We start from the raw sequence: 115343 nt of genomic DNA, 5'->3' as shown, positions 1-115343 counted from the left end.
TTAACTTGTTCTGTTTTTTGAGATAGGAAACGTTGCTCACGGCTTTTATTTTCCTGTGACTGAGCAAGTTGACCTTGCTCTAAACGTTGTAATAACTCGTCTAAGTTAAGTGGTTTGGCTTCGTCGGCCGCAAACACTGAACATGCAAAACCAGTTGCGATGATTGCTGTTAAAGCGGGTTTAATAAACTTAATCATTTTTGTTAACCTTTAAATTCAGTGTCTGGGCTTATGGCGCGGCTTTGATTGGCATAACTAACAGGTCTGGGGCGAGTTGTTTTTTCGCCATACGCAGTCCTTTAGTAATGTGCATGCGATAGTCATCGCCAAGGTTTTGCCAAGATTGAGTTTCGTTATCCCAACGTCCTGCAACTGAACCATCACGAGTTTGATACATAAGAGCAACACGCCCGATACGTAAAAAATCAACATCGCGTTGTTGACCATTCACATCGATGATGCCGGCGTAGGCTTCGATTGAACGTCCGTAGGCAACTTCAACTTGGTAAGCTTCTAATACGCGGCGAAATTTTTCAGAAACAGCAACGTCTGCGCGTTCCATCATAGTGTTTAAGCCGGAAATTCGGTTTGCGCGTTCTTCAGGTAAAAACGGCACGTCTAATTCTACAAACTGCGCTAACCCGTCAATCATGCGGATCATCAAAGGCGTGATTTGCCGTTCAATAACAGAGACTTGGTCAATATCTAAGTTGAGCTTTTTCATCTCAGCTAACTGATTGTTGATTTGCTTCTGTAGTTGATTGTTGTAAACGTCCAAACCTTCGATTTCTTTATTTACAGTTTGATACTGCTGAAATTTCGATTGTGTTTGTTCTGTTAATTTATCAATTTTAGCCTGTGACGTTGAAGCAGATGCAGTGATTTCACCGCTCTTTTCAATCACAGGTTGAAGTTCGTCTGCCTCAGCTAGGCTAGGCGTAATAACGCATGCAGCAATAATTGCTGAGCTGACTAAGTGTGTTGCAAATTTTTTCATTAAATATGACCCCATAGAAACAATGAGCGTCATTCTAGATAGGTAATGTGTCAGTTCTGCTACACAAATATTAAAGCTATGTGACAAAGGTTGTGGAATTGTGACAACGAAATAAAAATGCCGTCTTGTCACATTTTGATCATCTAATACATTTAACTTAGCGCCATTCCGTTGGTCAATAGAGAAGTATCAGACCGTACTGGTCATCATATAAAATTTATATGAAAAACAGGTTACGGCTGAGTTAAGTAATGATGATGTATCCAAAAGAATATAAATTACTGTTGCAGGAATTGATAAATGAGCAAAACCTGCAAATTGTTTTTCAGCCGATATTTGACGTTATTGGCCAAGAACCAATGGGTTATGAAGCATTAACGCGCGGCCCTGTTTCTCATCCACTGCAGTTTCCTAATGTATTGTTTGAAGTGGCTCATGCATTTGGACTATTGTCCGAGTTAGAGCTTTTATGCCGCAGACTCGCATTTAAACGATTTGCTGAATTAGAACTTGCTGGCAAACTATTTATTAATGTAAGCCCGCATACAATTGAACAAAAGTCACATCCCCATGGCGAAACCATAAAGTTACTTCAGCAATTTGGGATCAAACCTGAAAAGTTAGTGATTGAAGTTACAGAGCGTTTTGAAGCTACTGATCCGTCTTTATTAAAAGACAGTTTGCAGCATTATCGGAACATGGGACTGCAAATTGCGATAGACGATTTAGGAACTGGCCACTCTGGATTAAAACAGTGGGCAGAGCTACGCCCAGATATAGTCAAGATTGACAGGTACTTTATTAGTGATTGCCATAACAACATTGTTAAGCGCGAATTATTACGAACCATTTTTGAAATGGGTAAAGCGACAGGGGTGAGTATTATTGCTGAAGGTATTGAACAGCATGATGAATATATACTGTTAAAAAACTTAGGCATGCAATACGCGCAGGGCTTCTTATTAGCTAAACCGAATGTTTCACCGCAGACCACATTCCCAAGCCAGTTAATACAATGTGTTGTTGGGAAAACAGAAGTCGCAGGGTTTGATACTGAGCAATTTGAAATAGGTAACCTAGTTAAACCTGTTATGCCTGTCAAAGCTGACCGTAAATGCATCGAAGTTTATAAGACTTTTAAAAGTGACGATAACCAACTTTGTGTTGCAGTCGTAGACGAGTACAACCAACCAATTGGTTTAGTATATCGTGATCAATTGGCTGAGTTATTTTCAAGCGATTTTGGTCGCGCATTATACGAACGCAAAGACATCGACATGGTGATGAATCCAGTAATGTTTTCGGTTGAAATTGGCTCGCCAATAGATGAGATTAGTAAGTACATTACCGATAACGACGCGTTTGATAAACGTCCTGAATTTATTGTAGTAAACAAAGGCAAATATGTTGGCTTGGCTAATGTTAGGTCCTTGTTAAAAAAAATGACGGAGGAAAAAATCAAACATGCGCAACACGCCAACCCGCTCACAATGTTGCCTGGCAATGTGGTTATCCAGCAACGTATCAACCATTTATTGAGCTACAATATTCCTTTTTCCATGGCGTACTTTGATTTAGATTATTTCAAACCCTTTAATGACATTTATGGGTACGCCGCAGGAGACAACGTCATTAAGCTGGTTGCCGATATTTTGTCGGAGATCTGCCGAGAGCATTTTGTTGGTCATGTCGGAGGCGACGATTTTGTCGTTATTTTTCAGTCCGGCGATTGTAAAGAGCACTGTCTTAACGTTTTAGAATGTTTTAATCAGCGGATAAGTCATTATTTTCAACCCGAGCATTTGATCCAGCGCGGCTATATGGCAAAAGACCGCGAAGGTAACGAACGCCGTTTTCCTCTATTAGATTTATCCTGTGGTGTTATAAGTCCGGATGTTGAGCTTATGGATACCCACCATGAAGTGTCGTTGTTAGCATCGGAAGCCAAAAAACAGTCGAAACAGGTTTCCTCTGGCATTGTCTATTTGCAAACGACAGAGGTAAGAACGGCATAGGCAGTAGCTTTAGTAAACTGATAAATGCCAGTGGGTTATGGCTTTACATCACCCAAGGTTCATCAGTGTCCAGGCTGATTTTTAAGCTGCTGATAACATTTTTTAATGTGCTCGTTGTTTGACCAGCCCGATAAATCACATAAATCGGATATGAAAACTCCGGTGAGTTAGGAACCATTTCTAATTGACCGGAACGTAAATAGGTTTCAACAACCCGAGTTCTAAAGTAACCATTGCCACCGCGGCTTAACATAAATTTTAATGCAAGTGGCCCTAAATTAAAGCTCAGTGCAGCTTGGCGAGGAACGGGCAGGGCGGCGTCAAACTTGTTTTTAAAATCGGCGCCCCAGTCGATAAATAGATTGGGTAATGCCGACTCAGTTGAACGTACATGCACTAACTTTTCTTCGGCGACTTGTTCTACCGTCAGGCCCGAATAATAGTTTGGTTGATGCACAACTATGGCGTCTAAGTTCCCAAGTTGCAGTTGTTCAACTAATTTTTCGGTCGCCGCCACTTCAGTGTGTGCAGTTATCGACGGGTGTTGGTGTGTGAGTTGGTTTAGCCAGTTTACGACAATAGGATTCCACAAGCTTATATCGGCACCAATGTGTACAGATTCACTCAGGTTTATCGGCAGTCGTAATTGTGCCTGGGCATTTTCCCAGGTTTGCACTAAAGCCAATGCGTATTTAGCAAATACCTCACCTTCCCGGGTAAGCTTGGCACCGGAACGATTGCGAACAAATAAGGTGCAACAAAGTTGCGCTTCCAAACTCCTAACCCTTGATGTAACAGCGGTTTGAGTGATATTGAGTTTCTGAGCGGCCTCGATAAAAGTGCCTGTGCCCATGATCGCTAAAAATGTCTTGGCGAGTGAAATATCCATTAGTATCAATATTTTTCATATTAAAGATGTTTAATATTCGTTATACAAACACATTTGCATCTTTTAGTCTCCTCCAATTGCAAATTTGGAGCATGTTTTGAGAACGTTTGTTATATCGAAGCAGGATTGGAACGAAGGTCGTTTTAATTGTGGTGGGATAAAAACAACGATGTTTGTTATCCCTTTGATGAAGTCATATTTGGCATTAAACCGTTTTGTATTTTGGTTACGGCATAATGGCTGAGTCTCAAAAATCAAATCGTAGAGTTAACTCGCCTCAAGTTTACGCAACTTTTTTAAAGCTCATAGGCTTTGAAAGCAGTAAAACCACATTTGCTGAAAAACTCATTTCTGGGGTCGGGGCAACTTTTGGGATCTATTTCTGCTTTGTCTTATCTCAAATCTATTTGCCCAGCGATTACTCATCTATTTTACTAACGGCAATGGGCGCAACTTCAGTGCTTATTTTTGCGTTACCCCACGGCGCATTATCGCAACCATGGAGCGTATTTGGCGGTCATCTTATTTCCACAGGGTGTGGCTTTTTAGCTTTTAGTATTGTGCCTGATGTACAACTGGCAAGTGCACTTGCGGTCGGGCTAGCGGTGTTTTCAATGTACATATCAAAGTGCCTTCACCCGCCCGGTGGCGCAACAGCCTTGTATATTGTGTTGACTGCTCACAGTGCCCAGGGTTTTGTTCTGTGGGATTTTGTTAACGTTGTGTTGATTAACATCGGCGTATTAGTGTTATTTGCAGTCGTGTTTAACAACTTGTTTCATTGGCGTCGCTACCCAGCTTATTTAACGTTTCATCACGCGGAAGTGCCAGATAATAAACAACATCTTAGTCACGAAGATTTTAATGCAGCGCTACTGCAACTCGACTCGTTTGTGGATGTTAGCACCGATGAGTTAATCACCATTTGTGAGCTGGCTTTGGAGCATGCGAAACATGCCCAGGGTGGAGATGACATTTTAATTACCCCAGCTTGTTTTTATAGCAACGCCGGTCTGGGCATGGCGTGGGATGTTCGAGAAGTCATTCGGGTGACCAAAACAGATGTGGTCTATCGATCAGCGACCAACAAAGCTGAACCAATAAACCGTTGTCATCTAACAGAGTTTAAACGTTGGGCAAAATACGAGGTTGAATTTGAACATAACGCATGGCTCAAGAAACAACGATTAAAAGCCGTTTCTTGAGGCAACTTCATTCGCTTCTTGTTGCCTTATTTATTCAAAAACGTGGCGGTTATCTTATTGGCTTGTTCCGTCACCGACCCCTGCACCTGAACGACTTGTTGCTTGGCTGTGGTAACGGTTTCTGTTACTTGAGACATTAACCGCTCGAACTCATTAAAGTCATTTTGTTGTTGTTGCGCACAACTTAAGGTTTGCTCGGCAACATCCGAAGATGTTTGCGCTTTGTGGCGCACTTCGTCAGTAGTTTCAATTAATGACTGAGCAATATGTGTTTGTTGCTCTGCGGCCGTCGATATTTGCTGGAAATTATGTTGTAGGTGGTCACTATGGGCTGTTAACTCATTCAGGATATCACTTGTGTTGTCGAGTGATTCTTGGGTTTTCATTGCGAGCTTTCTTACTTCGTCGGCAACAACCGAGAATCCGCGACCATGTTCGCCGGCTCTGGCAGATTCAATTGCAGCGTTAAGCGCCAGCAAGTTAGTTTGGCCAGCGATGTTTTTGATCACATCCATAACCTCTTGCACGCTAACAATACTATTGATGAGTTGCTCTAACTTAGCGTAGCTGGTTTTGACTTGTTGTGCCGTTGATTGGCTTGCAGCTAACATTTGGTCAGCACCCTCGCGGCCTATAACCATTGCCTTTGAAGTGTCTTGCGCGTTTTGTTCAACATCTTTGGCGAGTTCGTTTAATCGATTGTTGATATGCGACAAATTAGCTAAAACGGCTTGTGTTTCAGAAACCTTATTTCCGGTTTCGTCTGTTGCCTGTGCAATTTCTTCGGTTTGCTCGATTAGTGAGTTTAGCGCATCTGAAACAACAACCATTTGTTCAGACTTTTGTTCTGCTTCTTGCTTTTGCATCGTTAGCAATTGGTCAAATGAACGGGCAATTTCACCAAATTCAGAATTTGCATCGCTATTAATCGCCACCATTTCACCCGTATTTACCAACTTATCAAACGCATCTCGTAGCGCTCTTAGCGGTTTCAATACTAAGGTATGTTGGACAAGGTAATTACCACCAACAATCAAGGTCGTTGCCAACATCATGATAGTGGTTAGAACCGTGACAAACTGATAAGTGTTTTGCTTTTGCTGAGTTATGTGGATAGCAACTTGTTCAGTTATTTGCTCAAGCTTATTTATGTCGGTTTTAATTTCGGCTAGCGACAACAAGCGGTTATCTATGGTCTTAGTCGTATTTTGGAGCTCTTTTGGGTAGCGATTTACAACGCTTCTGAGCGTGCTTATAAACTCTTCCGCGATGTCAGTTTTGTCATCGTCATCATCAAAAAAGTCTAAGCCGTCGTCTTCTGATTCGGCAAATACGCCTAAAAGGCCGATGTTTGACAGTTCGTTATTCAATTGCGTTAAATTGGCGAGCGATCTGTCGATATTTAATTTAAAAGCGTCATCACCGGATGCCACAAAAAACAAGCGATAATGGGATAACTGCTGCGACTCATATAAAAACGAAGCAGCTAGGTGCAGTAGTTTTTTTGCGACTTTAGGGTCATTGTCAAAATTTAGACTGGCGTAATCGGCCAAGCTATCTGCAGCACCAAATAATTCTCTTTCTGCATTATCGAGCAGTGCATTTTCATTGCCGCCTAACTTACCGAGTGCACGGTATTTTCCAGCCATTTTCTGTTGAATATTGGAAAGTTCAGAGGTTAATAGCTTAGTCGTCTCAAGATCGAAATTTTCGGTTTTTATTTGAGTTTTTATTTGTTCTACAAACGAGTCCGCATCGCTCAGTAAGAGCGCGTCACCTGAATTTAAGTACATTTGTATCGTGCGATAAAGCCGAATGTTAATGTCTTGATAAACTTGACGGTAGCTCGAGTCGTTAACATCCGCTTGCACCAATCTTTGTTTAGCCCAGAACAGGATTAAGGTTAATGCTAAAACAACAGTAAAGATGGTGAACGAACTGGTACGAACTATGGTTGAAATTCTCATTTAAAAACACAAATCTAAGAAAATATGGCGACATACTATTTTAGAAATGTGTCAGTTAAATGACATTGTAAGATAAATCCGCAAACTAGCATTAATGCTGAGTTTTAGAGAACATAAGGCTTTGGTCGCAACTTACGACCAAAGCAATTACGTAATTAGGCCAATATTTGTAACAAAACCGACTTATAAACTTTGGTGAGTTCATGCAAGTCATGTTTTTTTACGTGTTCGTCTGTTTTGTGGATGGAATGATTGGGTAATCCGAGTTCAACCACTTGGCAACCTGCTGCAGCGATAAAGCGACCATCTGACGTACCACCAGACATTGAAAGGCGCGGAAATAGCTTAAGTTCGTTAAAAATAGCCCGTTCTACTTCTGCGATTAGATCGATATCCTGCGGCGCAATATGAGTAGGAATATTGATATTTTGGCTTGCTTCATCAACGATACTACTGCCGCTGGTAAAGTAAGGTTTGCAAGGCCTAGACCACTTTATATCAATGTTTTTAGTCAATTGCTTTAGTTGCATTAAGCCATCTGTAATGCGCTTGATGATTTGCTCTTGGGATTGTTTGTGGCTGTACCGTACATTAAATCGTAGCGTGCATTGACCCGGAATGATGTTATCTGTCCATGTTCCTGTGTCTATGCTAGTGATTTGTAACTGACTACCAGGGAAGTCTTTGCTGCCTTCATCCCACGACAGTTCACTCAACCAGCGACCTAACATCATCGCTTTGTGCGCTGCGTTATTAGCGTCCTGAGGATAAGCAACATGGCCTTGTACGCCTTGGATCACAACCTCGCCTGAGACAGAGCCGCGACGGCCGACTTTTATCACGTCGCCCACTTTACTTTGACTGCTCGGTTCGCCGATGATGCAGTAATGTGGTACTTCATCTCGTTGCTTTAAATACTCCATGATTTCAGCAGTCCCGTATTCAGCTTCGCCTTCTTCATCAGAAGTGATCAAGAAGTAAAAGGTGAAATCGTCGAGATTAATATGAGGCAAGGCATGTTCAAATGCAGTTAACATGGCTGCGATTCCGCCTTTCATATCTGCAACACCGCGTCCGATCAGCAGACCGTCTACGTCCGTTAATGTGAACGGATCCGCCGACCACTGCTCAGGATATGGGGCCGGAACCACGTCAGTGTGTCCTGCAAAGGCTATGCGTGTTTTGCCTTTACCAATCTTGGCAACAAGGTTAGAAACCCCCTCGACTTCAAAAGCATGGCATTGCATGCCGAGCCTTTGGAACACACGTGACAAGTATTGCTGACAGCCAGCATCATTTGGTGTGATGGATGGGCGGTGAATAAGTTGGACTAAATGTTCCATTGTCTGGTCCAGATCAAACTTAGGTTGATCCATAACGGTTTGAGTTTGCATAATTCTTTTACATATCTGTAACAATTGGTGCTATTTAACCCTGTCAACATGACAATATTGTTATCTTTAAATGAATGAATTATGACATCTCAGTGACAGGCGTTAATGTCCCGTATTTCAGCCGAATATGAATAAACATCTACTGCAAGATAACGCGTCAATGATGGATGATTTTGTTAAAAACCAGGCATAAATTAATGCTGTCATTAAGGCATATGTAGCGGTGAGCGTGGTGTGTTTATCCACAATATACTGATATAAAATAATGAAATTGTGGATAAAACATGGTTGTTGCGTTCCCCTGTCGCGTTAATAAGCGACAGGGGAGCTTAGATTAAAACTCCATTTTGTAAGCAACACTGAAACCAATACCTTTGGTGGTCGAACGCAGAAGCTCGTCATCAAAAGAAATTTCTTTTTGCTCATCTAAAATGTTGGTGAGTTTTAGTTTAATGGACGTATCGTACGTTGGATAATATGTGTAATTCATGTCCAAAGAATGGAATGGTTTTTCAACGGCGTCATCATAGCCGTCGATACCCGCAACTATCACACGTTCACCAAATACATTGTAAACAACCGTCGCTGAATGCTCGCCATTTGCTGAGTCATAACCTAATTGTAAGTTAACCACATATTCAGAATGTCCTGTTAGACGACGTTCTAAGTTGGTTATCGAGGTCGAAACACCAGTTTGGTCAACGATGTTTTGACGGTCCAAGTTAATTTCAGAATCACTTAATGTCAGGTTACCTGAGATAAACGAATTTTCAGCAAAAGTTCCGAAAACGTCTTTTAAAACGTAAAGGTCCTGCAGGAATTCAAACTCAATACCTGTCACTGACGCGTTTTCGCCATTGGCGATACGAATAAGCGGTGGACCGTCCTGAGAAGGGCTTTGCACGGCTTCAATAGGCTTGTCTAAATCTTTAGTAAAGATACCGACAGAAATGTTGTTACCCGCAGCCATGTACCATTCCCAACGGATATCAATGTTGGTCATATCTGTGGTTTCGAGTCCCGGTGTACCTGATACTGGAAATTCGGTAAGCGGGTCGATGTAAGTCGCCGCGGTGATTTCTCTTAAGTCAGGGCGAACAACGGTTTGACCATAGCTAAAACGAAGCTGCATTTCGTCATTCATCATGTACGTTAAGGCAAGTGAAGGATAAATACCGTCTTCTTCAAACGTTAAGTCATCTACAGACGTTTGGTTATTTGTTAGCTGAACTTCGCCACTAAATGGGTCGTAAGGCAGTGCAGTTTGACTGAAGTCTTCAAAACGAAATCCACCAGAGATGCGATATACGTTATTGATAAAGAAGTCAGCTTCGGCATAAAACGCGTTAATGGTTTGCTCGGCTGTGTATAAGTCACCGGCAATTGTGGTGTCATTTAGAACTGAGCGCACTAAGCTCGCGTCGGCAATGGCATCGTTGCCAAGTATTTCGTTGATATTGTTACCCGTTAAATCAAACCCTGATGGCAAAGCGCGGGTATCGATATCAAAGCGTCGGTTGTCAGCAGAACGTGTTTTTTCAACGGCACTTGCACCGACTTTAAATTCCATCTCCAAATTAGAAAGATAAACTGGTAGAGACGCGTTAAAACCAATGTTAGTGACTTCATCGGTCAGGTCTTGGAAATTGAAACGTGCAGCGGTACGGCCTAAACGAAGTGATGACTCGTTTTCTGCGTCGTAAATTCCGTCTTCATTGGTATCACCAACAATATAAGACAAATCAAGGCCGCTTGGTGCTTCACGTCGAGATTCAGAATCAGAAATAATCCAATCGATTCCTAATAAATTCAAATCAGCAAAAGTGTGCTGACCACGAATTTGCAAAGCCGTTAAATTACGTTGTTCGTATACAATTTCTTTGCCGTTTAAAATGGCATTATTTTCAGATGGAGAAACGTTACTCGAGCGGCCAAATTTATTCCGGGCCTTATCGCTCGTATCGTTTAATACGATATAGGTTAAATCTAACTCGTGAGCTTTGTTGTAATTGGCGCCGAGGTTTAACATAAACGACGTTTTAACTTCGTTTGTGGTCGTTAGTATATCGTCGTAACCGCGCACAAACGTATATTCTTTTGAGCCGTCTTCGTTATCAAACGACGCCCATTGCTCTAGTTGATATTCTTTAGCGACTTGCCAAGCATTATCGTAGGCAAAAGTAGTCATGAAGCCGTACGTTAAATCACCGGCGTCATAGACATCACCAAAAGCCACATCAAACCCTAGATTTGGAGCGACTGTCGTGGTTTCTGGATTTAGGTCTTTATTTAAATCTAATAAGCCCTGTAAGCTTTCGTCTGCACTTATTCTGTCAAGGGAAGTAGAAGCTTCACCTACTGGAGCCCAAAACTGGCTGATTGATTGTGGCGCATCACGACTACCGTCATCCTGTCCCAACCAATCTGTATCGCTACCTGTGTAGGTAAGTCCGTCGTCAAAGTTATTGGTGTTGCCGCCGAGTTTAACGCTGAAATTAAAAATGCGTTCATCTGGAATGCTCTTTAAACGGATGTCGACATTACCACCACCAAAAGCTGCAGGCATAGAAGGAGAAAATGATTTTTGAACCGCTAGACCCTCGATGATATCGGCAGGAAATAAATCCAGTGGGATAACCGAACGAGTTGGATCTGGGCTTGGTACTGCTGCACCATTTAATAGGGTTGATGAATAACGTTCACCTAAACCACGAACATAAATAAATTTACCATCGACTAATGTTAGACCCGTTACGCGGCGAAGCGCTGATGCAGCGTCACCATCGCCGGTACGAGAAATCTGCTCCGCACCCATGATGTCGGCAACAAATGCTTGCCCACGGCGTTCTTCAAGAACGGCTGCGGCACTGCCTTTTAGGCGTGTACCCGTTGCGACTACTTCTTCCATTACGTCTTCGTCTTTGTCATCTTCAGCATAAACAAAGGTCGGTGCAAGTGCGGCTGTCATGGCTAATGTTAATGCTGACAAACCAAATCGATATTTAGTTAGGCTCATGATTACTCCAGAGTCATTGATTCTTTTAGTATTTTTAAACTATAAAATTTTGACGCTAGTCTACGGTCGGTTTGTGACTCTTAGATGAAGCAAGAGTTACAGAAATATGTCACAGCGAAGGGGTTGTCATATTTTGGAAATGCCAAGGCGTTTAGACTTGGATGCATTGATTTATCAGGCGTTATCGAAGCTTTCTAACATGGTTCAAAAAACCACAGAGGCATGAGATTAAATAGGCGTGAAATAAAAAGGATGACAAAAGAGCGATTATCATCGTCTTTTGCCATCAAGTTACGTTTGTGATTTTACCTTAAACAACTCAAGTCATATTGCTCAGGTTGGTGATACAGCGCGAAACCAAAACGCAGACGATCGCCACGGAAATCGGTTTTAATGCCATGTTCACTAAGGTAACTTGCGAGTTGTTGGACTTTGTCCTCAGGTAACCTAAATGTCAAAAAGTGACCGTGTTGATTTACCCTGTTAATTGGCGTGTCGTTCGAGGACTCGATGGTATCAAATAGACTATTTTGGATTAGATTACTGCGATTAATGTCAGGGTGTTGCAAGTCGTCGATGATGGCTAAAAACGCCCGTTGGCATTTGAGGACATGGTTGTGGATGGTATCAACGGTAATGTCATTCTTTTTAAATAAAGTTAATGACGCGTGTAAGCGATACATAGCCGATAAGTCCGTTGTCGCACCGGCAAACTGTTGGCCATTTTTGGCATAACCGACTTTGCCGGGAACACGCTGGTGGAGATCGCCAAATTCCGCAAACCAACCCGTGTAACTTGGCTGGAAGTTGCCATCTGGGATCACAGCAAAACAAGCGCCTTCACCGCCCTGAGCATATTTGTAACTGCCCGCGAGGTAAAATATTTTGTGTTCTAATTCACTTAAGTCAGTAGGGATAGCAAAAAAACCATGATAGCCGTCAATGGTGATGATTGGCGATTGCGGTAAGCCATCGATAAACTGCTTAAGATCTGAGATGGCCAAGCTGGAATTAAAAAAGACCTGGCTACAGAAGATCCAGTCGTACTCGCCCTTGTTCGCTTGTTCAGTAAAGCGTTGTTCAAAGGTGCTAAAGGGTTCGGTTGGGATTCGAACTATGTCGACGAGATCGTCCTGTTGCCAACGTTCACTTTGTCTTTGAAATGAATAAAACTCGCTGTCCGTGGTTAGAATCTTGATCTTTTTTGTTTGGTCAAAAATGCTGTAAATACGGTAGAGAAGTTCATGCGTATTGGGTGCAAAGACAATTCGTTCAGGTGCTTGGATGTGTAGTGCGTCGGCAATAAGCGATTGGCACTGCGGCATTTTTTCGCCCAAAATTCGCTGCCATTTATCGTCTACCAGTTCTGCGGTGTCATCCCAGTATTCTAACATCGCCTCTCGTGTTACATCGGGCCAATAATGATGACTGTGGCAGGCAAAATGTTGAACGTTTGGGTTCGCGGTTAAAAATCGCTGATAATACTGCTGAAACATAGGGCAATCCAAAAGAGAATACAGCCTACAATTTATTGAACGAAATCGAATGTTGCAAGTCTGACAGATGAGTTAAGTAAAAAAGCCAAAACGAAGTTGTAACAAAATCAAAACAGAACCTTGACTTGATCGCGGTAACTGAGTGCTTTGGGATCTAAAACTACATTCTTTGTTACAATTGTGGGTTTTAACTTAGCTTGTAACTTAGCTTGTAACTAGGTCAAACTGCCTGCACACTATTTATTAAAACGGCAGTTACCTTGTCATTAATTATATATTTCACTATGGAAAGTACATGTTCAATATCCCCCCTTTTAGCAAAGCTAATTTGGTACAAATACGCTCACTAGCCATCCCTTTGGTTTTGGCCTGTAGTTATTTTTCCCCGAACGTCTATGCCGACAGCTTCGATGAATTAAAAACATCGTTAGCATCGCTCACTGAAACCAGCCAGGTATCGGGTCGAATTACCTTGTCGGTAGATGAAACCCGCGGTGAAAAAGACGATGATGATTTTGAGCAAAACTCTGGTTACATCAGTTCGTATATTAACTATGGTAAAAATGGCTTAGCGATTACCTATGACGCCGATATTATGAGTCAATTGGAAACCGAGTTTGAATTGGTAGCAGAAGATGAAGAGGCTAAAACGCCGACATTAAAGGGACTAAACGAACTTAGAACTCGAGATGTCACTGCGATATTATCTCAATCTCAGCGTCTACTAAAAATGTTAAAAACAGCTGAGTTTGTTTCTGAAAAACAAGTGGAATACAAAGGTCAGCAAGTAAGAGAGTTACAATTTAAGCTGGCATTGGATTCAATAATAAATGATCAACGAACGCGTGATTATGTGGATAAATTTAACAGCGACTATCGAGTCATTATCGACGACAACGGATTCCCAATGGCGTCAACGCTTACCTACAGCGGGAAAGGGCGTGCGTATATCGTCTTTTCATTGAAAGCGTCAGGTGAGCGCCATGATGAATATCGAGTCATTGGCAATCGGTTGGTGAATATTAGTTCTCACAACAAATCAAATTACGATTCAACCTTTGGTATAGGTTCAGTAGAGACTCAACGCTTTTTTGACGCGAGTCAAAAATCGGTAAGCCAACCACATTAATTTTGCATTAGCGCACACGCTTTGCAAATACAGGCTTTATCTTTAAGGTCATCCGGCACTTTGTTTAGCAGTTCTTTGGTAAACGTAATGTCGGGTGATGTACACCAACAATCTTCTCCACAATTTGTCAGATTTCCGCACTGGTTATCGGTATTACACAAAGGGCATAAATTGGGTTCAACTCGGATGACTTCGCTACTCAAATGGACCTCGTATAAAACTGGTTAACGGGACAACGCTGCGCAGAATTATAGGCGATCATAATTGAATATCCATAGATTTCCGCACCTTGTTCATTTTCTGCGTCATTATCAAAATTGTTAGCTCTGAGGAATGGGATAAACCGAATTCCAAATAGCTATCACGTAAAAAGTAAATAGCAAAAAGCCACTGACATGCAGTGGCTTTTGATATTGGACGTTAAGGCTGATACCAACCTTAACGAATTTACTCTACTGGAGTTTAGTCTAGACCTACTGCCCAACCCGCTGTCCAGTCGTTGTCCGCATCTTTAACCGCACCGATAAAATCAGTTGTGTCGAAGAACGAATCTACTGCATTAACATCTGTCGCTGTTGTTGCGTCGATAGTGAAGTAACCATTTAACACTGCGGCTTTGTCTGCTGCTTTAGTGTTACCAGCGGCTGTCCACCATGCGTCTAGGTCTACATCGTTGTCGCCATTTTTGAAGTTCTCAGAACATGCGATTACAGAAGTCATGAAGCTGATTTGTAAACCGCTAGTTGCTTCAAGGTAAGCTTGACCGTTCGGGTTAACGTCAGCGCCTTCAACTTCAAAACATTCGCCGCCTGCGTTAGTAATAACCGCGTTGTAGAACTTAGCTGCTGTACCTTCACGAAGATAAACACCTTCAGAATCTTTATCAGCTGTGTCGTAGGCGTTACCTATGATAGTGATGTTAGAAATCATAGGGTTAGATACAGGTGTTTTAGACATGTCTTTGTCGTTATCCGCTTCGATACCACGGTTAGCTTCGCCGTCTGCAGAATCGTGTTGGATAAGAACATACTGTAGTTTACCTACATAGCCGTTGTCCCAATCTACGCTGTCATCTTTGTTGCCAGTAAGGACTAAGTGTTTTGCATTAACCGCGCCGCCGAAGAACTCAACACCGTCGTCTGCATTTGCGTGTACTTGCAAGTAATCAACCGTTGTACCAGAACCAACACCAGCAAATGTTACACCGTTTAACTCGTTGTCAGGAGCAACTTCAAAGCCTGCATTTTTAACAACAACATACTTTAATGTACCTGAGTTATCAGTGTTGTCTGTGCCGCCAAATACGCCACCAGAAGTGACACCTTCAACTTGTAGAGCACATTCAGAACCGTCAGTAGGACATTTGTTAGAGATACCGTTACCTAAGATAACGATGCCGCCCCATTGGCCAGAACCTTCAGTTTGGTCAAGAACGTCTTCTTTAGATGTAAATACAACTGGCGCTGTCGCCGAACCAACCGCTTCGATTTTAGAATCACGTGAAACCACTAAGTAGTCGCCACCATTCGAACCGTAAACTGTTGTGCCTGCATCGACTGTTAAGATAGCTGACTGTTCTTTGTCACCACCAACAAATACCGGACCGTTAATCGCCCACAATTTGTCATTAGTTAATGTAAGGTTTGACGTTAAACGTCCAGAAATTTCACATGTATCCATTACACCGTCAACAGAATCAATTGATGCTGTGCCAGCAGGACAACCTGCAACTGATGGAACACCACCACCGAAACCAAATGCCCAACCTTCACGCCAATCTGATGTTTCAGGAATTGCACCGATAAAGTCTGCAGTTTCTAATGCGCCTTTACCTACAACATCCATTGCAACAACTTTGTTATCGCCTGTAATTGGAGAGTCATCATGTGCAAGTGGTTGGCCGTTAGCCGCTAAGAAAGCACTGTCAGATAGTGAGTTGTTTTTAGCAACATCAGTGAACCATGTATCTAGGTTTACGTCAGCATCGCCATACTTGAATGGTTCAGAACACGCGATTACGGTATTTTGAATCGTGATTTCGCCATTGCTTAAGTAGTCTTGACCGTTTGGATTTACATCAACCGCTTCAACTTCAAAACATTCGCCGCCAGCGCCTGTGATGATAGAGTTGTAGATTGACGCTTTTGTGCCTTCACGTAAGTAAACGCCTTCAGAATCTTTGTCTGCAGTATCGTAGCTGTTACCAACAATAGTTAAGTTAGCGATCATTGGGTTAGACACTGGTGTTTTAGTCATGTCTTTGTCGTTGTCGCCTTCGATACCACGGTTTGCTTCACCGCCACTGCGATTGTGTTCAACGTAAGCATATTGGATTGAGCCACGGAAACCGTTGTCCCAGTCAATTGAATCGTCTTGGTTGCCTGTTAATACTAAGTGTTTAGCATTTACTGTACCGCCGAAAAATTCAACACCGTCATCCGCATTTGCGTGTACTTGCAAGTAGTCAACAACCGTACCTGAACCGACACCACCAAATGTTACGCCGTTTAATTCGTTGTCTGGGGCAATTTCGTAACCCGCATATTTAACAACAACATATTTCAACACACCAGAGTTGTCTGTGTCGTCTGTCCCACCAAATACCGCTCCATCAAATGCGCCTTCAACTTGAAGCGCACAAGACGTACCGTCGTCTGGGCATTTATTTGAGCTTGCGTTACCAAGGATAACAACACCGCCCCATTGACCAGGTGCTGTTTGCTCACCTAGGATGTCTTGTTTAGACGTCATAATAATTGGCGCGTCAGCTGTACCTTCAGCCATAATTTTTGAACCACGACTAACAACTAAGTAGTCGCCGCCAGTTTCGCCAAATATTGTTGCACCGGCTTCTACGGTTAGAATCGTTGCATCCGCATTGTCGTTACCAACAACAACAGGACCACGAAGTGCGTAAACTTTGTCGCTTTCCAACGTCATGTCAGCAGTAATTGTACCTTCAAGAAGAATGATGTCGGCTTCAACGCCAGTTGCCGCTAAGTATTCAGCTTCAAGTGTTTCTTGGTCAATTTCAGTTTGCGTTTTAGGTTCTTCATAACCTGCACAACCAGCTGGAATTGGCGTCACTGCACATTCATCAAGTTCTGTCTTTTTGTCATCATCGCTACTACAAGCCGCTGTTAATGAAACAGCAACAGTCAGAGCTGACAATTTAAATAAATCTTTAAGTTCCATTTTGCTCTCCGCATTCAAAATTTTGTTGTTAATTACTGACTGGACAAAATGTCCAATTAATCGAAAAATCTGCGGCACAATCTACTGGTTGTTAATGTCATTTTTATAACGACTGTATGACGCTTCTGTTACAAATGGTCATTTGGGGTTGTCATAATTAGAAATAAATGGGACTTTGAAACTGGTTTGAACTTTAGTTATTTCACTGATATTTAACGTTTTTTATATTATTTGTGAGCGGGTGTGAGACCGTAACAATTGAGTCTCTGCTAGTGACTCGATCTTAACTTAACTCTGAAATTTGACGAAAAACGATTTTAATAAATACGTTTTTGTCACTTGCTTGGGGTTGGTACAAATAGGCATCAATGTTAGAAAAAATGGCGTTTAACGGCTCCGCCAGTTCGGGGAAATATTGCAATAAGTGCGCTTGATAGTCGGCAAGGGTTTGCTGTGATTGACGAGTTAAGACACGGGGCGTAAAGCTTTTTTTAGGATTATGTTGTCTGTCATATTTTGTTAAACGTTGTTCTAGTTTGGTTAATACTTGGGTGATTTCATTAATTTGGCCACGGGGTCTGATTGTCATCCAGACCGCGCCTGCAATGATGACAATTAGGGTAATAAATACATAAAGGATATGGCGCATATCGGTACTTTGTAACCAACTGGTAATGCGATTCTCTTCACGGGTGGGATCAAAATCCAAAACCCATATCGTCCAATAATAATCAAGAGATTGGATTTGCTGGCGTAGGGTATTTAACCAAGCGACGGATTTAACCATTTCCATCGGTTCAACATTTAAGTTGTTATTAATGACCTCTGAGCCGCCAAGTCCCTGCAAAATCCTATTTGGCGCAATCGTCGCAGTAGGGTCGAAGCGGTACCAATGTCCAGAATTGCTATTGTCTGCTTGTTGCACCCAAAATTCGACCCAGGCATGCGCTGATGAGTCATAAACGTTAAAGTAGTTGCCATTGGGGTTGTATTCGCCTCCCTGATACCCTGCGACAACTCGGGTAGGAATGCCCTGTTGTCGCAACATAACTGCTGTGGCACTGGCATAGTGAGCGCAAAAGCCCTGTTGTGTATCAAACAAAAAGTTGTCTATATGATCCCCAGTTAATTTGGGTGGCGTTAAGGTGTATATAAAACCATTTTGACGGAAGTAGTTGGCAATAGATTTGATAAAAAGTTGGCTCTGCTGTTGTTTGTCACTGGTAGTTTGCTTTGCGATAGACATCCAACGATGGCTTAACTCCGCCGTATTTGCATGTAGGTTAGGTGGCAAATATAGGTTTTTTTTCTTTTGCCTGTCCGTCAAAGTTATTGGTCTAGTTGAAACCTTTACCGCTTGCTCCGCACCTAAAACAGACGCTAAAGCCAGCTGGCCAGTTTGCGCTTCATATTTCAGTTTAGTGGTTAATTTAGTGGCATAACTTAAAGTGTCATCGTGGTTATGGTTCACTTTGTCGGTATTTGAATGACTATTTGCCAACGAAAACAACCAAGGCTGGTGGGTTGGTTCCGCTATTACTGAATAGTTTATTTTAGAGGGGGAAACGTCGTTATCAGACGATAAATCATCAGCAATATATAGGGACGAATTTGATTGTTGGGCATTCCGAGAACGTTTTGGCAACCCGGCGATTGCCCAGGTTTTGCCGTTAAAGTTAGGCATTGTCATAACACGCCAATACAACTGCTGCTGGCTAGGATTGTTGTCATCAAATGCGACTCGAAAGGCCAAACGGGTTGATTGGGCTAATTCGGCTATATCACCTGGTGTCATACTTTCACTGAGGCCCGACACCGTTTGCTCTTGTTTAGGTAGTTTCCAAAAAGGCGCTAGGTTTGGTAACAGTAAAAAAATCAAAGCTGCTAATGGCACGCAAACCAGAGTGTACTTAATCAAAAATCGAAATGTATTTGATATGGGTTGTTCTGGGTTCTCACAAATAAAAAGGGCTAGCCAAGTAATCAAAATGAGCACGAAAAACAGCAAGCTATACAAAAGTGTTTGTTCATAAATAAAACCAACGCTGATCAGGAAAAACAGACATAAACACAATTTATGCATAATAAAAAACTGTCGGGGTATTTGACTATTAATTGTAGCGGGCAGGGTAAACCACCAAAGAGCAGACCCTGCCAATAACAAGTTGACCATAGCGTTGATTAAACCTGAGTGCCGAACAGATAACAGGATAACAACCGTCATCCCCAGCGCCCCGATATTTTTACTGGATGCGCGGGATAAGACACTAAGTAATGCTGAGCCTTGGTGGATTAACACTAATCGAAAGACCAAAAGACCAGAGCAGGCAATAAAAACCGCTGTCGTGATAGGCTCGTCCAATGCAAACATCAAACAGAATAAAACGCTGGCAATAATTTGCTGCGTTAACTCGAATCGCGTATTGCTCGAATTAAGCTTCATGTGATGTTAGTCCATACAAGGCAAGGGCTTTTAAACACTCAGTAAGATGGGCTTCCCCTCTATTTGGCATGATGATTTTGTTGCCAAATAAAGACGAGGTTAATGCCAACCCAAATTCGGCGTCTTGTTTGGTTAATTCAAAACAGGCGAAACACAATATCGATAAGTTTTGCTCTAAGTCGTGGCCCGATAGGGAAGACAAGGACAGCCACTTTAAGTCGATGTCGTTATTGGAATATTGTTTTACCAACCAATCTGCATCGGGATTTTTGGCTTGATGTTTCCATGAAACACGAGAAAGGGGTTGCCCAACTTGGTAAGTGCGGAGCTCATCAAAGTCCATGTCGCTGGTTGACTGTTTAGTTGAGGTATCAAGTTCCAAACTGTCGATATGATTTTGTAAAGTTGAGCCTGCAGTAGCTGAACCTAATTGCCATGGTTCGGCCAAAGGCGAAGGGTAAACCCATTGTTTGTTGGAAAAGCGTAAAAAAGTCCAGCAGCGAAATAACCCAAATGGATACCGAGATTGAAGTCTAATATCTCCTAATTGCTGGTGGCCTCGCCGTTTCGCCGTGCAAGGAACCGTAAACGTCGTGTTCGCTTTGACGTCAAACACGCAATGCTCGGAACGGTCAGGTAAGCTAAAAATCCAATTGTGACGATCTTTTTTAGAGCCTAGGTGCAACAACATTGAGAATGGCTCACCACTCACAGTGTCAGGTAAGTCTGTTAAGGCCAGCGTGGCGCCGTTTAAATTAAAAAAACATAGGTACATCGCACCGAAAAGCCAAGTAAACAGCAAGTAACTGACAATAAGGATAGGGTTGTTTTGATAATTGGTTCCAAGGATAAACAGCAACACGATCATCAGAAGTAAACTGAAGCCAAAACCCGTAGGAACAATAAATAAACGGCTATGGTCTAACGTCATCCGCGTTTGGCGAGGAATTCGCTTTTCGATAAACTTTTTTAATGTCCCTTTTTTTTGGGTAGCCATCGTAATTACAACAAGGGGTCGACGTTATTTAAAATGGCGGCTGACATAGAGTGTTCATTACTTACGCTATGAATACCAAATCGATGTTCAGCAACCGCACCAAAAACCTGTTTTATATGATCAGGCGTAACATAGTCTTGGTTTTCGATAAAAGCATAAGCCTTCGCCGCACTGATCAAAGCCAAGCCTGCACGGGGAGAAAGTGGGTTAGGGCATTGCCCAGGTTGACGAGTAAAATGCAGCAGGCGCATGACATAACCTAAGGTGGCATCAGAAATATTCACATCTTGGATCTGTTGTTGAATTTCGGCCAATTCCTTTCCAGTAAATACGGCGGTCAGCGATTTTAGTGTCTGATTTGCGCCGCCATTTTTTAGCATAGTTAGCTCTGCCTCGTGTGGCGGGAAGCCTATGCTAATTCGCATCAAAAAGCGGTCTAATTGCGACTCAGGCAGTGGGTAAGTTCCGGTTTGGTGCAACGGATTTTGTGTGGCAATGACAAAAAACGGCTTTGGTAGTGGGTAGGTTGTACCGTCAACACTCACTTGCAACTCTTCCATGGCTTCTAACAAAGCGCTTTGGGTTTTTGGGTTTGCCCGATTTATTTCGTCAGCTAAAATTAACTGATTAAAAATAGGCCCCTGGTGAAACTGAAAGGCATGAGTGTGTTGATTAAATATCGAAACACCAATTAAGTCAGCAGGAAGTGCGTCAGAGGTAAATTGAATACGTTGATAATCAAGGCCAAAAACAATGGCGAGCGCATGGGATAATGTTGTTTTTCCCATTCCCGGTAAATCTTCAATTAACAAATGCCCATTGGCTAAAAGGCAGGTCACCGCGAGTTTGACCTGATGCGGTTTACCTAATAAAACTGAATTTAGTTGTGTTAATACTTGCGAGATCGTTTGCTGATTTTTTGTCATGCTACTGCTCTTTTTATACGTACACCATGATACTAGATTGAAAACCGACAAAATCCTATAAAAACCAGCAGGTTTGGATCCTAAAAATGATTAATTAGTCGTTTCGTTTTCGGCCAGTAGGGACCGTAATACGAGTTGTAAATCCTCTTTGTCAAAGGGCTTAACCAAATGTTTGTTCATACCGATTGCAAGGGATTTTTTAATATCTTCTTCAAATGCGTTGGCCGTTAATGCAATTATTGGAATGGTTAATCTAAGTTTTTCGCGCAGAACTTTAGTCGCCTCATAACCATCAACCTTAGGCATATTGATATCCATCAATATAGCGTCATATTGATTATTGGGATCACTGCATAAATCAATGGCTTGTTGTCCGTCTCTCACTCGACTTACTTTATAGCCCATAGATTTTAAGTATTGCTCAGCAACATGGGCATTAATGTCATTATCTTCAGCGACAAGAATATGGAAATTGCTCGGGGTATGATCGAGTTTGTCGTTTGATAATGCAGTGATTAATGTGTCAAAAAACTTCGATTCTTGCAGTGGCTTACTAAAATGGAAATCGAATAAGTTTTCCTTTAATTGAAAAGCGTCAAGGTTGTCTTCAGACGCTGAAATGAGGATTAGTTTTTGATTTTTTAGCGGTGATAATTTCGGTTTAAGTATTTCCGCAACTTGCTCACCACCCATACCAGGCATGTTCAAATCGATGATAAATAAATCAAACTGATTAATATCGCATTTTAATAACTCTTCACCTGAACTAAAGATTTCAGCCTTTACATTTAAGGCAACAAGTTGATGTAAAATAAGCTTTCGGCTGGTGGCTAAATCATCAACGACGGCGACTTTTTTATGGGCGAGGTCGTATTGATTATTGAAATTAACGATTTCGAGTTCCTGCTCAGAGGGGGCTTTTGCCAAGGCAAAGGGCACAATAATCGTAAACTTGGAGCCTCTGCCATATTCACTGTGTAATTTTAATTCTCCATCCATTAGTGTGGTGAGTTCAGACACAATATTAAGTCCAAGGCCTGCACGATTATAATGTTTAGTCAAATCTTCAGGTGAGTAGTCACTAAAAATCACACTTTGCTGATCTTTTGTCATGCCAATACCAGTGTCCGCGATTTCGATGGAAAGTAAGACGTTTTCCTGTTGCAACTGACAGTGTGCCTTAAACGATATGGTTCCGTGGTCAGTATATTTAACGGCGTTATTAAGTAGGTTGTTGATGATTTGCCTAAGTTTATTACCAGCACCATATAAATTTTCTGGAATTGCTTCTGAAATGTCCATCTCTAACTGGATGTGTTTCTGGTCGCAAATAATGGCTATTGGCGACAAACACTCATCGAATATTTGAGTGATGGAAAAGTTACTGTTTTTAACGGTATGTTCTCGATTTTCGATCGCCGAAATATCTAAAATTTCGTTAATAATACGTAGGAGTTGATTACCGGAACGCTTAGCGTTTCGAATAAGAGTGTCTTTCGCAATAACGCCTTCTTGTTCAATTGCTAATTCCAACATACCAAATAAGCCATTAAGTGGGGTGCGTAATTCATGACTCATATTTTGCATAAAGAGCGTTTTGGCTTCACTTGCAAATTCAGCCTGTTCTTTCAATTTTCGAGCGGTTTCCTTCTCACTAGATAGCTGTGCAATCGCAGTAGTTATTAGCCTCTGTAATGGATTAAATACGTAAATCAGTTGTGCAATAAGCGCAATAATCATGGCGATGGTCAACACAGTCACAACCCATTCCAATTTAACTAGGTTGTTATTGGCGGCAGCTTCAAATGTATCGACCCCAGAATTTAATTTGGTCATTAGTCGCTCAATTGTGGAGAACGGCATTTCATCTAATGTGGCATCAAATCCAAACTCGACCGTTCTTCTCGCCCAGAATATAAAATCAATGATGTCGCTGTTCAAAGAGGGGGAGTCTTCAAAATAAAGCCGCTGAATTTCATCCGAAAATGTTTGTTTATTTGCTAGAGGCAATGTTTGAGTGAGCTGATTGTGGTTCTGTTCGAATTGAGTAATTGCGGCCTCAAGTATGGTTAGATTTTGACGACGAGTTTGCATGTCAGAAGATTGCGCTAAACGAGTTAAATACAGTGTGATCTTCTGCGACAACATGCTTTGCTGGCCAGCAATGTTGACTAAGTGATTATCATTTTTTTGTTGTTTTATAGTGAGTTGCAATGCCATTAGATTAATGATGACGAGCGCAAAGATTACGCCTAATCCAAATCTATGTTTATTGCTGATGGTGTTAGAAAATTGTGTATTTACGTCCATATACTTATATTCGAAAGTCCTCTCGATAAGTAACAATAGTTAGGAATTAGTTGAACCGCAAGTGAAATAATTAATTGAGTTTACGAATTTATTGGTCTACATTGTGTCATCCGACCAGTGGAGGAAGTATGATCCAGACGTCACGAACTTTAGACCTAAAAACTCACCAATTGCACTTACGTCATATTTATCAACGTGATGACGGCCAACCAATATTGATGCTGCACGGCACAATAGAAAATGGGCGGATATTTTATAATGACAAAGACAAGGGACTTGCCTGTTATCTAGCGAGCCAAGGGTTTAATGTCTTTGTTTTAGACTATCGTGGACGCGGTAAAAGTCGGCCTCAAATCAAGCATAATTTTAACCATGGTTATCACGAATGCATTGTTGAGGATATTCCGGCTGCTATTGAATATGTGTTTAAACTTACTGGCCGTAAAATGCATGTGATTTGCCACTCTTGGGGCGGTATTTTGTTTCACAGCAGTTATACCCGATTTGAGAAATTACAAAACAAAGTAGTATCTGCCATCTGCTTTGGAACAAAGCGACAGGTGTTAGTTTGGAATCTCGAGCGGTTATTAAAGGTGAGTTTGTTTTGGCATCGCTTTGCACCTTGGATGGCCAAAAAGTCGGGTTATTTAGACGCTGTAAAACTTGGTATTGGTGCCGAAAGTGAAACGTATTTAGCTGTTAAACAAAGCTCAGATTGGGTGAAACCAAGTAAATGGGTCGATTCTGTTGACGGATTTGACTACGGAGAGTCCGCTAAAACCACTAACTGGCCACCAACATGGCATTTAACGGGTTCTAAGGATCGGGTGTTGGGTCATTCAGATGATGTTAATTTATTTATTAATGAATCGAATCAAAACGCAAAGTTTTCGGAGTTATCGAAGGTCAATGGCAACATGCTCGACTATGACCATATCAATATACTTACCGACAAAAATGCGGTAAACGACCATTTTCCACTAATCAAAAATTGGCTTTCTGAACATTAACCAAGGGCTAACCATACTCCTACTGCGACCATAAGCGTGCCTGAAATTTTGTTCATTTTGGTCACGTTGTTTTCACTCTTTAATAAGTTAGCCAATGTTTTGCCACCAGACGCATATAACATCATGCAGACAAATTCCGAGACCATAATGATGGCAACTAATATCGTTAACTGCAGTGGCATCGACAGCTCAGGGTTAATAAATGGCGGCAGTAATGAAATCATAAAGGCCCAACCTTTGGGATTGGCAACGGCAGTTACCAGTCCTTGATTAAACAATTGCTTTCTCGATATGGTTTGCTGTTCTTGGGGCAAACTGGATAACGCAAGTTTACCTCTGTTAAGCCACATATTTAGACCTAACCACATTAAATATAAGCCACCGACCCATTTTAGAATTTGAAAAATAAATGGGTATTGCAGCATTATGGTCGATACACCAATGACCGCTGACACCGCAACAATGGCAACCCCAAGTAATTCACCAAACATCATCCACATCGTGCGTTTAACACCAATTGACATACCAAGTGTAAGTGCCAATGTCATACACATACCTGGGGTAATGCTAACGACAAAAAATGTAGGGATAAATAAGGCAAATAATGTGAGATCTAGCATGAATAGGAGTGACTACTATTTGAGGGGGAAACAGGCAAACCAGATGTATCCGGTTTGCCCACAGTTTTATTAAACCTGGAGTTATGGATCAGAAGCTAAGTCGTCTGATTTAACCTTAGGTTCTTTGCTATAAAGCTTTTTTAAGGCTCTATATGGTTTTCGGCTGTCTTCCAAAATAAGGTACAAACAAGGTACCAAAATTAAAGTGATCACCGTAGCAAATAACACGGCAAAGCCAAGTGCTACCGCCATTGGGATAACAAATCGAGCTTGTAAGCTGGTTTCAAACATAATCGGCAATACACCTACAAACGTAGTAATCGACGTTAATGTAATCGCCCTAAAACGAACACAACCAGCATCAATGACAGACCGCGTTATTGAATGACCTTCTTTACGCATTTGGTTTACGTAGTCGGTCATAACGAGGCTGTCATTTATCACCACCCCGGCGGCGGCAATGAGTCCAAATGTCGACATCATACTTAGGTCGATGCCAAAGAAATAATGGCCCCAAATCGCACCGGTTAAACCAAATGGTATAACCGACATTATGATTATAGGTTGGCTGTAACTCTTCAGTGGTACGGCGAGCAACACATAGACCAGCATCATACCAGCTAGGAAGAACATAATTTGTTCGTTCTGCTGTGATTGTTCTTCTTCAATCGAACCACCGAGTTCGGTTTGCACCGATGGGAATAAGACTTTTAAATCAGGTAATAATGTTTCTCTGACTTTTTCAACAACTTCATTTGGCTCAACGGTTTCTTCGTCGATAGAACCCCAAATGTATACACTGCGGAAGCCGTTTTCACGTCGAATATAGCTGATACCAGGTTTCTCAATTAACTCAACCACATCGCCTAACATGACTTCTTGGCCGCCGGGAGTTGTCACGACAGCGTATTTTAAGTCAGCAAAACGTTCGCGTGTTAACTGAGGATATCTAACCATGACTCGGATTTCTTCGCCGCCGCGGATAACACGTTGTGCTTCACCACCGTAGAAACTCGCGCCCATTTGTGACGCAATCGTCTGCAGATCTAATCCTAAGTCATACGCGACAGGTTTGAGCGACATTTGAATTTCTTTACTTGCAGGGTCAATGGTTGAACTGACATCAAACAGCCCATTTTCCTGCTGTAACATAGAAATAAATTTCAAACCTGCTGCATTTAAGGTGTCAATATCAGAACCATATAGTAAGTAACCAAAGTCACCGTCGCCATTGCCTTGGCTATTGACGTCGTCACGTACGGTCATCGACTTCATACCAGGTAAACGAGGTAACGCTTCGCGCCATCTACGGGCAAGTTCAAAGGTATCAAATGGGCGTAATTCTTCGTCAACCAATGGCACAACGATACGACCTTGAGTTCGTCCTTGGTTAAAGGCCAAAATATCTCGAACCATACCAGTACCGTATTGTTCTACAGTCTCTCGTTCGATTCGCATGATGACTTGTTCAATGAGCTGTAATGTTTCGATTGTTTGAATGTCAGAAACATTGTCGTTCATTTCAATTTGAACATCAGGGAAGTCATGTGGCACTTTAGGAGTTGGTACCATACGAACATGGTTAGCCGTTATTAGTCCAAAACTCACAAAGAACAAGGCGATAAAGGTCATGAATACTGTCCAACGCCATTCAACACATTTGGCTAAAAAGCTGCGGTATGGGCCATATACAAAGCCAAAGAACTTCTTGTTGAACTTAGAACGCCAGCCGTTTTCTTTAATCGGTGGGAATTTAGTATGCGCAATATGCGAAGGTAAAATGAGTTTTGATTCTATTAAACTAAAGACCAAACACAAAACAACAACAACTGAAATATTATAGAAAAACGCGCCTTGTGGGCCGCTTGAACCTAAAAATGGTGCAAATACCGCGATTGTGGTTAAAACACCAAATGTGGCCGGTGTTGCAACACGCTGTGCACCGCGGACAACATTATCGACACCGCCACCTTTTTTCTCAATCTCAGAGTAAGCACTTTCGCCTATTACGATGGCATCGTCGACCACTATCCCGAGTACCATGATAAAGGCGAACAAAGACAGGATATTAATTGTTACACCAAACATCGGCATTAGAAAAACAGCCCCGAGGAAACACAATGGCAAGCCAATCATTACCCAGGCAGCAAGTCTAAAGCGGAGGAAGATAGTTAACATTAAAGCAACTAAAATCGAACCTTGTAAAAGGTTTTTCAGCATCATATCTAAACGTGCATTGAGATAGTAAGTCATGTCGACTAGGATTTTAATTTCCATACCATCTGGTAACGTCTTGTTGCGCATTTCAATAAAGTCTTTTACAGACTTGGCAACCGGTATCATGCTTTGATCTTTAGTCGCGTTTACAGCGATGTAAATCGAGTTTTGGCCTGAGTATTTGTTATAACGTTCGCCTTCAGTAAAGCCATCTTTGATAACGGCCACATCACGTAGTAAAACTTTATCACCATTTTTACCAACCTTAACGGGGATAAGTCTAAATTCTTCACCACTATAATATTGGTTTTCAATACGGACTGAAACTATGCCACTGTCAGTGCGTAACTGACCTGCAGAGTAGTTTGCAGAATGCCTGCTTATTGCACGTGAAATATCAGTTAGGGTCAGATTGTATTTACGTAACTCTTCTGGTTTAACTTCAATTGCGATCTCTTCATCAGGCGCAGCGACATTAACTAACGAGACGTTATTCAACTGCAATAACTCGTCTTCAAGTCGTTTGGCCATTGGTTTGAGTTCAGACAGTGGGTAATCACCTACAATCGATAACTCTATAACTTGTTGGTTAAACTCAATTTGTCGAATATTGACCGGCTCCATCGCCGCAGGAAATGTCGCAATACTGTCAACGCGCATTTTTACTTTATCGAGGGTTTCAGCAAGGTCTTTATCAGGGTGTATTTCTAACGTCATTTGGCCAGAGTTACGGAACGCTCGTGACCACATTTTTTTAATTTCGGTGACGTCTTTAAGAGACTCTTCTACCTTAATTAAAATACTTTCTTCTATTTCTTGAGGGGATGCACCACGATAAGCGGCACTAATTTCAATGTAGTTGATTTCAATATTTGGAAACATCTGACGCTGTATAGTGAAATAACTCACAATGCCCATGAACAAAATAAAGATCATCATTAAGTTTGCCGCAACTGGATTGTGGGCAAAATAAGCTATTATCCCTGTGGGTTTAGTACTTGTGTCACTCATAATATTGCCTTATCCATTCGTCACGTTTTGTGCAGCAGCTGGGGAAACAACTTGAGACTCATCTGATTTTTTATCTTTTTCCATGGCTTCAGTTCCTGCAACACGTACTTCCATACCAACTTGAGGATATTCTGGCACCGTGGTGACAATTTTGTCATTTTCGTTTAAGCCCGATCCAATTAAGTAGATCTCGCCTTCTTCTCTGACAACTTCAACCTTGTTAACACGAAGTTTATTGTCTTCGTCAATAATCCAAACTTTACGGTTGCTGACTAAATCTTGAGATAAACGGAAAACGTTGTTTAAAGGAGCGCCGTCAAAACTAACTTGAACATAGCTGCCAAACATAACTTTAGGCTGGTCGCTTTTTAGGCTGTATGGATCGTTAATTTCAACGACTAAGTGACTCATACGAGTGTCTGAATCTATGCGACCAGAGTCTCTTGAAATCACCGCTTGGCGTGTATATGAAAAGTTGCCTTCGGTACTAATTTGAGCAGATTTACCAGCTAACTGCGTTGGTAAAAACGAACGGTCGAAGCCGGCAATCGGAAACGAGACTTCGGCTTTTTCGATATTGTAAATTTCGCCAATGGACATACCCGGAGAAGCATATTGGCCTCGGCCAATGGTGCGGTTAATCACTAACGCGTCATAAGGGGCGACCACTTTTGTATTGTTTAAGTCGTTTTGCGCAGCTTTAACCGAGGCTTGTGCTGACTTAACATCGGCCATTGCACTCATCAATTGTGGTTTACGCAAATATAGGTCAGTAACTTTGGCATCAGGTAAAGTTTTAGCTTCAATTTTGGCAACGTCCGCACGACCTTTTTCTTCAACAAGCTTGGAATTGGCGGCTGACAAGCTTGATTCGGCTCTTAATAGAGCGGCTTGATAAGGTACAGGGTCAATTTCAACTAACACTTCGCCGCTTTTAACCAAACCACCGGCAACAAAGTTAGGGTGCCATTTTAAAATTTCGCCGGCGACTTGCGCTGACAACATGGTTTTTTCAACAGGAGTCACTGCACCATGTCCAACAATTTTAACTTGATGGGATTCTGAGTTAACGGCTCGAACACTGACAATAGGTCGAGTATCTACTTTCTCTTTATCTTTTTCTTTGTGACCAGATTGACCAACAACTTGACCTAAGCCAATACCAACGCCTAGTACAACTAGAGGTAAGGCAATCTTTAACCATGTTTTACTCATTTTGAAATCCCTGTTACAAATTATAATTTTGGCGATTTTTACATTGATTGGCGTATCTTATCGTATTTTCACAATGAAGAAAGCTACTATAAGTGTAAGAAATTGTTTATTCCGGATATTTTTACGCTGCTTTATATAAATAATTGGAAATAGACCGATACAGTTTTTGTCTTTGGCCGAGCCAACTTACAAAATATATAAGATTTAGTTTACGAGTGAGATACAATAATAGACCACTTTTATTAAAAAAATTGTTTGATGTATACATTACGTCCTTATCAACAAGATGCGGTTAACGCAACGCTCAAACACTTTAGGCAAACCAATGAACCCGCGGTCATTGTATTGCCTACTGGTGCCGGAAAAAGCTTAGTTATTGCTGAACTTGCTCGTTTAGCGCGACGTAAAATCCTTGTGCTGACCCATGTTAAAGAACTGGTCGAGCAGAATGTTGAAAAGTTTCGCAGCTATGGCGATCAACAAGGCGTTAAAGCTGGGGTATTTTCAGCGGGCTTAAATACCAAACAAACCGACTTCCAAGTGACGTTTGCCAGTGTGCAATCCGTCGTTCGAAATTTACCCCTGTTCGCTACAAGTTACTCGTTAGTTATTATTGACGAATGCCACAGAGTAAGTGAATTAACTGAAGGTGAAAATAGCAGCCAGTACGGAGAGATCATCAAGCAGCTTGCTGGCTACAATCCAGACATTAAGGTACTTGGTTTAACCGCGACTCCATATCGAATGGGGTTAGGCTGGATTTATCAATATCATTACCACGGTATAAAACGCAGTGCGACCCCGACTCCTTTTAAATCTTGTATATATGAGCTACCGCTAACCTACATGATCAAACATGGCTTTTTGACACCACCTAAATTGGTCGATGCCCCCGTAGCACAATACGATTTTTCCGCGTTAAACAGCACAGCTAACGGCAATTTCAACGAGGCGGAAGTTAATGCCTTGTTAGTTAAATACCCAAGAGTCACTCAGGCAATTATTGAGCAAGTGGAAGAGCTGGCGTCGAAACGACGAGGTGTAATGATATTTGCCGCGAGTGTAAAACATGCAAAAGAAATCTGTGGTTATTTGCCAGAACAATCCACTGCGTTGATCACAGGTGCAACAGACTTAGTGACTCGTGCTGACTTAATTGCCAAGTTTAAAAATAAGACACTAAAATATTTAGTTAATGTGTCTGTGTTGACCACGGGCTTCGATGCGCCGCATGTCGATTTAATCGCGATACTTAGACCAACAGAATCGGTGAGTTTGTATCAACAAATTGTCGGCCGCGGCTTGCGTTTATGTGACAACAAAAAAGACTGTTTGGTAATCGACTATGCGGGCAACGGCATCAATATTTTCTATCCAGAAGTTGGCCAAAAAAAGCCGAACTCTAGTTCAGAGGTTGTTCAAGTATTTTGCCCAAGTTGTGGTTTTGCCAATACTTTTTGGGGGCAAAAAGACCAAGAAGGAAAGGTGATAGAACACTATGGTCGTAAGTGTCAGGGATTTTTACAGCATGATTACGAAGACGATGAAACCGCTGAAAATAGCAATCAGGCCATTGAGCGCATCGATTGCGATTACCGCTTTCGATTTAAGGAATGCGAACATTGCAACGCGGAAAATGACATCGCCGCTCGGGTTTGCCATCAATGCCAAAAAGACATTGTCGACCCAGACGACAAATTAAAAGCAGCACTCAAATTAAAAAATGCCATGGTAATTCGTTGCGCCGGAATGATGTTTGAATTTCAAAAAGAGAGTGAACGCGACAGCCAAAAAGTCAAAATTCGATACTATGATGAAGACGGCCTAGAGTTGACTGAAACTTTTGATTTTAGTAACGACAAAGCGAAATATAAATTTAACCGCCTTTACGGACGACGTCTAAATAATTCGGCCGCGCCCCAGGATTTTAAAACCGCCGATGACGTTAAATCAAAACAAAACGGGTTTACGCCACCTGACTTTGTGGTCGCCAGAAAGCAAAAGCATTATTGGCAAATCGTAGAACGGATATTCGATTATGAAGGGCGATATCGAAAAGCCAACGAATTAGGCTAAACGGCCCGGGCTAATATTCAAAGTATTGTTTCTCGTAAGACTTATTTTTCGGCGGGCGACTTTGTAAGAAACGAAATTAAATAGGCGTACGCATAAATGGCGCTAAATAAAATGCTTGGCGCTACTGTTAACCAAAGGTTAGGTGTTTGATTCACAACATTAACCGAAATAACTAAAACCGATTGCAGCATGATAGGCACGATAGGGGTAACCCAAATAAGGCGTCGTGGCTTTGTTGTCATTACGGCAAGGCTTTGTAATCCATGATGAAAACTGCCAAAAACCACTTTGTTTCGTTTGGTCAGTTTATGAAGGCTACAAATAAATGGTGTAACTAAGCTTAGAGAAAGAATGTGGCTGTGAAATTTAGCTGCAATATTCTCTAAGATAAACGTAAATACCAAAGTAACTAAACCACTGTAAAGGCCTTGCACCAAGGCGCTTCGAATTGTGTCATTTAACGCTATCGTAGGCGATAGATTGGCCCAATACGCCCATGACGCATAAAATGTAAATGCGATGAGTGAAGACACTAATAGTCGTTTTAGATTCAAGAGTTACCTACAAATTTGAATGTTGACGTTTGAAGTGCTCCACCAAAGGTGGAGCTATTTCAAACATAATCAACGCGGTTAGAGCCGTGCTAAATAACTCACTACGACGAGTAAAATTATAGCGGTAATGGTATATCGTTACCATTTAGCTTAGCGGCACGTTCGGCAATTGAAAAGTCTACCGTATATTCGTCAGTTGCTTCGTTTGGCACTATCATGCCTTGAGACTCTAACATTGCGATATACTGAGGCGTTTGTTGAACCGTGATCTGATCAATTTCTTCCGGCGTTGCATCAGCGAGTTGCGGATTGTTAACCAGTTGACCTCGAATAAACTTTGCAACAGCTACAGTAAACAAAGGTCTAGAAATTTGAACTTGGCTAGACGCATTTACATGGCTTAACCAGAAATTTGGATCTTTAATTGTTGCGGGGGCCGTTTCGACATTTTCAATTTTGGCGTTTAGCACAGCGTTGAAGTGACCTTCCGGCAGTTTACCTTTAAAGCGAGTGATATTAAATTCTGGTTCTGGGCCTAAAATAGTAAGTAAATTGCTTTCTAAAAATGTCACCATTTTCTCAACCTGCTGTTCTGGATGTTCGACAGGCGCTGGCTCGGAGAAGATTTTAGCTAATTCCATATACATATTCTTATCGAGTTTGTTTACTTCTAAAGCGATTTCAAATTCTTCGCCAAAATACTCACCAAAACTAAAACGACCAAGCTTATAGATTTGGTCACTACGCACTAGGTTTGTTGCGTCATCCAGTTCTGAATTTACCAAAATAGACATGTGGTCTAGGGTCAAAACATCAGGAGAGGTTTCATTTTTAACTTCAATTTGATTAACCGACACCGTCATCTCATATTGAGGTATTTGGTCGTAATTAAACATTGATGCCAAATCACCTTTAATTACAGAATCAAATACTAACTGTTGCAGAGTCATGTTTACTTCAGGAGACGTAACGTCTATCGCCGGTAATTCGCCGGTATAAATGAGGTGACCGTCAAGTGTATGTGCATTACCCGCATAAGATTTAACGTCAAATTTTATATTGTCGTCACTGGTAAACTGGAACTTCTCTGACTTGTCTTGATAGGACAGATCGCCGCTGAGGTCAATTTGTGCATGTATTTGGTAAAGCGGTTTTGCATGATCCCAAGTTACACTCGACTTTAAATTTTCAGCGCGGTAATTAACTTCGATGTTTGCTAACTTGCTACCCGAGGTCAAAACGGGCGCGTGGTCTATGTTAAAATCCAGCTCAATTTCAATATCGTCCATTGGCGCTTTGTCAGGTGAACTAGGTGGCATGACTTTGTCTAATTCTAAAGTCACTAAAATTACACCTGACGTAGAAAACCAGCCTGAATCCATTGACTTTATTTCAGCGTTGTAAATAGGCATTTCGGTAACATTTTGAACTAAGCCGGTTATCGTTTCAGCGATATTCAAAGAGATTATTTTAGGCGCAGCAACGACGGCAGTAGCAGCAACAATGGCGCCGCCAACAAGGAGTTTATTCATCAGAATTCCTTTTCATTAAGGTAAGTTAGCGCAGAATAATATGTTATTTTCCCGTCAAATCCCAGCTTATTGGTCACCTAGCGAATGATAAATCCTTTACTAACCTATAAGTGGTAAAACCCAATAGAAGTCATATTACTTTAAACCAAACTTTTTGAGGCTATGATTAAGTATTTGTTGGGTTTTATCTGCTGAGCGTGGACAGGGGGTTGGTACCCAAACCAAATCGCGCCATTGGTCGGTTTCAATACTAAAACATATTGAATTAAATTTAACCTGCAAGGCGCCATGTGTCGCAACCCCAATGACCTTTATGCCACTGCCTTTAGCAGCAAAACGCAGGCTATCCATGTCTGGTCTCCTTATTTTCGACGTATTCGCTCCTGTAGACTGTATTGAATCTATTGTTGGTTGAGGGGTTTGGGTTTGAATATAATTTTTGGTCGATTCTAATATGGAATGTAATGACGGATTGCTTAGCTGGTTTTCGCTGGATGGCATTTTGATAGACGAATTCGGATCTATCGGATTTGGCGTAACTTTCGAGACAAGCGTGTTTTCTTTTGTTTCGGTAAGTGTTTTTTCAGCGGTAGACTCTTCTGCACCGGTTATTTCTGTTGGTAATTCGCTATTTTCCTCGGAGGCTTGAGTTGGCGTTAATGGACTTGTTGCAATTGCCGTTGCAGTAGATGTTACATTGGGTGATGAAACTGGATCTTTTGGTTTTTCAGGCAATTGAACTAAATAAGAGGATATTGCCAGTTTCGGTTTTGGCGGTGTGCTTGAGTTTAAGATAGAGCTAGATTTAGTGTCGAACAGAATGGCGCTTATCGCTACGATTCCCACGTGCAATAGGGCTGAGTACAGTAGATATTTTTTCCAACTAGAAATAATGCAACCTCATAATATGACATGAGGTAAGACGTTATTAAACTTTGTTAGTTCAATAAAAAGTAAATTGAGGCTTGTATCAGGTGCAACTGCGTGGCGAGGTTTGTGGAGGTGAGAAACTCAGTTGAATGCTATCGACCAGCATTCAACTGAGGTATTACCTATGGGATATCGATACTTACGCATCAACCCCTTTTGATTGTAAATACTCGTCGTAAGTACCGCTAAAGTCGACGATTTCATCAGATTTGATTTCAATGATACGGGTTGCAATTGAAGATACAAATTGACGGTCATGACTGACAAAAATCAAAGTGCCTTCATATTGCTCAAGAGCCATTTGCAATGACTCAATCGACTCCATATCCATGTGATTAGTTGGTTCATCCATTAACAAAATGTTTGGTGTCGACATCATTATTTTACCAAACAACATTCGACCTTGTTCACCACCAGATAGCACGGTTACCGACTTTTTAATGTCGTCTGATGAGAACAGCATACGGCCTAAGAAACTACGGATCGACTGCTCATCGTCATCTGGACGACGCCATTGGCTCATCCAATCAAATAAGTTTAAATCTTGTTCAAAATCTGCCGCGTGGTCCTGGGCGTAGTAACCCATCTTGTGATTTTCAGACCACTTAATAAAACCGCTGTCCGGCGTAAGTTCGCCTTGTAAACAGCGTAATAAGGTTGTTTTACCGACGCCATTTTCACCAATGATCGCAATACGTTCGCCTACTTCCGCCATTAGGTTTAACCCTTTAAATAACGGGCCTTCGTCAAAACCTTTAGATACGTCTTCGATTTCCAAAGCGGTTCTATAAAGTTTCTTCTCCTGCTCGAAACGAATAAATGGATTGACACGACTCGACGCTTTCACGTCTTCGAGTTTAATTTTTTCCATTTGCTTCTGTCTCGACGTGGCTTGGCGAGCTTTAGAGGCGTTCGCAGAGAAACGAGCAACAAACTGCTTTAAGTCATCAATTTGAGCTTTTTTCTTTGCGTTGTCGTTTAACATACGCGCTCTGGCTTGCGTTGCGGCCAACATGTATTCGTCGTAATTACCTGGGTAAATACGCAACTCACCGTAATCTAAGTCAGCCATGTGTGTACAAACTGAGTTTAAAAAGTGACGGTCATGCGAAATGATGATCATCGTTGAATTACGTTGGTTAAGAATGTCTTCTAACCAGCGAATTGTATCGATGTCCAAGTTATTGGTCGGTTCGTCTAACATCAAGAAATCAGGTTCTGAGAATAGCGCTTGAGCCAATAACACACGAAGCTTCCAACCCGGAGCAACTTCGCTCATCAGGCCATAATGTAAATCAGTTGATATACCCAGACCTAACAGCAATTCACCTGCTGAAGATTCAGCTTCATAACCACCCATTTCAGCAAACTCAGATTCTAAGTCCGCTACTTTCATGCCATCTTCTTCAGACATTTCAGGAAGGCTATAAATACGGTCGCGTTCTTGTTTGATGTTCCAAAGCTCTTCGTGACCCATGATGACAGTGTCTAACACTGTGCATTCTTCAAACGCAAATTGGTCTTGACGTAAAATGCCCAGTCGCTCACCTTCGCCATAACTTACGTTACCTGAGGAAGGCGTAAGATCGCCGGTCAAAATTTTCATAAATGTGGATTTACCACAACCGTTCGCGCCTATTAGGCCGTAGCGATTGCCGTTACCAAACTTTACGGAAATATTTTCAAATAATGGCTTAGCGCCGAACTGCATAGTGACATTTGCGGTGGTGATCACAGGCTGGTTTCTCGTGTCGATAAAATTTGGCGGAATTTAACCAGAAATAGGCCAAAAATGCCAGTTAAACCGTGATTATTGGACACTTAAAATGTGTTTTTAAGATTAAATTTCAGTTCTCAAAAGTACGACTATAATGACTATTTAGAAATGAAAATTTACTGGCAACCTGTAAAAGGAATTTTGTAGTGAAAAAGATATTAACAACAACATGTTGCATTATTTTGAGTTGGCAGGTGTACGGTGTAATTGTTGATGACAAAACCACAACGGCGGCTCAGGCACATAAAGCAGAACAAGAAGCACAGTTAGCAAAATTTAAACTCGACAATCAGTTAGCGTTTAAATCTTACCGTGATGCATTTAGAGATGGCTTAGCCGAATATAAAGGTCGCGTGGAGCAAGTGTGGGGTTATGCCGACGTAAGTACTAATTCAAAATGGGTTCATTATTCCGATGACCTATCGGAAAAGCTGGTGATCGATTACGAAAACAATGCCATCGGTCTACAACGATCTGCAAATCAGTCACTCCCAGAAACTAAACAATTTATTGAAGATGCTCTGAAACAAAAAATTGGTGATAAGTCAGTGGCTGAATCATTAGGTATCGATATTGTCGACATTGATCAAATCGCAGAGCAGTTGATCAGTGACGCGAATTTGGCCGCCAGTGCCGAGTTTATTCGGTCGAACATAGACGATTTGAAAAAAACTAAATCCCAACTGCAATTTCAATCTACTCAACTCAGTTTGCGAGAACAGAAAAAAGAACGTTCATACATTAAAGAAATTGATAAGGAGATTGCTAAGACCGAAAGCTTGTTACGATCTGGGAAAGCAGTTTCTAAAGATGTCATTGGTTCAAAAGTGTCTTTGCCAAATAAGCGAGTTGATCGGGCATTGCTATATAAAACGGATGTTAACAAGCAGGCAAAATATCACGGTCTGCCGGTATCTTTGATTTATGCCGTAATGGAAGTGGAGTCGAGTTTTAATCCGCGAGCACAATCACCCATACCAGCGTTTGGTTTAATGCAAATTGTACCGACCACGGCTGGATTGGACGTCAATCGTCACTTACGCAAAAGCTCAGAAGCACCGTCCGCTAATGAGCTTTACCAACCACCCCAAAATGTGCTGTATGGCGCAACTTATTTGGCGATGTTATATCAAACCTATTTCAAAGATATTAAGAACCCGTTGAGTAAACACTATTGTGTTATAGCAGCCTATAATACAGGTATGGGAAATGTTTCGGCACTGTTTAGTCGCGATGGTACCAAAGACCTAAAAAAAGCCGCCAATGTTATTAACAAACTGTCAGCACAACAAGTACACGATAAGATTAAGTCTAGAGCACACCCAGAGACAAAGCGATACATAACTAAAGTCCTTGACGCACAACATTATTTTGAACAAAACATGTAGACACCGTTGTTGGTCATATGGCTGACAAAGAGCGATTGTAAGATAGTGTTATGCAAGTTGTTATCGTACAAGTGACGGGATAGATGTTATCCAAAGAAAGAATAATCCAGTTTTTAATTGTTTAGCGTATTCATTCTGCGGCAGTTGGATTTCTAAATTCGATGACAAAATGGTTCATATTATTGTTTTTATTATGCAGAATAGTATTTAACAGTAATCGCCATGAAAAAAATGTGCAAATTTAAGACAAAAAAGTGCATTGAAAAATGTAAACTTGTTGATTCAGCTGTATTGTAGAGATCGTTGGAAGGCGTAAACGCCAAAATATTGGATTGTCTAATGTGAAGTTAGACCTAAAAGGGGATAGAAATTGCGTGACCTCAAGAAATTAATCATTTTAGCAGCGTTGCTAATTACAGGGTTCGGCGTTTTTGCAAATGATAACGATGACTTACAACTGGAACCGTACGCTAAATCAGCAAAGCGGATCGGTAAGTTGGATTTTTACTTAACCTACCAATATTCCTTTAAATCCTCAGGTAACTTAAAGCATCTCAATGTCGATGTTGGCGAGCAGTTTAAAAAAGGGGATTTGCTGGCTTCGGTTGATACCGATGAATTAAATTCTGAACTTAACTCTTTATTGGCTGAAAAAGCATTTGTTAACGAAGAGGTCAAACGCCTACTGACATTAAGAAAGCAAAATGCCGTATCAGCAAGTGAATACGAACGAAACAAATCACAATCTTCGCAATTAAAAGCCGCCATTATTAGAGTGCGTCAGCTACTTGAAGCGGCCTCGATTGTCGCACCGTACGATGGAATTGTTATTTCAAGATTGTTAGAACTTGGGGAATTCGCAGCGCCAGGGCAAACCATATTGGAAATTGCGCCAATTAAAGACAATCTAGTTATCAATGTTGACGTGTTAGGTAGTGAATTGAGGTATTTAAATTATGGTGTCGAACTGCCCGTTAGTGCCAGAGATAAATCAAATTCGCAACTGGCTAAAGTAAAAAAACTGACATCAACACCTAATCAATTTACCGGCTTATATAACGTTAGTCTTGCGATCCAACCATATAAAAACATGGTCATTGGGACTCTATTTGATGTCGAACTTTCTGGCGAAAATCAGTTGGTTTTTCGCGTCCCTGCGCATCTGTTGAAAGTCGACTTTAATCAAACTGCCTTGATTAAAACTAAGTCAGATTCTGGCACTGTCAGTATGCAGCGATTTAATATTGTTGATTTCACTCAAGATTACGTTTTAGTAGAACCAAACGGATTAACAACTCTTTCAATTATTAAATAAATGGATTAAGCCACGTGCTGTTAAAACTTGCTCAATATTTTGCCAACAATATACGACTACTTAATCTAATTATTTTAATGATTTTGTTATTGGGGACATCTGCTTTAGTTTCGATGCCAAAAGCAGAAGATCCACAATTTGACATGCCTATTAACGTGGTGGAAGTGATGGCACCGGGCATGTCGCCTAATTCGTTAGAAAGTGAAGTTGTCGGTCCAATCGAGCAGTCTCTAGGTCTTGTCGAAGACATCAAAACGATTGAAACGGAAATTAAACAAGGTGCAGTTACATTTACAATTAAATTTTTGCACGGTACTGCAGCGCCCAAAAGTTTTGACGATGTTGTAAATGCAGTAAATCGAGTTCGTTCTGATTTTCCAGAAACCGTCCGCAATATAATATTTGTTAAAGCATCTCCTATTACTGTTAATGCCGTGCAATTAGCGGTTTCTTCGCCAACAAACGATTGGCAAATGTTGAAACGCACGTCACAAAATTTACAAAAACGATTACAAGCCATACCAATTGTAAGACAGGCTGAAGTCTGGGGACTACCGTCACTTGTTGTTTCTATTAAAGCTGATACGGCAAAAATGCTGGAACACAATATTTCAATCGAAGATATAAGTCGTTCGCTCGCTGCAAATAGCCGAGCAGACCATGCGGGTTATATCGACAGCGATAATATGCGTTTTTCAATCAACCTGTCGGGTGAGTATACCAATTTTGAAGAACTAGCTGGCACAATTGTTAAGTCCGATGGCAATGGTCATGTGGTGTTATCAGACATTGCCGAGTTATCGTTAGCGCCTTTTAAACCAGACAATTTAAGTTACTTAAATCAACAACCTGTCGTATTTGTTACCGCCCAACTCAAAATGGGTGAGAATATCTTTAATTTTGGTGAGTCTGTTCGTGCTGAAGTCTCTAAGTTTTTAGAAGCCTACCCAGAAGTTGACATTCAGACAACCTTTGACCAAGAATCCGGCGTTCAAAACCGCGTTAGTGGGTTTATGTTCGACTTGTTTTATGGCCTTCTACTGATACTTATTTGTTTGCTGTTTTTTATGGGACTCAAGCAATCTTTTTGGGTTTCACTGGCATTACCGCTGACAATATTTATTACTATTGTGATCATGAAAACCTTTGGTTTTGTACTACAACAAATGACCATCGCGGGACTAATTGTGTCACTGGGTTTGTTAGTCGACAACTCGCTTGTTGTGGTAGAGCAGTTTGCAAAACTAAAAGATCAGAGCCAATCTCGTTTGGACAAAATTAAACAAGTACTTTCAGAAGTCGGCATGCCGCTCGTCGCGGGCACACTAACTACAGTGTTTGCATTTTTACCTATGCTGCTTTTAAGCAGTGATACCGGCGACTTTATGCGAGCTTTGCCAGTTGCAGTTACCATAGCACTGGTTGCCTCTTTGTTTGTCGCACTCATTATCCTTCCTGCTTTGATTAGTGTATTTGGGGTGTCAAAACACTCTAAGTTAACCTTGTCTTATGTTCTTGATAAATTTGCCAATGGCCTATATTCAAGAGGGTTACATGGGGTACTAAAATTACCTATTGTCGCCATTGTAATATTTATAGCAATTGCTGCTGGCTGTATCAGTTTATTCCCTCAAGTGGGCGTGAGTTTATTCCCGAAAGCGGAAAAAAATATCATCGTAGTCAATGTCGAAACACCTCAGTTTTCTTCGCTAAGTCATACTCAAGGCGTTGCGTTGTCATTAAGCGAAGAGTTTGAAAAGTACCCTGACGTTACCGATGTCATGTTAACGGTCGGAAGCAGTAACCCAAGAATCTATTACAACCACATTCCCCGCAGAGGTGTGGTGAATTTTGCTCAAATCATGTTGTTAATTGACTCATATGAGCGAGAAAAAGTGCAGGGCGTAATTGCTAAAATTCGAACCGATTATGCAGATTTTGAAGCCGCGAAGGTCAATGTGTTTGAATTCCAACAGGGGCCTGTAACCGACAGACCTATAACCATTAGGTTCCTAGGTGACGATTTGGAACAATTAGCTGAACGCAGTCGCACGGTCGAAGCTTATTTAGAAAAGCAAAAGTTCGTGTTCGATATACGTAATATTTCAGCTAATGCGGGTTGGGCGTACGATGTTAGAGTTGATGAATATCTTGCAACTAAGTCGTCTATTTTTAGTGGTGATGTAGAGCAACAAGTTAGAAATCATTTAGATGGTGCTATCGTTGGCAACATGACCGATAGGTATGGCCAAGGTTATCCCATTGTCGTTAAGGGCAATGATATTGAACCAGAAGTGATAGACGATTTGTTAGTGGTAAACGCTCAAGGCATGGCCGTTCCATTAGGTGCGGTAGCGCGGGTTGAACTCAATAAGTTACAAGGACCATTTTACCATTACCAAAGAATGAGAATGAATAGCGTCTCAGCAGATGTATTACCGGGTGGAAATGTTGCCGAAATCACCGCTGGGCTTATCAGTTATCTTGATACCTTATCTTGGGATGATGGACTCTCTTATGTTGTCGGTGGTGAAGAAGAAGCCCGAAAAGAAAACTTCGGTGGACTGTCAGAAATCATGATACTTGTTGTGCTGTCTATATTTGTACTGTTGTTTGTGCAGTTTAATAGCTTTGCTCAGCCAGCGGTAATCATAAGTTTACTGCCAATCGCGTTTGCTGGTGGGGTCTTTGGTATGTTCATGACCGGTATCAGCTTTTCAATGATGGCATTTATTGGGTTAATAAGTTTAATCGGTATCATGGTCAACGACGCAATTATTGTGGTTGATGGCTTTAACCGAGGCATAAAAAATGGCCTACCGGCCAGGAACGCTATGGTGCAATCTGCGAGTAGTCGCTTCACACCAGTGATCTTAACGTCCTTAACAACTATAGTGGGCTTATTGCCTTTAACACTTTACGGTGGCGAGTTATGGCAACCAATGGGTACAGTTATCATTACTGGTCTATTGTTTACGACTCTGGCATCATTGGTTTGGGTTCCAGCATTGACCGTTTTAATATCAGGTCGAAATGCTAAAACACATAACGAAATTTCAAATAACGGAGTATCAGGTTAATGTACGAGGAGTATTTCGGGTTAAGTAAAAAACCATTTCAACTTACCCCTGATCCAGAGATTTTTTTCGCAAGTACTGGCCATCAAAAGGCGCTATCTTATCTGCAATATGGCTTGAGCCAAGGTGAGGGGTTCATTGTCATCACCGGTAATGTTGGTACAGGTAAAACGACCATCGCCAATCATTTGATCTCGCAATTAGAAGAAGAAAGTATCGTTGCTAAGCAGTTAGTAACCCCTAACTTATCGCCTGATGATCTAATAGTCGCTATCACTAAATTATTTCATTTACACCCAGAGGGCGACACTAAAGCGGCTCACATTGCTGAATTAACTGACTATATGCGTCGGTTAAATAGTTTAGGTCGTCGCTTGTTGTTGATCATCGACGAAGCACAAAACTTACCGATTGAGTCAGTCGAAGAATTAAGAATGTTGTCTAATATTCAAGTGGATGGCAAAGCAATTATCCAAAGCTTCTTGCTAGGTCAAACTGAATTACAGGACATATTAAGCGCTCCTCAAATGGAGCAGTTTAGACAACGGGTTATCGCATCAGCAAGCCTGACGCCGTTATCTGAAGAAGAATTGTATAAATATATCGCCTATCGTATGCAAATGGCTGGCTGGGAAGGGCAACCATTATTTAGTGATGAAGCCGTCACTCGGATCCATGCATTCACAGAAGGTATTCCACGTAAAATAAACACTTTCTTAGATCGTGTTCTTCTTTATGCATTCATGGAAGAAAAGCGAAAAGTGGATATCGGCCTAATTGAAGAAGTGATTAAAGAAGTATCTGGGGAACTAAACCACCAAGACGATGGTAAAACTCAGAATATGGAAATCACCCAGACTGCAACGGGTACTAAGTTGAGTCGTGCAACGACGCAACCACAGAAGCAAGTTAATCAAGCACAGCAGCAAGCTATGAACTCTATAAAAGAGGAAGCGGTAAGCGACGCTGAAATGCAAGAAATTGCATTGGCTTATGAAGGTAATATGAAAACTGAGAAGTTGGAAACCTTGCTTGAGTCCGTTTTGATCATGAATAGACGTTCGGTGTTATTGCAGGGACAAATTTTAAAAGAACTGCGTAAAATGAACGAAAACGGCGGTAGTGACAAAGAAAGCTAATCTTGTTACGGGTATATAGCTTAAAATTAAAGTGAGGTTTTACCTCACTTTTTTTATGGACACTTTAAAGCGTATAAACTTGCCATTGGGGTGACTGGATAATTCTGAGGGCTAGTATTACTTCATTAAATGAAAAAAGGAGACATTGTCGTCTCCTTTATTTGTAACGAGTATCCCGTGCTGGAATGTGTTGTATGGTTTTACGCTATCAACGATAGGCCGTTTTTACACCAGCTGCGGATTGCCTGTTAATCAGGTTTGATGTCTTTGAGGTTATATTTTTCTATCAAAGAATATAGCGTTGGGCGTGTCACCCCAAGTAGCTCAGCGGTTCGCGATATGTTGTGTTTTGCCTGGGCAAATGCCATACGAATCGCCTTACCTTCTGCTTGTTCTCGAACGGCTTTTAAGTTGAGTTCCGTTATATCGTCTTCATCAGCTTCGTCGTAAAAGCCAAGGTCGTCGGCAGTAATCAGACTCGCATCAGAAATAATAACGGCGGATTTTAGTTTATTTTGTAATTCACGAATATTACCGGTCCATTCATGATTCAACATCGCTTTTATTGCGTCTTCAGAGAAGCCTCTGACGTTTTGCCCAAACTCTTTATTAAAGACATTCAAAAAGTGCTTCGCTAATACAACAACGTCGCCGCTTCGTTCGCGCAATGCCGGAAGTTCAATAGTAACTTCACCAACACGGTAGTATAAATCTTCACGGAATTTTTCTTGTTTGGCCATGTCCGGTAAATTTCTGTGCGTCGCACATATTACGCGAACATCAACACTTATCTCGCTGCGGCCGCCAACCCGTTCAATGACTCTTTCCTGAAGAAAACGAAGCATTTTAGCTTGCAGGTTTAAAGGCATGTCTCCTATCTCGTCAAGAAATAAGGTTCCACCATTGGCAAATTCTACTTTACCTTTTGTTTGTTTAGCCGCACCGGTAAAGGCACCTTTTTCATATCCAAATAGTTCACTTTCTAATAGGTTATCTGGAATAGAAGCACAGTTAATCGCAACAAATGGACCTCTAGCTCTTGGGCTAGCGTCGTGAATAGCGCGGGCAAAAACTTCTTTACCCGTTCCACTTTCACCTAACAATAAAGTTGTGATGTCAGCTTTCGCAATACGCTCAGAAAGCTTACAGGCTTTTTGAATCGCTGGACTTGACCCTATGATAGTACCAAAAGGGTTTTCACCGAGTTGCAGGTTTCTGTTTTCAGCTTCTAAATCAGCTACATGGAAAGCTCTGCCAATGATGATGGCTAATGTATCCATTTCAACAGGCTTTTGATAAAAGTCGTATGCGCCAAGTTCTATTGCTTTTAATGCATTGGCTTTGTCTGAGTTTCCAGTGACACAAATGACTTTTGTATTTGGCGCCAAAGTCATTATTTCTGAAAGTGTTGCAAGGCCTTCACTGGCATTGGCAGGATCTGGGGGAAGTCCTAAATCTAAAGTCACAACTTTAGGTTCATGGCGACGTAGTAGGGAAATTGCGGTTTGGCGATCTTCAGCAAATACCAATTCATATCCTTCTAAGCCCCACTTAAGTTGCTTCTGAATTCCTAAGTCATCTTCTACTATCAGTAACTTTTCCACTAGTCTTCCTTTTTAGGTATCGTTATCTTGAACGTACTGCCTTTGCCAACTTGGCTTGAAACTGTCAATGTCCCGTTGAGTTCCTCGACATAACTTTTTGCTTCATACACTCCAACACCCATCCCAGCGTTTCCTTTGGTTGTGACAAATGGCGTGAATAATTGATTATTCATGAATTCAGTCGTCATGCCAACGCCTGTATCAGTAATTGTTAAAATATAATTATTGTCGACCTGATCCAGAGTCATTTTGACTTGCCCATCATCCGACGTTGCCTGTTGTGCATTTTCAATAAGGTGGCCAACGATAGAGTAAAGCCTATCATAATCTGCAAAAACTGAAATAGGTTCAGAAGGTAATACCATATCCACTTGCGGAAGATTTCGATTGAAATCATCACGAAGTTTAGCCGCAAAAGCATTAAGCTCAAATCGGGTTTCGCTTCCGCGCGTTTGTTGTTTTTCTTTAAGTTGAGACAACATCCGATCCATACGTTCTTTGGTGTGACCTAACGTTTCGAATGTATCGTCGATAAATTCGGGGTTGTCTCGATGTTTTTCGGCGTTTTTCACTATCATGCCTATTTGCGCTATGACATTTTTTAAATCATGAACGACAAAAGCAGACATCCGATTGAAGGCGGCAAATTTAGCATTTTCTTCCAATTTAAGACGCGCTTCACCAAATCTAATGTAACTGCCGATTTGAGAGCTAATAGCCGTCAGATAATCCCTAACTTCCCAATTAAGTGCTAGCTTTTCATTACCATAACTACTCAGCGCAAAAACACCATGGAATTCATCGTTAATAAAAATAGGAACAATAATTTCAACATCAAACATAATTAAATGATTAATAAAATAGCCTCTAAATTCCACGGCATATTCCGCTGCACCAAAATCGGATACGTCAATAAACCATCTGTTTTCTGCTAGCTTGGTGGACAAATGCAGCAACTCATCAGTGGCGTTTTGGTTCAATGAAAAAAGATCTTTAGTTTTAAGTTCAAGCTGGCCATTTGTTAATTTGTAATAGGCCCCATGTGTATAATTTAGTGATTTACATAGACCTTTCAAACTCACTTCATAAAAGTCGTCATCTGAGTTTTCTGCGTCTAAAGTCATGGTTAGACTTAGCCATTGTTCACGATAATCAAATTGATTAGCGTAAAAATGCTTTTGGATAAAGATACGAAAATATTTACGAACTGACTCAGATATAAATATATAGGCTAAAAGTAATAAAGCCCCGGCAACAAATACGATTTGCACTACACCCGACCATGCTTGACCTGAGCGTTGAATAAAGTAGCCAGTCAATGACATTAGTAATAGATAGCCACCGGCGAATACCAATAACGAACTTTGCAGAACAACATCTCTGGAAATAAAGATCCTCAAATTCCAATTATCGACTCGCTTAATGGTCAGTAAAATAAAAGGCACGATGAGCACATAGATAAAGGGTCTTGCAGAAAGGTAAACCGGGTCCAACGTATTTAGCAACAAAGCGTTAGACATCATAATAAGGTGGTAAATATTTACGCTCGCCAATCCTAAAATGAACGGTCTATAACCCCAACGATCGTTGTGGGCTGCGCGATATATTTGCTCAAGCAGGATCAATTGAATAATGGCGGTTAACAGGCTGGCACTGACTAACAATTTAAACTTCAGTTCAGGAGATAAACCTAAAAATGCAAAAGCCAAATTAAAGAGAATCGCCGCTACGATTACTGTGATGCTATATTTTTGTTTTAGAAAGCAAAAAAAGTTTTTTGTGGAAGTATCAAGCATCGCCAGTAACAACAAGGTCCATGTTGTCATAAATAGCGACTCTAATAAGGGCCAGACTAAAAATGGGTTGCGAGTTAGCATGGTCGCGGCAAAAAGTGATGCGGCTCCCCAGGCTGACGTACCTAAAAACGTAACCAGAAATACCGTTCTAAGAGTGCCTTTAGCCTTACTGGTAAATATGAGGGCAGAACTTGCAAGATAAAAGAAACAAACAAGAGCGAAACCAATATAAAGTACGATGTTCACCAGTAGTTTTCCAATTAAATATATGAAGTTGTTAATATTGTCACAAAACGAATGCGAATAAAATTAACTAATCAATTGTGTCTTATTTAGTCATTTAAGTTGTCGACCAAATAAGACTTTTTCATCGTTAAAAGTCAGTATTTAGTACATTTATTGTGGTAAAAGTGCCCAAATGTAATCAGCTGGAATTGCATAGCTAATGCCGCTAGGGTCAGACAATACATGCTCTTTTGTGGATTTTACTTTTACACTATTTAATATCGCGATGACCTTACCGGACTCACTATCAACCACAGGGCTACCGCTGTTTCCCGGATACGCAGTGGCATCAAGTTGGTAAACAAACAATGGATTACGCAACTGTTTAATGACTTCAATCGTTAGCTGACTGGCATTATTTTGAGGAATGGCCATAGGAACATAAGCCGCGACATACCCTGTATGAACAGATTTATACAAACCAAGTACCGAACCTATCGGTAATCCGGCGATAAATATCTCAGAACCCGCGGGAGAGGAATATTTAGGTGCTGCAAGGGGCAAAGTGGGTAAGTGAGCTCGAATTTTTAATATTGCGACATCCGAGCGTTCATCTTGAGCGATAAGTTCCGCTTTATAAAATAGGGCGTCTTTACCTTCCCCGACATGGATAGATATTTCAGATTTTGCATCATCAAACCCTTTGCCGTTGACCACGTGATGATTAGTAGCAATAAAGGATTCATTATTGTTTGTTGTTTTCACAACAAAGCCTGTGCCTCTCAGTTGATAACGCGGCGCACCAAGCGGGTTGTATATGCCGACGCCAACAATTGATTGTTTCGCTGTTTTGATAAGTGTCAGTTTCTTTTGCATATCATGGGCAAAAGCTACTTGGCTTATAAGCAATAAAAACAATGCTAAATATTTAGTCATTTTTGGGTATCCTGATTTTTAACAAAGTAAGATTTTCCAGCAAACGTTTCCACCACTTCGCGATAAGCTTTTGTAAAAATATGTGGAATAAGCACTTTCATCGGCATTTTTGCAGCATGCCCTCGAATGTAAGCAAAAAGCAATCCCAGCTTGATTATTGGACCAGCGACTAAAGGGTGTTTCGGCGCAAGAGCGCCATGGAACACAAGGTCCCAGTATGCATTTTTTATTAGTGAAGCATGTGTTTTACCGAGTTTGCGATAGGTACTCTCGCATACGGTTGTGTTAAATAGTTTTTTGCAGTAACGCAGCGCCAGATAAAGTTCTAGGCTGAAATTTGACTCTTTAGCTAAGCTGTAAATATCTGCCCAATACTCTGCTGAGTGATGTTCGTTGATCAATAAACTAATATCATGAATATTGCGCAAGCCATGGTCGTAGTCTTCATTTAAAAATAGATGAACTGCACTATGTAATGTCATTGCACTAGGGCGCAATACATTCATTTCGGCTACAGGGATAGCATCTTTGATAAATAATTCTATATTCGGTGCTCTACCTGAAATAATAGGGACCAAGTTATGATGTAAATCGATAACCGTACCGCGGCTTGAATGCATCAATGGTGGGATTTCATGGCTCCACTCTCGATAATATTTATCGTCATAATCATTAACTTCTTTGCCGATCCAGCCATAGGTATTAAGGACTTTTTCAAAGCTGTCAATTTTGTCTTTTGCGGCTAATAAATCAATGTCGCCGTAGGTCCTTCCTTCACTAGCAAGGTTGTTCATCACTGAATAGGCCGCGCCCTTTAGCAAAATAAGTTGCTGGCTAGACTGACCTAAAAGACGAGCTAATTCGGCAATTTCAAACTTTACACTTTGGCTTTGGCGAATTGCTATTTTAATTGAGTTGCCTAAATGAACGTCGAGGTGTGCAGATATTTCATCGTCACTTAAAGCAATATTTTGTCGCTTAAAATTAATTGCAAAACGAGCGAGTAGTTGTTCTTTTCTCAAAACTTTAATGAGTATTTGCCAGTTAAGTTTAGACAAACTCGCGGCCTGAGCTGGATTATTAAGTAGCGAAATTATGTCTTTAGCTTTCAAAAAGAACCTCTTCATCTAAAAACTTCTCAACTTCTTTAACGTCGTTGTAAACAATTTCGTAACAATCTACTTTTTCGATTATTTGAATGATTGTTTCAAAACCTTCAACGCCCAATAAACTAAAGTTAAACGCATTTTCTGCTAGTTGCATAAAAGCTTGAGTTTTGGTTAGTGCATAAACTTCCAGCTCGACATCTGGGTCATATCTTGGGAAGACCACTGATTTTATTTCAGCTCGTGTTTTACGTTGCTCCCAACTAAACTTCGATGGGCTAACATGTACTACATCGCCTTTATGGGTGTTTCCTGCAATCGTTGAAACGGCGACATCCGGAAACCATTGTTGTACTAGTTGGCCAGATCTATTTTTTAAACAAATAGGTCGAACAAACGGAATCGCTTCAAGTGTCTCTGGGTCGATTAGAGCCATTTCATCAGAAAGTAAACGCCATGATGTTTGCCCCTGTAGATAAGCGGTTAACGTACTTTTACCGCTGCCAGGAGGCGCAGGAAAAAGTATGGCTTTGTTATTTTTGGCGACAATACCAGAGTGAATAATTAAGTAGTTAAATATGTTACTCGCAATAACATAATTCATGCCCCATTCTAAGTTTGCATAGGCATGCCCTATGGGTAAGCCTAAAAAAGGTTCGAACTGGTCAAATTTAAAGGAGCATTGAGGTTTAATATATTTCCGAACTAAGCCACTGTAATCAATTGAAACATCGTAGTCAGCCAAAGAATTATCATCAACTGACGTTAATAATTGAGGAGGGTATAACTTTCTTAGATTGTCGATTACTAGTGGGATTGTGGTTTGGATATTTAATTTAAATGGCGCCACTTCTAATTGAAAGTGCATTTAACTATCCTAAGTAGATTGAATAAATCGCTTTTCAAGTAACAAACTAACGATGTTATTAATCTCGTTAGTTTGGTTACTCAATAAAACATTAGTGGTGCATGCGTACGCTAAAGACTCGCCTGTTTCAGTATGAAATAAAACACACCCAGACCCATCAGAAAAATCATGAGTTTCGACAAAGTCTGAAAAACTAAACATTAATCAACTTATATTATACAGGGTTTTGATCAATCAGCTGTGCAAGTGCACGACCTATTGCGCCGCCACCATGTTGATTTCGCATACTAATTAAGTTATCTGCAAAATCGGCTATCGTTGCAAAAGGGCCACCATAGGCAGAAAGCACAGGATAGTTAATTCCATACTGGCCATGGTAAAGTGCGTTCAGATACATAGTCACCATTTGCGCATTAACATTGTCTGGACCTGAAAAATCAAAATATGGGTAATCCTTACCATATCTATTTTCTTTACGGTATTTTCCTGTACATGTTTTGTTAATATTTCTGTCCGTAATGAACGGCTTAGAGTTATTTTTGTTGCTCAAATAAACGCCGCTGTTGCCTTCACTTTGAACGCAGTATTTTAACGTTGGGTGCCAGTCAATTTTGTAGCCATAGGAATCGCGCTTAACAACAATATTTTCATGGTCATCATCTATTGGATAAGCATTAAACGCGTCTTTAAATGCTTTGTTTTTATAACTGCTATCAATATTGCTTAAGTGATTTTTCCAATAGCCGTGTGAACGTAAACACACAGCGTTACTTGAAGACCAGTCTGACGAACCACCAGAGGCGATTATTGAGCCGGCGATATTGCCACCAGTTGCCCAAACAGATTTTGCAGGTAATGATGCGATCAGAATTCCGGCTGAACTTTTTGTTAAAAACTTCCTTCTAGAAGAAACCTTTTTTTCTACTGGATTTTCATTGCTTGCTTTCATGACTTCAATACCTAATTTTGTTACAGCGCACGACCCCGTATTATAATCGGGCCTGCTTGATAAATAAACAGTTCTAATGGATTAATATAAGCAATTTACGAACCAAGATGCAACTCCTTGTATTTTAAGGGTATTTAAGGCCTCGCTTTTGCCGGTGTAAAATTAGCTGACACTAGTCAAAATGGTGCCGCAGGGCAAAAATACACTTATTTGTTTAGATTGCTCTAATTAGCCATAAAGCTATTTATTTAGTTCATTTTGATGCCTATACTAAAAGTCTTACATTACTTCATTTGTGCTACGGAAATTCAACTTGAAACTCTTAAAGCGGTTCATAAACACACCTATTATAGGCACTTTAGTAAAAGCTATCATTCAGAAAAAAGCTAATTCTGAAGCAATAAGTATAGCAAACCATTTTTCTGAATTTCTACAACCTGTTTTGGCAATCAGTGAGCAACAAGTTAGTCATTCATTTCAAATACGCCACAACGTATATTGCGAAGAGCTAAAATTTGAGCCGGAGTATCCTGACAAACAAGAAAAGGATGACTTTGACATCCAGTCGTTCCATTGTTTAATTCAACATAAAGCGACAGAGCGATACGCTGGAACCGTTAGAATTGTTTGTAGCACTGCTAATGATGAATTGCTACCACTTGAAAAATATTGCTTAGATTCTATCGACCACGACACACTAAACCCCAAATTGTTTCCAAGAAATGAAATATGCGAAATATCTAGGTTAGCGGTTCCTGAGGAGTTTAGACGAAGAAAAACCGATAAATTTGCCGGTGCTGCAACAGGTGCAATTAATGTTGACAGCTATTCTGAGGAAGAACTGCGATGCTTTCCATTTATCGCTGTAGGTTTGTACCTGTCGGCTGCAAGTGTTGTAGTAGAAAAAGGGATCAAGCACGTCTTTGTCATGATGGAGCCAAGATTAGCGCGAAGCATGAGATTTGTCGGAATCGAATTTCAACAAATTGGTCCCGTTGTCGAATACCACGGTAAGCGCGCTCCGTATTACATTGACCCATTTTCGTTATACAAAACATTATCACCAGGCTTTAAGTTGTTATTCGCCAATATAGAACAGCAATTTAAAGAAGCATAAATTGGAGGCAAACCAATTGCTGGTTGAAATTGGTTTTTTTATGAAAAAATTGGTAGGGAATTTATTAATGCCCATACCAATTTGTATGGCAATTATTTTGTGTGGGCTTTATCTATATAAAAGAAATAGAATGGCAATGGCGCGCAAATTACTTATTGCCAGTGCGTTATTAGTTACGTTCTTCTCTTTACCAATAACAAGTCAACTTTTGATCCGCCCATTAGAACTGGCTTACCCAAAACTGCCAATTGAAGATCCTAATTATCTGGCCACTGTAAAACCAGCTTATGTTGTGGTCATGGGATGTTGGCATAGTGACAATCAATTGCTGCCACTTGTGGCACAAATTCATCAATGTAGTCTGCCGCGAATTATTCAAGCGGTGCAAATGTGGCATCAATACCCCACGCTTAAAATCATATTTTCTGGTTACGCGGCAATGGATGATAAAAAATCAGATCCTGCCATTAATGCCGAGCTCGCAGTGGGGCTCGGTGTGCCGTTATCTAACATAGTGTTAATCGAAGGGCCAAAAGACTCTTTAGACGAAGTCCTCGCCCATAAAAAGGTTGTTGAGACGAGTAACTTTATTGTGGTGTCTAGTGCTACACATATAAAGCGGTTAGATTATCTCTATCGTAGTAACAATCTTAGCCCAATATTTTCACCCGCCGAATATGTATCAGGCTATGGTGAATTGTCGTGGCGTTCTTTTGTTCCAAACGCTTCCTCGATATACCAAAGTGAGCGAGCTATATATGAATATCTCGGTTTGTTATGGGTCACAATCAAAAGTGTTGTTTAAACACGATAGATATCTGACTCATTTCAAGCTAAATTAATCAGCAAGTTTTAGGTGCCTCTTTGAAGTCGTTTTATATAGGAGGAGCAAACGTAACTAAATAAGGAATTTTTCATGTTTAACTATAACGATGCATTTTCACGAAATATTGGCTGGATAACAGAAGAAGAACAAGAGGTACTGAGAACAAAACGCGTAGCAATGGCTGGCGCCGGCGGAGTAGGTAGCGAACATACAGTTACGTTAGCAAGGTTAGGTGTCGGGAAATTTAACATTTCCGATTTTGACGAATATGAAGTTCATAATTTTAATCGTCAAGCCGGTGCGTTTATGTCGACGATTAATCGACCTAAATGTGAAGTTATGGCGGAAATAACCAAAGATATAAATCCAGAAGCGGATGTACGTGTTTTTCCAGAAGGCATATTTGAACATAACGTTGATGAATTTTTAGATGGTGTTGATCTTTACGTTGATAGCTTGGACTTCTTTGCACTTTCTGCCAGAAAGCTCGTTTTTAGAAAATGCCAAGAAAAAGGGATCCCAGTGATAACCGCAGCTCCTTTAGGTATGGGAACGGCATTTTTATGCTTTATGCCCGGCGGTATGAGTTACGAAGAGTATTTTAGGTTTGAAGATAAACAGACCGAAGATGAGCAATTGATCCAATTTTTAATTGGATTGTCTCCATCTATGTTGCAGCGCGACTATTTAGTTGTGCCTGAAAAAGCAGACTTCAATGCCAAAAAAGGCCCATCCATTCCGATGGGGGTTAAATTTTGTGGAGCCGTTGCTGGAACCTATGCTTTGAAAATATTGCTGAACCGTGGAGAGCTGGTGTGCGCACCATACGGTTTACATTATGACGGTTATAAAAACAAACTGAAAAAAACCTGGCGTCCAGGCGGGAATCGCAATCCACTGCAAAAAATCATGTTTAGCATTGCTAAAAAATTGGTTTTAGATAAATAAACACAGTTGATTAATGATTGAGCGCTAAACTGAATGTCAGGATCTTTTACAAATGATGTTTTAAAAATCAACGATCTTTTATAAATCACATAAAATACAATGGGTTACAATATTGGCACGCGGTTAGCATAGTAAGGTCATAGTCGCTTTGACAAAACATACAGGAATATAAACATGAACATTAAAAAATCTTTACTAGCACTTACACTAGTTAGTGCATTTGGTGCAAACGCTTCTCCTATCTCAATCGATGTAGGTACTGATTACGATATGGATGGAAACTCTGTTTCTGGCGTTTTCGATAAATTTACATTTGGTACGTTTAACCCAACATCTGCATACTTAGATGCTGACCAAAACGGAACAATCGAACAAGGCAACATGGTATTTGACGCTGCTTTCGGAATCGAAGTTGCTTCATTAAACTATACAACTGACAACGAAGCATATAACACTAACGTGCCTGCTTTTGGTCTTGCAACTTACACACTAGTTGCTGACTACGAATTTTTCGGATTTGCTGGGTTTAACGACCTTAACAGCAATAACGTTCAAGATTCTGGCGAAGCAATTGGTGCACAGTTTGTTGGTGGTTACGTTAACTTGTTCATGAAAGACATTGCTAGTGGTGTATCTACACAAGTATTAGCGTTAGACGTGACTGGTTCTGGTGCTGATCTAGGTGGTACGGGTGTTAACTTTAACATCAAATCTGACATCGCTTCTATTGCTGACGACTTCTTCTACTCAGCGTATAGCGTTGGTGGTTACACAGATTTTCATGACATCATTGCAAACTTACCAGACGTAAATGTTGGTGGTCGTATTACAACTGAAATTACAAATGCGGGTACTACACCACTTTATAATGACAGCTATGTTGCTACTGCTTACCAAACAGCTGTATTAAGTACTTTTGGTATTAACGCAACTGAGGTTGATTTCTTAACTCGTGAAACAACACTAGACTCTGCAAACTTAAGTCTTTTTGTTTCTGAGCCAGCTTCACTAGCTATCTTCGGTTTAGGTTTGTTAGGACTTGCAGGCGCGGCGCGTCGTAAAGCATAATCTAACAAGTTAGATGTTTTTAAAACCGCTCAATATGAGCGGTTTTTTTATGTCTAAAATTTAAGTCCAATAATACGCGCTATAAAGCCCTCATTGATCTTTAATTCTGCTTACTGCTTACTGCTTACTGCTTACTGCTTACTGCTTACTAAACTAAATTAGATCCAGTTCCATATTTATACTAAAAGGTTGCGGAGTTGTTGAGTTGCGGAGTTTTAAGGCACAATCGCATCCAATAAAGTAAATCAGCAATTAGTGATCACAAAAACATGCGACGAATTGTTTGGTGCATTATGACGCACAAATGACTCACTAATGGATTCGTTCCTGCTGTAAAAGCAGTAAAAGCAGTAAAAGCAGTAAAAGCAGTAAAAGCAGTAAAAGCAGTAAAAGCAGTAAAAGCAGTAAAAGCAGTGAATAAAATACCGATAATTGTCATGGCTACCGCAGGAAACATACAAGCAATTACACTGGCAGATTATGTGATGCGCGTTAACGTGTGGCAATTTTTAAACCGGAGTCGACATATAGGCGCAGTTGTACTTTGTCAGGGGGGTCGTTAGTGTACTTAGCCTAATAGTTGCTATTAGCAGTGGAACAAATGAATAATTAAGAATGAGCAGGTTCTGTTTTGGGGGCTAAAAGAGGGTGTGGTTTAACCCGTTGAGTTGGCAAGGCTTATGTTTGTTACAAATTGCACCGTATGTAGGTGCTATGTTTATTATGTAATGGAATGGGACAGCGATGTCCCATTCCATCATAAATGCATTTTGTTATTTACAAAGAGTAAGTTACAAAGCGTTAATTCTATTATAATTTGTTCTTAAGCTTCGTTGATCATCCGTTAACTTATACGCTTTATTAATTAGCGCTTTGGCCTTTTTAATATCCCCCAGTTTTTCGTAGATAATGGCGCCTGTATCCAGCAATTGCGGTAGATTATCGTTAATCTTAAACGCTCGTTCTATCGTAACCTTGGCTTCAGGCAACTGGTCGTTTTGGTACTGCAACCAAGCTAGGTTGTTAAGTGCCACTAGATTTGTCGGGGTTATGCTAAGCATTTTTCCAAAATAAAGCTGTGCTTTTTTATTGTCCGTTGTTAAAAACTCGTTTGCTAACATATAGATATTTGAAATGTCATCAGGTGCCTTTTCTATATGAGACTCAACAAACTTAATGGCCTTTGGTTTTTCACCTTTGCCTACATATGCGGCATAAATATAACGCGCTGATTCAGAGGTTTGTTTTTTATCATAGTATGCCTGTAACAGAGGTAAAGACTGTTTATAATTTTTTCTGTTTAACAAGATTTGCCCCTGCAGATATTGCACAACAAGGTTCTTAGATTCATCTTTAAAATAGCGACGTAACAAGCCTTCCGCTGTATCATTTTGACCATCACGAATTAACAGGTTTACGTGTACAATTTGCAAACCTTTTGAATCTGGGAAATGAATAAGTGCGTTTTCTACAGACGTCAACGCTAAAGCAAATCGTTTTAAACCCTGCTCTGCACTGATCTTTTTTAACCAAGCCAATTCAGCTGTTGGATTAGCTTGGGTCCAACGGCTATAAAGCTTAAGCGCTTCATTGTTTTTGCCAACAACTTGCAAGCTGTCGGCAAGTGCTAGCCAATAAAACTCATTTGTATCTTGAGTTGGTTGAAAGTCATAACTTGTTAAAATTCTGATGACTTGATTTGGTTTCTTTTCGTTTAAATATAACTGGGCAAGTTGTAAACGATGAGGTTCAGATGTCAAATTAACCTTAAATCTGTCTTCCATCAGATCGAGGGCCTCTTTAGTATTACCCTGCTCTCTACCGATAAAATAATACATTTTAAGGGCTGTTAGGTTGTCCGGCTCTTTTTGAAATAATTTGGTTAAGTGCGAATTGGCTTCCTGGTAATTACCTTGCTTCATATTTACATTGGCAAAATACATATGAGAAGGGGTATTTGTCGAATCTATCTTTAAAGCATCTTCAAATGCTTTGGTTGCCAACTCGACTTTGCCTTGTTTTTGATAAACATAACCTGCCAAGTTATAACCATTTATGTCATTTTGTTCCTGCCATGTTTTAGCAAGTTTAAGCGCTTTATCAAATTCATTGGTCGCCATATAGGCCGAGGCCAAAGCAGACTTAGCCACCGACAAGTCAGGTGCGATCTCTAAAGCTTGCTCTAAGTTGACGACACCACTAACATCATCAAGGCTGAGTTTGGCAAGGCCGTGAGTAATTAACGCGCTGGCACTTTTACCATCTATGTTTTCTGTTTTTGCCAATAATGTTTTTGCTGTTTTAAAGTCACCGTCTTTAATTAACTCAAAACTTGCACTAGCAAACATAGATGCGTCAGCATCATCTAGGCCTTCAAGTTCTAACATGGTGGCTGAGGCTTCTAATGTATAACCGAGTTGCAGCTGAGTAATCGCCAGTATTTTTTTGGCTGGGTGAGTCGGCGGCATCTTGTCAGCTATTGAACTTAAGTATTGATATGCTTTTTCATATTGTTTGTTTTGAAAAGAGGTTAGTCCAGCCATGAGTCTATTTGTAGTTGAATCTATACCGTTTTGAATCGCTTTTTCAAAGTGACCCTGGGCGACTTTATATTCCTTGGCGTCAAATTTAATAACACCTTGTAGCTGATTAAGAAAAGCCTGCTCATGGGTGTATTTTAACAAATATTCTGTATGTACTTGTGCAGCAGAAAACTGCTTATCTTTTACTAATGCGTCAGCAATATATAGTCGTATTTGTCTATATTTTGGCATTAATGTTAAGTGGTGTTCGTATGCTTTTGCCGCTTCGCCATACTTTTTAAGGCTTCCTAATACGAGCCCCTTTAGCATAAAAATATCTGAATTATTTGGGAACTGTTGAGACAAAGCCTCTATTATGTTGGCCGATTCCATCAAGTCTTGTTCTGACATTAGATAAGCTGAAGCTAGTTTACCGTAGATGGTTTCTGGAGCTAACGTAACTAAGACTTCGAGGGTTTGCTTGCCAAGTTCTTCATTTTTTAAACGATAGTTAGCCATGGCTTTATGGTACAAAAAGGCACTTTGCAAGTTGATGTCTTGCCATTCCTCTGGACCTTCAATAAATAATGTACTTTCAAAGTCACTTAAAAGGTTGTGCACTTTTAACAGATCTGAATAATGCTTTTCCGTACCTTGGCCTTTGTTTATTACATAGGCTAATTCTTTTTCAGCATTATCTAGCGAACCATCTGCCATATAGAGTTCGGCCAATTGCTTTCTGGCTTCGATATTGCCAGGCACTTCCTTGATTACATTTTTTAACGCAATTATGGCGGATTCACTGTCACCGTTTTGAATATGCTGTTGAGCAAGTTTGAAATACTCTTCAGGGGAGGTACCGCCACAACCTGCTAATGCAATAATTATTGTAGAAACCAGTAGTAATCTTGAGGAGTTCATATTCAATCCAATCCTATTTTTATAGTTGACAAAGTGTCCGTTTAATCATTCAACTTACTATATTATAGTGCGTAAGTTTTGTCCCGCATTGTATTGCAATAACAAATTCGTATTAATCATTGTCTTTGCTTAACGTTTAGAAATTTTCTTTTTAATTTACCTAAGCTGGCTTCAATTTTAAATTTAATCTGTCGTTTTTGTACAGTAATTTGACAGTACGCCTCTGTATTGTTTGATAATTTTCTTTTGTAATCGGCGTCACCGGCTAAGTAGTCGATAAAGGCAATATTCATAGTATGCGCTTGCCTTGCCACTAAGCAATGCAGTGCAAGTCCAATTTTAATTTTGTTGTCAGTAATTGGCTTAATACAGCTTAAATAAAATGCCAGATTACGTTTGTTACGCAGGTAATAATTAACAGCAATAATTTCACCCCCGGAGGATAAAACCGCGATACAGGCGTTGTCTAACTTTTGCCGAATAAAGCGGGAGTGAAAATCCTGAAATGTATCGTTATTAAAGCCACTTGGAGTGGCAGTACCTTCCCATTTGGTTATGTGCCAATGGGAGAGTTGTTCTAACGTATTAAGTATTGCTGCGGGATCGGTAACAAATTCAAAGGTTAAGTCATTATCTTGGTTTAAACGACGAATGGTACGTTCTACATGCTTATATGTAGAGTTTGAAATTTCCTGTGGAAACCGCGAGCTATCTTTTATCGCATTTATAGCGAGTAAATAGCCGACGTCGATATTTTCTTTTACTAATTGATAGTCCGTGTTGTGGGTGGTAATTCCAATGGATGTTTCGTCAAGAGCGACGTTAACAATAAATTCATCAACATCAGGCTGATTCAAAAAAAGGTGTTGCCACATTGCGGACGTAATTTGACGTGAATTTTGGTCACTTACTAAAAAGTTGTTTTTCTCGATCCAAATTTGGTCTAATTTGTCATCACCTGTTCGGTGTAAATACCACTGTTTAGATTTAAAAAGCCCATGCCTTGTGACGTGTTTCTCAACAAATATTCCAATACCAACACACTGGTTGTGGTGTGAAGCAGTAATAACATAACTATCATTTTGGTCTTTTAATAAAGACAACCAGCTGTCGATCCACGGCCAACTCAAAAATATATTGGGAATTGCCGTTTGTGCGACGGTAAACCACATGTTTTTTAGGTCGGAATGTGTAAAATGAGACAGCCGTTTTAATTCGATAAAATACACTACGTATTACCATTTTAAATTTTGTTAAAAAGCTTAGTTTCAAATATACGAGAAAATAAACATTTTATGAAAGCACAAAAGACAGAAATACAAAAGATAGTGCATCTTGTCCCTAGCTTTGGTTGCGGTGGTTTAGAGAAAGTTATTGTCAATCTGGTCAATCATTCCCGTGATTATCCAGTTAAACATGTTTTAATTTCCTTAACCAGCGAATTTGGCCTGATCAAAGCGTTCGATGTGCCAGTTGATGTGTATTGTATTGGAAAAAAACCAGGCAACGATTTATTTAGTCACTATAAGTTACTCCGCCTCTTACGTCGCCTCAAGCCCAAGGCAATGCATACTTATAATTTTGGCACGATAGAATACCATTTGGCTGCCAAGTTAGCGGGTGTACCTACAACCGTTCACTGTGATCATGGTCGTGGAGGAGATGATCCAAAAGGCCTAAACCAGTTTAACAATCGTTTCAGAAAGCTTATTTCGACCTTTATCAATCACTATACCGTTGTGTCATACGATCTATATAATTGGGTCATCAACGACTTAGGTATTAATATCAAAAAAGTAAGTCTGGTTTTTAATGGGGTTAATGTCCCTGCGCAAATGCCGATACAAGATCGAACCAATAACGCTAAGGTGATAACAACCGTTGGCCGGCTCGACCCAATTAAAAATCAAACTATGTTGATGAAAGCGTTTCAATTGGCCAAAGAAAAGTCAAATGTTATGGATACGACTATTCTACAATTTGTTGGAGATGGCCCGTCGTATCAGGAGCTCGATACGTTTAAATCGACCCTGACCCATCAATCCGATATTCATATGCTTGGTTATCGGTCAGATGTTGACGATATCTTGTCTGGCACCGATTTGTTTGCTTTGTCGTCTCATTATGAAGCAATGCCAATGACCATATTAGAATCCATGGCGCTTGGAATACCAGTTGTTACCACCAATGTGGGTGGGATATCTAAGTTTATCACCGACAACGAAGTGTGGTTTGTCGAGCCAAATAATGCAGAGCAAATGAGTGAATTATTTGTACAAATACTAAGTGGTTCAACGGATGTTCAGCAAAAAGTCGAGCGTGCCTACGACTTGGTTTCTAGTAAGTACAGTGTTGAGTCGATGGTCGCGCAGTACATGACGTTATATAAGGTTCTACCTAATAGCTAATACACTCTGCTTAACGCGCTGCATTGAGCGAGCTAAACAGAGTAGCTAAACAGAGTAGCTATCATTACATACTTCTACCAAATACATGTTTCTACTGAGTGCATGCAAGCTATCAAATAACTGGAAGCATTAATTCACTGAAAGATTGTTTTAAGGTAGGTTTTTTACGATAGGAGGTCCTATCAATTTTGTTATCCCAAGAGGCAGTTTTTGCCAAATTTTAATGGCTAACTCAAACTTACTGTTGGTCGGGGATAAATTAGGAAGCGTTTTTCCATCTGGAACCCAGTGATACCAGTAACATTGGCTCGGTTCAGCGCCCCATTGTTTCTTAAACTTGTACGTACCCGCGTCGATAGTAGAACGTCCGAAGTCGAACTCTTTAAATTCTTGCTCGATAGCGTAGCTTAGGATTTGCCAGTAAAGGTACATATTTACTGAAATTCTATTTGCGTACCTTACGGTGCTCGCCCATGGAATTTCCATGCGATTATTGTGATGCAATAAGAACCCGGTTGAAACCGGTTTTCCTTCCCAATAGATCACGCACAATATGGCATTGCTGGCAAATGTCGTTAATATTTCTTGGAAAAACGACTTCGCGTAAACCGGTGTACCTAAATCTCGCATGTTAAGGCAGAATACTTCATAAAAATCGTCGAGCAGTTCTAAGCCACCAAATTTGTGACTGACACCTTCTCTAATCGGTCGTTTAATTTGTGAGCGACGTTTAGAGCCTATTGATTTACCAAGCAACTCTGCAGTTTCAGGGAGTTGCAGGATCATATTCACTTTGCTGGTGGATACTTCTAGCGTTGAATCTGGGTCGGCCTGATTTTCTCTAAACTGGACATAGTCAATGCCTTGCTGTTTAGCAAATTCAATCGTTGCTTGAGTGAGTTTTTGTGCAATTTCGGTTGAGTCTGCAATGGCGCCACCGTAATTGAAATAAGGCATAGAGATTAGATTATTGCCAAATAGGGCACTTTTAACGTTTACCGCAGGCAATACGCCACAGATCTTGCCAGACTCATTGATAGCGTAAAGGTACGAGGCTTTGTGGCCAAAACACTTTTCAATTAACGGTTTCCAACTCATGAGATGATAAATAGAACCATTGTCATGTGACTTAACGTACTCGTCCCATTCAGCATCGATGGCGCTGTTGTATGTTTTAACTAAAATCGTCATTTATTAGGTCCATTTAATCACAGTAATAAAATCTTATGGTTGCTCGGCGGTCCCATAAGTTGTTGCTCTAAAGATAATATCATCAAAATCTTCTAATTTTGGAATATATGGCAATTCAGCAATAAATGCCTTATTTCTCGATGAATACCAAGTGTTATTTGGTAAAAAATCAGCGGTGTACAAAAAGTCACCAATATAAACGTTGTCTGTTATTTCAATTTTATCCGCAAGTCGATAGCTAACAATGACACTGGATTTTGCTCTATCTAGGATAAAAATATTATTTTTAATTTCAATTGAATTGACATCAAATAACCGTTCTACTTTTTTCTCAAGGCCGTAGGCTATGAGTTGTCGGTTAGTCGAATTATCACCTTGCTGCAAAATACTCTTTTGAACAATAAGTTCGCCAAAGTTTGCAGTGTCTATTAATCGACTATCATCACCATTAATTGTTGCAAGTCTCGACTCCAATATGACGGTTTTTTTAGAACGACTTTTGATCCCAGAGCCTTCTCCTTGCATCGAAAGAATCTCAGAGCGATAAATTCGGAGCTCGTCTGCAAAGGCATACACCGCATGGGAATAACCCATTCCTTTGCCTTTCCCGCCTAAACGTTCAAATTTAGAATATTCAATATTCACTTTACCCGCATTTCTGCTAGTGAGAATTCCTACTTGGCTATCGTGGGCGTATAGGTTGCGAACAGTGAGATGTTGACCTTCAAATCGAATACAAGCGCCGTTTTTGTCTTTTACTGCAATATTGCGGCACTCAATGGATTCAACAGTAATATTATTGCCGGTAAATACCAAAGCGGCTTTCTCGTCGGCAATGGCATTGTCAAAAACAACGCCTTCTTCGCCAATGAGTTCTATATCGCTTGCTTTAATATAGGCGCCTACAGCATAAACGCCTTTTTGGAGGTAAATACGGCTACCATCTTTAATGGCCGTGCGTGCTGCAGATAGTGAGGTAAAGTCGACTCCATCTACCGTCACCATTGCCGCGAGGCAATGATGACTAAGTAATGTGATGAGCAGTAGGAGCGACTTCATAAAAGCGATGCTTTTATAAAAGACCGCGTGTATCGATAACGACTTTTTTGGCAAACAATGAGCGGTCCGCTGCTTTAAATTCTTTGTGATCAACCAAAATGACCACAACATTGGCAACTTCTAGTGCTGCAGCAACAGACGCAAGAGTGACATTTGCATCCGAAAGTGAACCCGGAAGCTCGCTAATATTAGGCTCAACCGCAATTATTTCGCCAACTTTGGCTTGGGCAAGATCTTCAACGATTTGTACCGCTGGACTCTCTCTGAGGTCGTCGATATCGGCTTTAAATGCTAGGCCTAAACAAGCAATAACAGGGCGTTTAAACTGATCAGCCGCTTCTTTAATTTGATTAACAACATAATGAGGTTTTGCATCGTTGGTTAATCGGGCTTGTTTGATTAGTTTTGCATGTTCCGGGCAGCTATCAACAATAAACCAAGGGTCTACAGCGATGCAATGGCCACCAACACCAGGTCCTGGGCTCAAGATATTTACGCGAGGGTGCCTGTTTGCTAATTTGATCAGCTCCCATACGTTAATACGCAGTTGGTCACATATGGTGGATAATTCATTGGCAAAGGCAATGTTAACGTCTCTAAATGAGTTTTCAGTTAACTTAGCCATTTCTGCTGTTCTAGCATTGGTGACAATACATTCGCCGCGTACAAATGTTTTATACAGGTCTACAGCAGCGGCGCTACATGCAGGAGAGACACCACCAATGACACGGTCGTTAGACACTAACTCTTGTAATACATAACCAGGTAAAACACGTTCTGGACAATGCGCGACTTTAATGTCTGCTTGATCGCCAATATCCTGCGGGAAGGTTAAATCTGGGCGTGCTTCTTTTAACCAACCCGCGAGTTTTTCAGTTGCACCCACAGGTGAGGTAGATTCTAAAATGACCAAATTACCGGCTTCAATTACAGGTGCAATGGCTTTTGCCGCTGACTCAATATAGCTTAGGTCAGGAGAATGTGAATCATCATCACCGTGTTTAAACGGTGTAGGAACTGCAATCATAAAAGCGTCGGCTTTTTCAACAGTCGTCGTGGCTCTTAAAAAGCCGGTAGATACAACACTTTTAACTACTATGTCTAAGTCTGGTTCTACAATATGAATTTTACCAGCATTGATTGTATCAACCGCGTGTTGATTTATCTCAACACCAACAACCTTGATACCACGGGATGCAATAACGGCAGCCGTTGGCAAGCCTATGTAACCCAAACCAATAACTGAAACTGTCTTAAAGTCCATTACTATAATTCCTCTACTAATGTTTGTACTATTCTTTGACAAGCTTGGCCGTCACCATATGGGTTATGGGCCTGCGACATCGTATTATATTTAACTTCATCGTCTAGCAATGTAATTGTTTGCTCAACAATGCGTTGTTCATCGGTTCCTACTAATATGACAGTACCTGCATCAACGGCTTCTGGGCGCTCTGTTGTATCACGCATAACCAGTACTGGTTTACCAATTGAAGGCGCTTCTTCTTGAACACCACCTGAATCAGTAATGATCAAATAGGATTGATTCATTAAATAAACAAATGGCAGGTAATCTTGTGGTTCAATTAAAAATACGTTGTCTAAGTCGGATAATAATCGGTTTACCGGTTCTCTAACGTTAGGATTCATGTGCATTGGGTAAACGATTTGTACATCTGGACGTTGTTTAGCAATAGACGCTAATGCACTGCATATCCGTTCAAATCCGTCACCAAAACTTTCACGTCGGTGACCGGTGACTAACACTAATTTTTTATCAGGGTTAATAAATGAGAACTTTTCAGTAAACGCAGAGCGCAACGCGTCATTGTTGTCTAATTTTTGTTTAACCCACAATAATGCGTCGATTACCGTGTTACCAGTGACATAAATATTAGACGCTAGTGTATTTTCTTTAAGTAGGTTTGATTCTGACGATGCTGTTGGCGCAAAGTGGAATTGAGTGATTGCACCTGTTAATTTGCGGTTGGCTTCTTCTGGCCAAGGAGAATAAATATTGCCAGTACGTAGTCCGGCTTCAACGTGTCCTACTTTTACTTGCTGATAAAAGGCCGCTAAAGCAGCACTAAATGTTGTGCTAGTGTCGCCGTGAACCAAAACAATATCAGGTTTAAAATCGGCAATGACCGCTTTTATGTCGGTAAGGATCTTGGTTGTCACATCGTATAGGTCTTGGCCAGGTTTCATGATGTTCAGATCGTAGTCAGGAGTGATTTCAAACAGTTGTAAAACCTGGTCTAGCATTTCTCTGTGTTGCGCTGTAACACATACGCGGGATTCTATTAAATTAGACTCTGCTAATTTGTGAACGAGAGGGGCCATTTTGATTGCTTCTGGTCGGGTACCAAATACCGTGAGGACTTTTTTCATTAACCTTGCCTATTAAAAAAGAGTGTTCCGTAACTAATTTACCATATTGTTTAAGTTATTTGGCCTTTCGTCCAGCACTAAATGGATTAATTTACCAATAACTTATATATAAGCGTGGTTCACAATAAATTAAACAGCGTGTACTCTAAGCTTGTTTGCAATTCAATCGTAATGGATTATAGGGATTTATTAACAATGCTGAGTTGGGGTTTGAATATTTTAGCCTGGATAAACTTTCGAAAACATCGAGAGTATCCTTTGGCCGTTTTGTATTTTCATCGCGTTTTAGATAAAGCGGACCCGTTTTGCCCAGACGACTTAGATGTTGCTGGTTTTGAGCAACTCATCGCTGCGCTTAGCAAACACTTTACTATTTATCCCCTGTCCAAAGCCTTGGCACTGCAAAAAAAGGGTAAGCTACCTAAATTAGCTTTGGCGCTCACGTTCGACGACGGTTACTTAGATAACTACACCAACGCACTCCCTATTTTAGAAAAGTACAATATCAAAGCGAGTTTTTTTGTTGCAACTCATGGCACCCAACAAGGGTGGTTATGGAATGATCAACTCGAAACCTGCTTACGAAAAGCTGCATTAGCCAACCTAGATTTTGAAAACCAACATTATTCTTTAGCAACTGAACAAGCTCGTGCTAATACTTATTTAACCCTAGTTTCAAAAATCAAATTTTTACCTAATGCGTTACGAGACAAAGCTGTGGATACTATTGTAGGATTGTGTGGCGATCCTGTTGTTGAGCGCTGTATGATGACCGAATCGCAGCTCAAAAATTTGGTGAGTCGCGGACATGATGTCGGGGCACACACTGCCAGTCATAGTATTTTGGGTTTTCAGCAAGACGCCGTGGCGGAGGAGGAGATTTCAACCTCGATTCGTTATTTAAACGATGTATTAGGTACAACCACCACCATTTTTGCCTATCCAAATGGCTGGTTTGACCGGGATTTTAGTAATAAACATGGCTCTATGGTAAAAAAATGTGGTGTTGAATACGCTGTTGCAACAAACGATGGTGGTATTGTGCAAACCAGTAACAACTTAGCCTTGCCTAGGTTTATGCCGTATCGGAAAAAAATAACGCCATTTTGTTTATCTTTAGAAAAGATAGCCGGAGAAGTGACCATTAATGAATGAGCAAATCAAAATGAAAAAACAAAAAACAATATTAATGGTCGTATTTGAGTTTCCGCCGAGTAATGGTGCGTCGGTGCCAAGAATTGAGAGCTTTTACCGCTATTTAAAGCAATGGGGGTGGAATGTAGTGGTATTAACTGCGACTGACCGAGCTTATTCAAAAATTGACCGCACCTACACTGACGCGGCTGACCACAAGATTTATCGAGCCAACGCCTATGACGTACAAAGGGATTTGTCTTATAAAGGTAAATATCTATCTATTATGGAAACGCCCGACCGCTGGGGGCTTACATGGATCCCGGCGGCGTTAAAAACAGGCAAAAAACTGTTAAAAAAATACCAGCCAGATGTCATTTGGTCATCGTCTCCAATTCCAAGTACACATTACATTGCAAATAAACTGGCGGCGTCAAATAAAACGCCCTGGGTCGCTGATTATCGTGATCCTTGCCATTACATGAATGGCTCTGCTGGAAAATGGTTAGACTACATTCATAAAAAAATTGATACAAAAGTAATGACAAATGCCGCGCAAATTACGTTCGCCACAAGTGCCGTGAGAGATTTGTATCAAACCGAATATGGCGAGTTGGTCTCATTAAAAAACACCGTTATAGAAAATGGCTACGATGAAGCCAATTTTGAGAAACTCGCCGGTATGCCAGATAAGTCGACACCGTTTTCTGCCGATAAGTTTACCTTATATTACAGTGGTGTTTTGTATCCAAATGGGCGAGATCCAGAGCCGATATTTGAGGCGTTGTCGGCAATAAAAGCGGACGGATTAATTACTGCAGACAATTTTGAACTAATATTTCAAGGTGCCGGGGACGGCAACGATTTTGCACAAAAGTTATCGCAACTCGGCATTGACGACCTTGTTCGATTTATCGAGCCAGTGCCGTTTATCAACGCTTTAAATAATATGACCCAGGCCAATGCTTTATTGCTAATACAAGATGCTCGGTTTAATAAACAAATTCCGGGCAAAGTATACGAATATCTACGGACTCAAAGAGCGATGTTGGTTAAGGCCGACGATGCAGGCGCAACCTATAATTTATCGAAACAATTTGACGGCGTGTACTTGGGACAAACAAAAGACAATTTAACCGTTGCAATTGTTGATTTGTTGCAGGCAAATGGGGGTAAAGACATTACGTCTTTTGACCGTGATTTGTCGCTGTATAGTCGCAAACAGAAAGCAGAGCTATTGGACGTTATATTAACAAACTTAATCTAATGAGCTGATTTAAGTTATAAAGAAATAAAAACAGTTATTCGATAGAACATGTTTTATCATTTAGACTAGAGTTAATATTGTTAAAGATGTAACGCCGCTTGGTGTTTAACATATGGACAAAGTGACCGGCTAAACTTTTTAATTTAGGGAATACCAAAATGACCCGACTTACAACCATGCTCATGTTGAGCACATTAGCGAGCATGTTAATGACTATGACGTTAACTTCTTGTAGCGGTAACAAAAACGATGATGAACCAAAAAAAATAGTGGAAGACGATTCGGTAAGTGAGTTTTCTAATTACACCGCACAATCGACAGAGGTTACGACTTTATTTGATTGGAATGACGCAAGTGATGCAGGGCATACATGGTTAGGATGGATCTGGCAGGACGATGTTGCGTATGGAAAAATGGGATGGATTCTTGGTACTGGTGGATTGTTAGGTGATGGCGAAAGCGTCTATTTTGGAATAGGTCCTCGAAGCTTTGATAAAAAAGATTATGGGGATGAGAATTTAGTTGAAATTGTACCAGATATTCGAGCGCCGATGACATCTGAAGGAGGAAGCTTTAGGGTTTATGATAACCCAGAAGAAGTCGAAGCCCCGAATCAAGCTAGTTGGTGGTTATTATATGATTCAAAACCATTGATAGAGCGAGGAATTACCAAAGAAGATACTGATAGATTATCTTTTTACATTAAGTTAGGTGGATTAGATGAGCTAGACGATAGTGGAGGTTCAGAGACCATAACAACTAATTTTCATGTGGGTACATACTTGTGTTGGGAAACTGGAGAACCTGTTTATTCAACCGGTGATGGCTGTCCACGGGAAGGCCCGGGTAATCAGCACTATTATCACTATTTATCATTAAACCCAGGCGCTTGGCTGCATGTTGAGTTGGATGACCACCCAAATCATCATCGCGGAAGTTCAGGTGGTTCATATCATGAAAATAACCCTGTGGCAGCAGATGGAAAAAATTACTTTGCGCAAATGTCCCGAATATATATGGAAGTCAGATCTGCACAAACAACCGATTCAGAATATTACTTAGATGAAGTTGAATTTTATAGTACCAAACAATCTCATGAACCTGACCAAAATGATGAGTCGATTACGTCGCTTTGGGTGGGTTATTGGCCAGACAGTAATTATTGGGAATTAGGCTTTAAGGACGGTGTAGATATTAGCCCTGGTAAAGACAAACTATCAACGTTTGAAATTCGATGGTCAATAAATCCGATAACCAATGCAAATTATGCTGAGGCTAATATTGTTGAGCCTATGTTATATTCAGGTGAAAAATATGTAGGTACTGAGAACCCCCACTATCTGAGACGGGAAAGTGACTACACTAGAAATGTGTGGACTCGATTTGAGCTGCCAACCGAGATTACAGATAATTATGAGATGGTTTATTTTGCTATAAAGGACGTATCTAAAAAAGGTGAAAATCAAGGAACTTCGTGGCCATGGAATAGGGAAGATCATGGACAAGATGTATCACCTTATATTCGAGCTATAAATTACGCCCTTAAAGCACCACAGTTATAGTGGTAGAAATATAATAAGTTGATATTGATATAAACGGGGTATTAAATTTACTATTTAATACCCCGTCTAATAAAAGCATTAGCAATGCTATACGGCGCTATACTATTTGTCGAACAGTCATTCTAAAGCTAGAGGCACTTACAATGCTAGAGTCTTTGCAACTTCTTTGGCACACCAATCCCAAGTGTATTTATTGAAGCGTTTAGCCGCTTCTTCTCGGTCATAGGTATTGGACAACACGACATCCAAAGCCTTAGTTAAACCGGCTAGGTCGTCATTTTCAACAACGTCTCCTAAGTCAGGTTCACTGGCCATTATCTCTGGTACACTACCCACCTTTGTCGCCACTGCGGGAGTACCACAGGCGAGCGCTTCGGTTAAAACATTAGGACTGCCTTCGCCACGACTAGACAAACAAAAGACGTCTACGGCGTTATACCAGGTTATAAGTTGCTGGTTTGCTACGGCGCCTTGAAATACCACATGGTCTTGCAGGTTATGTTCCGTTACATAGTGTTTTAGTTCGGTACGGTAATCCCCTTCGGCCCCTTCTGAACCCAAAATATAGAATACTAGATTGTGAAACTTTGGTTGCTGAGTCAAGGTAGACAGGGCTTTAATAACTAAATCAAATCCTTTACGATGAATAAGAGCGCCGACGCCCAGAATAATCTGTTTATCCTGGGGTAATCCCAATGTCGTTCGACATTCAGTTTTGTCTAAATAGTAAAATTTATCGGTATCCACACCGTTTCTAATTACCGTTGTGCGGCTGCCCGTTTGCGCCAATTCATTAGCGGTTGTTGCCATCTCTTCACTTAATGAAATCACTTTAGTGACATTTTTTAAATATTTCTTAACAACTTGTTGTCGTACATCGTTGTCTTGGAAGTGGAAGGCTTCCATTCCTCTTAACGTGACATTAAAAGGTACATCATAACGATTACTCAAATAATGCCCTGTGGGTAAATCTGGGAACGTCCAGTGCAAATCAACTACGTCAAAATCAAAACCTATCGTATCAATAACTTTTTGAACCGCCCGTTTGTAACTATTTATCTCAATGGATTTTAAATAACCCGGTATAGATAAAAAACGAGGATGGTATACGGTTAAACCGTTCATCGTTTCCGTCTCAGGAATGTTTTTTAGTGACTTGAATTTCCCGATAAAACCATGAAAAGGAGAATCAGGGATAGGGTTGATTATAGTTACATCCGCATACTTGCTCATGGCTGTTAATCTATTTAATACAAAAATGCCATGATTAGGCTGTTCACTATTTGGAAATAGATAGCTTATTGCAAGAATGCGCTTATTTTTGGTCATTTATTAGTTCTTCTAATATTACTGCTTGCGCAGGATAAGATTTTAAATAGGTTGTTCCAAGTGCCCAAGATGACATGATTTCAATATGACTTTGGTCATAGTAAATTGGCTGGTTATCTTTGTAAGGGGAACACCCATTTTCACAAATTAGCTGAGTAAATTCTATATAATGTACTCTCTTCAATGTATCTGCGAACTTCGATAACTCTTTATTAATATTCGCTATTAAATTTTTATCATGTTCCGAGACAGATTTACAGTTACGAAAAGGGAAGTAGTAAGATTTGGCTTGACAATGTCGGTCAAAGCTTCCAAAAACCGGGGCTTTACCGATAATGATCACTTTTTTTCCTTCACTATCCAATTCGCTAATTGTCGTTTTAAAGGATGACAAAAAACTATTATCTCGTGCTGTGTAAGTATTAAACGCAGCGGAAACAATGATCGTGGAGTAATGACCTAATGAACTTTTAACTGTTTGTATTGAGTTATAACAGTTTTGATATCCATTTTGTCCAATATAACGCCTGAGATTAAAAAATACGGGAGGGCAACTGGCATGGGAAATGTTCCTAAATGACCAATGTTGTTTTTTTGCTAATGAACCCAGAATACCGACAAAGTGAGCCGCATTGGAATCTCCCCAAAGAAGTGTACTTGTTTCCTTTGAGCTACCAACCACGCATTCAGGTTTGGCTAAATGTTTTTCTTCAACGAGCCAAAATTGGCAAATATACTCATACTTATTAGTTGTAACGGCTTTATTTTGCGAATTTTTAAGGTGGGTTAAATAAGAATCATTATTGATTCTAACCCCATACCCATTGGTGCTAAAAATGAAATAGGAAATTACTCCAATTACGGCAAAAGGAACTGCTAAGTACTTGAATAATAATTGTCCTAAATTTAGTTTTTGATGTCGGAACTTTTCTTCTACAAACCTCCAGTTTAAATAAGCTGTCAGTAAAATAACCAGTAAGATAACTATGTTTTCTAACTCATTAAAGTCGCCATAGCCGTACCGAAGAAATGCTAAAATTGGCCAATGAACAAGGTAGGCTGAATAAGAGATTTTTCCTAACCACAAAACGACTTTTGAATTTAATAGAGAACGGTTGAACAAAGAATTATCAAAGCCAGACCAAATGAACAATGCTGCGCCAATAGTTGGGACCAAATAAAGCCAGCCTGGGAATATATCGCTAGGTTTAATGAATATGCAAGAACCAAGAATGACAACAATCGATAGTACAAATACGAAATAGCTGTTTTTAGGTTTTTGAATAAACTCAAAATGTAATAATGCCGCTAGTAGTACCCCCACTAGCAGCTCTCCAGCGCGACTCGGTAGCATATAATAGATAAATGAATGATGCTCTAGAAGCAGCAGTTGCGAAGCGGTTGCAGATCCTAATATGAGCAATACAAGTATTAAAACAATGGAGTATCTATTTAACTTAGGCAGTAAAAGCAGGCAGGCAAGGGGGAAAAAAAGGTAAAACTGTTCCTCAACACTTAAACTCCAGTAGTGTAACAAAGGTGTTGTATAGCTAGCTGAAGCAAAATAACCAGTATCTAGAAATTTCCAAAAGTAGAAATTGGACATTGAAAATGCCGACCAAACACCGGATTGCGCGGTTTTAACTGCATCCTCTGGCAAAAATAATATTTGTGCTAGCAAGATTGTTATCAATATTACGGAAAAGGCTGCCGGCAAAATTCGTTTAATTCTACGAACGTAAAACTCTCTCAAGGAAAACGTTTGTCGTTCTATAGATTCAAATAGCTGTTTTGATATTAAATACCCAGAGATTACAAAAAAAATATCAACACCCACAAATCCACCCGGTAGGTAGTCGTGGTCTATATGAAAGATAATTACTACCAATACAGCAATTGCTCTCAAAGCATCGATATGTTGGTAGTAATTACCTTTAGGTTTCGTCATGTTAGTCTGTATTTCTTCTTAACCATTCTTCTAATACCACTAGTTGCCAAAGCGTTTTATGGTGGTCGTATTTATTGGCATTGTGCTCTGTTATAAGCTGCTCAATTCGGTCTTTCTTAAAATAAGAATGCAGCTTTGAATCGTCAGATAACAAAAGGTCCTGCGCATATTCGCGCATTTCGTTTTGGAACATTAGTTTGAGCGGTGTAGGGAAGCCCATCTTTTTACGATAAATGATGTCATTAGGTAATATCCCCTCCATCATTTTTTTAAGTGGGTACTTACCTTCACCTTTTTTGATTTTGTGATGCGATGGAATCGTCGCAGCAAACTCAACTAGACGGTAATCCAAAAACGGGACTCTGAGTTCTATTGACGTTGCCATACTCATTCGGTCTGCTTTGATAAGCAAGTCATCAACGAGCCATGTTTTTGTATCAAAATAGAGCATTTTATTAAGCTGGTCTTGACCTTTCATGTTCTCAAATAATTGTTTTGAGAAAGCACCATGATTAGTCTTTTGCTTTTCTGCGTCTAGTTTTGCCTTAAAGTCAGGCTTGTATAACGCTTCTTTTGACGCATCTGGGTAGGTCGACATACCTTTGTATCGTTGCTCAATTGGCTGTGTTGCCATATTTAGGTATTTAGATACTTTGTGGCTTTCGCCTAGTATTTTATTGGAAATCCCGGCAAAAAACTCACTTCCAGATTGACCAACAACGCCACGATATTTTTCTAGGACGTTCATATATTGGTATAGGTCGTAGCCAGCAAATATCTCATCTGAACCTTCACCAGATAGGGCGACAGTGACTTTTTCTTTAGCGAGTTTGGACACAAAAAACAGTGAAATGGCTGCCGCTTCAGTCACAGGCTCATCCATTAACTCAATGTATTGTGGAATGAAGTCTTTAAATTGTTGCGGAGTTATCTTTAATTCGTGATGGTCGGTACCAAACTTTTCTGCAATCATTCGTGCGTATTGCGTTTCGTCAAAGTTCTTACCAAAGTCGTAGGCGATGGAAAACGTTTTTAATGGTTCTTTAACTTTATCGGCCAATAGGCCGACAACGGCACTTGAATCAATGCCTCCGCTTAAAAATATACCGAGTGGCACGTCACTTCGAAGTCGCAGGTCGATGGCACTTTCAAGCAAGGTTTTACTTTGATTTAAATAGTAGTCAAAACCCTTATCGGTTTGATTGTCGAATTTTAGATCCCACCACTGAGTCGTGGTCATGACTTGGTCTTTAACAATGGCAAAATGACCGGGCATTAAACGGTTTATGCCTTGATGTAAGGTTTTTTCCCCTGGGATATACCCAAAGCTCATGTAGTCGTCTATAAGTTCGATGTTCAGCGCTGGTAGCTCTGATAAACCTTTTAAAATGGCTTTGGTTTCTGATGCGAAGATAAATTCATTGGCATTTTGGTAATAATAGACAGGTTTGATGCCTAAACGGTCGCGGGCCAAAAACAGCTCACGGGTTTCATTATCCCAAATTGCAATGGCAAACATGCCATTAAACAAAGACAAACACTCAGTGCCATATTCAATATAGGCTTGAAGGATTACCTCAGTATCGGTGCCAGTTTCAAAGGTGTAACCTTTGGTTTCAAGCTCCGCACGAATTTCGATGTAATTGTAGACTTCTCCATTGTAGGAAATGACATACCGCCCACTTTGTTCAACTCTTGGTTGATGGCCCGCAGGTGAGGGGTCTAAAATACTCAGTCGTAAATGGGCTAGGCCGCAGTATTTGTCGTCAGATAGCCAAACGCCGTTATCGTCTGGTCCACGATAAGGCATAGTATCGCGCATTGCGGAAAGTTTGTGGGCATCCGCTGCATTTTGGTAATTCAGTGTTCCGAGTATTCCGCACATGTTATTTACTTATTTTTCTTAGTGAATTGAGGTGGTTTTTTACAAATCTGTTTGATGGTACTTCAATATATTTATTAATTATGAACGCTAATGCAATAACAAATAAAGATGTTATTAAAATAGCTATTGACGTAGGAAAATAATGTTCTCTCAAAAAAGAGATTGTTAAATAGCCAATTTGTTGATGAATTAAATATAAAGAATAGGACAAAACTCCCAATTTAATTAGGTACTTATTCTCCAATATTTTTAAACGATTCTGCAATAAAAGAATAAATATAGCCAAATAAAAGCCTATCATTAAGGCTGATATTAAATTTAGCCTACCAGAATTCGATAATGACATAATCAAATGTGATGCATAAAATAAAAATAATAATATGTATAACGGCCTTGTTGCACGTGAATTATTTAGCGACCAAATTTTGTACAAAATTATACCAGATAAAAATTGTTGCAAATGTGGGTACAACAATAGGTATTGCAATTTCTGAGGTAACTCAATGAAAAGTTGCATCAAAGTTAAAATAACATAGCAACTATAAATTACTACTAATGGTCGAATTTTAATTTCTTTACTCCAACTAAAGAAGATAGCAATCCATAAATAGAAAAATAGTTCATACATAAGCGTCCAATATGATCCATCTATTGGCTTTATCCAAAAAAATAAAGGTATCATCGTCGCATTACCAATGAACTGTTGTATTGATATGTCATTAGTAGAGGATAGTAAAATCAAGCTAATACTGGTTAGTAGAAGACAAAATATAAACGTAGGATAGAGTCTCGAAAATCGAGAAATTAAAAAGCTAGGTATATCTTTGCTTCTTTCAATAGAGATGGAAATTACAAATCCGCTGATAATAAAAAATAGCTCTACACCGTACCGACCCAAGCTTAAATTAATATCTTCAGTTTTAAAAAAGTTTGTATCTAATTCAAATTTGACACTATATAAAAAAACATAATGGTGAAATAACACTGCTAAAGCAGCTATACCTCTTAGTGAATCAATTGCTTGGATTCGCATATGGCAATTATCTTTTAACGGTATGTGATACCATATCCGAAATAAGTTCTAAAACTTTTTCTGCTCTAGAATTCCAGGTGTTTTGCTCGGCAACCGAGCGACGCTTTTCAACCGCAGTATTGCTATATTCTTGTTTATTATGCTGAATACTCTTGATCGCTGTAATCCAACCTGCCGCATCAGCCCTTATTTGCAATACGTGTTCAAACTCAAATGCGCTATCGATAGGTGAGCATATTATAGGTTTTCCTACAGCAAGGTACTCATGTAACTTGAGAGGATAGCCGGCATTAGCAAATGACTCTGGATCTGTTCGATATGGAATAATATTGATATCCATAGCATTCATGTATGTAGGGACGTCACTAAGGTCTTTGTTCCCGAGAAATGTAATATTAGGTAAACTTTTTAGTTGTTCCATATGAGGTTTTTGAAATGGATCTATTCGGCCTTCAGCTCCAACCACATAAAATTCTATTTCAGGAAGTTGGCTAAAAATTTCAGCTAGTAATTTTATATCAATTTTAGAGTTTATAGAGCCTGTGTATCCAACTTTAAAACCTTGAGAATGGCTAACCCCTTTAGCTTTTTTGTAGTTTTTTGAGAATAAATTATAATCAACCCCATTTGGCACAAAATAAACATTTTTGGTCATTTCTTTATAATTTTTTTCGAGCAATGCGGAGGTTGTAATGACTAGGTTTGCAGTTTCTGCAAGGCGTTTGTTGCCAGCAATTGCTATGTCGTCTGAATATAGCTTTGTAAAATCATCGTAAGGGTGGAATACGATAAAGTCTGCATTAATGTCATCTTGATATTCGCTATACAGAGGATTAAAAATATAGAGCACAGTTTTTAGATCAGGATCTAAATGCCTTTCTATTTGTCTACAAAAGTTATTTTTTACTAGTTTGTCGTAGAGCTTTAACTTAGGGACGCGGGGAATGATTTTGGCGCATTCTAAATTAAATACATTATCGCGCTCGGTGGCCCTACCTAACAATGGAGATTTTTTAACTCTTGGTAGTTTTAAGTCCCAATAAAATGGTGGTGCATTTGAATATATAACATTATGGTCTTTGCCAATAATGGAAAATATATGCTGGCGATTCATCCAAACATCATCCCAGCGATTTGGGGCCAAAACCACAAAATTAAACTTTTCCACGAATCTTCCCAATTAGTTTAGTGATAGCTAACAAAACATGTTTTTCTATGGAATTAGGTTTTCCACTAATTATCCAAATAAGTATTAGGCTTGCGCTGTAGGTAAATACACCACCAATTACCAAACTTAAAAAGTTAACCAAGCTAACGTCAATTTCATAATTTTGCTTTATAACAAATAGTACCAGGCACATAATCAGTGTTGATAAAGTTGACCTAAAATTAACATAAATCACTTTTAAAAGAGATATGTTTATTTCGTATTTTAACCAAACATAGGCAACTATCATATTGGCAATGGCGGTATAAACCAAAGCTTCGGCTGGGTCTTCTACTGAGTTGGTCAAATCAAAAATATATAGAAAAATAAAAAATGACAATATTCTAATGCCAGAAATAAAAGTGGTGATTTTAGGCTTTCCTATTGCAAGAAAAACATAACCATTGTTTGAGGAAATTGAGCTGAAAAAGGCAAACAAACTTAAAAGTTGAACAACAGGAATAGCGTCCAGCCATTTTTCACCTAATACAACTGGCACAAAATAATCCGCAGTCATAAATAAGCCCATTGATGCAGGTAGCGCTATTATAGTGATCATCGAGGTTGTTTTATAAAACAGTTCACGCAATTGTTCTGGGTTATTTTTCTCTTTTGAATAAGCTGGAAATGAAGCTTTGTTAATTGGCGCTGCAATTTCAGTCGACGGAAGAGTCGCCATCTCTTTACTTATATTATAAATACCGGCAGCAGAGGTCGAAATTAATTTTCCAACGAGTAAATCAATACTCTTATTATTTATGTAATAAAAGAAGTTATTTAACATTAACCATTTTGAATAATTGAATAATGCTTTACTCCCTTTTAGGGTAAATGTTGGCTTATAAGCGATCATAATATAACTGAAGACAATATTTATTAGCGATAAAAAAATAGAGCCGTATACCAAAGCCCAGTAGCTTTGTAACTGGTACGCCAAGAATAACGTAAGAAAAAAACTGAGGAACTTTGGCAAAACTTGTAGTTTAAGTTCTTTTGCAAAATCCATATTGATTTGGAAATCAACTATTTTGATATTTTTACAGCCATTGATGAAAAATAAACTGGCGAGGACGTAAAATACAGGTTCGAGTCTAGGTTCATTAAAAAATGAAGATAGACTCTCTGATGCCAATAACATCGCCAAACTAGCGAGAATTCCAAATATAAAGTTTACTGTAAACGCCGCATCATAATCAGACTTAACGGGCGTGTTTTTTTGGATTAGTGCCGTATTAAATCCAAATTCGCCAAATAGACTAATAAAGGCGTAAATAGACATTGCGATTGCGGCAACACCAAAGTCTTCTGGTGAAAGTATACGAACTAAAATTAAAGAGCTAATAATTCCTAACAGATTAACAATTAACCTAGTGAGGAGCATTAAAATTGCTCCTGAAGCTAATTTAGAAGAAGTCTCAGACATTTTCTGAATAATCTAAATGTTCAACGAGCGTTGAAATGGCTGCTACTTCAGTGAAGCTTAACAGTAACCCCCTAATTTCTAATATTTTTCCGCTGCTGAATTCGGCAGAAATTAGCTTCTTATACTCTGCTTTATCGGTAAAGGTTTGGGTTGGAATACTGCTTATGTAATCTGACGCTGAAATACCAAAAGTGCTTATCCATTTTTTATGGATTTCAACAAACTCTTCCATTTTCCCATGATTGTCAGAAATATTTAAAGCTTGAGAATATTCATCGTTTGCAGTTGCAAATAATGCGCTGCCGATTACTGCAGACTTTATGAATTCTCTACGAGTTATACTTTTCATGACGTTTGCCTTTTTAGATACTCAGCCAAGCGAATTGTTGTCGCAACTATTGTTAATGTAGGCGGTACATGGCTACCAGTAGGGAACACACTGCAGCCGGCAATATAAAAATTATTTGTACCAAAAACTAGTTGATTTGGATCTACCACGCCAGTCTCTTCTGAATCTGACATCCGAGTGGTTCCCATATGGTGATGACCAAATCCTAATTGATCACCAAACAAACGTGTTGAACGCTCTTTAAGCAACTTTATTCGGCCAAGTGATGTTGCACCAAGGTCCTGTCCGAATAACGCCAGAGATTTCCACATGCTATCGATATCATTTTGTTGTAATTCCCAGTGCACATTTAGCTTAGGAATACCCATTCTATCTTTTCGCTTAGCAAGTGTAATTCGGTTATTTCGATGAGGTGTTTGTTCAACCATCATCGGGATTTGGAAACCAACATTTTCATTAGCACCATCAAATACACTAGAATCAAATTGCTTTCTTGCAACCGCTTCAATAACCATATCTACGTCTGTTATAAAATTCCCTACATGTGTACCAAAATCATCAGGTAGGGCAAAGTTCTTAAATGCTTGTTTCAAGATATGGAACGATGATATTCCGTCAGACATTTGATATTCGTTAGCTGCGACAACCGGCATTCTTAAGTTGATTGTTTCATTTTCAATTAATGTAGATTCTTTTAGCTGAAAAAAGGAAACAATATAACGTTGCCTATCCATCGCGCTCATACTATTGAGTTCGTCTCTATCACTAAATATTTGTGCAGCATTTAGCGTTGGGTGATCCATAAAGTAACGGCCAACATTATCTTTACTGTTACCGAGTTTGTTTTTGTATTTTGAATTGAAATGCAGAAGCATTCTTGCATTTTCTAATCCTCCAAAACACATGATGAATTTTGTAGCATGAACTGTATGGTCAATTCCATTGTATGCTGAGAATGTAATTGATTTTACATCTTTACTTTCCGTTTCAAAGTTCATGTCACTAACATTTGCATATTTATAAACAATGACATTTTTACTATCAACCAGCGCCTGTCCATGAGTTTGATAGAAGCGTGTCGGGGGCACAGAAGCTTTTGCTATTGCGAGTTCACAATTAGTTGCGCTATTTAATAAGTTGTCTTTCTTTAATTTCGATAACCAATGGTTGGCCTCGTAACCGTCTTCACCTGTTTGACAATATTTTGCAGCCTTCAAATAAAATGGCTGTATTGCGTCGTAGCCAAATGGCCACCCGCTATTACTTACCCAACTTCGTTTTTCAAAGTCTATTGGTGAAAATGGAGACGTATTATTTGCCCAGTGATTTGTCGCGCCACCGAGGTATCTTAATCTAGATTCTTTTGGATCTGGATAGTATTTACTAACGGTATGAGCATCGTATAATTCCTGAATACTCTCTTCATAATTTTCACCGCCAGCTTCAAGTAGTACGATCTTATCAAAATGCTGATTTAGCTCATTTGCTAATGTTATTCCAGCCGCTCCTGCACCTAAAATACAAATGTCAGCGTCTATCTTAGTTGGAGAAGTTAGGGTTCTTGCATTAATTAACATGACTTGATTCCGCTTTAGAATTAACTAACATTTTATTTACAACAGGAATAATGGCTATTAACCAAATCGAAATTTCAAAAATTTTGTTATTAGAAAACAGTCCTGCGACTAGATAGCAAAAAAAGCCTAAACACAAGCCTGTTTGAATAATTAATAATTCGTTATCGACTTCCAGTGGGTCTAGTTTTCTTACTCTAAATAAGTGTTTACTGATTGACAGAGCTATCAACGAAAATAATCCCAGGCCGATTACCCCATGATCCGTTAGCATCCCCATAATAAAATTGTGGGATGCTCTTCTTTGTATTTTTGTACCAGCTGTCCGAACAGTAGCCATGTATTCTTGAGGGATGTAAATGGGGCTCAAAAGAAGCGTAGTACGGTGGCCTTGGCCGATTATCGGTCGCTCCAAGAACATCTGCAGTTGCGATTCGATAATAACAAGTCGCGAAGCGGCACTTTTATCTTTAATTTGACCTTCTGTATCAGATTTCATCCCCTGAAAGCGTTCCAATATTTGTGGACCGATTAATAAGGAAAAAGCGATTGCACCTAAAGTGGCTAAACCAATGAAATGTTTTTTGTATCCTTTGGGGATAAAAAATAGCGACAATACCCCGGTTAAAAGAATAGCTAAAATGGCCCCTCTGCTTCCCGTGAGCATAATTGTATTTAGAATGAAAATAATAGCAATGACAAGTAAATACTTTGCCTTACCCAATTTAACAAACAATAAATAAGATGAAAATATTAGTAGAATTGAAAGGTGTTGACCTAGGCCATTTGAAGATTCAATACCCGGACCACCAATACCCTCTAGTCTACCATTTTGATAGGAGGCACCTAAATAAGCAAAGTAGAGAGCACCGCAAACATTCGCTGCGATAAACCCGATAACATCGCTTTTGGTTTTTATGCAGCCTTGTATTAATGCAATTAAAATTAAGTATTTAAAAGCTAACAAAACGTAGACAGTATGAAGTGAACTATTAAGTGCCCAGCCATATTGCATTAACAAAAATATGAAAAATATTACAAACAACTTGGTTTCTTTAAATTCAAACCAGCCGGAACCTTTTTCATTTTTACTTTTATTTAAAAACAAAGCGATTAATGTGATTAATGCGGCCATAAAAGACCATCGTAGTTCTGGCAAGCTATACCCCCACCACCTAGCAATTGGGTGTGCGTAAAAAGCAATTAAGTAGGCATATAAACCCCAGATAGGTTTAGTTGTAAATGCTTTTAATAAGCATCCAAAATAAACTAACAGATATACAATAGCGGTTAATGACACGTGAGCGTTTACCTATTTATTGATCCAAATCCGATCTAACTTTAAGTAACCGTTTAACGTATTTCGTGCATGCATTTCTATACGGTTTTGGTTAGTAAAGGCGCTATTAAGCATGTCGTACAAATATTTATCTGCAAGACTATCGTTAATGTTCAGAGCAACAATGTTGCCTGATTTTATGTCGTAACCATATTCCTTAGCTTGTTTTATCCCGAATGGCGCGTCGATAAAGACAAGGGCAAGACCGTCACGGTTGAGGTATATTTTATTTATTTTGCCAATGTATTTGCAATAAGGCGTGCTTGTCTCACTTGATTTACATACGGCTGTAGGCATTGCAGAATACCAAAAATACCCACTTGCTATAACTGTCAGAAAGACTATTGATAGAATAATTTTCATCGTTTGATCCTATTTGCTATTTCAATCACACGTTTTGAATTTTCGTGCCAGACAAAGCGTTTTTCAATAACGCTGTTTTTGACGGCTTCGCGTTTTTCAATGTAGTTTTGGTAATTAACAATGGCGTCATTTAAGCTAGATTTGAATGAGGCTTGATTGCCTTTTTCAAAAAACACGGCGGTATCGTCACTTAGTATTTCTTCGATGTTTGGTGTTTTAGGGGCGATTATTAAGCTACCTACAGCCATGTACTCAAACATTTTTAAAGGCGAGGCATAGGCGGTTACGTCTGGCTGCAGCGATATGTCGAACTGTTTTACGAAGTCTAAAACCTTGTCGCGTGTGATAAGGCCTTTAAACTCAACTTTGTCGGCAATGCCAAGGTCTGCAGCTTGTTGCTTAAGTTCAGGCAGGATTGTGCCGTCACCTATGCATACTAGCTTTAATGGCAAATCTTTATGTTCTGCGATGGCCTCAATGGCTTTGTCCATGCCGTGCCACGGGTGAATAAAGCCGGTAAAACCAATAATGATTTGTTGCTTGTCTAAATCAATCGGTGTTGCCAACATTTCGTCAATAAACGGTTGGCGAACCCCATTATGGATAACGGTTATCTTGTCTTCATTTACCCCTGCATCACGTAAATGATCAGCAAGTACGTCTGTGACAGGAAGGCAATGGTCCGCACCTTTCCAGGTATAATTTTCAATCCATTTGGCGAAACGTTTTAACGATAAGCCGCTATAACGACTGCGTTCTTCCACAAGCGGCGCGTTTACTTCTAGGATTAAGGGAACGTTAAATAACTTAGCGGCTAAGATGCCCGCTGGCTGATATAGGTTGTAACGCTCATAGATAAATTCGGGTTTAAACTCTTTAATGGCTTTTACCAACTTGATAAAAATCCAAAGGCTGTAGGTGAGTTCTAATAATTCGTAAATAAACGCTGGCAATGCGTTTTTTAGTTTGCTGACAAAGCCGCCGTCGTGACCAAAGTCTGATTGCTCGTTAACTTGAGGTGCGACAAACTTTAATTCGTGGCCTTGATCTAAAAAGGCATTTGTCAGTTCTTCAACGTGAACATATTGTCCATCTTTTGAAGCGATTCTATGATGATATAAAATTTTCATATTAGTTTTTCGCGTTAGCCTTTTTTAAAAATCGCGCAAAGACTGCAATAGACCATAACGACATGCCAAGGTTGTTTTTCCCTTTCAGGTGCAGTGTTATTAAGTTTTCAATATGGTCAGTGTTAAACATGCCAGCTTTACTCAATGTGTCAATGTCTACAATGTCCCTAACTTTTTCCGGTGGCATCATTCTAAACCACTCGTCCATTGGGGAAGTAAAACTCTTTTTACTCTTATGCAAAATTTTGTGGGGTAACAAGTTTTTGGCTATTTTACGGAGCAATAGTTTAGATTTGCTGCCTTTAATATTTTCGTTACTTGCGTGGCCAATCCAGTTTTGGACGAGTCGGTGATCTAAAAACGGAACTCGTACTTCTATTGAGTTTGCCATGCTGGTTCTATCTACCTTAGTGAGGATGTTGGAAGGTAAATACGTTTTAAAATCGATGTACTGGGCTTTTTTTATTGGGTCGTTTATTTTGACTTTTGCCGCAAGGTTTTGAAAAATCTGCTTGCTAGAGTAACCATTGTTTTTGGTATTAAACTCACTATTAAAGATGAGTTGGGTTTGGCAATCTGAGTTGAGGCTCATTGCTTCATGGAAATTATCTATGATGTCGCCGGTTAAACTTTTAAATGTAGATTGCGCTCGTAAAAATTGTGGCGCCCATGCCAGCGTTGGATAAAACTTTGCGAGTGATCCAAAAATAACATTGTGAATTGGTTTTGGGAAAATGCGTCTTAATTGGGTTTCCAATTTTAACATTCGATAGTTTCGGTAACCTAAAAATAGCTCGTCGGCACCATCCCCTGACAATACAACTTTTACTCGTTTTGCCGCCTGCTTGGAGATCAAATAGGTTGGGATGGTCGAGTTATCTGCAAAAGGTTCGTCAAACATATCAATAATGTCATCTAAATATTCGAAGGCGTTCGCAGAGACAATGATGTCAGTGTGGTCGGTATTAAAAAGGTTTGCAGTGGTTTGTGCATCGGCCGACTCGTCATATTCTTTTGTGTCAAACCCCATAGAGTAAGTACAGACTTTAGACGTTTTAGACATAGTTGAAACAATCACTGAAGAGTCCAATCCGCCGGATAAAAACGCGCCTACTGGCACATCGGCAACTGTACGCATGTTGATGCTGTCGGTTAGGGTTTTGAGTCCGTTGTCGATATCTGAATCTGGAGTTTCTGACAGATGCTTGTTGATAGAATCTAAACAGTCCCAATATTGCACGGGTTCGGCATTTGTTATGTCATCGAGATGGGCTGAAATATAATGCCCAGCTTCAAGCTTGTTGTAATTGTCGTAGATGCATTTAGGTTCTGGAACATACCCCAATGAAAAATAATCATGAATAGCGGAAGTATTGAGTGTTTTGTTGTTGTCGTTGAGGATTAACGATTTTAATTCTGAGGCGAAATAAATGGAATTGTCATCTGTTTTAGTCCAGAACAAAGGTTTAATACCGAGTCGGTCCCGTGCAGCAAAAAACAAATTGGCGGCTTGGTCCCAAACGACAAACGAGAACATGCCATTGAGGTGTTTTAAACAATCATGTTGCCACTGTAGCCAGCAATGTAGGAGTACTTCGGTATCGCTGTCAGAATGAAAGGTGTGACCCAATTTGACTAAGGTTTGTTTTAATTCTTTGTAGTTGTAAATTTCGCCGTTAAAGACAATTTGTACATTGCCGCAGTCGGATGCTGCGGGTTGTTGACCATTTGCTAAATCAATTATAGATAGGCGCTTATGCCCGAGTGCAACCGTATTATCATTGTTAAAATAGTAGCCAGTTTCATCCGGGCCACGATGATGCAACGTTTCGGTCATCTCAATAAACTGAGATTGTGGATATAGGTTTGTTTTACTATTTACAAACCCTGCAACAAGTCCGCACATATCTACTTATGCCTCGGCATTGTTTTATATAAAGAACGCAAACTCCAGAAATATTTATGTTTGTTAAAAAGGTAGAACAAGCCTTTTAAATGTGAAAAGTGGAATTTGGTCAGTTTAAAGCCACGGGACAATTCTTGAGCGTCGTGCACCATTTCTTGCATCGGCACGTAGGTAATTTGAAAACCCGCTTTCCATACTCTGACGCAGTAATCTACGTCTTCTGGAGAATAGAATATGTTTTCATCCAAAAGGCCCGTTGCGTCTGTACATTCTTTAGTTAATAACCAACAGGCTGAAATTGCGTAGTCGACGGCAATAGGGTGGGTTAATTGACTAAGTTCTTCGTTCTTTTTTTCAATGGTTTTTAAGAACAAAAAGCGTTTGGCTTTTTGCAACAGCGTTGGGAATTGGTCACAAGACAATTGAAAGTTACCACTGGCGTAGGTCAGCTTAGGTACTGCCATGCCGGTCTGTGGGTTGTCTTGTAAGTTTGTGATTAGTTCTTCTAACACATTGATATTAATATATGCGTCGGAGTCTAAAACGAGAATGTATTTACCTGTTGCCTGTTTGATAGCTGAATTGCGGGAAAATGTAGTACCGGTATTTTCCTTAAAAATGATTGGCTTAATTAAGTCGGGATATTGCGCTTTATAATCGTCGATTATTGCCGGACTATTGTCTTTTGAACCGTTCTCTACGACGAAAATTTCAGCCAACTCATTTTTTGCATTAAGTGTTTCAATCAAGCTATCTAAACATTTTGGAAGTGTTTTTGCTGAATTGAACGACAAAATAACCACTGATATATACATGTTAAGACCTATTAAGTTGATTTAACTGGACTGAAAATAGTGTTTTTAATTGTTCGACTGAAACTATCGACTCTTCTGCTGAGATGATGTGCGCCGTGCCACCATGGTCAATGTTTTTAATTTTGGCGATAAGTTGCAACAATTTCACTTTGCCCACATTGGTTTCGAAGTTTTCACCAACTTGGTAAGTCACTAAAATATTAATTTTTAAGCCAGAGAGACTGACAATGTGGATGTGCTTCACCTGTAAGGTGCTGTTATTCACTTCGATTTCAGCCGTTTTAACATACTTCTGGCTAAATATTTCATCACTAAATATACGATTATTAAAGGTAATTAGTTCTTTTTCACCGAGTTCGTCAAAATACGAAATGACAAAATAATGCGCCGGATTTACACCAACTTGTACTGGTTTGTAGTCATAGAGGTCGGGGCTGTCAAATACAGGTGCCCATGGGATCGACTTTTGTACTTTGGCAATATCGAGTTGTTGTGAGTCCGTTTTGTTATTAACGGTAACGCTTTCTTGCTGGTCTGGTTCAATTACGTGAAGCATAACTGGAAATACAAGTAGGCTTAATGCAATTGCTGTTGCGAGCAGAGGGGTTGGCGGCACATAATTTAACGCGTCTTCTTTCTCACTTGGTTGTTCAGAGCTTTTGTCTTGAAGCCTAGAGCCGATATAAAAAAGTGACAGTAAAACAAAACTGAAGAATATCCATCCATACACTAAATGGTCAAACCCAGTTGCGGCTTCCACGCTTACATAATAGCCGATAACAACGATGATAAAGACCCGCATCCCATTTGCTAAAATTGGGAAGATAAAGCTAAGTAGGATAAAGAACCATCGTTTTTTGACGTCAGTAATTGCTAACAACGCAAAAAAGATACCTAACGTAAATGACGAAATTAAAAACCGTATACCACTACAGGCCTCTGCCACTAAAAAGTTAGCGTTAGGAATAGAGATATATAGGCCGTCATTGTATACAGGGATACCAATGAGATTAACCAACCAGACTGAAATGACAGCGGTTATTTGCTGCAAATGAGGTATCAGAAAGTCACCAAAGGGGACAGCAAAAAAGAGGAACAGTAATGGCCCTTTAAATTGGTTTAATATTGTAAACCCAAAACGGAATAAGACATAGCTAGGAACCAGAGCAACAATAGAGACGTGACTGATTAAATTGATTTTTACGAGATTACCGCAAAGCCACATAAAGCCAAAAAAGAGAATAGCTACTAGGCCAATGAGATTGGGCTTGGTGGCGGGCAGTTGCAAATATTTACAGCGTTGCCAAATGAGGTAGATTGACATCGGGATGATTAAAATCCCATGACTATAGGTTTCTGACGTTGTCCACAATTCGTATATCGCAAACGATGTATTGGCATACGCGACTACGATCATAATCGTTAGGAGGATCAGTTCAAAAACAACTCCTTGTTTGATAAATTTACTGGCAAACGTCCTGTTCATTGTTGTCATAGAAACTCACTGTACACCGACTTCATTGACGACCATTCATAATCGTCGAGTAAATGGATTAGTTTATTCTCCATTCGAGACAAATTAACGTAATGTCTGAATTTTGAAAGCAATGGTGCACCTTTAACGCGAGGTTGATCAGGATCTATTTCCCACGGATGGAAATAAAAACTGTAGGGTGCGTTTTCTTCTTTTAAAAATCGTTCTATTCGTCTTTTAGATAACCAATAAGGGTAAAGTCTAAAAAAGCCGCCGCCGCCAATTCCTTGGTTTTTATCATTATTACGAAGTGTTGGGATAGGGATCTCTAAAATCCCTTCTGGGCGAATGTGGGCAAATCGTGGCCAATCTGGTGTGCCGTATAAGTCATGTTCTATCGGGTAAGTACTGGAACTGTACTTGAATCCAAGTTCAACCAACAGCTCAAACGCCCATTGGTTGTCTTTACCAATAGAAAAACTCGGGGCGCGATAGCCTATAACTTTTTCACCAGTTAATGATTCAAGTCTGTCTAAGCTTTGACTAATGTCGTCTTTAAGCTCTGGGCGAGTCATTGTTGTAGCACGGCGATGATTTGTGCCGTGACTCGCAATTTCATGACCCTGAGCATGGATTTCTTTTATCAACTCTGGAAATGCTTCCGCAACCCAACCTAAGATAAAAAACGTCGCTTTAGTGTCTTTTTTTGCAAATAAATCGAGCAGACGTCGAGTATTGTAGTCGACAGTCGGTTTGCAACTTGACCAATCACTTGGTGAAATTTGCTTCTCAAAAGCAGAAACGTGGAAGTAATCTTCCACGTCCACTGTCATTGCATGTTTTGTGTTGACGTTGATTGTCATTAACGTCCTTTACCAAACAAGATGATTTCAATAGTTCTGACCAGTATTAACAGGTCTAATAAAATACTTCTGCGCTTAATGTAGTACAAGTCAAACTTTAATTTTTCTAGTGAATCATTAACACTTGAACCGTATGGGTAGTTTAATTGCGCCCAGCCAGTTAACCCTGGTTTTACATTATGGCGGTGATTGTAATACGGGATTTCTTTGATAAGTTCTTTAACAAATTCAGGACGTTCAGGGCGTGGCCCCACAAAGTCCATTTCGCCTTTAAAGACGTTAAATAGCTGTGGTAACTCATCAATTCGATATTTTCTAAGCGCAGCGCCAATTTTAGTCACACGATTGTCTGACTTAGTGGCCCATTGAGCTCCATCTTTTTCCGCATCTTGGCGCATGCTTCTAAACTTGATGATCTCAAACAAGTTGCCGTCCATTCCAACGCGCGTTTGTTTATAAAATATTGTGCCGCCCTTTTTATGCCCATCTTCGATATAAATGAGTAACGAAGTAACGAGGATAATTGGCCAAGTAAACAAGAACACAAGAACCGCCAAAACCACATTTAACGTATAGTCCAATGCGACACGAATATAATGGCGTGACTGGAAACCGTTTGAGTAGATAACCCACGAAGGGTAAATGAGATTAACCGCAACTTGGCCTGTTTCTTCTTCAATAAAATCTAAGATGTCTTTGACGACAACCCCTGTCATTTTACAGTCGAATAACGATTCTAATGGTAATGAACCACGGCGTTCGTCAGGTGCGATAACAATTTCATCGATACGATTTTCAGCGACATAAGCTTGAAGGTTGTCCAAAGAACCAATTTCCAAAATGTTTTCATTTCTTAATTGATCTTCTTTGTCGGTATTGAGTTTGATAAAGCCAACTAGCTTAAAGCCGCGTCTGTCGGCCTCTCGGCGCATTCTTTTCTCGATAATTGAAGCGCGTTCACCACTGCCGATGACAATGACACGTTTTTTCGTGATACCAAACATTTCGAATGTATTGGCCATAAATCGACTGATGAAGATAACGCTGACGGTTGCTAATAAGAATAAAGCAAATGCAATAGGGGCAATTTCGAGTTTTTGGAATGCATTAAACACTAAAATTTCGAATATACAGAAAGTCATGGCACCACTGACTAAACAGCGGCGATAAAGTCCGATATTACTGTCGCGTAATTTTACGTCGTATAGACCTACGGACAAATTGGTAATGTTCAGCAAAAGCGCGGTGGATAAGGGCATTAGCCACCATGCGTGATCGTAAACAGGCATGGTTAGACTGTTTTTAGATACAACAAAAAATGCGACCATACCTAACATTGTCGCCATTAATACGTCCAATACCATTAAGGTATTACTTCTGTGATTTATCGTTTTTTGGTGGAATACCTTTTTCAAAACGAATCCTAATTTTGTTGGAGTTTATAGTTATTATTGCACACATGATAATCAAATTGATTTTTGAAAGCTACGTCAATTTTGTAGTATTTTTACATCAATGGATTAATTTATGTACTTGATATCGAAATATAACAGTTCACATTTGCTTTAGTTTGATTACAATTCATTAATGACCTTTATTAAATAGAGTGGAACTGCTGTGAAATTGTTATTATTGGCTTCGTTGATAGTCCTTATTGCGGGATGTGCGTCTAAATCAAATTTACCCCCTGCAACAATTACCCCGTCTGCTATTAAAAGTGTAGAACAATATCAGTACCTTATTGGCCCTGGGGACTCAGTAAATATATTTGTTTGGCGTAACCCAGAGGTGTCGGGTTCGTTTGTTGTTCGTCCAGACGGAAAGATAACGACGTCGTTAGTCGAAGACATTCCGGTTAGTGGCAAAACAGCAACGCAGCTAGCAAGACAAATTGAAACCGTTTTAGGTCAATATATTAAGTCACCTATCGTAACGGTTAGTGTGGGCACATTTATTGGTCCTTTTAGCGAACAGGTTCGAGTCATCGGTGAAGCTGCTAATCCACAGGCGGTAAATTATCGACAAAATATGACGTTGTTAGATTTAATGATTCAGGTTGGCGGTTTAACTGAATACGCAGACGGTAATAGTGCTGTGTTAATCAGGGTTGAAAATGGACTGCAAAAAGAATATCAAGTTTCATTAAATGATTTAATTAAAGAAGGCGATATAAGCGCCAACGTCGACATCTTGCCGGGTGATATTATTATTGTTCCAGAAGATTGGTTCTAAATAATTTTTAGTAGCGTTTTGGCCGACGAATATTAGGGTTTAAAAGGATAAATAAATGCAAGATCTTCAAGCCACCATACAAATGGTGCTCGATTACATCAAAGGGATTTGGATAAAGAAGCGCTTTATAATCATGTCTTCATGGTTAATCGTTCCACTCGGCCTTTTTTTAGTTGCGCAAATGCCGGACGTTTACGAATCGAAAGCAAAAGTCTTTGCTGACACGCGTTCAATGTTGCGCCCCTTATTACGTGGCTTGGCAATTCAGACCGATGCCAGTACTGAAATTCAACTCATCGCTAAAACACTTTTAAGCCGTCCTAATTTGGAAGAAATCGCCCGTAATACCGACATGGATATTAAGGCGAGTTCACCTCAAGAGTTCAACGAGATTGTTGAAAAACTGCGTGAAGACATTAATTTTAATTCTGGCGGTAGAGAAAATATTTATACCATTTCTTATACTGGGCAAGATCCTCAATTGGCGAAACGTGTGGTATCAGCCACGCTGGATAAGTTTGTTGAAAGTTCGCTAGGGCAAAATCGTCAAGACTCGGACACCGCGTCTAAATTTTTAGATGAACAACTTGAAGAATATTCGCAACGTCTTTCCGCTGCAGAGCAACGACTAGCAACGTTTAAAAAGCAATATGGCGATATGATGGCGGGCAGTGGTAGTGGCTACTATCAAGAAGTGTCAAATCTAAAAAGCCGTATAGAGGCAATTGATTTAGAAATTTCTGAAAAATCAACACAACTGCAAAGCTTGAAAGACAAATTTTCTAGCAGCACAAATATTGACAACAAGTCAGAACATTCAAACATTGCCACTCAATACGATGCTCGTATTAAACAACTGCAAGCGAACTTAGATGACCTGCAAATTCGTTTTACGGATAAACACCCAGATGTTGTGCAAACTCGTGAAAAGCTTGATCATTTAGTTAACTTAAGAAAAACAGAAATCGAAGAGTTAATGACCAGTGTTGCAGATGGGCAAGTTGCGTCGGGCACGTTGAGTGAAAATGCGATTGTGCAGGATTTATCAATCGCGATGAATAATCTCGACAGTAACATTGCATCGTTAACCGTTCGTCGTCAAAGCTTTAAAGAGAAGTTGGATGAGCTAGACCAAAAACTCGATCTTATTCCAGACATCGAAGCTAAGCAGTCGGCATTAAACCGTGACTACGGTATTACAAAAGGCAAATACGAAGAGCTATTGAGCCGTAAAGAATCGGCAGACTTGTCGCGTAAAGCTGATATGTCTGCAGAAGAAGTTAAATTTAGAATAATTGAGCCACCTATGGTGCCTCTGCAACCTACTGGGCCAAAACGTTTAATACTTTATACTGTGGTCACCATTTTGGGCTTTGTAGCAGGTATTGCAGTTGCGTTTTTAGTTAGCCAATTGAACCCGGTCGTGGTCAGTGCAAACGCCTTAACTGAACTCACAAACCGACCTGTATTTGGTATGGTGACTGATATTCATCTAGAAGATGTTAAGAAACGAGATAAAAAACGTTTGTACGTATTTATTGCCTCAAGTGTTGTTGTGTTTGGAATGTATTTACTATTTATGGCAACGGAAATTGTAATGGAGACAACCCCGTTGAAGCTATTGGAGAGATTTCTATGAGTAGTATAGAAAAGGCGATGCAACGCCAAAAAAGTGCCGCCAAAATAGATAAGGATCAAACTTCAATAGAAGCCGCAGTGGATAATAAGAAAGTCTCTGCACCGACTGAGCAAACAGCCGACGCTATACAGACTCCAGCAGCGAGTGCCAAACCGTCTCAACCTGTAACGCAAAAGGTTAATAAGCAACTAGGCGCGGGTATATCTGAAGCTGAATTAGTCGCGGCTGGCATTGTTGAAGGTGAAAAAGTCAGTGCGTCGCAGCCAGTTATTAAGCCGACAAATGCACACCGCGCCAGTGACAATACGCATATTTCTGCTGATAAAAAGTCTAAATCGTCTAGACCACCTTTGGTCATTGACTTAGAAGCGTTAGAAAAACGTGGTTTTGTTACGCTGCGAAATAAGCGTTCACTTATTAATGAAGAGTACCGAAGTATAAAACGTAAGTTACTTAGTAATGCGTTTGGTCCAATTTCAAAAACCATCAAACACAGTAATCTTATTTTGGTCAGTAGTTCAAAACCAAATGAAGGTAAGACATTTACGTCACTTAATTTGGCATTAAGCATTGCTTTAGAACAAGATAAAACCGTGTTGTTAGTTGACTCAGACGTGTTAAAACCGAGTGTATCTCGCGAATTAAACATAGGTAAAAATGTTGGTTTAATTGAGTACCTATTGGGTGAAGAAAAAGACGTTGCGTCGATTATGTATCACACCAATATTGACGGTTTAAGAGTTATTCCGGCTGGTTTACCGCATCATTTGTCAAACGAGCTTTTGTCGAGCGACAAAATGATGAAGTTAATCGAGGAATTTGCCACACGTTATCCAGACCGTATTGTTGTATTTGACGCACCACCTTTGTTAGGTGTGAACGAAACCGCCATTATGGCAGAGCAATGTGGCCAAGGTGTGGTTGTAGTTGAAGAGCACAAGTCTAAACTGGCGGATGTCAAAAAAGCGGTTGATTTATTACCTGCGGAAATGGCCGTTGGTTTTGTCATTAATAAAGTAACCAGTAGCTCGGAAGATCAGGGATATGGCTATTATTATGGCGCGTCTGAAGAGGACGAAGAAAAAGACGCTAAAGACGACGGAAAAAATAAAGGTAAAGACAAAGCTGCTAAAAAATCTAAGTCCGATGATAAAGCAAAAACAGACGACAAGAAAAAACCTGAAGACAAGGTAATAGCAGAAAAGGCTGAACCTGACTTAGCCAAAACCGACAAAAAGTAGATCTGATGTTTATGGCCAATATCTTTAAAAAGCAATATGTATACCGCGTAATAGGGGTATCAATAGCGACTTTTTTTAATGTTGGCCATGCGGCAGAAATTGATTTCAAACCCGCTGTTGAAATTAATTATATCCATGTCTTAGATACAGAAATCAGTCAGTTTAATTTTTCTAATCATGATGTTCTAACGGCAAGTCCGTCGTTTACCCTAGCTGGCCGAAGTCCAAATTGGCAGGGAAGTGTCACGGCGGACCATACTCAAATTAAGCAAATAGACGACGGCTTTGACGATGCCTCGTATTCCAACTTTGCGATTAATAACTTGCTCAATATGTATAAAGGGCGAGTCAATCTTACCGTTAATGCCTCTCGAAAAAACACCAATATTGATAGTTCGTTTGGTACTGTGTCTGATCCTATTTTTGGCCAGTCTGAATATGTTGATGTTGATTCTGTAAACTCAAGATTAACGCTAAGTACGTCTAGCAAATCTGTATGGCAGAATTCGTTGTCTTTAGGGGTGAGCAAAACCATATTTGACGAATCGCAAATTACCGATACGACAGCGACTACCTCTAATATTGTTAATGGTACAACAAAAACCGCCAGTGCTTCGCTTGGCTATGGCCAAAGGGCAAATCAGGTTCGCGGCGCGTTGCAGGCAAGTATGTCTCGCACTGACAGAGAAAACCGCGGTGAGCAGGACAGTATTTCTATGTATGCCAATATTGGGGTGCCTATTTGGCGAACCATTGATCTGGTACTTACAGGGTCAAAATTCAAAAATCTTATTGAAAACTCAGTATTAGACGATGAAGATCTTGAGTCTGAAAGTTACGGGGCTGGTCTCGCTTGGCGCTTTGGGCAACGTTCAAACATAGAGGTTACTAGAAACAAAGAAACCCGCGGCCAGGATGATGAATATACGGGCTATAAACTTGAGTTTTATCCAAGTGCGCGGACAAGTTTAAGCTATGAAAAGAGCCAACGGTTTTATGGTGAATCCCATGCATTTAGGTTGCAGCATCAGGCGAAACGCTGGGGCATGAATATCAACTATGACGAAACGTTAGGTAGCCAAACCCGATTTAATCGAATTGAAGTGTCTCTAGGGGATTTTTTATGTCCCGCAGATGCCGCAACACAAGATGATTGTCAGCCGCTCGCAGAATTACCGGACGCCATTGATGATGGGGAATTTGTTGCTGAGTTTTTCCAACCTGAATTTTCACTTGATGAGTTAGTGACATTAAGTAAAACCGGTACGGCTTCTGTCAATTATCGAATGAAAAAGGCAAATATCAGCTTTACATATAACCGTGGTGAAACCGAGTACTTAGAAACAAATGCGGTGCGTGAAACGTCTTCACGGACATTTAATTACGACCACACCATGTCGAGACGAAACAGTTTTGCCATCTCGTTGTCTGACTCAGATTCAACAGAGCAGGGCACTGGCGTGAGTCGTGAAGGTTATAAAGTTGATGTTAGTTTTAAACGTAAATTGACACGAAAAGCACTTGGTACAATTGCATTCAAACGTATTAGTAATACCACGTCTACAGGGCAACAAGACCGAAGAGATACTCGTGTCGAATTAACCTATCGCTACGCTTTTTAGCCTATTGTCATTTTGGCATCTTCAACGACAGCAATTACACCGAACAACAGTTAAGATGGAAGAAACAATGCAGAGGTACAGCTCTGCATTGTTTTTTAGCCAATACCAATACACTACAACGATAATACTTTTACACTGCCGCCGCTGGTACGCAATTTCAGTGTTGGCCCACCACCATTGATTTCACCGCGGATAGAACGTTTTTTAACACTTCCTGTTACCGCGAAATCGGTTTTTACTCGCCCGCCACTTGTTGAAGCGTCAAGGTCAACTTTTACATCTTCAATTAAATACGCAGTAATTGAGCCGCCCGATGTATCGAGTTTGGCATCGTCTTTTAATTGCTCAGCAAAAGTCACTCTAATGCTGCCGCCAGACGTATGGGCATTTAGTGAACCGTATACGTCTTCCGTTCTAATTGAACCGCCTGCGGTGTCGAGTCTTACATCTCCTTTAATGGTTCCAACATTAATAGAACCACCCGACGTATGTGCGATGACGTTACCGTTAAGATCGGAAATTTCAATTGAGCCACCAGAGGTGTCGACTTCGATATCAAACTCTTTTGGAATTGTAATGGTCAGCTCGACTTTCAGATCGCGATTCCATGAGCGTCCTTCTAATTCACCTCTGACTTTTAGGCTATTGCCCTTGAGGTCAGAATTGATGCTGAAATCGTCGCTATCTCTTCCTGTTATCCTAGCTTCGACCAACGCTGTAGCAGTGTTGTGGGTCTGAATTTTGATCGAACCAGACTCTATTTTGACATTAAGTTTACCGCCAGCGGCAACGTTGAACTCTTGTTCATAGTCAGCAGCCATTGCGGAGAAAGCAACTAAAAGCGTTAGTAGCGTGAATGCCATGAGTTGTGACGTAATCTTGTGTATGTTCATTATGCGAACCCTATATTTTATTTGATTACTGACTTTGTCGCAGTAAATCACAAAAGGGTTTAAAAAAGATAAAAATAAATATTTAGGTAGGAATTTATCGTCATGAAAGCAGAAAGCAGAAAATAAGAAGTTGGTGACGTTTATGGTCACCAACTTGTTATTTTTAGGCTGTAATTAAATTACGTGCTGTTCACTAAAAGTGAAACTGCGCAGAGTCGAGAGAGTTAGAGATTAAAACTGACCTCTAACTCCCACTGTAAATCCTCTGCTTGGTAACAAGGTTTCGTTTTTAAGAAACGATGTATGTACTCGGGCTTCAGAGTTCAGCAAGTTGTTGCCTTTCACAAAGGCCGTTAAGTCGAGTTGGTTAAAGCTAACGTGATGGCTCACAACAAAGTCCAACATTGAATAGCCATCGGTTGGCGTTTCGCTGTCTGTTACTTCACTTTGCTTCATTGTTTCCATATAGCTCATTTCGATGCTAGTGGCATCAAGCTCATAGTTAAGTCTAAACCCAACACGTGATGGTGGAATACGAGGCAGTGCGTCACCATTGGATAGTTCACCAATTATTGAATCAAACTGGGTTGTTAGTTTAAAGTCTGGATTTAAACGCCAAGTAAACTGGCCTTCTATGCCCATGAATTTCACATCTTCTGGAGAATATAAGTAAACAGGTAAACCTGATCCTTCATGTTCTTCATGATCGTCTTCATCCACTTCTTCTTCGCCGTGGCTGTGTTCGAATTCGTATTCCCAGTTTTGGTTTTGTTGGTAATAGTAATTGTCGATTTGGTTGTAAAAGGCATTAAATACAAAACCAAAATCACCGCTGAATTTTCGTAGACTCAATTCAAGATTGTTGGCGGTTTCGAGTTTGACATCGTCACTTTGTATATCGCCATGGTTAAGCAACTCTACGTGATACTCGTCGCCCTCTTGCTCGATGTCGTATAACGCACCTATCTCAAAGGTTTTGGTGCCGATATGTGGACCAAACGCGACTAATTCACCTGCTGACGGTGCACGTTCTGAACGGCTATAGGATAATCCAAGGTTATAACCTTTTGCGAAATCCCACACGATGCCGGCGGATAAGCTTACAGGTGTCATTGAAAGGTCTAGTGCTTCATGACCATGTGCTTCATGATCATGCTCATCTTCTTCTTCATCATGCTCAATCTCTGTCAATTCATCGACAGTTAAGGTCGTTGACTCGATTCGAGCGCCAAGTTGGACAAGAATATTGTCAAAATGTTTTTCGGCTAACATGCCTAATCCAATTGACTGGGTGGTTGAAGGCGGGGTGAATGCTTCGTCGCCAATTGCTTCAAAATCGTTTTGTTTGTATTCGAGACTTATTGCTCCGTGCCAGCCAGCAATCTCGGCCAGTAAAAAGTCTGATTTAAGCTGAGTTGTGTCACTGTTGAAAGTGGTGCCAACTTGACCGTCTTCTATTTCTGCGTGTTGGTAGTTAGTAAGCGCAAACTTTGTGTTTATCGCTGAGATAAGTTGGTTACCAAAAGATAACTCACTGATCATTTGGAAACGTTTTTGCTCCATGTCTCCTACTACACCGGCTTCATGCTCGTCATGTTCTTCCTCTGATTCTTCTTCAGAATGTTCAGCGTGGCCTGGAATGCCGTACGTTTTTGTGAGTTCACCATAAGAAACGCCAACAAAACCATTATCTAAAAGGTAACTAGTACCAAAGGTATAACCCGATGACTCACTTGCGCTATTCTCTAATGTGCCGTCAAAATCATCGTGTTCGTCATGATCTTCTTCGTCATGGTCATCATGATCGTCTTCGTCGTGCTCGTCGTGCTCATCTTCGACGGTAGGATTGGCGGGTACTTTTAAGTCGTCACTGTCACGCCAGAAGGCGTCAAGGTGAAAAGCAAACTGTTCGTATGTTGTATTGGCGTCAAAAGCAAATTCGGTCTCATTGGAAGCCGAATTAACACTGGTTTGGAAATTGAGTGAATCTTCTGCTTCGGTTGGAATGCGATTATCGACAATATTAATAACGCCGCCAATTGCACCGCTACCATAGAATAAGGTGGCTGGGCCACGCAGAATTTCTATTTGTTTTACCGTTGATGTTTCAGTTGAAACGACATGGTCGGGACCAACACGAGACGCGTCGCCAACATCTAACCCATTTTGAGATATCATCACCCGTGGTCCATCTAAACCTCGAATGATTGGACTGCTGCTGACCGGACCGTAATAAGTCGAATGAACCCCCACTTCCGCTTTAAGCGTTTCGCCTAATGTTGCGCTGTGTTTGTTTTTTAAATCACTGTCGCTCAACACTGTTATTGGTGTTGCCGACTCTAAGGTAGAGCCATGCAATGGCGTTGCATAAACATCGATGTGTTCAATAATGGCAGGTGTTAGTACGATAGTTTGGTCAAGGAATATCGATGATAACGTCTTGTCTGTTTGATCTTCTAGTTTAAACGAAAGGTGGTTGTAACCTCTGGCACTAATATGGATTTCATCGACATGGTCAATGGATTCAGAAACAGAAAACTGGCCTTGTTTATCGCTATAAATGGTTAAGTTACTGCCATGAAATTCGATTTTTACATTGGCAATTGGGTTACCCGATTGATCAACGATTTTGCCTGAAATGTCGTGTGCCGAATAGGCAGGGGCGATTAAAATGGCTGCGATAGACGCAACAAAAAACTTGTTCATAATATTATCCAATAAAAACGTTTAAAAATTTAAGACTGTTGTAAATCGATAGGATAATTAACTGGAGGTGCACGAATAGCGGTCGCACGGTAAACGAGTTTGGCGAATACGGTCGGAACTTTGGTTGTTGACTTAACCGCGAAAAATTCAACCGGTGGGGCCGTTGTGATGTTTTGAAATGTAAAGTCTTCTAGCTGGCCGGAGTTGTGACAATACGTACACTCGACAACATTTGTTTCGGCGCTTTGGTGCTCCATGTGTTGCTGCAAACTGAAAATCTGCAACGCGACCATTAGCACAAAACTTAATGTTAGCTTAATAGAGAGACGGGTCATTTATTACATTCATAAAATTGATACCATGCGATGATATATTGTATCAAGTGTGAAATGCAACCTTGTTCTTTGTTTCTGTCATCGAAATACGTCAGTACGCACGTATTTGAGGTTAAACTGTTTTTTATCGCGGTTTAAGTTGATGCCATAGCAGAGATTGACGGCCGTAGAACATAAAGATGGGTGAAATATAAACGTCCAAATAGTAGTGCCAACGCTAGGTTGGCACTCAGTTGGATGTCATTAATAAGTTCATATTAGGCTTCATGCCCGTTTTTCTCGTCTGGTTTTGAATGGACGACTTTAGAAATAAAGTACCAAGCGTAAAAGCCCATTAAAAATACAGTCAGACCTAAAATGCTGAAGCTCAAATATAATACTGGATCACTAAAAAAATCTCTAAACATGATTTATCTCCTAACTTTTATTGATGGAGTGAGTTTAGATCTCTTTTAAATTGGCATTATGATCTAGATCAAGTTTGCTATTGCAGTGTGCTCTGAATGCAGTTGAAACTTGATTTGGATCATAAAAAGGCGGTTGGAACGATTAAAGTGGCCGTTAATAAAATCGAAATATCACCAATCGAAGTTGCATGTTTGTGCAAAAGTCATGTAGTTGTGCTTAGAGTTGCTTTAAATAGTTTTGGTAGTTAAGCCAGTTGTCGGCAGTCTTTGTTTGTAATTTTAGTGTGTTGCAGGTGTCAATTAAAATGGCTTGTTGTTGTTTTTCGAGTTCCAACTCGGCACTCAAGAGTGCCTGGCGAATGGTTTTGTAATGACTAAGTGCTGATTGATTGGCTTTATACGTTTTCCGCAGTTCGCGCAGGGGGCGGGTATATGACCGGTCAAACTCAATGACCTTGTTGTGTAATGCCGCGATGTTGTCTCTTGACAAGGACAGCGAGTTTTCAGTTAAGTAAATGCACAACAAGGCCAAGTTAACGTTGGCCCCGTAGTCGTCTTGCCAACTCAACATTGTAGCTTGGACATTAGGTTGTTGATAATGCGCTAGGCTAAACTGCCAAAATTGGTCTTGGGTTATCATACATTTTCAATATCAAATTTAGCTTTGATATCTTCCATTTGCTCTTCACATTCGAACCATTGCATTTCAACGTCGTCGAGTTCAGATTTCAATTCGCCTTGCTTGAGCAATAATTGGTTTAGCTCGCCTTTACGCTTATCGGAATATAAGTCACTGTCAGACATTGCTTGTTCGATTTCTACTAGTTGCTGTTCTAACTTGCTTTGTTTAACGGCAAGTTTGTCGGCAATTTTTTTGATTGGCGATATTTCTTTGCGCATCTCTGCTTCAAGACGCTTGATTTCTTTTTTAGCCGCGGCCGTGTTTTCTTTTGGTTCTTCGTCTGAAAGTTGGTTTTCGATACTTTCCAGCTTTTGCTGGTCGAGCAACCACTTATGGTAATCTTCAAGATCACCAGGGAAGGGTGATACTGTGCCGTTGTCGACTAAATATAAATCGTCACAGGTCGCTTTAAGCAAGTGTCTGTCATGGGCAATTAGGATCATTGCGCCTTCAAATTCCTGTAGTGCCATTGTCAAGGCGTGACGCATTTCAATGTCGAGGTGGTTAGTTGGTTCATCCATGAGTAATAGGTTAGGGCGCTGGAAAACCATTAAGGCCAATACGAGGCGGGCTTTTTCACCCCCGGAAAACTGGTCAATTGGGTCAAGTGCTTGGTCGCCGTTAAAGCCAAATCCACCTAAATAGTTTCTGGCTTCTTGTTCGGTTAATCCATCTTGCAACTGAATAAGGTGCTGAATCGGTGAATTACCTAACTGCAAGGTGTCTAGTTGATGCTGTGCAAAATAGCCAATTTTTAAATGTTTACTGTGCTCAAACTCGCCGCCTAACGGCGCTAAGCTTCGAGATAGGGTTTTGATCAAGGTCGACTTACCCGCGCCATTACGACCCAATAATCCAATTCGGCTGCCTGGCACTAAGTTAAGTTTAATATCGGTTAGTATGGTTTTAGTTTCGTAACCAGCACTGACTTTATCCATTTTTATAATTGGATTAGGCAAATTGGTTGGCTGTTTAAACTCAAAGTTAAATTGAGAATCGACATGAGCAGGGGCAATTAATTCCATGCGTTCTAGCATTTTAACCCGGCTTTGGGCTTGTTTGGCTTTTGACGCTTTAGCTTTAAAGCGGTCGATAAAAGACTGAATGTGTTGAATTTCGGTTTGTTGCTTTTGAAAAACCGCTTGCTGTTGGGCGAGCTTTTCCATGCGTTGGCGTTCGAAATTAGAATAGTTACCTGAGTAGAAGTTAAGCTTTTGGGCTTCCACATGTAAAATGCCCTGGCAGATATTGTCAATAAAGTCTCTGTCATGGGAAATAAGTAACATTGTACCTTGGTAACGAGTGAGCCATTTCTCTAACCAAATAACCGCGTCTAAGTCTAAATGGTTAGTTGGTTCGTCGAGTAATAGTAGGTCACTGTTGATCATTAGAGCTTGCGCTAAGTTAAGTCGCATGCGCCAACCACCGGAGAAACTCATTACAGACTGTTGCTGCGCTTCGGTATCAAATCCAAGACCATTTAATAATTCACCGGCTCGTGAACGAATTGTATAAGCGTGAATTAAATCCATTTCGTGGTGAATGTGGGCAATTTTAGCGCCGTCGTCTTCTTGCTCGGCTTGTTCAAGTTGTTGTTGTAACTCTCGATATTTAACATCGCCGTCAATAACGTATTCTAAAGCAGACTTGGCTAGGGCAGGCGTTTCTTGTTTTACCCAGGCCAGCGTCCAGCTATTTGGCATACTAACTTCGCCGTCGTCGCCACCAAGTTCACCTCTGATGAGGTTAAATAATGTGGATTTGCCCGAGCCATTCGCACCAACGATACCTATTTTGTGCCCGGGATAAATAATCGCGTCGGCTTTATCGAAAAGAACTTTGTTTCCGAGTTGCAGGTAAAGTTGTGAAATGTTCAACATAGTAAAATAGGACTCCTAACCAATAGGCTGTGAATACTACCGTTAAGCTATATCCAAAGGAACCAAATTTTGTTTAAATGTGCCGCAATTGGTTATATCCAGAGAGAAATTTGATGGCTAAGCAGAAAAAACGTTTTATCGCCGGTGCAACGTGTCCTGAATGTAAAAAAATGGATACTATGATGTTGTTTAAAGAAAACAGTGTTGAGAAGGTTGAATGCCAAAGTTGTGGACACACGATGACGCAGCCAGAGGGGGCTGTACAAGGTGCCACTAGGCAGTTTGAACAAGTCATTGGGGTGTTTACCCCAGGAGAAGATTGATTTGTGATTTAATGGCGTTAGAGCCTTGTTACTTAGGCTCTAGTACCAAATAAACGAGCCGTATCAGCGGTATAAACCGTGTTGGCCTTAATAATGTGGCGGTGGTGTTTCATCCGCTTCGCTGCCGACAACAGAGGTTTTGGTTTCTTTAAATTTTTCCGCAAGCATTTGCAACTGTCGTTTCATTAAGCGATTGTCTAAATTAAGGCTAGTGATTTCGCTATTGAGTTGATCCAATGTGTCGTCTTGAAACGCCACTTTGTTTTCTAAGTCGTCTATTCGTTTTATTAATAATGCTATATCGGCGTTATTCACGGTTTGATTTCCCATACTTCGCTTAACCCAGCGGAACTTTCAGAAACAATTTGCTGGTCTTGGTTTATAAAGGCGGCACTATACACTACTGCATTTGCCGGACGAGAATCTTTTTTAGGCGAGACATACCAACGTTGTAATAATTCGCCAGTTTGCACACTCCAAAGGCTGAGTTCTCTATTCGGCGCGCCGGTAACTAAGTATTCTCCGGATTGTGAAAACCTTGCGGTAGTGAATATTTCCTGCCGATTAAGATAATGTAACTGAGTGATGGCGTTGCCTGTTTTTAAGTCCCAAATTGTTGAACGTCCTTTGCTGTCAGACGTAAACGCAAAGCGAGCTTTGGCGTCGAGGGCAACCTGTACCACACGTGCGCCGTGTCTAAATTTAAACACGACTTGTCCTGTTTTGGTATCCCATAAATAGGCGGTTTGGTCACTCGAACCGGTCAATACATAACGGCCATTGGGTGAAATTGCTAAACTGTTGATGGCATTGTTAACATGAATTGCATTGCCTTCGTTGTCGGTGATAGGCGTATGGTGAGCAAGGAATTCTAAGCGACGGCCGGTATCTACAGACATATGAACAACTATGCCATTGCTTTTACCTATAATGATGTGGCGTCCCATATTAGAGACATCAATTGCGCGGATACGTCCAAGGATCACGCATTTCTCGCCTTTACTCTCGTCTGGGTTCAAACATTTGTTTTGATCAATAATCACCTGGTCAATTAATCCAGCGCTAGATGATTTATGGCGACTGTGCCAATAAGATTCGTCTTCGCTTTGAGTTAGTTTTACTTTAGATTTTCTGGCTTGCCAATAACCAATGTTTTTGCCGGAATTTACATCCCAAAGTGAAAATGTCTCTTTGTCTGCAAGTACCACGTGGGAGTCGTCGTCCGCTATTGATGTGGCGAAAACGAAGTTGCTGCTGGCCATTGAATTGGTCGTTTCACCGTCTTTAAAAGTTACCTGACTGCCAACTGGGGTTTGTTGCCAAATGTATTTAAGACCATTTTTGTTTAAATCCCAAAGCGCAACGCCGTGATATAACGATGAAACAACAGCAAAATTACCGCTACGGGATACGCTAGCAGCAAAGGACCCGTCCTGGGCGTGTTGATTTTGTTTCATCGGTCGGGAACTTTCAGGTGTGCAAGCACCCAAAAGGAGCGAAGATATAAACAAAATGGCTAAAGTCGGGAGTTTATTGAGCAATCTTTTGCCTCTTAACAAAAATAAGGTTTTTCTTTCGAAAGTTAATCGCTAGTATAGGTCACTTTGAACTGAAAATGATATTAATGGAATTGGCATTTTTAGCCAAATATTGAGTACATCAAAATTTATTTTATTAAGTATGTCATAGAGATACTTATTTACGTATTGATATTCTGAGATATGGCCGCACAAGTGAGTCATTATATATTTACTTTAGACAATGGAATGTTCGTCTAAACAATTTGGAGAAACAAATGAAAAAAGCGTTAAAGCTTTCCTTGATAGCCGCATCAATTGGCCTAATGAGTGCCTGCGGAAGTGCAGAGCAAGCTAATACCCCTGCTAAATTAGATTCTGATGCTGACAAACAAAGTTATGCACTTGGTGCATCTATGGGGACATACCTTAAGAAAAACCTTGATAGCAATGCTGAAATTGGGATTTCTTTAAAACAAGAATTGATCATTGCCGGTATTCAAGACGCGTTAGTCGCTAAATCGCAACTGAGTGATGAAGAAATTCAAACTGTGATGCAAGCGTTACAGCAACAAGTGTCTGAGCTTAAAACAAAAGAAGCGCGCGAGGCTGGTTTAATGTTTTTAGCTGAAAATGCGAAACGTGAAGGCGTTGTTGTTACAGACAGTGGCCTACAGTACGAAGTGCTTGTTGCGGCTGAAGGTGCTAAACCTGCGGCAACGGACACTGTTGAAGTTCATTATCACGGTACATTATTAGATGGAACGGTATTTGATTCTTCTGTCGATCGTGGTGAAAAGATTAGCTTCCCACTTAACCGTGTTATTCCTGGTTGGACTGAAGGTCTACAATACATGAGTATTGGATCTAAATATAAATTCTTTATTCCTTCAGAGTTAGCTTACGGCTCTCGTAATGCAGGTCAGATCCCACCAAATTCGACATTGATTTTTGAAGTTGAATTATTTGATATCAAAAAAGAAGGCTAGTTAACGTAAGTTAACAGGCACTAAAAAAGGCGCTATGTAAAAATAGCGCCTTTTTTATTTTTATTTTGTCGCGAATCAAAATGTAGATTGCAAACTCATCCAAAACGGGCGTGTTTAACTATGTTTGCTATATAGCGTTTGGATTAGCTCATCTTCAAGTTCTAATTGTGATTCTAGTATTTGGCCTATTTCAGACAGGTCACTGTCAAAATCACCGAGGTCTGCAGACACATTCATTGCCATATACTTATCGTTAAACTCGACAAGCTTGTTTGTTGTTTCTGTTATTTTTGGATAGATATTTTCTGCCAATTTGGCGCTTTCTGGTCCGTGTTCACGACATTGCTTAACAATATCATTAAAAACTTCAAAATGGCCGGCAGAAAGATAATCAATTAAAACCTGACAAAAGTCATTCACGTTTGCGACATCAGGTAACTGTTTTGCTTCTGTGTCATAAGGTGGTAGTGCTGCCAATTTACAATACTTAACCAACAATTCTTGGCGTTCTGTTAACCAATTATCGATGATGTGATTTGCACCACCGTACTTTTGTTGAGTTTGTTCCAAACGAGATAACATGAATATGCCCTTTTAAATTCATTATTAATCCATAACACTGGAATTTAACAAAAAGATCAATCTATTTTGATTCCAGAATCCGTAAGTATAAGACATTAAATGTAATTTAACATTGTTAATTATGACTAGATCCAAGGTAAACTTGCCGAAAAGTACAGGTGGAAAAATATGATTAAACACAACATCTTATTCAATAATGAGTTAAACGGCTGGTGGTGCTTAGTGCATCAGCATCGGGTGTATTTAACGTCTCCGGTTAACCAACTTCCAAGTGGCTGTTTTGACGAACTTGGTTTACCTGTTAAAGCGCCAGAATCGGTTCATCAAATTGGTGAACATCAAGATTTACCTGTGTACATGATAGATGTTAAAAGCGCCGATTTAATCGACGAAATGGATCATGAGCTATTTGTTGGTATTCGCAGTGTGTTGTTTAATCACAATGAGATGTTTGAATTTGCCGCAAGGGCTTATCAAGTTGCTTTGTTTCTGCGCACACATAAATATTGTGGCGAGTGTGGGGAGCAAATGACCCTTGTCGATTGGGAACTGGCGACCTTGTGTGAGCCATGTAAACATCGATGCTATCCCCGTATCTCGCCGGTGGTGATAGTGGCAATACGGAACAAAGATAAGATCCTATTGGCCCAGGGGACACGTTCTACTACTGGGCTTTATAGTGTTTTAGCCGGTTTTGTTGAGAGTGGTGAAACGTTAGAGCAAACAGTACATCGTGAAGTATTTGAAGAAGTAGGTATTAAAGTTAAAAATCTTAAGTACCAATTGAGCCAACCTTGGCCGTTTCCGCATTCATTAATGGTTGGGTTTTTGGCTGAATACGACAGCGGTGAGATAAATATTTGTGAAGACGAAATTGTTACTGCGGATTGGTTTTCAATTAAGGATCTGCCGCAAGTACCGCAACAGCAAACGATTGCTGGTAAATTGATTCATACCACGAAAAAGATGATGGCTTTAGCTCGTAGGTAATTGAAAGTACAATTATGGGGTCCTAGAAAAGAAAAAACCACTCGTAAAGAGTGGTCAAATTTTTCTAGCGCGTGAGCTGTTTATAGAGCTTCTTTTTTTATAATTCGTGAGCGCGAACTATTTATAGCAAAGCAGACTTTAGTGCGCAAGAACTTAATAATGATTGATTTAGAATAACGAAATCGTTTTTTAGGTCGTTTCTTTCTATGGAGGAGTTGCTCTGTTCCTGATAGAATCTCACCGAAATTTTTAGGGTGAATTATGACTGAATTAAAAAATGATCGTTATCTAAAAGCGTTATTGCAACAACCAGTTGACCGTACTCCAGTATGGATGATGCGTCAGGCAGGCCGTTATTTACCAGAATATCGTGCGACTCGTGCTATTGCTGGTGACTTTGTTTCTTTAATGAAAAATCCTGAGTTGGCGTGTGAAGTGACCATGCAACCGCTTCGTCGCTATCCAATTGATGCGGCTATCTTGTTTTCAGATATTTTGACCATCCCAGATGCCATGGGTTTAGGTTTGTATTTTGAAACAGGCGAGGGCCCTAAATTTCAAAATCCAATTAAGACTCAAGCTGACGTCGCTAAAATTGGTATTCCAGATCCCGAAACAGAATTACGTTATGTTATGGATGCTGTTCGTACTATTCGTAAAGAATTAAACGGATCAGTACCACTTATTGGTTTTTCAGGGAGTCCTTGGACGCTTGCGACTTATATGGTTGAAGGCGGTAGCACTAAGACATTTTCTAAAATCAAAGGCATGATGTATTCAGAACCGGCTTTAATGCACCAGTTACTTGATAAAGTCGCTGACTCAGTGACAAGCTATCTAAATGCTCAAATTGCCGCTGGTGCGCAATCGGTAATGATATTTGATACATGGGGTGGCGTATTAACCCCGCGTGATTACAAAGATTTCTCTTTAAATTACATGAGTAAGATCATCGATGGTTTAACTCGTGAAAATGATGGGCGTAAAGTTCCTGTGACCTTGTTTACTAAAAATGGTGGTCAGTGGTTAGAGCTCATGGCTGAAACAGGTTGTGATGCATTAGGACTTGATTGGACCATTAATATTGCTGAAGCTAAACGACGTGTTGGCGATAAAGTGGCTTTGCAGGGGAATATGGACCCGTCAATGTTATATGCGACACCAGATAGAATTCGTCAAGAAGTTAAGTCTATCTTAACTGACTACGGTCATTCCGGGACTGGTCACGTATTTAACCTAGGTCACGGCATTACGCCAGATGTGACTCCGGAAAATGCCGGCGTATTTTTTGACTCCGTTGTTGAATTCAGCCCTGAATTCCATAAATAATCTTAGCTTAAAATAGTGATTACCATTTATATTTAGGTTAATCATCAAAAGCATCTAAAATTCGCTGCCTTAATTTGGGCAGCGTTTTTGTTTCAAACCACCTATTTTTACTAATCCAAATATTGTTTCTTGGTGATGGGTGCGGCAAAACGATTGTTTTGTTTGTAAAGTCGTTGTTTCGGATCGAACTGGTTAAGTTCTCGAAGTTATCCACATATTTTTGCGCCGCATAGCGACCTATAATCAGCGTTAGTTCTATATTACCCAAATTACCTAGTATTTGTTGGTGCCAAGTCTGACTACAAATTTTAGGCGGGGCTTTGTCGCCTGAGCTATTAGTGACTTTTCCTGGGTAACAAAATGCCATCGGCATAATTGCCAATATCTGCTCATTATAAAATTGTTCGCGAGTCATACCTAACCATTCGCGCAATCTGTCACCCGATGCGTCGTCAAAGGCTCGGTTCTTTTGATGGGTTTTTAATCCAGGCGCTTGTCCAATGATTAATATTTTAGCTTTGCTGTGAAGTTGAAATATAGGTCTTGGTGGTAAAGGGAGAGTTTCTTTACATAAAGTACAGTTGGAGAGCGCTGAAATAACTGCGTTATTGTCAGTCATATCGTGCTGGTGGTTGTAAAAGTCAAATGACGTTTCATAGGATAAAAAAATGCAGCGGTTGTTATCACCGCTGCATTTAAATGTTTAGAATAATCTATTTAAGCCATTTAGCGCAGCTACACGGTATGCCTCAGCCATCGTTGGATAGTTGAATGTTGTGCGTACAAAGTACTCTATGGTATTGGCAGCGCCTTTTTGTTGCATAATCGCCTGGCCGATATGCACGATTTCAGCAGAACGTTCTCCAAAGCAGTGAATACCCAAAATTTCTTTAGTTTCACAGTGGAACAAGATCTTTAAGCTACCAACGGCACTCGCCCCGATTTGTGCACGAGCAAGATGTTTAAATGATGCACGACCTACTTCGTAAGGGATTTTCTTCGCCGTTAATTCGAGTTCAGTTTTACCAACCGATGACATTTCTGGGATGGTATAAATACCCGTTGGAATGTCCTCGATGAGTTGGCCTTCATTAGCAATATTCAACATATAGTCTGCCGCGATGCGACCTTGGTCATATGCTGCGCTTGCTAAGCTTGGGTAGCCGATAACATCACCTACAGCAAATATATTGTCGACTTCTGTGCGATAGTTTTTATTAACGCCTAAAGAACCACGACTATTTGCTTTAACATCGAGGTTTTCAAGTTTTAAGCTGTCAGTATTACCTGTACGACCATTGGCAAATAACAAACAGTCGGCTTTCATTCTTTTGCCTGACTTCAAGGTCATTATAACGCCGTCTTCAGTACCTTCGATTTTGTCGTATTCTTCACCGTGACGAATGACTATACCGCTATTCCAAAAGTGATAGCTTAGTGAGTCAGTCATTTCTGCGTCCATAAAGGACAACAAGCGGTCACGTGTATTAATCAAGTCAACTTTACAACCTAATCCACGGAAGATTGATGCGTACTCACAGCCAATGACACCGGCACCATAGATAATGATGCTTTTAGGATCGTGTTTTAAAGATAAAATAGTATCGGAGTCATAAACACGAGGGTGGTTAAAGTCAACGTCATGTGGTCGGTATGGACGTGAGCCCGATGCGATAACGATTTTTTCTGCAGTTAGTTGGTCAATACTGCCGTCAGGTGTTTGAATTGATAACGTGTTTTTATCAATAAACGAGGCAGAACCATGATAAATCTTTACGCTATTTCGGTTATAAAAACCGGCGCGGAGTCTAACTTGGTCGCTAATAACTTTGGTCGTGTGTTGAAGAATGTCGTGAAACGTTAGTGTCGCGGCCTTTTCAGAACGATTAAATAGCGGGTTCGAGTTATATTCAACAAGTCGACTAACCGAATGTCTTAACGCTTTAGATGGGATGGTTCCCCAATGAGTACAACCACCGCCAACTTGAGAATGCTTTTCGATAACCGCAACTTTTTTACCAGCTTTGGTTAAGTTCATTGCGGCGCCTTCGCCACCCGGCCCGGTGCCGATAACAATCACATCGTAATCGTATTTTGTGGTAGAAGTTGTGGTTACTTTCGCTTCAGTTCTTTTACTTTTTGCGGTCACAGTTTCGCCCTATGTAATTTATTTTCATAACAGTATGAATCATAGAAACTTTTGAGTGATCAGCCAAGTCTTATTCGCGGATAACGGCTATAAATAACGAAAATGGGCAGTTTTAGCTGCCCATTTCTTACATTTTTGGAATTATGCTACTTGCATTAACATTTGTTGCCACTGAGATTGTTGGCTAGCGAGTTGTGCTTTTAATAGTTGATATTGTTTTTTTAACTCAACAACGGTCATTTTTGGCGCATTTTGACGTTTCGCCATCAGGTATTCTTTTCGGGCGTTAACAAAGGCTTTTAGTCTTGCCATTAAAATGTCGTATTCAGCTTCAAGTCTCGTTAAAATTTCCTGTTTGTGTGGAAGCTCAACGACCTTAGTTTCGGTTTTGTATTTTTGCATTTTCCATTTTGCCGCTTGAATACGTTCAAATGGAACCTTTCGTAGATTTTTGGTTAGGCCGATAAAACTAGCTGCTTTGATAAACCATTTGCTTGGGTCGTATTGATACCAGCGAATACCATTTCGATAGTCTGATTCAAAAATATGGTGATAGTTATGATAGCCCTCACCGTAAGTGACAAACGCAAGTAAACCATTATCGCGCGCAGTGTTCTTATCTGTATATGGCTGTGAACCCCAAATATGAGCTAACGAATTAATGAAAAACGTAAAATGGTGGCTCAGAACCAGTCGTAAAAAACCGACAGTAATTAAGAATCCAAGAATGTCGTCAAATATAAGGCCTAATAAAAGTGGTACACCAAAGTTAGTGATAAGCGTTAAGGCCAAATAATGTTTGTGTTGCCACATTACAATTCGGTTTTTTTGTAGATCGCGGCAATTACTGTAGTCGCCATATTTTTCGCCTTGGTAATCTCGTAACATCCAACCGATGTGACTAAACCAAAATCCTTTTTTTGCAGAATATGGGTCCTTGTCATTTTGGTCGACAAATTTATGATGTATTCTATGGTCTGACGACCAATGTAGGGCGCTGTTTTGTAATGCAAATGCACCGCCTAACGCCAGAATAAATTCAAGGATTGGGTGTGCTTCGTAGGTTTTATGCGCCCACAGACGGTGATAACCAACTGTGATGGACATTCCCGCGAATCCCAATGTTAAAACAGTGGCGACAATATGCGCCATTGTAAAACCATAGAAATAACCGTACAAAGGTACGCTTATGATGGTTATTAAAAATGTTAGTGAAAACACTAAAACATTTGTCCAGATAATAGGTGCTTTTTTCATAATCTTATTTGAGCTTACATGTGTACGCTGAATTTTAACTGGCTTTACTTAAAAATCAACTAATATGTTTATATTTTAGTGAACAGCTGTTCGCAGGAAAAAAATTGCAATGACAAAAAACGGTACCAATCCCCCGCACAATAGGACGAGGGCAGAGCAAAAAGAGCAAACTCGCAGAGCAATTGTTGATGCTGCATTTAGAATGTTAAGCGCAGATCACAGTTATGCCAACTTAAGTTTGCGTGAAGTTGCTCGTGAAGCTGGAATTGCACCGACGTCATTTTATCGCCACTTTAAAGATATGGACGAGCTTGGATTAACATTAGTTGATGAAGCAGGTTTAATGTTGCGACAGTTGATGCGCCAGGCGCGCGCAAGGATCGCGAGGGGCGGTGGCAGTGTTGTACGTACGTCTGTGGAAACCTTCATGGAGTTTGTCGACACTAATAGTAATGAATTCCGGTTATTGCTTCGAGAACGTTCAGGGACTTCAAAAGCATTTCGTTCTGCTGTACAGCGAGAAATGATGCATTTTATCCAAGAGCTTTCTGATTACATTAGACAAAAAACTCATTCGAACCATAAAAGTGCTTTGTGGGAAGCGGATGCGTTGGTGACAATTGTATTTAATGCCGGTGCAGATGCCCTTGATTTACCCAAGGCACAACGTGAAGAATTATCTAATAAAGTCATTCAACAATTACGTTATGTCACGAGAGGTGCAGAGGCGGGTAGAAAATAACAAGCTGTGTTATTTTTAAGGCGAGGTTTTTTAGGTAGAAACCGCCTAAATGCCTATTGAGTAATGTGACTAAGATACGCCACGCCGCTTTATCATTTAAATATTGATGGTAAAAAAAACAAACTCTATTTCGCTAAAAACCCCAGTACAATAGCCTTTTGGGTATATGACACAGGTATGTCACATGACATTTGGTATGACTGTCGTTCACTTGTCATCACTATTCAGCAAAATTTCGGTTTAACTTGAACTCGTCAAAACGAAGCGAGAGGAAACGCATAATGGACAATAATCAAACTATAGAGACAAACTCTAACGATAATTCAACGAGCAATCCAATGGACGAATCTAGTGATAACCATCAAGAAGTAAACCAAATTGGAACTATGGCTTTATTCAGTGATGGCTTTAGTTTCAATTTCGAATTTGGTGGTCACAAAATTCTTGCCTGGGGCTCTGCGAAATCGGGAAAAGAAAAAGTATTTGTGGATGGCCAAGTTGTTGGTGAAAAACGAAGTTTTACAAGACGATCTGTTATCCCTTTTACATTAGGTAAAGATGAACTTGAAATTGAGTTTCATACGGTAAGCCTGCTTACTGCAGAATTGCACTGTACGTTAATTAAAAATGGGGTTCATGTTGAAACCCAAAAACAGATTCCGAAATATACAGCTAATAAAAAGAAATCTAAATGGCGTATCGCGTTTTGGTTTGCCATTGGTTTTGTGTTTGGTTTTTTTGCTATCGATGAAATTGTCGCGTTTTTCTCTTAATCACTCTGTATAGGTAATAGTAATGAACATAAATGCAGAGTTAATTAAAATCCATAGAACTAAGCATAATTGGACTCAACAAGTATTGGCCGAGTCCTGTGGCGTAAGTTTAAGAACCATACAACGTGTTGAACGTTATGGTAATGCGTCACATGAAACGGTAATGGCATTAGCGTCGGTATTTGAAATTGAGCAATCAGAAATAGTTATTCCCGAAAGCCCTGTGGTTGAGCTTGAAATGAAAAACACCGAGGGCAACAAACTGGTGGAACAGGCAATACAGTTTGTTATTACACTTATCACGGGTATGTTGATTGGTGCCGCACTGATGCGATTTTTGAATTAGCCGTTTAGCTGTAATAAGAGTCTATCTTGGTGAACATAGGAATAAATATGAAAAATGTAACTGGTAAAACTGCGGATACTGCTGATAGTGACAAAGAAAGCAGAGGGATTATTACGCTGGTGGCCATTACGGTGGCGATAATGATATTTGGATTAGGTGTTTCTGTTGGGCAGTTTATTGCTTGATGGCATTTATCAAAGAGTCAACAACGTGAATTGGTTTATGCATTTAAAAAGCCCACATTAAGTATATTAATAGTGGGCTTTTCATTCTAAGTTTATCCGCTGTCTGTATGGTTTACTTATTTATCGATTAGATTTAGCGGTTAGAACAACGCCGCATTCTAAATGGTCGGTATAAGGGAACTGATCAAATACGGCAAATTTAGCAATGTTGTGCGTTTTACTTAGTTCCTGCAAATTGTCGTAAAGCGTATTTGGGTTACAACTTATGTAAATAATGTTTGGGTAGTTTGCCACCATCTTTACGGTATCTTCATCTAATCCCGCACGTGGTGGGTCGACGAATATTGTTTCACATTTATAGTCATCAAGTTCGATACCTTCTAAACGTGTAAATTTACGTGTTTTATTTACCGCTTCGGTAAACTCTTCGGCTGACATTCTTATGATCTTAAGATTGTCTATGTTGTTTTGTTCAATATTGTACTGTGCCGAACGCACTGATGTTTTAGATATCTCAGTTGCGAGAACTTTGTCAAATTTGTCTGCCAATGCAATTGAAAAATTACCATTACCACAATAAAGCTCTAGTAAGTCACCTTTATAAGGAATAGCATTCTTTGCCCAACTCAACATTTGTTCGCAAACTTTTGCGTTAGGTTGCGTAAAACTGTTTTCCACTTGCTTATATATGTACTGCTTGCCGTCAACTGTCAGGTTTTCGATCACATAGTCCTTATCCAATACGATCTTTTGCTTTTTAGCACGTCCAACAAAGTTAATTGTATATTTGTCACTTAACTGTTGTTTTAACACTTTTGCAGCTGCGAGCCATTCATCGTCAAGTTGCTTGTGATAAAGCAGAGAAACTAAGATTTCACCTGATAGGGTAGATAAGTAATCAATCTGAAATAGCTTGCGGCGCAATATTTCATTTGGCTTTAATAGCTCAGTTAAGTCGGTCATTACACTATTAATAAGTGTACTAGCTGGTGGGAACTGATCTATACGTACTTTTTGCTTGGTTTCTTTCTCAAACATTATATGAAAAAGATCGTCGTCGTCATGCCAAACTCTAAACTCACAGCGCATTCGATAATTTAATGTAGGAGATTTGAATTTGTCGATTTTAGGAATTGAAAACTCTGCGAATTGATCATTGATCAAATCCAACTTATTAGAGAGTAGAATATCGTAATTGTCTGGATCGATTTGGCTTAATGGCATGGGTTATTTTGTCTATAAAGGTTGGTTGTAGGTATTTTAATGCAAAAGCAGCAAAATATTAAATTTTCCAATAAAAAAGGCTGCACTAGGCAGCCTTTTTCTTAAGGACTTAACTACTTTTCGTTAGCAAGGCGAACTTTTAAGACGCGCTCTTGAAATTCAAAGTCGTTTAATGCGGCAATAGCGCTTTTGCTATCGCTGGTTGCGATTTCAACGAAACCAAACCCGCGACGCTTACCAGTTTGTTTGTCTCGCAACAAACGTACTGAAAACACTGTACCGTGTTCGCTAAACAAATCGCGAACACTGCCTTCGTTTGCACGGTAAGGCAAATTGCCTACATATAATGTAGTAGTATCTGCTTTTGCTGAGTCTTCTGACTTAGCGAAAGCGGCTGCTAAACCAGCCAATATTGAACCGGCAGCGAATACAACGGCGCCTGACAATGAAATATCTATAAAAGATAATAAAATGGCACCTATTACTGCAACAATTACTGACGGTATGAAAACCGAAGAGTTGAACGACATAACTAATTACTCTCAAAAAAATGACTAAATAAAGAAATAGCTGATACGTGAAGGATTCACGTAAAGCTTATCTTATTATCTTAATTATCTATTACAAGCACTTTCTAATATTAATTAATGTACAGGATCCTGATGAAAAAACAGCACTTTGTACAAGGATCAAACAAACAGTCATTAAAGTGTAATATTATTGAAAAAAGGGCTTGCGTTAAATTCTAAAGTCCCTAAAATGCGCCCCACGTTGTCAGGGAGACATCAACCGCTCAAAACAATATGTTTAGTAGCAGGATTGGCGTCTAAATCGGCTAGGAAGTTTGAAAAAAACTTTCAAAAAGATTTAAATAAAACGTTGACAACAAAAACAGGAAGCGTATTATACGCCTCCCGGTTGAGGC

93 protein-coding genes (1 of these 93 running past the window's edge) are annotated in these 115343 nt (G+C 40.1%); 30 read left to right on the top strand and 63 right to left on the bottom strand.

The window, feature by feature from the left end; genetic code table 11:
- Positions 1 to 197 carry the beginning of a MotA/TolQ/ExbB proton channel family protein gene (locus Q4575_RS13505; protein WP_272181264.1) on the bottom strand. It extends 1219 nt beyond the left edge of the window, so the window shows 197 of its 1416 coding nt (coding positions 1-197); it begins with the start codon at positions 195 to 197; its stop codon lies off the left edge, out of view.
- Positions 198 to 228: 31 nt separating this feature from the next.
- Positions 229 to 996, bottom strand: a complete 768-nt coding sequence (locus Q4575_RS13500) for a DUF3450 domain-containing protein (RefSeq protein ID WP_303523225.1) — start codon at positions 994 to 996, stop codon at positions 229 to 231.
- Between the two features lie 251 nt (positions 997 to 1247).
- On the opposite strand from Q4575_RS13500, the gene Q4575_RS13495 reads away from it, so the two are divergent.
- Positions 1248 to 3011: a bifunctional diguanylate cyclase/phosphodiesterase gene (locus tag Q4575_RS13495; RefSeq protein ID WP_303523224.1), complete on the top strand. Its 1764-nt coding sequence runs from the start codon at positions 1248 to 1250 to the stop codon at positions 3009 to 3011.
- A gap of 43 nt (positions 3012 to 3054) precedes the next feature.
- On the opposite strand, the gene Q4575_RS13490 is transcribed toward Q4575_RS13495, so the two are convergent.
- The gene (locus Q4575_RS13490) at positions 3055 to 3900 is read right to left on the bottom strand and encodes a LysR family transcriptional regulator (RefSeq protein WP_215961897.1); all 846 of its coding nucleotides are present in this window, start codon (positions 3898 to 3900) and stop codon (positions 3055 to 3057) included.
- 236 nt (positions 3901 to 4136) lie between these two features.
- On the opposite strand from Q4575_RS13490, the gene Q4575_RS13485 reads away from it, so the two are divergent.
- On the top strand, positions 4137 to 5105 hold the full coding sequence (locus Q4575_RS13485; protein WP_303523223.1) for an HPP family protein: 969 nt from the start codon (positions 4137 to 4139) through the stop codon (positions 5103 to 5105).
- A gap of 26 nt (positions 5106 to 5131) precedes the next feature.
- Here Q4575_RS13485 and Q4575_RS13480 read toward each other — a convergent pair whose 3' ends face one another.
- The 4 genes from Q4575_RS13480 to Q4575_RS13465 all read right to left on the bottom strand — a co-directional run bounded on the left by Q4575_RS13480 (position 5132) and on the right by Q4575_RS13465 (position 12978).
- Positions 5132 to 7072 (bottom strand): methyl-accepting chemotaxis protein, encoded by a 1941-nt coding sequence (locus Q4575_RS13480; RefSeq protein ID WP_303523222.1) that lies wholly within the window; start codon positions 7070 to 7072, stop codon positions 5132 to 5134.
- Positions 7073 to 7227: 155 nt separating this feature from the next.
- The gene (gene dapE, locus Q4575_RS13475) at positions 7228 to 8415 is read right to left on the bottom strand and encodes a succinyl-diaminopimelate desuccinylase (RefSeq protein ID WP_215961900.1); all 1188 of its coding nucleotides are present in this window, start codon (positions 8413 to 8415) and stop codon (positions 7228 to 7230) included.
- Between the two features lie 385 nt (positions 8416 to 8800).
- Positions 8801 to 11482 carry a TonB-dependent receptor gene (locus Q4575_RS13470; RefSeq protein WP_303523221.1) on the bottom strand — a complete coding sequence of 894 codons (2682 nt, stop codon included), beginning with the start codon at positions 11480 to 11482 and terminating at the stop codon, positions 8801 to 8803.
- A 305-nt stretch (positions 11483 to 11787) separates the two neighbouring features.
- Complete coding sequence (locus Q4575_RS13465) at positions 11788 to 12978, bottom strand: aminotransferase class V-fold PLP-dependent enzyme (protein ID WP_303523219.1); 1191 nt, start codon at positions 12976 to 12978, stop codon at positions 11788 to 11790.
- Positions 12979 to 13273: 295 nt separating this feature from the next.
- On the opposite strand from Q4575_RS13465, the gene Q4575_RS13460 reads away from it, so the two are divergent.
- Positions 13274 to 14107, top strand: a complete 834-nt coding sequence (locus Q4575_RS13460) for a hypothetical protein (protein WP_215961903.1) — start codon at positions 13274 to 13276, stop codon at positions 14105 to 14107.
- Here Q4575_RS13460 and Q4575_RS13455 read toward each other — a convergent pair.
- The 6 genes from Q4575_RS13455 to Q4575_RS13430 form a co-directional block, all read right to left on the bottom strand.
- Positions 14104 to 14268: a cysteine-rich CWC family protein gene (locus tag Q4575_RS13455; RefSeq protein ID WP_252736869.1), complete on the bottom strand. Its 165-nt coding sequence runs from the start codon at positions 14266 to 14268 to the stop codon at positions 14104 to 14106. The two genes, Q4575_RS13460 and Q4575_RS13455, sit on opposite strands and share 4 nt — an antisense overlap.
- 301 nt (positions 14269 to 14569) lie before the next feature.
- Positions 14570 to 17302 carry a hypothetical protein gene (locus Q4575_RS13450; protein ID WP_303523218.1) on the bottom strand — a complete coding sequence of 911 codons (2733 nt, stop codon included), beginning with the start codon at positions 17300 to 17302 and terminating at the stop codon, positions 14570 to 14572.
- A 283-nt stretch (positions 17303 to 17585) separates the two neighbouring features.
- Positions 17586 to 19745, bottom strand: coding sequence for a DUF3488 and transglutaminase-like domain-containing protein (locus Q4575_RS13445; protein ID WP_303523217.1), 2160 nt, complete (start codon positions 19743 to 19745; stop codon positions 17586 to 17588).
- Positions 19735 to 20742, bottom strand: coding sequence for a DUF58 domain-containing protein (locus tag Q4575_RS13440; RefSeq protein WP_303523216.1), 1008 nt, complete (start codon positions 20740 to 20742; stop codon positions 19735 to 19737). The genes Q4575_RS13445 and Q4575_RS13440 overlap by 11 nt, the downstream gene beginning before the upstream one ends.
- 5 nt (positions 20743 to 20747) lie before the next feature.
- Positions 20748 to 21668, bottom strand: coding sequence for a MoxR family ATPase (locus Q4575_RS13435; RefSeq protein WP_215961907.1), 921 nt, complete (start codon positions 21666 to 21668; stop codon positions 20748 to 20750).
- A gap of 90 nt (positions 21669 to 21758) precedes the next feature.
- Complete coding sequence (locus tag Q4575_RS13430) at positions 21759 to 23978, bottom strand: response regulator (RefSeq protein ID WP_303523215.1); 2220 nt, start codon at positions 23976 to 23978, stop codon at positions 21759 to 21761.
- 128 nt (positions 23979 to 24106) lie between these two features.
- Between Q4575_RS13430 and Q4575_RS13425 the strand changes: the two genes are divergently transcribed.
- Positions 24107 to 24988, top strand: a complete 882-nt coding sequence (locus Q4575_RS13425) for an alpha/beta fold hydrolase (RefSeq protein WP_272181288.1) — start codon at positions 24107 to 24109, stop codon at positions 24986 to 24988.
- On the opposite strand, the gene Q4575_RS13420 is transcribed toward Q4575_RS13425, so the two are convergent.
- The 3 genes from Q4575_RS13420 to Q4575_RS13410 form a co-directional block, all read right to left on the bottom strand.
- Positions 24985 to 25608: a LysE family translocator gene (locus Q4575_RS13420; protein ID WP_215961910.1), complete on the bottom strand. Its 624-nt coding sequence runs from the start codon at positions 25606 to 25608 to the stop codon at positions 24985 to 24987. The two genes, Q4575_RS13425 and Q4575_RS13420, sit on opposite strands and share 4 nt — an antisense overlap.
- Positions 25609 to 25689: 81 nt before the next feature.
- Complete coding sequence (locus tag Q4575_RS13415; protein ID WP_303523214.1) at positions 25690 to 28836, bottom strand: efflux RND transporter permease subunit; 3147 nt, start codon at positions 28834 to 28836, stop codon at positions 25690 to 25692.
- A 9-nt stretch (positions 28837 to 28845) separates the two neighbouring features.
- Complete coding sequence (locus Q4575_RS13410) at positions 28846 to 30051, bottom strand: efflux RND transporter periplasmic adaptor subunit (RefSeq protein WP_303523213.1); 1206 nt, start codon at positions 30049 to 30051, stop codon at positions 28846 to 28848.
- Between the two features lie 255 nt (positions 30052 to 30306).
- Here Q4575_RS13410 and Q4575_RS13405 point away from each other — a divergent pair, with 255 nt between their 5' ends.
- The gene (locus tag Q4575_RS13405) at positions 30307 to 32127 is read left to right on the top strand and encodes a DEAD/DEAH box helicase (protein ID WP_303523212.1); all 1821 of its coding nucleotides are present in this window, start codon (positions 30307 to 30309) and stop codon (positions 32125 to 32127) included.
- A gap of 41 nt (positions 32128 to 32168) precedes the next feature.
- Here Q4575_RS13405 and Q4575_RS13400 read toward each other — a convergent pair whose 3' ends face one another.
- The 4 genes from Q4575_RS13400 to Q4575_RS13385 form a co-directional block, all read right to left on the bottom strand.
- Positions 32169 to 32681 carry a hypothetical protein gene (locus tag Q4575_RS13400; protein ID WP_215961914.1) on the bottom strand — a complete coding sequence of 171 codons (513 nt, stop codon included), beginning with the start codon at positions 32679 to 32681 and terminating at the stop codon, positions 32169 to 32171.
- A 116-nt stretch (positions 32682 to 32797) separates the two neighbouring features.
- On the bottom strand, positions 32798 to 34213 hold the full coding sequence (locus tag Q4575_RS13395) for a DUF945 family protein (protein ID WP_303523211.1): 1416 nt from the start codon (positions 34211 to 34213) through the stop codon (positions 32798 to 32800).
- Positions 34214 to 34348: 135 nt separating this feature from the next.
- Positions 34349 to 35059 (bottom strand): hypothetical protein, encoded by a 711-nt coding sequence (locus tag Q4575_RS13390; protein WP_303523210.1) that lies wholly within the window; start codon positions 35057 to 35059, stop codon positions 34349 to 34351.
- A gap of 223 nt (positions 35060 to 35282) precedes the next feature.
- Positions 35283 to 36878, bottom strand: a complete 1596-nt coding sequence (locus Q4575_RS13385; protein WP_215961917.1) for an ABC-F family ATPase — start codon at positions 36876 to 36878, stop codon at positions 35283 to 35285.
- Positions 36879 to 37066: 188 nt separating this feature from the next.
- Between Q4575_RS13385 and Q4575_RS13380 the strand changes: the two genes are divergently transcribed.
- The 4 genes from Q4575_RS13380 to Q4575_RS13365 all read left to right on the top strand — a co-directional run bounded on the left by Q4575_RS13380 (position 37067) and on the right by Q4575_RS13365 (position 43839).
- Positions 37067 to 38308, top strand: coding sequence for a transglycosylase SLT domain-containing protein (locus tag Q4575_RS13380; RefSeq protein WP_303523209.1), 1242 nt, complete (start codon positions 37067 to 37069; stop codon positions 38306 to 38308).
- 370 nt (positions 38309 to 38678) lie between these two features.
- Positions 38679 to 39623, top strand: a complete 945-nt coding sequence (locus tag Q4575_RS13375; protein ID WP_215961919.1) for an efflux RND transporter periplasmic adaptor subunit — start codon at positions 38679 to 38681, stop codon at positions 39621 to 39623.
- Positions 39624 to 39637: 14 nt separating this feature from the next.
- Entirely contained in the window at positions 39638 to 42703 is a 3066-nt protein-coding gene (locus Q4575_RS13370) for an efflux RND transporter permease subunit (protein WP_303523208.1), read from the top strand.
- Positions 42703 to 43839: an XrtA/PEP-CTERM system-associated ATPase gene (locus tag Q4575_RS13365; RefSeq protein WP_215961921.1), complete on the top strand. Its 1137-nt coding sequence runs from the start codon at positions 42703 to 42705 to the stop codon at positions 43837 to 43839. The genes Q4575_RS13370 and Q4575_RS13365 overlap by 1 nt, the downstream gene beginning before the upstream one ends.
- 248 nt (positions 43840 to 44087) lie before the next feature.
- Here Q4575_RS13365 and prsR read toward each other — a convergent pair whose 3' ends face one another.
- From prsR to Q4575_RS13330, 7 genes are all read right to left on the bottom strand, one after another.
- Positions 44088 to 45443 carry a PEP-CTERM-box response regulator transcription factor gene (gene prsR / locus Q4575_RS13360; RefSeq protein WP_215961922.1) on the bottom strand — a complete coding sequence of 452 codons (1356 nt, stop codon included), beginning with the start codon at positions 45441 to 45443 and terminating at the stop codon, positions 44088 to 44090.
- The gene (gene prsK / locus Q4575_RS13355; RefSeq protein WP_303523207.1) at positions 45443 to 47485 is read right to left on the bottom strand and encodes an XrtA/PEP-CTERM system histidine kinase PrsK; all 2043 of its coding nucleotides are present in this window, start codon (positions 47483 to 47485) and stop codon (positions 45443 to 45445) included. Before prsK ends, prsR begins: the two co-directional genes overlap by 1 nt.
- A gap of 150 nt (positions 47486 to 47635) precedes the next feature.
- Positions 47636 to 48400: a serine protease gene (locus tag Q4575_RS13350; protein ID WP_303523206.1), complete on the bottom strand. Its 765-nt coding sequence runs from the start codon at positions 48398 to 48400 to the stop codon at positions 47636 to 47638.
- Complete coding sequence (locus Q4575_RS13345; protein WP_303523205.1) at positions 48397 to 49512, bottom strand: nucleotidyltransferase family protein; 1116 nt, start codon at positions 49510 to 49512, stop codon at positions 48397 to 48399. The genes Q4575_RS13350 and Q4575_RS13345 overlap by 4 nt, the downstream gene beginning before the upstream one ends.
- Positions 49502 to 50374 (bottom strand): HprK-related kinase A, encoded by an 873-nt coding sequence (locus Q4575_RS13340; protein WP_303523203.1) that lies wholly within the window; start codon positions 50372 to 50374, stop codon positions 49502 to 49504. The genes Q4575_RS13345 and Q4575_RS13340 overlap by 11 nt, the downstream gene beginning before the upstream one ends.
- A gap of 9 nt (positions 50375 to 50383) precedes the next feature.
- Entirely contained in the window at positions 50384 to 50575 is a 192-nt protein-coding gene (locus Q4575_RS13335) for a hypothetical protein (protein WP_303523200.1), read from the bottom strand.
- A gap of 13 nt (positions 50576 to 50588) precedes the next feature.
- The gene (locus Q4575_RS13330; protein ID WP_303523198.1) at positions 50589 to 51323 is read right to left on the bottom strand and encodes a hypothetical protein; all 735 of its coding nucleotides are present in this window, start codon (positions 51321 to 51323) and stop codon (positions 50589 to 50591) included.
- 313 nt (positions 51324 to 51636) lie between these two features.
- On the opposite strand from Q4575_RS13330, the gene Q4575_RS13325 reads away from it, so the two are divergent.
- From Q4575_RS13325 to Q4575_RS13310, 4 genes are all read left to right on the top strand, one after another.
- Positions 51637 to 52440: a PEP-CTERM/exosortase system-associated acyltransferase gene (locus Q4575_RS13325; RefSeq protein WP_215961929.1), complete on the top strand. Its 804-nt coding sequence runs from the start codon at positions 51637 to 51639 to the stop codon at positions 52438 to 52440.
- Positions 52441 to 52507: 67 nt separating this feature from the next.
- Positions 52508 to 53245 (top strand): ElyC/SanA/YdcF family protein, encoded by a 738-nt coding sequence (locus tag Q4575_RS13320; RefSeq protein WP_303523196.1) that lies wholly within the window; start codon positions 52508 to 52510, stop codon positions 53243 to 53245.
- Positions 53246 to 53356: 111 nt separating this feature from the next.
- Positions 53357 to 54214, top strand: a complete 858-nt coding sequence (locus Q4575_RS13315; RefSeq protein ID WP_215961931.1) for a ThiF family adenylyltransferase — start codon at positions 53357 to 53359, stop codon at positions 54212 to 54214.
- Between the two features lie 174 nt (positions 54215 to 54388).
- Positions 54389 to 55282, top strand: a complete 894-nt coding sequence (locus Q4575_RS13310; RefSeq protein WP_303523193.1) for a PEP-CTERM sorting domain-containing protein — start codon at positions 54389 to 54391, stop codon at positions 55280 to 55282.
- Between the two features lie 791 nt (positions 55283 to 56073).
- Here Q4575_RS13310 and prsT read toward each other — a convergent pair.
- Positions 56074 to 58725, bottom strand: coding sequence for an XrtA/PEP-CTERM system TPR-repeat protein PrsT (prsT, locus tag Q4575_RS13305; RefSeq protein ID WP_303523192.1), 2652 nt, complete (start codon positions 58723 to 58725; stop codon positions 56074 to 56076).
- A 116-nt stretch (positions 58726 to 58841) separates the two neighbouring features.
- Positions 58842 to 59954 (bottom strand): GNAT family N-acetyltransferase, encoded by a 1113-nt coding sequence (locus tag Q4575_RS13300; RefSeq protein WP_303523191.1) that lies wholly within the window; start codon positions 59952 to 59954, stop codon positions 58842 to 58844.
- A 66-nt stretch (positions 59955 to 60020) separates the two neighbouring features.
- Here Q4575_RS13300 and Q4575_RS13295 point away from each other — a divergent pair, with 66 nt between their 5' ends.
- Positions 60021 to 61133 carry a glycosyltransferase gene (locus tag Q4575_RS13295; protein WP_303523190.1) on the top strand — a complete coding sequence of 371 codons (1113 nt, stop codon included), beginning with the start codon at positions 60021 to 60023 and terminating at the stop codon, positions 61131 to 61133.
- Between the two features lie 150 nt (positions 61134 to 61283).
- Here Q4575_RS13295 and Q4575_RS13290 read toward each other — a convergent pair whose 3' ends face one another.
- Genes Q4575_RS13290 through wecB form a run of 4 tightly spaced genes read right to left on the bottom strand, consistent with a single transcriptional unit; the run spans position 61284 to position 65774 of the window.
- A complete protein-coding gene (locus Q4575_RS13290; RefSeq protein WP_272181316.1) occupies positions 61284 to 62324 on the bottom strand; it encodes a FemAB family XrtA/PEP-CTERM system-associated protein in 1041 nt (346 codons plus the stop codon).
- 33 nt (positions 62325 to 62357) lie between these two features.
- Positions 62358 to 63383 (bottom strand): hypothetical protein, encoded by a 1026-nt coding sequence (locus Q4575_RS13285; protein ID WP_303523189.1) that lies wholly within the window; start codon positions 63381 to 63383, stop codon positions 62358 to 62360.
- 13 nt (positions 63384 to 63396) lie between these two features.
- Positions 63397 to 64647 (bottom strand): UDP-N-acetyl-D-mannosamine dehydrogenase, encoded by a 1251-nt coding sequence (gene wecC / locus Q4575_RS13280; protein ID WP_303523188.1) that lies wholly within the window; start codon positions 64645 to 64647, stop codon positions 63397 to 63399.
- A 2-nt stretch (positions 64648 to 64649) separates the two neighbouring features.
- The gene (wecB, locus tag Q4575_RS13275; protein ID WP_303523187.1) at positions 64650 to 65774 is read right to left on the bottom strand and encodes a non-hydrolyzing UDP-N-acetylglucosamine 2-epimerase; all 1125 of its coding nucleotides are present in this window, start codon (positions 65772 to 65774) and stop codon (positions 64650 to 64652) included.
- Positions 65775 to 65969: 195 nt separating this feature from the next.
- On the opposite strand from wecB, the gene Q4575_RS13270 reads away from it, so the two are divergent.
- The 3 genes from Q4575_RS13270 to Q4575_RS13260 all read left to right on the top strand — a co-directional run bounded on the left by Q4575_RS13270 (position 65970) and on the right by Q4575_RS13260 (position 69737).
- A complete protein-coding gene (locus tag Q4575_RS13270; RefSeq protein ID WP_303523185.1) occupies positions 65970 to 66929 on the top strand; it encodes a polysaccharide deacetylase family protein in 960 nt (319 codons plus the stop codon).
- Positions 66922 to 68175 (top strand): glycosyltransferase, encoded by a 1254-nt coding sequence (locus tag Q4575_RS13265; protein ID WP_303523184.1) that lies wholly within the window; start codon positions 66922 to 66924, stop codon positions 68173 to 68175. Before Q4575_RS13270 ends, Q4575_RS13265 begins: the two co-directional genes overlap by 8 nt.
- Before the next feature lie 158 nt (positions 68176 to 68333).
- The gene (locus Q4575_RS13260; protein WP_303523183.1) at positions 68334 to 69737 is read left to right on the top strand and encodes a hypothetical protein; all 1404 of its coding nucleotides are present in this window, start codon (positions 68334 to 68336) and stop codon (positions 69735 to 69737) included.
- Positions 69738 to 69875: 138 nt separating this feature from the next.
- Here the strand turns inward: Q4575_RS13260 and Q4575_RS13255 are convergent, their stop codons facing one another.
- From Q4575_RS13255 to Q4575_RS13185, 16 genes are read right to left on the bottom strand one after another with little or no spacing between them, the layout of a single operon-like run.
- A complete protein-coding gene (locus Q4575_RS13255; RefSeq protein ID WP_303523182.1) occupies positions 69876 to 71066 on the bottom strand; it encodes a glycosyltransferase in 1191 nt (396 codons plus the stop codon).
- Positions 71053 to 73014 (bottom strand): acyltransferase family protein, encoded by a 1962-nt coding sequence (locus tag Q4575_RS13250; protein WP_303523181.1) that lies wholly within the window; start codon positions 73012 to 73014, stop codon positions 71053 to 71055. Before Q4575_RS13250 ends, Q4575_RS13255 begins: the two co-directional genes overlap by 14 nt.
- Position 73015: 1 nt before the next feature.
- Complete coding sequence (gene asnB / locus Q4575_RS13245) at positions 73016 to 74899, bottom strand: asparagine synthase (glutamine-hydrolyzing) (protein ID WP_215961944.1); 1884 nt, start codon at positions 74897 to 74899, stop codon at positions 73016 to 73018.
- Position 74900: 1 nt separating this feature from the next.
- Positions 74901 to 75932, bottom strand: coding sequence for an acyltransferase family protein (locus tag Q4575_RS19825; protein WP_368393254.1), 1032 nt, complete (start codon positions 75930 to 75932; stop codon positions 74901 to 74903).
- Between the two features lie 7 nt (positions 75933 to 75939).
- Entirely contained in the window at positions 75940 to 77100 is a 1161-nt protein-coding gene (locus Q4575_RS13240) for a glycosyltransferase (RefSeq protein ID WP_303523180.1), read from the bottom strand.
- Positions 77087 to 78562 (bottom strand): lipopolysaccharide biosynthesis protein, encoded by a 1476-nt coding sequence (locus Q4575_RS13235; protein WP_303523179.1) that lies wholly within the window; start codon positions 78560 to 78562, stop codon positions 77087 to 77089. Before Q4575_RS13235 ends, Q4575_RS13240 begins: the two co-directional genes overlap by 14 nt.
- The gene (locus tag Q4575_RS13230) at positions 78555 to 78911 is read right to left on the bottom strand and encodes a hypothetical protein (RefSeq protein WP_303523178.1); all 357 of its coding nucleotides are present in this window, start codon (positions 78909 to 78911) and stop codon (positions 78555 to 78557) included. The genes Q4575_RS13235 and Q4575_RS13230 overlap by 8 nt, the downstream gene beginning before the upstream one ends.
- Complete coding sequence (locus Q4575_RS13225; RefSeq protein WP_303523177.1) at positions 78908 to 80488, bottom strand: GMC oxidoreductase; 1581 nt, start codon at positions 80486 to 80488, stop codon at positions 78908 to 78910. Before Q4575_RS13225 ends, Q4575_RS13230 begins: the two co-directional genes overlap by 4 nt.
- A complete protein-coding gene (locus tag Q4575_RS13220) occupies positions 80478 to 81785 on the bottom strand; it encodes an O-antigen ligase (RefSeq protein WP_303523175.1) in 1308 nt (435 codons plus the stop codon). The genes Q4575_RS13225 and Q4575_RS13220 overlap by 11 nt, the downstream gene beginning before the upstream one ends.
- A gap of 12 nt (positions 81786 to 81797) precedes the next feature.
- Positions 81798 to 82187: a hypothetical protein gene (locus Q4575_RS13215; protein ID WP_303523174.1), complete on the bottom strand. Its 390-nt coding sequence runs from the start codon at positions 82185 to 82187 to the stop codon at positions 81798 to 81800.
- On the bottom strand, positions 82184 to 83317 hold the full coding sequence (locus tag Q4575_RS13210; protein WP_303523173.1) for a glycosyltransferase family 4 protein: 1134 nt from the start codon (positions 83315 to 83317) through the stop codon (positions 82184 to 82186). The genes Q4575_RS13215 and Q4575_RS13210 overlap by 4 nt, the downstream gene beginning before the upstream one ends.
- A gap of 1 nt (position 83318) precedes the next feature.
- On the bottom strand, positions 83319 to 85223 hold the full coding sequence (asnB, locus tag Q4575_RS13205; protein WP_303523172.1) for an asparagine synthase (glutamine-hydrolyzing): 1905 nt from the start codon (positions 85221 to 85223) through the stop codon (positions 83319 to 83321).
- A gap of 2 nt (positions 85224 to 85225) precedes the next feature.
- Complete coding sequence (locus Q4575_RS13200) at positions 85226 to 86038, bottom strand: glycosyltransferase family 2 protein (protein ID WP_303523171.1); 813 nt, start codon at positions 86036 to 86038, stop codon at positions 85226 to 85228.
- A 1-nt stretch (position 86039) separates the two neighbouring features.
- A complete protein-coding gene (gene xrtA, locus Q4575_RS13195) occupies positions 86040 to 87533 on the bottom strand; it encodes an exosortase A (RefSeq protein ID WP_303523170.1) in 1494 nt (497 codons plus the stop codon).
- Entirely contained in the window at positions 87530 to 88375 is an 846-nt protein-coding gene (locus Q4575_RS13190) for an XrtA system polysaccharide deacetylase (protein WP_215961953.1), read from the bottom strand. Before Q4575_RS13190 ends, xrtA begins: the two co-directional genes overlap by 4 nt.
- Positions 88375 to 89790 carry a TIGR03013 family XrtA/PEP-CTERM system glycosyltransferase gene (locus tag Q4575_RS13185; RefSeq protein WP_252736856.1) on the bottom strand — a complete coding sequence of 472 codons (1416 nt, stop codon included), beginning with the start codon at positions 89788 to 89790 and terminating at the stop codon, positions 88375 to 88377. Before Q4575_RS13185 ends, Q4575_RS13190 begins: the two co-directional genes overlap by 1 nt.
- A gap of 202 nt (positions 89791 to 89992) precedes the next feature.
- On the opposite strand from Q4575_RS13185, the gene Q4575_RS13180 reads away from it, so the two are divergent.
- The 4 genes from Q4575_RS13180 to Q4575_RS13165 are packed head-to-tail and all read left to right on the top strand — an operon-like array spanning position 89993 to position 95109.
- Positions 89993 to 90607 carry an XrtA/PEP-CTERM system exopolysaccharide export protein gene (locus Q4575_RS13180; protein ID WP_215961954.1) on the top strand — a complete coding sequence of 205 codons (615 nt, stop codon included), beginning with the start codon at positions 89993 to 89995 and terminating at the stop codon, positions 90605 to 90607.
- A 55-nt stretch (positions 90608 to 90662) separates the two neighbouring features.
- The gene (locus Q4575_RS13175; protein ID WP_215961955.1) at positions 90663 to 92246 is read left to right on the top strand and encodes an XrtA system polysaccharide chain length determinant; all 1584 of its coding nucleotides are present in this window, start codon (positions 90663 to 90665) and stop codon (positions 92244 to 92246) included.
- Positions 92243 to 93487: an XrtA-associated tyrosine autokinase gene (locus Q4575_RS13170; protein ID WP_303523168.1), complete on the top strand. Its 1245-nt coding sequence runs from the start codon at positions 92243 to 92245 to the stop codon at positions 93485 to 93487. The genes Q4575_RS13175 and Q4575_RS13170 overlap by 4 nt, the downstream gene beginning before the upstream one ends.
- Positions 93488 to 93498: 11 nt before the next feature.
- Positions 93499 to 95109: a hypothetical protein gene (locus Q4575_RS13165; protein WP_303523166.1), complete on the top strand. Its 1611-nt coding sequence runs from the start codon at positions 93499 to 93501 to the stop codon at positions 95107 to 95109.
- A gap of 113 nt (positions 95110 to 95222) precedes the next feature.
- Here Q4575_RS13165 and Q4575_RS13160 read toward each other — a convergent pair whose 3' ends face one another.
- The 6 genes from Q4575_RS13160 to Q4575_RS13135 form a co-directional block, all read right to left on the bottom strand.
- A complete protein-coding gene (locus Q4575_RS13160; protein WP_303523165.1) occupies positions 95223 to 96002 on the bottom strand; it encodes a DUF4097 family beta strand repeat-containing protein in 780 nt (259 codons plus the stop codon).
- A 231-nt stretch (positions 96003 to 96233) separates the two neighbouring features.
- Positions 96234 to 98708 (bottom strand): TonB-dependent receptor, encoded by a 2475-nt coding sequence (locus Q4575_RS13155; protein ID WP_303523164.1) that lies wholly within the window; start codon positions 98706 to 98708, stop codon positions 96234 to 96236.
- 29 nt (positions 98709 to 98737) lie between these two features.
- A complete protein-coding gene (locus tag Q4575_RS13150) occupies positions 98738 to 99043 on the bottom strand; it encodes a hypothetical protein (protein WP_215961960.1) in 306 nt (101 codons plus the stop codon).
- 257 nt (positions 99044 to 99300) lie between these two features.
- Positions 99301 to 99450, bottom strand: a complete 150-nt coding sequence (locus tag Q4575_RS13145) for a hypothetical protein (RefSeq protein ID WP_215961961.1) — start codon at positions 99448 to 99450, stop codon at positions 99301 to 99303.
- Positions 99451 to 99667: 217 nt separating this feature from the next.
- Entirely contained in the window at positions 99668 to 100090 is a 423-nt protein-coding gene (locus tag Q4575_RS13140; RefSeq protein WP_303523162.1) for a TIGR02444 family protein, read from the bottom strand.
- Positions 100087 to 102012 (bottom strand): ABC transporter ATP-binding protein, encoded by a 1926-nt coding sequence (locus Q4575_RS13135; protein WP_215961963.1) that lies wholly within the window; start codon positions 102010 to 102012, stop codon positions 100087 to 100089. The genes Q4575_RS13140 and Q4575_RS13135 overlap by 4 nt, the downstream gene beginning before the upstream one ends.
- A gap of 113 nt (positions 102013 to 102125) precedes the next feature.
- On the opposite strand from Q4575_RS13135, the gene Q4575_RS13130 reads away from it, so the two are divergent.
- Positions 102126 to 102335: a YheV family putative zinc ribbon protein gene (locus Q4575_RS13130; protein ID WP_215961964.1), complete on the top strand. Its 210-nt coding sequence runs from the start codon at positions 102126 to 102128 to the stop codon at positions 102333 to 102335.
- An 87-nt stretch (positions 102336 to 102422) separates the two neighbouring features.
- Here Q4575_RS13130 and Q4575_RS13125 read toward each other — a convergent pair whose 3' ends face one another.
- Positions 102423 to 102665: a SlyX family protein gene (locus Q4575_RS13125; RefSeq protein WP_252736855.1), complete on the bottom strand. Its 243-nt coding sequence runs from the start codon at positions 102663 to 102665 to the stop codon at positions 102423 to 102425.
- Positions 102647 to 103792, bottom strand: coding sequence for a WD40 repeat domain-containing protein (locus Q4575_RS13120; protein WP_303523161.1), 1146 nt, complete (start codon positions 103790 to 103792; stop codon positions 102647 to 102649). Before Q4575_RS13120 ends, Q4575_RS13125 begins: the two co-directional genes overlap by 19 nt.
- A gap of 338 nt (positions 103793 to 104130) precedes the next feature.
- Between Q4575_RS13120 and fkpA the strand changes: the two genes are divergently transcribed.
- Entirely contained in the window at positions 104131 to 104841 is a 711-nt protein-coding gene (gene fkpA, locus Q4575_RS13115; RefSeq protein WP_303523160.1) for an FKBP-type peptidyl-prolyl cis-trans isomerase, read from the top strand.
- Between the two features lie 114 nt (positions 104842 to 104955).
- On the opposite strand, the gene rsd is transcribed toward fkpA, so the two are convergent.
- On the bottom strand, positions 104956 to 105423 hold the full coding sequence (gene rsd, locus Q4575_RS13110) for a sigma D regulator (RefSeq protein WP_303523159.1): 468 nt from the start codon (positions 105421 to 105423) through the stop codon (positions 104956 to 104958).
- Positions 105424 to 105591: 168 nt separating this feature from the next.
- Between rsd and nudC the strand changes: the two genes are divergently transcribed.
- On the top strand, positions 105592 to 106413 hold the full coding sequence (gene nudC, locus Q4575_RS13105) for an NAD(+) diphosphatase (RefSeq protein ID WP_215961968.1): 822 nt from the start codon (positions 105592 to 105594) through the stop codon (positions 106411 to 106413).
- A 261-nt stretch (positions 106414 to 106674) separates the two neighbouring features.
- On the top strand, positions 106675 to 107742 hold the full coding sequence (gene hemE, locus Q4575_RS13100; RefSeq protein ID WP_215961969.1) for a uroporphyrinogen decarboxylase: 1068 nt from the start codon (positions 106675 to 106677) through the stop codon (positions 107740 to 107742).
- A gap of 37 nt (positions 107743 to 107779) precedes the next feature.
- On the opposite strand, the gene Q4575_RS13095 is transcribed toward hemE, so the two are convergent.
- The 3 genes from Q4575_RS13095 to Q4575_RS13085 all read right to left on the bottom strand — a co-directional run bounded on the left by Q4575_RS13095 (position 107780) and on the right by Q4575_RS13085 (position 111148).
- On the bottom strand, positions 107780 to 108361 hold the full coding sequence (locus Q4575_RS13095; RefSeq protein ID WP_303523158.1) for a uracil-DNA glycosylase family protein: 582 nt from the start codon (positions 108359 to 108361) through the stop codon (positions 107780 to 107782).
- Positions 108362 to 108445: 84 nt separating this feature from the next.
- Entirely contained in the window at positions 108446 to 109891 is a 1446-nt protein-coding gene (sthA, locus tag Q4575_RS13090) for a Si-specific NAD(P)(+) transhydrogenase (protein WP_303523157.1), read from the bottom strand.
- Positions 109892 to 110032: 141 nt separating this feature from the next.
- Positions 110033 to 111148 (bottom strand): fatty acid desaturase, encoded by a 1116-nt coding sequence (locus tag Q4575_RS13085; RefSeq protein WP_215961972.1) that lies wholly within the window; start codon positions 111146 to 111148, stop codon positions 110033 to 110035.
- Positions 111149 to 111257: 109 nt separating this feature from the next.
- Between Q4575_RS13085 and fabR the strand changes: the two genes are divergently transcribed.
- The 4 genes from fabR (at position 111258) to Q4575_RS13065 (ending at position 113194) form a co-directional block, all read left to right on the top strand.
- The gene (fabR, locus tag Q4575_RS13080) at positions 111258 to 111890 is read left to right on the top strand and encodes an HTH-type transcriptional repressor FabR (protein ID WP_215961973.1); all 633 of its coding nucleotides are present in this window, start codon (positions 111258 to 111260) and stop codon (positions 111888 to 111890) included.
- Positions 111891 to 112171: 281 nt separating this feature from the next.
- Positions 112172 to 112663 (top strand): hypothetical protein, encoded by a 492-nt coding sequence (locus Q4575_RS13075; protein WP_303523156.1) that lies wholly within the window; start codon positions 112172 to 112174, stop codon positions 112661 to 112663.
- A 22-nt stretch (positions 112664 to 112685) separates the two neighbouring features.
- A complete protein-coding gene (locus Q4575_RS13070; protein WP_215961975.1) occupies positions 112686 to 113009 on the top strand; it encodes a helix-turn-helix transcriptional regulator in 324 nt (107 codons plus the stop codon).
- Positions 113010 to 113056: 47 nt separating this feature from the next.
- On the top strand, positions 113057 to 113194 hold the full coding sequence (locus Q4575_RS13065; protein ID WP_215961976.1) for a hypothetical protein: 138 nt from the start codon (positions 113057 to 113059) through the stop codon (positions 113192 to 113194).
- A gap of 120 nt (positions 113195 to 113314) precedes the next feature.
- Here the strand turns inward: Q4575_RS13065 and trmA are convergent, their stop codons facing one another.
- Together trmA and Q4575_RS13055 are read right to left on the bottom strand one after the other, a co-directional pair.
- The gene (gene trmA, locus Q4575_RS13060; protein WP_215961977.1) at positions 113315 to 114418 is read right to left on the bottom strand and encodes a tRNA (uridine(54)-C5)-methyltransferase TrmA; all 1104 of its coding nucleotides are present in this window, start codon (positions 114416 to 114418) and stop codon (positions 113315 to 113317) included.
- Between the two features lie 113 nt (positions 114419 to 114531).
- A complete protein-coding gene (locus Q4575_RS13055; protein WP_215961978.1) occupies positions 114532 to 114948 on the bottom strand; it encodes an RNA-binding protein in 417 nt (138 codons plus the stop codon).
- A 190-nt stretch (positions 114949 to 115138) separates the two neighbouring features.
- Here Q4575_RS13055 and Q4575_RS13050 point away from each other — a divergent pair.
- Positions 115139 to 115343, top strand: a 205-nt coding sequence (locus Q4575_RS13050; protein WP_303523155.1) for a hypothetical protein, incomplete at its 3' end; no start/stop codon positions are given.

Source organism: Psychrosphaera sp. 1_MG-2023, assembly GCF_030548245.1.
GTDB lineage: Bacteria > Pseudomonadota > Gammaproteobacteria > Enterobacterales > Alteromonadaceae > Psychrosphaera > Psychrosphaera algicola.
The sequence above is the reverse complement of the archived record's forward strand: the minus strand, read 5'-3'. Positions and strand labels throughout refer to the sequence as shown.

Coding starts and splice junctions, on each gene's coding strand:
- Q4575_RS13335 (WP_303523200.1), bottom strand. CDS start 50,575: ATGTTTAGTTTTTCAGACTTTGTCGAAACTCATGATTTTTCTGATGGG.
- wecC (WP_303523188.1), bottom strand. CDS start 64,647: ATGGACTTTAAGACAGTTTCAGTTATTGGTTTGGGTTACATAGGCTTG.
- Q4575_RS13230 (WP_303523178.1), bottom strand. CDS start 78,911: ATGAAAAGTATAACTCGTAGAGAATTCATAAAGTCTGCAGTAATCGGC.
- Q4575_RS13285 (WP_303523189.1), bottom strand. CDS start 63,383: ATGAAGTCGCTCCTACTGCTCATCACATTACTTAGTCATCATTGCCTC.
- Q4575_RS13270 (WP_303523185.1), top strand. CDS start 65,970: ATGCTGAGTTGGGGTTTGAATATTTTAGCCTGGATAAACTTTCGAAAA.
- Q4575_RS13225 (WP_303523177.1), bottom strand. CDS start 80,488: ATGTTAATTAATGCAAGAACCCTAACTTCTCCAACTAAGATAGACGCT.
- Q4575_RS13255 (WP_303523182.1), bottom strand. CDS start 71,066: ATGACCAAAAATAAGCGCATTCTTGCAATAAGCTATCTATTTCCAAAT.
- Q4575_RS13420 (WP_215961910.1), bottom strand. CDS start 25,608: ATGCTAGATCTCACATTATTTGCCTTATTTATCCCTACATTTTTTGTC.
- Q4575_RS13295 (WP_303523190.1), top strand. CDS start 60,021: ATGAAAGCACAAAAGACAGAAATACAAAAGATAGTGCATCTTGTCCCT.
- Q4575_RS13070 (WP_215961975.1), top strand. CDS start 112,686: ATGAACATAAATGCAGAGTTAATTAAAATCCATAGAACTAAGCATAAT.
- Q4575_RS13235 (WP_303523179.1), bottom strand. CDS start 78,562: ATGTCTGAGACTTCTTCTAAATTAGCTTCAGGAGCAATTTTAATGCTC.
- Q4575_RS13150 (WP_215961960.1), bottom strand. CDS start 99,043: ATGACCCGTCTCTCTATTAAGCTAACATTAAGTTTTGTGCTAATGGTC.
- Q4575_RS13130 (WP_215961964.1), top strand. CDS start 102,126: ATGGCTAAGCAGAAAAAACGTTTTATCGCCGGTGCAACGTGTCCTGAA.
- Q4575_RS13170 (WP_303523168.1), top strand. CDS start 92,243: ATGAGTAGTATAGAAAAGGCGATGCAACGCCAAAAAAGTGCCGCCAAA.
- Q4575_RS13410 (WP_303523213.1), bottom strand. CDS start 30,051: ATGAGTAAAACATGGTTAAAGATTGCCTTACCTCTAGTTGTACTAGGC.
- Q4575_RS13340 (WP_303523203.1), bottom strand. CDS start 50,374: ATGCACTTTCAATTAGAAGTGGCGCCATTTAAATTAAATATCCAAACC.
- Q4575_RS13075 (WP_303523156.1), top strand. CDS start 112,172: ATGGACAATAATCAAACTATAGAGACAAACTCTAACGATAATTCAACG.
- Q4575_RS13155 (WP_303523164.1), bottom strand. CDS start 98,708: ATGAACAAGTTTTTTGTTGCGTCTATCGCAGCCATTTTAATCGCCCCT.
- Q4575_RS13310 (WP_303523193.1), top strand. CDS start 54,389: ATGAACATTAAAAAATCTTTACTAGCACTTACACTAGTTAGTGCATTT.
- xrtA (WP_303523170.1), bottom strand. CDS start 87,533: ATGACAACAATGAACAGGACGTTTGCCAGTAAATTTATCAAACAAGGA.
- asnB (WP_303523172.1), bottom strand. CDS start 85,223: ATGTGCGGACTTGTTGCAGGGTTTGTAAATAGTAAAACAAACCTATAT.
- Q4575_RS13190 (WP_215961953.1), bottom strand. CDS start 88,375: ATGACAATCAACGTCAACACAAAACATGCAATGACAGTGGACGTGGAA.
- Q4575_RS13330 (WP_303523198.1), bottom strand. CDS start 51,323: ATGAAAGCAAGCAATGAAAATCCAGTAGAAAAAAAGGTTTCTTCTAGA.
- Q4575_RS13055 (WP_215961978.1), bottom strand. CDS start 114,948: ATGTCGTTCAACTCTTCGGTTTTCATACCGTCAGTAATTGTTGCAGTA.
- Q4575_RS13480 (WP_303523222.1), bottom strand. CDS start 7,072: ATGAGAATTTCAACCATAGTTCGTACCAGTTCGTTCACCATCTTTACT.
- dapE (WP_215961900.1), bottom strand. CDS start 8,415: ATGGAACATTTAGTCCAACTTATTCACCGCCCATCCATCACACCAAAT.
- Q4575_RS13265 (WP_303523184.1), top strand. CDS start 66,922: ATGAATGAGCAAATCAAAATGAAAAAACAAAAAACAATATTAATGGTC.
- Q4575_RS13440 (WP_303523216.1), bottom strand. CDS start 20,742: ATGGCTACCCAAAAAAAAGGGACATTAAAAAAGTTTATCGAAAAGCGA.
- Q4575_RS13095 (WP_303523158.1), bottom strand. CDS start 108,361: ATGACTGACAATAACGCAGTTATTTCAGCGCTCTCCAACTGTACTTTA.
- Q4575_RS13135 (WP_215961963.1), bottom strand. CDS start 102,012: ATGTTGAACATTTCACAACTTTACCTGCAACTCGGAAACAAAGTTCTT.
- hemE (WP_215961969.1), top strand. CDS start 106,675: ATGACTGAATTAAAAAATGATCGTTATCTAAAAGCGTTATTGCAACAA.
- Q4575_RS13065 (WP_215961976.1), top strand. CDS start 113,057: ATGAAAAATGTAACTGGTAAAACTGCGGATACTGCTGATAGTGACAAA.
- Q4575_RS13250 (WP_303523181.1), bottom strand. CDS start 73,014: ATGACGAAACCTAAAGGTAATTACTACCAACATATCGATGCTTTGAGA.
- asnB (WP_215961944.1), bottom strand. CDS start 74,899: ATGTGCGGAATACTCGGAACACTGAATTACCAAAATGCAGCGGATGCC.
- Q4575_RS13210 (WP_303523173.1), bottom strand. CDS start 83,317: ATGAAAATTTTATATCATCATAGAATCGCTTCAAAAGATGGACAATAT.
- Q4575_RS13500 (WP_303523225.1), bottom strand. CDS start 996: ATGAAAAAATTTGCAACACACTTAGTCAGCTCAGCAATTATTGCTGCA.
- Q4575_RS13450 (WP_303523218.1), bottom strand. CDS start 17,302: ATGGAACTTAAAGATTTATTTAAATTGTCAGCTCTGACTGTTGCTGTT.
- Q4575_RS13495 (WP_303523224.1), top strand. CDS start 1,248: ATGATGATGTATCCAAAAGAATATAAATTACTGTTGCAGGAATTGATA.
- Q4575_RS13085 (WP_215961972.1), bottom strand. CDS start 111,148: ATGAAAAAAGCACCTATTATCTGGACAAATGTTTTAGTGTTTTCACTA.
- Q4575_RS13320 (WP_303523196.1), top strand. CDS start 52,508: ATGCCCATACCAATTTGTATGGCAATTATTTTGTGTGGGCTTTATCTA.
- Q4575_RS13145 (WP_215961961.1), bottom strand. CDS start 99,450: ATGTTTAGAGATTTTTTTAGTGATCCAGTATTATATTTGAGCTTCAGC.
- Q4575_RS13425 (WP_272181288.1), top strand. CDS start 24,107: ATGATCCAGACGTCACGAACTTTAGACCTAAAAACTCACCAATTGCAC.
- Q4575_RS13160 (WP_303523165.1), bottom strand. CDS start 96,002: ATGAACATACACAAGATTACGTCACAACTCATGGCATTCACGCTACTA.
- Q4575_RS13140 (WP_303523162.1), bottom strand. CDS start 100,090: ATGATAACCCAAGACCAATTTTGGCAGTTTAGCCTAGCGCATTATCAA.
- Q4575_RS13415 (WP_303523214.1), bottom strand. CDS start 28,836: ATGAGTGACACAAGTACTAAACCCACAGGGATAATAGCTTATTTTGCC.
- Q4575_RS13485 (WP_303523223.1), top strand. CDS start 4,137: ATGGCTGAGTCTCAAAAATCAAATCGTAGAGTTAACTCGCCTCAAGTT.
- fabR (WP_215961973.1), top strand. CDS start 111,258: ATGACAAAAAACGGTACCAATCCCCCGCACAATAGGACGAGGGCAGAG.
- Q4575_RS13165 (WP_303523166.1), top strand. CDS start 93,499: ATGGCCAATATCTTTAAAAAGCAATATGTATACCGCGTAATAGGGGTA.
- Q4575_RS13445 (WP_303523217.1), bottom strand. CDS start 19,745: ATGAAGCTTAATTCGAGCAATACGCGATTCGAGTTAACGCAGCAAATT.
- Q4575_RS13460 (WP_215961903.1), top strand. CDS start 13,274: ATGTTCAATATCCCCCCTTTTAGCAAAGCTAATTTGGTACAAATACGC.
- nudC (WP_215961968.1), top strand. CDS start 105,592: ATGATTAAACACAACATCTTATTCAATAATGAGTTAAACGGCTGGTGG.
- Q4575_RS13120 (WP_303523161.1), bottom strand. CDS start 103,792: ATGAAACAAAATCAACACGCCCAGGACGGGTCCTTTGCTGCTAGCGTA.
- Q4575_RS13470 (WP_303523221.1), bottom strand. CDS start 11,482: ATGAGCCTAACTAAATATCGATTTGGTTTGTCAGCATTAACATTAGCC.
- Q4575_RS13260 (WP_303523183.1), top strand. CDS start 68,334: ATGACCCGACTTACAACCATGCTCATGTTGAGCACATTAGCGAGCATG.
- trmA (WP_215961977.1), bottom strand. CDS start 114,418: ATGCCATTAAGCCAAATCGATCCAGACAATTACGATATTCTACTCTCT.
- Q4575_RS13465 (WP_303523219.1), bottom strand. CDS start 12,978: ATGTTTCAGCAGTATTATCAGCGATTTTTAACCGCGAACCCAAACGTT.
- rsd (WP_303523159.1), bottom strand. CDS start 105,423: ATGTTATCTCGTTTGGAACAAACTCAACAAAAGTACGGTGGTGCAAAT.
- prsT (WP_303523192.1), bottom strand. CDS start 58,725: ATGAACTCCTCAAGATTACTACTGGTTTCTACAATAATTATTGCATTA.
- Q4575_RS13290 (WP_272181316.1), bottom strand. CDS start 62,324: ATGACGATTTTAGTTAAAACATACAACAGCGCCATCGATGCTGAATGG.
- Q4575_RS13395 (WP_303523211.1), bottom strand. CDS start 34,213: ATGAATAAACTCCTTGTTGGCGGCGCCATTGTTGCTGCTACTGCCGTC.
- Q4575_RS13490 (WP_215961897.1), bottom strand. CDS start 3,900: ATGGATATTTCACTCGCCAAGACATTTTTAGCGATCATGGGCACAGGC.
- Q4575_RS13125 (WP_252736855.1), bottom strand. CDS start 102,665: ATGGGAAATCAAACCGTGAATAACGCCGATATAGCATTATTAATAAAA.
- Q4575_RS13175 (WP_215961955.1), top strand. CDS start 90,663: ATGCAAGATCTTCAAGCCACCATACAAATGGTGCTCGATTACATCAAA.
- fkpA (WP_303523160.1), top strand. CDS start 104,131: ATGAAAAAAGCGTTAAAGCTTTCCTTGATAGCCGCATCAATTGGCCTA.
- Q4575_RS13430 (WP_303523215.1), bottom strand. CDS start 23,978: ATGGACGTAAATACACAATTTTCTAACACCATCAGCAATAAACATAGA.
- Q4575_RS19825 (WP_368393254.1), bottom strand. CDS start 75,932: ATGCGAATCCAAGCAATTGATTCACTAAGAGGTATAGCTGCTTTAGCA.
- Q4575_RS13350 (WP_303523206.1), bottom strand. CDS start 48,400: ATGACTAAATATTTAGCATTGTTTTTATTGCTTATAAGCCAAGTAGCT.
- Q4575_RS13365 (WP_215961921.1), top strand. CDS start 42,703: ATGTACGAGGAGTATTTCGGGTTAAGTAAAAAACCATTTCAACTTACC.
- Q4575_RS13200 (WP_303523171.1), bottom strand. CDS start 86,038: ATGTATATATCAGTGGTTATTTTGTCGTTCAATTCAGCAAAAACACTT.
- Q4575_RS13215 (WP_303523174.1), bottom strand. CDS start 82,187: ATGAAAATTATTCTATCAATAGTCTTTCTGACAGTTATAGCAAGTGGG.
- wecB (WP_303523187.1), bottom strand. CDS start 65,774: ATGAAAAAAGTCCTCACGGTATTTGGTACCCGACCAGAAGCAATCAAA.
- Q4575_RS13315 (WP_215961931.1), top strand. CDS start 53,357: ATGTTTAACTATAACGATGCATTTTCACGAAATATTGGCTGGATAACA.
- Q4575_RS13435 (WP_215961907.1), bottom strand. CDS start 21,668: ATGACAAAAAATCAGCAAACGATCTCGCAAGTATTAACACAACTAAAT.